The following is a 115,343-nucleotide window of genomic DNA, read 5'->3' on the forward strand; positions in this document are numbered from 1 at the left end:
CTTATCCCCGATGCCGAGGATGATTATGCACTGTACTGGAAGCGTTCGGAACGGAAGGGGCCGAGGCGCGCCTCGTGACGGACGTTCGTTTTGACGGAGGCTTTCACAGGTGCACCTCGATCCTTCGACGACGGACCCACGCCCAGCGACCTCAGCGACGACGCGCCCCTCCCGGTCGACGTAGCCTCGCTCGACGCCCCCCGGGAGGACGATGACATTGTCGTGACGTGGCGTACGGCTAGCGAGACGAACAATGCGGGGTTTCGTCTTGAGTGCAAGACAAAGACCGAGGACCGCTGGACGCAGGTCGAGACGCTGATCGATGGGAGTGCCCCCCTCTGCGCCGCAGCGCTACCGGCACCGGGTCGAGACCTTTCCCCGAACACGTACCCCTTCCGCCTGACGAGCGTAAGCACGAACGGCAGCGAAGCGGTGGGACCGAACACCACCGTCGAGGTGAGGATGGAAAGCGCGTACGCCGTCTCTTCAGTGCATCCGAACCCGGTGGCGGCCCGGGACGAGGTGCAGGTACGTGACAAGCAGACCGTCCGCGTCGTGCTCTCCAACGTTCTTGGACAAACTGTGCGGCCCCTTCACGATAGGGATTCTGGGCAAAATACGCCGCAGACCGTGGATGTCAATGGCTCTCTACTGCCTGCGTGCACAGGGAGACCACTTCCAGCCCTCCCAGAAAACGACGATTGCACGGTAGGAGAGACTGCCCTGATGTGACCACATTGCAGACAGGGGACAGCGTATAGAAGGGAAACAGCGTCTAAGCCCCCCTCGTCAGGAGTCGAGATCTTCAAAGACCCCCATGATCTGGTCGAGTTCTTCGGTGGAGACCTCTTCATCCTCGTCGGCAGCGTTTGCGTCGGTTTCCTTTTTGTCCGCCGACGAAGCACCTGACGGCCTCCGCTCTGTCTCCTGTTCTTCTCCTTGGATGTCCTGCTTAATCCGATCGAATTGCTGAGCAGCTGCTCCCTCGTCAGAAGTCTCGGATGTATCGTCTCCGACTGTCGACTGTGATTCCTCTCCGGAGTGGGTATTGCTCGGTCCCAGCCGCTTCGGAAACAGAGAGTTGATCAGTTCTTCCGTCGACTTCTCTTCCGTGTCGGCCTCCTCCTCAGAATCCGCGACCGCGGTTCCCTCAGGATCAAAAACCGACTGTCCTCCCGAACGAAGATCCGTCAGAATCTGGAGCTCATTTTCCAGTGCTCCTTGAAGCCGCGCAATCACACGCATCAGCTTTTCTTTCTCTTCGTCGACGGACGTCTGCTCTCGGGCAGTTGCTTTCCGCTTCTCTTCAATGCTCTGCTTTTCCTCTTTCAGCCTCTGTTCTCGTTCATCCAGATCGGCCGCTCGCTCCTGAATCTTCTCGTATACATGCCTTACATTTTGGAGCTTCTGTTCGGCCTGTTCAAGACGTGCCTCCAGCTGCTCACGTTCGTCGATGAGCTGCTCGACCTGCGACGCCACGGCTTCCAAGAACGCCTCCACCTCGCTGGCCTCCAGGCCACGTAGGCCACGCGAAAATGAGCGTGATCGTATTTCCGAGGGCGTTATAGTCATGGCGCTGAAATGTTTAGTGACGAGATCGCAGAGAAAGCAACTGAAGCCCGCGGCACTCTTCCGATCGTGTTGTCAAGCGATCGGGATGAGCCAACGAACGACCGTCCTGCTCAACCTTGGTTAAGCGCACAGGGCAAATGGAAATGATGGGACTGCCCTACCCTAAATCCTCCCAAAAGGGGTGCTGTTTCAAGATGTGATCATTGACAGACGTATTGTCCGCCCTTCCTCAGGGGCAATGCCCTCCCTCTTTCCTCCTTCTCTTACGCCCCCTGTCTCGTCCCAACCCGCAATCGGGCGCTCACCAACTTGGGGGAAAACCAGGGAGACTCCTCTCCGGACCTTCCTCATCTTCCATCCGGCAACGTGCGTTCGCTGAGGACGACGGATCCTGACGAGATGCGCCGCCGCTCGGGCGGTCGGATATTTCCGCTGACGATGTGCCGCTGCTGCTCAAAAACGAAAAAGGCTTTTTATCCTGTCTCTGCCAAGGGATACAGGAAACGACTCAACGCTGACGCGAAGCGGCCGCAACGGGCATTTCGTTGTTTATTGAGCAATTTCAGTTGCGTCGAATAGCAGCACTCGCTCTACCTGTTACGAGAGGACAGGCCTTCTCCTGCTCCCCCTGTAGGCGGCCCCCGAAGGACAGCAACACGTACCCGACGATTCTTCCGTCGCCCTTCGGCGGTCTCATTCGTAGCCACTGGATGCTGCGCCCCAAAACCCACGACTTCAAAGCGCTCCGGACTCATGTCGTGCGTCCACCGGAAATGGCGCGCAACCCGCGCCGCCCGGGCCGCGGAAAGCTCCCAGTTGCTCGGATACTTGTCTTCCAGTCGCTCTCCTATTGGGCGTGAATCGGTGTATCCTTCGATGCGGACGGTTCGTTCAGGAAACTCCTGCTGGATTCGCTGGGCAACGAGCTTGAGCTCCTCCACGCCCCTTTGCGTGAGGTCAGCGCTCCCACTCTTGAAGTACACATCGGCCGAGAGCACCGTGACCGTCTCCCCCCGTTGGGGAGAAGCGGCTTCTTCCCGGGCCTGCTCCAGTCGTTGCCGGAGCTGCTTGTTCTCTTTTCGGAGTTTCTCGACGGATGCACTCGATCCGCAGGCCGCGAGACCGAAGAGCACCGTTCCAAAACCGACAAGGTGAAGAAGCCAACGAAGTTCAACCGAAGGCATCCGTGCGGGGGAGTAAAGCAAAGGAAAGAGGACGCTTACTGAAAAAGGACAGCCATACCAATATGAGAAACGAGGCCTGCCGAGGTCAAGTTGAGACGAGCTCTACACCCTGGAATTGTACTGAATTCGCGGTTGTGACTTTCTCCGCTCTGCTGGTCAGATTTATGAGTCCAAACGTCGTCCTCGGTTCTCACTCTTCCCCTATTCATGACGTCCCGAAGCCTGCAGAACGCCTTTTTCCTCTCTCTTCTTCTACTCACCACCGTCGCGTTTTTTGGGCTCATCCAGGCCTTCCTTCAGCCAATCTTTTGGGCCGCGGTGCTTGCCACGATTTTCCACCCCTTGTACGAGTGGTGCAAGCACGCACTGGGCGGCCGCTCTACTCTTGCCTCTGTGACCACTCTTGTTATTATCCTCCTCGTCGTTATCGCCCCACTGGTGCTTACGGGAAGTGCCGTGGCAACGGAGGCCTCCATTCTATACGATCGGATCGCCACGGGCGAGCTTGACCCACAGGCCGTCGTTGCGTGGGTCGAACGACACGTGCCCGTAGCCACTGATCTTCTCGCTCAGGTCGGCCTCAGTCCCAGTGAGCTACGGGGAGAGCTTTCCACTGCAGCCATCAACACAAGCCGCTACCTCGCTACCGAAGCAGTAGACCTTGGCCAGAATGCGATCCGCATCGGCGGCCTAACATTTTTAATGTTGTACCTTCTCTTCTTCTTCCTTCGCGACGGAACGGCTCTCCTGGAGACCATTGTCGGGGCGGCCCCCATCGGGGATGCACGCGAGCGGCGCCTGCTCAATAAATTTGCCGAAGTGACGCGGGCAACCCTCAAAGGAACGCTGGTGATTGGGCTGGTACAGGGAGGACTCGGCGGCCTTCTGTTCTGGCTGCTGGGCATCAGTGGCGCCGTGCTCTGGGGAGTGGTGATGGGCCTCCTGTCCCTCCTGCCGGCAGTGGGGGCGGCGGCCGTCTGGGTGCCCGCCGCCGGAATTCTGCTGTTTACGGGCGAATTCCTGAAGGGCCTCATCCTCTTGGCCTGCGGTTCCGTCCTCATTGGACTGGCCGACAATGTCCTCCGCCCCCTCCTCGTGGGACGCGATACGCAAATGCCCGACTATCTCATTCTCGTGTCTACGCTCGGGGGCCTGACCCTCTTTGGGCTATCGGGAGTCGTCATCGGCCCCGTGATCGCCGCCCTCTTCCTGGCCGTCTGGGGGATGTTCGTGGAGGAGTACGCGGGAGCGGCGAGTGATGGGGACCTCCTTTCGGATGCCTCGTCCCCAACCGCCCAATCTGCGTCCGAGTAACGCCCCCTCACGCTACTGATGACATCCGAACCTCACGCGCCCCCTTCCGTAGGGGCACCGTAGGTGATACGCCACCCCTTCTGCTGTTGCCAGTGTCCAATGCGAGATCCCCTTAGCGCTCAGGACCTCTTTCACAAACACCTGATCCCGCTGGCGTGTGCGTGCTTTTTCATCTGGCTCTTTGTGGTAAGCGTGCCGGTGATCTACTTCATGCAGCTTTCCCCGGACACGGAGCTGCTTCTCTTTACCCTCCTCTTTGCAGGATGCCATCTCGCCAATTGGCCGATGCTTCGGCTCCGCTCGCAGCTCTGGTTTGAAGGCCGTCTTACGCCCAGCGCGGCAATGGTGACCACGGCCCTTTTGGCCGGCTCCTTCGGCATTCCGTTCATTCTGCTGGTAGATATGATCGGGTAACGCCCCTCCTCGCTGATCTTCTCTCGCTTCCCCACTCTTCGTCCCTGATGTCTGAGCCTACCCCGGGCGACCTCCTCAACAATTTGGTAGACACGCACTGGGAAACGGCAGCGCGGCACGCGTGGCGGCAGTACCAGGAGCGCGGACGTGGCGCCATCGTGTTTCCGACAGCCTCCAGCGAGAATGGCGACCGGCAACCGCTCCGATACCTGACCTTCAACGACGAGGAGGAGGCCGCCGACAGCTCGTTTTCGAAGCTCTATGAGCTGGTTGAGTCGTACGATCCGGAGCAGCAGGTCGTTATTGCCGTCGTGCTTCCCGACGAGCGCACTGTTTTTGACCTGTACGAGCAGACCCCGGCGCCGCCGGAGGCGTGACTCGACCTACGGGGACCACGTCATTTCGGCTTCGGGTCCTCGGCATCGTAGGCCAAAATAAAAAACCCCGCAGGCCGTCGGGCCTACGGGGAAAGAAACACACATGTGGAGATGCCGGGAGTCGAACCCGGGTCCGCATAGCCGCACAGTCCGAACCTCTACCTGCATAGTGGATGCATTCAGTATTCGCGCCAGCCCGTCTGCCCATCCACAAGGCCAGGGCGGCGCAGAGGCTGATTAAGATTCGCCGTTACGTCCTCAGCCGGAGGACGCAGCGACTACACCCTTTTTGTCGATGTCCTACGCTCCCCAAGGGTCAGGAGCGACGTAGGACAGATGGGGGCTGTTACGCCGCCATCGCGTACGAATAATCGTCCGCAGTTGCGAGTTCCTGACAAGATTTACGAGCATACCAGGAAGCTCGGCAGGACAGTCCGCTGTCCGTTTACTACACGTCGAAGCCGTGTCATCCCCATATGTGAAAGAGCAAGCGCAGACGACCTCTTTCCTGCGAGGATACCGCCTGTCGCATGTTCTTTGACCATTGCCCCGGCGAAATGTTTCGGAATCGCTCGGCGCGGGCGTCCCGGCTTTGAACATGATTCACACATGCAACCATCCTTCAGACGGCGTGTAGAGCCTTTGTGCCCTGTGCTCTTTGATCAGATCCCGCCCCTTATGTCCACCCTCCCCTCCGACCTGTCCGATAAGATCTACGAGGCCCAGTTTGCCGAGTCCGACGAGCGGCTGGAGGCGTACGCCGACTTCGTGGCCATCGTGAAGCAGCTCCGGCGCGACTGTCCCTGGGATCGGGAGCAGACGCACGAGTCGGTAAAACATCTGCTGATTGAGGAGGCCTACGAGGTCGTGGACGCTATCGAAGCGGAGGACTGGGACGAGCTCGCGGAGGAGCTGGGCGACGTGTTCCTCCACGTCCTCTTCCACTCCGTCATTGCCGCGGAAAACGGCCGGTTTACGCTGGCGGACGTGATCGAGGCAGAGACGGACAAGCTCGTCCGGCGCCACCCGCACGTGTTCGGCGACGATACCACGGACGACCCGGACGAGGTAGCGGCCTCCTGGGAAGAAATCAAGCAGCAAGAAAAGGACGACGAAGAGGACGAGCGCTCTTCTGTGCTCAACGGCGTTCCTGCCCAACTCCCGGCCCTTCTTCGCGCCTACCGCATGCAACAAAAAGCGGCGGGCGTGGGCTTCGACTTTCCCGACCACGACCAGGCCTGGGCGAAGGTCGAGGAGGAGCTGGAGGAGTTTCGAGCGGCCACCGCGAATGGGGATGCCGACAACCGTGAGGAGGAATTCGGCGACCTGCTTTTCGCCCTCACGAACTACGCCCGGCAGGCCGACATCAATCCCGAAAACGCCATGCGCGCGGCGAACGACAAGTTTACCCGCCGCTTTCAGCACATCGAGGCACGCCTGGACAACGCAGGCTCCTCCATTGAGGAGGCCGACCTGTCCACGGCCGATCGGCTGTGGAATGAGGCGAAGGAGAACGAGTAGGCCCCATTGGGCCGCGTCTCTCTAAAACGCAACGAGGTCGCGGGCGGCCTCGAAGATGCCCTCGTCGCTCGGCAGCACGGCCCGCTCCAGTGAGTGGGCAAACGGAATCGGCGTAAACTCGCCGGCCACACGACGAATGGGAGCATCGAGATACTGAAAGGCCTCGTCTCCAATCTGCGCGGCAATCTCCGCCCCAAATCCGATGAACTCCTGGTCTTCATAGACCACAAGGGCCCGGTTGGTCTTCTTCACGGAGTCCAGGATCGTCTCGGAGTCGAGCGGGACGATGGTGCGAAGGTCGATCACCTCCACGTCCACATCGTCCTTCTCAAGCTCCTTCGCCACATTGAGGGCCTTTTGTACCATCAGGCCGTAGGCAATGATGGTGAGATCGCTTCCCTCGCGGGCGACCCGGGCCTTCCCAAACGGAAGGGTGTAGTTTTCAGGCGGGGTCGGGGTGCGAGCGGAAGCGGCCCGGTAGAGGGCTTTGTGCTCTAGGAAAAGGACCGGATCTTCCATGCGGATGGCGGTGGCGAGTAGCCCTTTCGTGTCAGCAGCCGTGGACGGCATGGCGACCTTGAGTCCGGGCGTGTGCCCAAAAATGGACTCAATGTTCTGCGAGTGGCAGAGCCCCCCGTGGATATACCCACCGCAGGGGACCCGAACGACCATCGGACAGCTCCACCCGTCGTTGGACCGGTACCGGAAGGGGGCCACCTGATTGCGGAGCTGCTGCATGGCCGGCCAGATGTAGTCGGCAAACTGGATTTCCACGACCGGCTTGTACCCACTGGCGGCGTACCCAACGGCTGTGCCGACGATGGAGCCTTCCGCCAGCGGCGAGTTAAAGCAGCGATCCCCTCCAAATTCAGCGGTCAAGTCCTTTGTCGCGGTAAACACACCGCCCTTGTCTCCGGCCACATCTTCCCCGTACACGATAATGGACTCGTCGCGGGCCATCTCCTCCTTCAGCGTCCGATTGATGGCATCAACCATCACGATCGGCTCCGCGTCTTCGTCGACATCGTCCTCTGAGTTGTACGTAATGTCGAGCTCGCCCTCAAAGAAGACATGCTTCGTCGCGGTCTCCGGAGCCGGATCGGCTTGCTTTTTCGCCCACTCGGCCGCCGCATCCACGTCCTCGTGCACCTCCTCCCGCATTGCGTCCACCTCCTCCTCGGTAATCAGGTCTTCGGCAATGAGGGCCGCCTCCATCCGTGAAATGGGATCGATCTGGCGGTCCGCCTCCAATTCGTCCGGTGTGCGGTACTTGGTATGATCGTCCGAAGAGGAGTGCGGCAGGAGGCGCACCACATCGGCCACGAGGCAGACCGGCCCTTTGCCGGCCCGGATGTGCTCAATGGCGGCCTTGGCGGCAGAGGCACTGGCAAAGAAGTTCGTACCATCCACCCGCATCCGGCTTAGCCCCTCGTACCCCGCGGCGAGCTTGTAGGGCGTCCCCCCTGCGGTCTGCTCGTCGATCGGGACGCTGATCGCGTACTTGTTGTCCTGCACCAGAAAGAGCGCAGGGGCCTGCTCTCGGGCCGCCCAGTTGAGGGCCTCGTGGAAATCCCCCTGCGAGGTGGCTCCATCCCCACAGGACACATAGACGTAGTTGTCGTCGCCACGCTGCTGAATGGAGAGGGCAAACCCAAGCCCAGGATTAAACTGCGCCCCAACGGAGGAGGCCGTCGTCATGACGTTCAAGTGGGGCAGGCCGAAGTGCTCCGGCATCTGGCGCCCGCCGGAGTTAGGATCGTCCGCTTTTGCCATGTGCGCCAGGAAGGCCTCCCGCGTCGTCATGCCCAGCGAGAGCGCCATGCAAAGATCCCGATAGTAGAAACAAAACCAGTCGTGGCCGGGTCCCTGCCCAGGAATCGAATACCGGCTAATTGCGGACTGGACCGCTTCGTGGCCCGCACACCCGATGTGGAAATGCCCCTTCCCCTGCTTCAGCAGTGTCAGCATCTTCTCATCGAGCCGCCGCGAGAGCATCATCGTGCGGAGGCGTTGCCGCAGGTCCTCCGGGTCGAAGTCAACGGGCGTGAGTTGGTCAATCTCGATCGATCCGTCCGATTTGATCGAGGGAATTTCCGGGATGGCCGCGTGGCCGTCTCCGTACATCAACTCCTCCACCGGCAGAGAATCATCAGAAGCATCCACCACTGCCTCAGGGTCCGGAGGAGCGGCACTGGTGTCAGCCGGCTCCGCGTCGGAGGCAGCGCCGTCCGTCCCGTTGGACTCCGGAGAATTGGAAAGTTCGGAATCGGGGGAATCGATCGTATTCGCCATGACGAAGTCAGTCGTTACTCGAAACCATCCGAAAATCCTGGCAGGACAGGCCTGCGACAGGCTACTCAGCAGCGAGGGGAGCAGAATTTCTGGCCCCGACCAGAAATGAAGCGCTTCCAACGTCGGGAGCGTCGCTTGCCGTCCTGGGACCCAACTGGTTCTCCCTCGTTCCAACATAGCAAATCGACCGACCAAGCAAAAGATTCGGTCGATCAAGATTTTGCGGGACGACGTCCATCTTCTCTACGCTGCCATTCCTTTTATTTGCTCCCTTCACGAGAGGTTTAACGCATTCCGAAGGTCCGGGTTGCCTTCTCGCCAGATGGACGATAGTTTCGCAGAGCGTCTCGGGGAATCAGAGCGAGACGACCATTCCTCAGTGCCTCCTCGTGACTCAGACACTCACCAGATGCTGATTGCCCTGCTCTCGATCGTCGGCGGCCTTCTTCTTCTCACGGCCGGCGCTGAGGGGATGGTGCGCGGAACGTCCTCTCTGGCCCGTCGGCTCGGCATCTCGCCCCTCATCATCGGCCTGACGATCGTCGCGTACGGGACGAGTGCCCCGGAGCTGGTCGTCAGCGTGCAGGCGGCAATGAGCGGGGCTCCAGATATTGCCCTGGGCAACGTCGTCGGCTCCAACATCAGCAATATCGGCCTTATTCTCGGCGGCACGGCTCTACTGGCCCCAATCCGGGCGCAGGCCCAGATTCTGCGGCTCGACGTGCCCATCATGATCGGCGTGAGCGCACTGCTGGGCGGCCTCCTTTGGGATCAAGTTATCGGGCGCCTGAATGGGCTCGTGCTCTTGAGTGGGGCCGTGGGCTACACCCTCATCTGTATCTGGGGAAGCTGGGACGAGTCGCAGCCCGTCGTCCTGAACGAGTTTGAGGCCGGGGTGCCGAATCACAGCTCTCTGGGACGGGCCCTGCTGTTTAGTGCCGGGGGACTTGCCCTCCTCGTGCTCGGGGCTCGCCTCCTGGTGGACGGCGCAGTTACGGGGGCTGAAGCCTTGGGCCTTTCCACCACCCTCATTGGACTCACCGTCGTGGCCGTCGGCACGAGCCTTCCTGAACTGGCAACCTCCCTCATGGCAGCCCTCCGCGGACAGAGCGATCTTGCCCTCGGGAATGTGGTGGGGTCCAATATTTTCAACGTACTGGGCATTCTCGGCATTACCGCAAGCATCCAGCCGATGAGTGCCACCGGCCTCTCCTGGACGGACGCCGGCGTGATGCTCGCGTTCGCCCTCGCGACGCTTCCCCTCCTGTGGACGGACTACACCTTTTCCCGCTGGGAAGGAGGATTGCTGATCGGGGGATACGTTGCTTACCTCACCACCCGCGTGCTTCTCGTCGCCTGACTGGACTCGCCCAAAAGCAACGACATCGGAGCGAACGATTCTCGCATGGAGGACGTTGGGACCTGCAGTTTTTCGTCCCTCCGGACGGGACAATACAGCTCCTTTCCCTTCGAGGGGGGACTTCTTTTGCCCCCCATCACAGGGGCAGTCTCACACGTACATACGGTTTCTCTGGACCTTCTTTCGGTGTATGCTCAACTTGTCTTCTCTCTCCGCCCCAAAAGGGGGGCATATTCTTGCCCTCGTTCTGATCACTGTGCTCCTGGGAGCGTGTGGACAACGTGATGCGCCCGAATCCACAGCGCCCTCTCCTCCCGATACAACGGTCGCCGATACCATGACGGTGGACCGGGTTCTCCGAACCGACGACCGCTTTTCGACTCTTACAGCCAGCCTCGACTCGACGGGGCTCGATTCAATTCTCGCGGGCAACGGACCGTATACCCTCTTTGCCCCTCCTAATGCTGCGTTCGATGCCCTGCCCAACGGCACGCTTCCGGTGTTGCTTTCCGATCGCACTGACCGGCTACGCACCATTCTCGCCCACCACGTAGTGGAGCAGCGGGTCCCCTTATCCTCCCTCTCCGACACAACCACACTGGTCACGCTCGCCGACGACTCGCTGCGCATTCAGCCCTCCGACTCGACGTTTACGATCGAGAATGCTCGCGTACTCGACGCCGATATCACAGTGGCCAACGGCCTCATCCACGTGATCGATGCTGTCCTTCGCCCCCCGGAAGCAACGGAATAGTCGCCCACTCGCCGTTTGGACAAGGGTCCACTGGGCGTAACGATCCGCAAATATGTAACGATAGACTGGGACCACCGAGCGAGACTGGGATTTTCAGAAGACGATGTCTTTCAATCGTCCTCTCACGCAACCGTCTCCTGTCCATGTCTTCCTCCTCTCCCGTCTACGTCCTGCTTGGCGCCACGGGCGGCATTGGCTCTGAGGTCGCCCGCCAGTTGGCCGACGACGGGGCCCAGCTCGTCCTCGGCGCCCGCACCGCCTCCGATGTGAACGCCCTCGCCGAGGAAACGGGCGGAGACGCCGTTCCGCTCGACGCTACCTCCTTCGACGAGGTGCAGTCCATCGTCGACTACGCCCTCGATACGTACGGTCGTTTCGACGGCATCGCAAATTTCGTAGGCTCCATTCTGCTGAAACCCGCCCACCTCACCAGTCTGGACGAATACCGCGAGCAGATTCAACTCAACCTGGACACGGCCTTCCACACAGTAAAGGCCGCCGGACGTCCGCTCATGAAGAAGGGGGGCTCCATTGTGCTCATGACGTCCGCCGTGGCCCGTACCGGTCTCAAAAACCACGAAGCCATTGCGGCCGCAAAGGGCGGAGTGACCGGTCTCATGCGGGCGGCCGCCGCCACCTACGCCAATCGTGGAGTACGCGTCAATTGTGTAGCGCCGGGCCTCGTTGAAAGCCGGATGTCCGAACAGATTCTACGTTCGGAAGCCGGTCGGAAACAGTCCGAGCAGATGCACCCCTTGGGCCGTGTGGGCCAACCTGAGGATGTGGCCCCGGCGGTGACCTGGCTGCTCAATCCCGAAACCGACTGGGTGACAGGACAAGTCATCGGTGTGGACGGCGGGCTCGGAACCGTGCGGACGGGATGACCCCACTTGCCAATTGCTCTGAAGCGATCGGAACGAAGGTCGAAACGCACTTTCCGACGGTCGGTCCGTCCTGTCCCAAACCCGCTGTGGATCATGCGACGCCTTCTGCTCATCCTCCGCGACCAGCTCAATCGACACGCGTCCCTCCTGACGGACGCCGATCCCAGCCGGGATGCCGTGATCATGACGGAAGCGGACACCCACCGCGGACCATTTCCGGAGCACAAACAGCGCCTTGCCCTCAGCTGGGCCGCCATGCGTCACTTCCGCGATACTCTTCGGGAGGAGGGGTGGACCGTTCATTACGACCCCGCAGGCGCCCCCAGTCAAAACAAAAATGCCGCAGAGTTTCTGCGCCTGCACATCGCTGAGCACCAACCCGAGCGGGTCTGTGTGACCGAGCCCGGACGGCATGCCCTTCTCCGAGAGATCGAAGCGACCTGTGACGCGTCCAACGTGCCACTAGACGTATATGCCGACCGGCACTTCTTCGTCTCGCACGACGATTTTAAATCCTGGGCGGATGGCCGGAAAGAGCTGACGCTCGAATACTTCTACCGCGAGAAGCGCCGGACACACGACATTCTCGTGACGGATGACGGCGCTCCGGTTGGGGGGGAATGGAATTTTGACGACGAAAACCGCAACTCTTTTGGTCGCGACGGTCCCGGCCTGATTCCGGATGCCCCCTCGTTCGATAGGGACGAGACGACAGAGGCGGTCCTGGAGCTCGTCCGAACAGAATACGCCGATGCTCCTGGCTCTCTCGACCATTTCCGGTGGCCGGTCACACCCGCTCAGGCCGAGGCGGCCCTAGACGACTTTATCGAGCACCGCCTGCCTCACTTCGGCACCTACCAGGACGCGATGTGGACCGGGCGCCCCTTCCTCTATCATTCGCGCCTGTCGGCCGCCCTCAACCTAAAACTCCTCGATCCTCGCCTTGCCATCAAACGAGCCGAAACGGCCTTCCAAAGCGGGCACGCACCGATCAACGCCGTCGAGGGCTTCGTGCGACAAGTCTTGGGCTGGCGCGAGTTCGTTCGGGGAGTGTACTGGCGTTACGCCCCCGAGTACGTCGAGAAAAATGCCCTTGACGCCACGCACGATCTCCCGGATTTCTACTGGACGGGGGACACGGACATGCGATGCCTGCAGGACTGTGTAGAACAGGTCCGCGAGCATGGATACACGCATCACATCCCACGCCTCATGGTCCTCGGCCTCTTCGGACTCCTCTACGGCGTGGATCCACGTCAGATGAATGCCTGGCATGAGGCGATGTACGTGGACGCGTGGGAGTGGGTCTCGGTCCCCAACATGATCGGCATGGCGCTCTACGCCGACGGCGGAATCGTGGGGACGAAGCCTTATACGGCCTCCGGCAAGTACATCGACCGCATGAGTAATTACTGCTCGCACTGCCGCTATGAGCCGGGCACGGCCACTGGCGACACGGCCTGTCCCTTCACCTCTCTCTACTGGAATTTCCTACACCAGCACCAGGAGACGTTCTCCGGCAATCCGCGAATGAATTTTCAACTGGCGAACGTCCGACGAAAATCCGAAGACGAACTCGACGCCATCGCGGCCCGGGTAGAAGCGGTACGAACGCATGCCGAGCAGGGAACGCTGTAGTCTCGGCGCCCAACCGGGAACGTCCACGACAGTTTTGTGCCCGGACATTTTCCTACGACCTTCAACCTCTCCTCCTCCCTCCCTTCCTACATTGACGAAGAAACCGGGCACACGTCACTCCTGCTAGCAGAACGGTCTTCCGGCCGGCTCGCGCACAATGCCCACTCTCACCGCCGATCAACTGGGACACCGATACGGATCCCTTCTGCTTTTCCGGCGGCTGTCGTTCACGCTGGAGAACCAGGAGAGCCTCGCCGTCACGGGAGCCAACGGGGCCGGAAAGTCGACACTTCTCCGCATCCTGGCCGGCGTGCTCTCTCCGAAAGCCGGCCACGTAACCCTCACCGTCGACGGCGAAGCAACCTCGGACGCCACCCATCCGCTGCGGGTGGGACTGGTGGCCCCCTACCTTGGCCTCTACGACAGCCTCACGGCCCGGGAAAACCTCGCGTTTCTGGCGAAGGCCCGCCGTCTCTCCAATGCCGACGCCCGTATGGAGGCGGCGCTGGACGAGGTGGGCCTCTCAGATCGGGCCGATGACCCGGTTGCCGCATTCTCGTCGGGCATGCAACAACGTGTAAAGTACGCCGCGGCCCTGCTGGCCTCCCCTCCCCTCCTTCTACTGGACGAGCCGTCCGCCAATCTCGATGCTGCGGGGCGGGACATGGTCGAACGCGTGATTGCCCGGCAACGGGACCGGGACGGCATGGTGGTGGTGGCCACGAACCGTCCCGACGAAGCCAGTCGACACGACCGCGCGCTCCGCATCGAAGAGCATCGCTGAAAACACGCGCCTCAGTCCTCCTTCATCGCCCGTTTCACGGCTCGCTGAAGGCGTGGGTGGTGAAGATGCACCGGCTCTGTTTCCTCTTCCTCCTCGTCCCGTCCGACTCGAAGATTGAGCATCTCCACGATGAGCGAAAAGGCCATGGCTGAGTAGATGTATCCCTTCGGAATATGCTGATCAAGGCCCTCGGCCACCAGCGTGACGCCGATTAACAGCAGAAAGCTCAGCGCCAGCATTTTGAGCGTCGGGTGTGCCTCGATAAAGTCGGCAATGCCCCCCGCCGAGATCATCATAATACCGATGGCGATCGTGACGGCGATAATCATCACCTCCACGTCCTCAGCCATGCCAACGGCCGTGATGACGGAATCGAGCGAGAAGACCACATCCAGCAGAAAAATCTGTGTGATCACCCCAGCAAAGGTAACTGACGCCGCCGTCCCGGCGTCCCCATCTTCCCCTTCCAACTTGTCGTGGATTTCCGTCGTGGCCTTTCCGATGAGAAAAAGTCCTCCAACCAGCAGGATGAGATCGCGCCCACTCACCGCATGGGTAAGCACACTGAACAGCGGGGCCGTGAGCGTCATGATCCAATTGATGGACAGCAGCAGGAGAATCCGCCCACCGAGAGCCATCCCAAGCCCTACCCGCCGTGCCAGGGGCTGCTGGTCCGCCGGCAGCTTGTTCGACAGAATGGAGATGAAGACGATATTGTCGATGCCCAGCACGATCTCCAGCAGCGTAAGGGCACCAAGAGCAATCCAGGCTTCCGGGCTCGCAATCCAGTCCATAGCGAAGGAGGGGTCGATCTGAAGAGAAAACGCGCCGCCCTCGACGTTCCCTAGTGTCCCCTACCGGCAATGAACTGAGCATCCAAGGGCATGCCGCAGTCCCCAGGGGACAGAGATCGGGGAGGGCTCTCGCCGTTCGCCGAGCCGCATCGGCACAGGGGACGATTCGGAGTGTCGACGCTGAATCTACAAAACGACATCTACGAATGGAAGAGCCTGCAATCACGGCTTGGAAAGGAGCAAAACGACGCCCCCTCCTCCTTCCACTAACCACCGGATTAAGCTGGACGCACGAGTGAGCGAAGACGAGGCCTCCGCTCTCGACCGAAAAGACGTTGGCCGAAGAGACGACTCGTTCGTAGAGTTGCACTGTTTCCCTGCACTGACCCTCAGTCGCCTTGTTCTCCCCCCAACGCACGCTACTGGAGTGGCTCCGCGAGAAACGCCGTCAGGTTGTCAATGCGCTCCTGACTGAGGAGCGGCTCCAGGCTTTGGATGATGAGGCTCACGCACGTTGCCCGATAGATGAGATCCTCCTCAGCCGACCCATCACGCGCCGTCTGGTGCTGGATCTGGGTGTTCAGCATCGTCCAGTGGCACTTCATCTCAATGTACTGCGTCGCCAGTCCGCGCTGCAGTTCCTCCTCCGCATCAATGTCGAGCAGCGTCCGAAGAATTCGGTTCCGAAGGCCCGAAACGTATGCCTGAACCGCCTTGCGCTGTGACGGGGCCGCTTCCGCCCACTCGTCGAGCACCTGTTCCCACTGGGTGTCGAGCGACCCGCGAAGGGCGTCCTCAATGCGATCGTGAAGGGCCTGAACAGATTCGTCTGTATCCACCGTGCTAGTCTGCTCCTCCGTGCGAAGCGTGTCCGTATCCATTGAATGCGAACCGTATTCCAAAAAGGCGTCTGACCTAAAATTGGTCGTACATCACGCTATGGTATCGCCCCCCTTATCGATGGATTCACGGTTCATTCTGCTCAGGTCCATCATACCGATTTGGTTACATCTGCGAACCGGATGTTCGCTGCTCCCGTAGGATCGTTCCTCTCGGCACAACACGCAGGGGCAGCCCCCCAGAGCCGCTGTGAAAGGAGCTCCCCTCTACTGATCCGCCCTCACACGGGGCTCATTTCCATAGAAAACCGGGCCTACTTTGCCGCGTGCCTTCTGCAATCCGAAGGATCGACTTCCGCCGGTCCGCGGTATACGGAGTGGAACGCATATTGCGCAATGCAGTGAAGAGAAAGGGTTCCACTCTGCCCCGAGTATGCCGATCCGTAAAGACGAACCGGACGAGTATTCCGGAAACTTGGAGGATCGTGTCCCACTGCCAACAGGGCCCCACCGGATATTCTCTCGGACCGGGTGGAGGCCTCCCCCCTTCGACGTTTCCTCCTTCAATCGATTTGACGGACGCCTGATGGCTGACGCAAGCGATTCGGACTCTTCCTCCGCCCCGTCGTCCCCCAACCGTGATCGCGACTGGTACGTTCAGCAGTGGAAGGCCCTCTGCGACGAACTCGGCACCTCGGACCCGAACGAGGTCTTGGCACGCGTCCAGACGCTGAAGCGCCAGATGGAGCGCCTCGATGAGGGCAACCGCCAGGACGAGGGCCTCGTAACCATCAGCGAGGTCGAGAACGTCTTCCAGGAGATGAACGAAAAGATGGAGAACCTCCGGGAGCGAAACTCTGCCCTCGCCGAACGACTGGAGGGGGACGAGGACATTGACAGCGCGTTTCGCGACCTCCACCAAAAGGCAGAACAGCTCCTGAATGCGCTCGACGCCGCCACGATGGACGAGGCACGCGACCGCATCCAGCGGCTCAACCGCCGGCTGGAAACCCTTTACCAGGAGAAAGAACAGCTCGTACAGGCCGGGCACGAGACCGCAGAGGATGCGCTAGACGAGCTTGAACGGCTTCGAAACGAGCGAGATGCCCTCAAACGGGAACGCGACCAGCTGCAGGCTGAGCGCGATCAACTCCAGCAGGAGATAGAAGGCTCGACGTCGAGCCCCTCCCCCGATCCCGATACGTCTGTTCTTGAAGCCGCCGTTGTCATCCGCGACCGGATCGGCGTCTCGACCCCCGACCAGGCCGAATCGCTCCGGCGCATCGCCGAGCAGGTATACGATCGCGTCTGCACCTACGCAGCGGGCTATGATGCGGACACCGAGGACGCGCCGGAAGACGTTGTGGAAATGCTCCACGGCATGACGGCCCAGCTCGATGCCCTGCCGGCCCCTGACGCGTTCCCGCCCGACGCCGCCGACGCCCTGGGCATTACGACCAGCTCAGAGGCCCACACGCTGGCCGACACCGCTCGACGCATAGGACGTCGCCTCGTGGACCACTACGAGGGAGCCGTTGATTTTGAAAACGTCGAGCCAGAGGGCAAAGACGTTCTCACGCTCCTTCACAGCCTTGAAGACCAACTCCGTGCCCTTCCCGCCCCGGACACTTTGTCTGCGGAGAACGACGCTCTTCCTGCGGAAGCCGGCAACATCCTCGGCATCCGAACCGTCGAGGACGCCCGGGAGCTCGACGACCTCATCGCAGAGATGTCCGACCGCCTGGACCACCTTCAAACGGAGCACCAGAAACTCGACCGGGTGGGCCTCTCGGTCGATGGCGTCCTCACGATGGTTGACAGCATGAGCGCGCAGCTGGCCGACCTGTACGAGAACGATGCTTCTCACAATGACACGGCCTCGGACCGCGGACTGGACACGCTGGACGACGCCCTCGCGCACCGTGTCGCGACCCTCACGGATCCATCTCCGGAGGCGGCCGACGACCTTGAGACCGTCGTGCGCACCCTGGTCGATGAGCTCGAAACGCTTTCCAACGAATACGACGTACTGGCAGAGGCCGGATACGATGCGGAAGAAGCAGTTTCCCTCATCGACAACATGCAAACCCAGCTCGACGAATTGTACCAGGAAAAAGGGGCGGCCCAAAACGCCCAGGAGCGCCTCTCGGCCATCGAAGATGTGCTCGGCATTTCCTCCCGTGCCGAAGCCGAGGAACTTTCCCAATTGGCCCACCAAATGGAAGAACAGCTCACAACCCTCTACCGGGAGAAGGAAAAGCTGGAGGAATTGGGACTTTCCAGCGTCGACGACGCAGTCGACATGATCGAGAGCATGGAGCAACAACTCGATGAGCTCTACGACGACAAGGAGGCCCTCCGCGAGGTTCAACTCGGCAGCACCGATGAACAAAGCACCTTCCAGCAACTCGAAGCCCTTTACGCCGAGCGGCAAAAACTGCAGCAGGCCCTCGGCGTCTCCTCCGCCGAAGACGTAATTGAGATGGTCGAGAGCCTAAATACCCAACTCGACGACCTCTACACCGGTCGCGACGCAGACGTCTCCCCTGAGGAGCGTCACGAAGCCCGCCTCTGGGCCCCGGACACAGACTCTCTTTCTCCGGACGCATCCTCGTCCCCCGACGATGCGTCGTCCGACGCGTCGCTGGAGCGTGAGGCAGCGGACACCCTCACGATGAACAGCATGGAGCACCAACTCGAAGCCCTATACCGCGAGAAGGAAACCCTCCTTCACCACGGCTTCGACAATGCACAGGAAGCCGTCTCTCAACTGGAGACGCAGCAGAAACAAATCGATGCCCTTCAACGCGAAAACCGAACCTACGAGCGCCGCTTCGACCAGCTTCAGTCCGAACTCGGCACCGGAAGCGTACCGAAGGTCGTAGAGGGCATTCACGCCCTCGAATCGGAGGCCGATACCACCCTTGCCGAACTGCTCCCCTCTCTATCCGGTCCCTCTGAGCCAACCGAGTACGGCGTTGACATCGAAGCAGCATCTCCATTCGTAGACGAGACGACACTGGACCGGCTCGACGAGATGACCTCCGACGAGCTCGATGCGCTCGACGTTGGGATTATTCAACTCCGGGATGACGGAACGGTCGCTTCCCTCAACGAAGCTGCCTTCCGCCTTCCGGGTCTCCACGACGTGGAGGATCCTGCAGATGTAATTGGGGAGAACTTCTTCCTCGATCTTGCTCCCAGCACGAACAACAACTTGTTCTTCGGCCGTTTCCGCAAAGGACAGCGCCAGGGCGAAATGGACGCCCGCTTTCCCTACACCTTCGTAAGTCCCGATAACGGCCCGCAATCATTTTCCGTCCACCTGTACCGAGCGCCTGAGGGCGACACGACGTGGCTGTTGTTCCGTCCTGCTTAGTGTCCTCCCCTATCATTTTACGAGGACAAGCAGATCGACATTTAGAGCGCTCAACACGTCCGTTCGTGTCCCTCAAAGCGTCATGCGGACAAGCTCCCTCTTCAACTTCATTCGAAGCAACCTGCCCTAAGGATCATGAGTTGTTGTGCTCCCTGAAGAGTCACACTCGACAGAGCACTCGGTCTCCTCCATTTCGACTCTTCTGCTCCAGCCGCCCGACCTCCATGGCCTCCGACAACCTCTACTCCTTTCTCCAAGGCAGCGAGCTCACCCCTCGCCCAAAGTCCGACGTCCCAATTCCCGACACGGAGGAACCTACAACGTCCCTTCACTTCGACGCCGAAGGGGTTGGCGAACAACTCCGTCATGCCAGCGAAAAGGAGCTTAACGACGCACCGTTTGGAATCATTCGGCTGGACGACAACGGAATTGTCGAATTCTACAACCATTGCGAATCGGAGCTCAGTGGGGTCCCGCCCTCGGAAGCCGTTGGGCAAAACTTCTTCACCGAACTGGCCCCCTGTAGCAACAACCATCTCTTCCTCGGACGCTTCAAAGACGGCATACAGGCTGGGGAGCTCAACGAGCGATTCACGTACACCTTCACCTACAAGATGCGTCCGACGCTCGTTGACGTCCGCCTGTATCGAGACGAGGCAGGTCAGAACTGGGTGCTGATCCACAAGCGGTAGCCCATCCGTCTCGCCTGCGCGACGGTGAGCCGGCTCATCCGTCCCGGCACACGTCCGAAAAGAATACAAACCCCCCATGGACCCCGGCGGCTCGTCTTGGCCGCCGGGGCCTTTCACTATACTCCCCCCTACCACGTCTCCGGGCACTCAAGGACCGCTATGTTGACTCCTCATCCACTTTGAGACGGTATCCAACGCCTCGAACCGTTTCGAGGCGCATGTCATCAGTTTCATCCATCGCGCCCTCGATCTTCTTCCGCAGGCCGGACACCGTCACGTCGATCGAGTTATCCGAAACGTAGTCCGAACCCCAGACTCGTTCCGCAATCGTTGATCGGGAGACAACGTTCGGCTCTTGGTCGGCCAGGAGGCGCAAGAGATCAAACTCCTTCTTGCGAAGGTCGAGCTCATGCCCATTAACGTGCGCTTCTTGCCGTGCCGAGTTAACGGTTAAGGGCCCGGCAGTAATCTCATCGAGCGCCGTCCATTCCGCCGGACGCCGCAGAAGAGCGCGGACGCGAGCCTTTACCTCCTTCATGTCGAACGGTTTGGACAGGTAATCGTCCGCTCCGCTCTCCAATCCCTTGACCCGGTCATCCACACTGTCCCGAACGGTGAGCATCAAAATCGGGGTTGTGTATCCCTCCTCACGGAGCTCTTCGATGAGCTCCGGTCCGTTCATCTCCGGGAGCAGCCAGTCCACAATCATTGCATCGTAGCGATGAGACTCCGCCTTCAGCAATGCCTCCTCGGCACTGGGAACGTGGTGTACCCGGTAGGGCTCATTTTTCGTCAGCCCCTTTTCCAGGGTGGACGCTAGTTTTTCATCGTCCTCGACTAGTAAAATCAACTTCATCTCCTCAAAAACATTCTTTAGAAGGAACAGCGAAACGCCTTCGTGGGGATCCCGCCGTTCGGCGTCTCCTCACTCCATCGAGGAGACGCGAACCTCTGCGGGCGCAACAAGCACGGGGAGAACGTTGCGTCCATCCACGAATACATGGGTGGAGTCCCTTCATCACGAAGGCCATTTTGTAGTGGACTCGTGCTCGCCGGCTACAAGCCGTCGCACGAATCGATAACTCGTTAAGACTTCTGTGTTTGTTTGGACAAACAACACACCAGGCCCGTTTCCGACAAAAGTAATCTTATGTGAATTGGCCAAACCGTTTCATTTAATGCCCCGTGGGGTCCCGACGGGTCGTCTCGTACTCCCTGAATGACGTGTGAACGCTTCTTTCGTGAGAATCGCCATTCTTTCCGACATTCACTCCAACCTCGAAGCCTTACGGCGCGCCCTCGATGGCATCGAAACAGCTGGGGTCGATGCGATCTACTGTCTGGGAGACGTGGTCGGGTACAATGCCGATCCGGCTGCCTGTCTGGAATTGGTCCGGACCCGATGTGCAGGGGTCGTCTGTGGCAATCATGACGCAGCCGTGGCCCGCGAGGAGGCTGTAGAGGCCCTTCCGTCGGACGGACAAGAAGCTGCCCGCCACAATCGGCGATGCCTCTCAGAAGACCAACTCGCGTACCTCGCCGACCTTCCGGATACGATCTCGGAGGAAAACTGCACATTCGTCCATGCCACCCCGGACGTCCCCCGGGCCTGGAAGCGACTCACGACGTACCCAGCCGCCCAGAGTCAGTTCGAACACTTTGATACTGAGATCTGCTTTATCGGCCACACGCACGTGCCTGCGGTCATGGCTGATCGGCTCGGGGTACTTCAGGTACGACGAGGCCACCGGTACCTCGTAAACGTGGGAAGCGTAGGCCAACCCCGCGACCAAAACCCGAAGCTTAGCTTTGGGCTCTTCGACACGGAGTCCTTCGAATACCACAACGTCCGTATGACGTACGACGTCGACGGCGCGGCGCAAAAGATTCGGGATGCCGACGCGCTCCCCGATCGCCTAGCCGCGCGCCTGTACGATGGTCTCTAGCCCCCTCGGAGATGAGAATTTGCGCGTGAGAACTGATCGGAAAGCGACGGCCCCACTCCTGCTCTCGTGCTCCTCCCCTCGACACTCTCACGCTACCGTCGCTCTTTCCATTCCAGGTAGAGCGCCCGGGCGCACATGAAGGCCGACTTGGCCGTTTCGTTCGTAAACCAATAGTTGACGCCCGCACCCACCGCGGCTCCCGCAAGAGGAATGGTCTGCCCCAGCTTGCGCTCCACAAGGGCTTTCGCAATCTCGCGCGGAACGTGACGGTTCTGGTCGCGAAAGGTCCCGGACACGCGTCCTTTATAGTCGAGATCATTCGCAAATGCCGCGGCCGCCACACTCACCTCCCGCAGCGCTTCATTTCGGGCCTCTCGCCCCCCGGACGCGGCCGCATTGAAGATGGAGAGCACGAGCGGCTGAAACGTGGGCCCCCGCAGCGGAAAGCCGTAGCAGGCCCCAATTTGCTGAATGAGGCGAAGGTTGATGGTGAAAAGCAGGGGGATATCGGCCGCGATGAAAGCCGTCCCAATGAGGCCCGTGCCGCCCCCTTCCAGCGCCGCAAGAATCGTGTTTTGCCGAAAGCGACTGCGTGCCAACGGGTCGAGTTCCGCAATGGGCTGGCTGCGGAGATCGCTCACCGTCTGGGCCGGAAGGCCCCGCTCCTCGGCGGCTGCGAGAATGTCCTCGTCCTCGAACGTCCATTCCGATGCGTCCGACAGGGTCGACAAAAACTGGTGGATGCGATCCACGACGCGATCCATCGTGTCGGGATCCACCGTGCGGTCCACGGCCCAATCGACCGGCCGCATGGCCCAGTCCATGGCCTGGGCGGCGATGGATGCGTCGGCGTGTTGCCAGTCCTCGATTTCGCGGCGAACGGCCTTCTCCTCGTCGGTCAGTCGCATGAGCGGGGGAGATGCGTACGGAAGGGTATGTGGACGCGTAAAACGCAGGGACGACCGGAAAGATGCAGCATCCGGCCCGTGCTCCCTGCGAAAGACGGAGGAGACGGACGAAATGTTACGCGCCTTACGATGTCTCTCCGTTCACGCTTCACAGGCCGCTCCTCTCCCAGCACGGAGCCGTCTCCTTCCACATTTGGAGCTTACGCTGCCCTCCGCCAACAACGGCCCCCCGAGCCGATTGGCCGGTCAGGCCTCCACCAGCGCCCGGTGCCGCAGCGCCAACAGGCTGCCCACTACCAGGTTAATGACGGTGCCTATGGCGGTATACCACGGCCACCCAATCGTCCGCAGATCCAGCTCTTGAACGGAGGCCTCCGACGGACTCAGCACGAACATCCACCCCTCGGATGGGCTGTGCCACACCCCAAAGATAATGAGTACCATCGCCCCGATGGAGACGACGAACGCGACAAGCGCGTCAACCTGCTGGGTCTGCTCATGCCAAAGGCCCAACAGGAAGGCCCCGAGAAGCCCGCCATAGGTAAACGACGCAATCGAGAGGCCGAGCTCCACGACCGGATTGTTGCTGTCCTGGAAGAGACTCGCAAAGCCAATGAAGACAACTCCCCAAAAGAGCGTGAGGGCCCGGGAGACGAAGACTCCGCGTTCTTCCGCCAGCGGCCGTCCCATGATGCGCTCGTAGAGATCATTCACGGACGAGGACGCCAGTGCGTTGAGGGAAGAGGAAAGGGAGCTCATCGCCGCCGCTATGATACCGGCCAGAATGAGACCGGAGAGCCCGACGGGCAGCCCTTCAATGATGTACTTCGGGAACACCTCATCGCTTCGCTGGAGGCCAAGTGCTTCGATCGTGGCCCCATCGTAGTGCGCCCAGAGCAGCAGGCCCACCGCGAGAAACAACGCAAACTGAACCATCACGATCACAGCACTTCCGACGATTGCCTTCTGGCTGTCCCCCTCGTCGCGGCAGGCCAGCAGACGCTGTACGATAAGCTGATCGGTGCCGTGAGACGCCATGGAAAAGACGGCCCCGGCAATGACCGACGTGCCGAGCGTGTAAGGCATCGTGAACCAGCGCCCAACCGAGTGGTCGAAGCCAAGATCAATCAGGTTCGTCTTCCCGGCCTCCACAACCGTCGACCACCATCCCGGAGACACATCGCCCAGCAGAAAGCCAATAGCCGCCAGCGCACCGCCCACGTAGAGCAGCATTTGCACCACGTCCATCCACACAACCGCTTTGATGCCCCCCACGAGTGTGTAGAGCGCCGTCACAACGCCAATCACGAAAATGATCTCAAAGTAGCCGACCTCCATTCCCGCCGTATCGGCAATGACCTTGAGCGGGATGGCCGTAGCGAAGAGCCGAACCCCATCGGCCAGCAGGCGGGTCGCCAGAAATGTGATGGAGGCCGCTGCCTGCATTGTGTCGCCATACCGGTCGCCTAAAAACGCGTAGGCTGTTTCCAACTTGCCGGCATAGTAGCGCGGCAAAAAGTAGAGGGCAACAATCGTTCGTCCTACGAGGTAGCCCAGGGTAATCTGCAAGAACGTGAGCGTACCGCCGTAGGCCACGGCCGGTACCCCAACCACCGTGAGCGTGCTGGTCTCGGTAGCCACCACCGAAAAGCAGACCGCCCACCACGGCAGATCTCGCCCTCCAAGAAAGTAGTCCTCCGTCGACTCTGCGCCCCCCGACCAGATCCCGAACCCCGCCACCCCGATCAGATAGACAACGATGACGACAGTGTCGACCGTGGTGAGCATAGAGGCGAACCGTTCGGCTCTTGAATGGGAAAATTAAAGAAGGAACGTGGTGCTCTTGCCGTAGTCATGCCTACAGGTGCAGGGAAGTACGGAGACACGGCCCCCCTCAAGCAACAATCTCCCCCTCATCAATACACAGGGCGCACACCGATCGTCCTCTGCCTCCAGGGGCCGTACGTCCACACCTCCATTCTACTCAAGCTCGCGCACCCAGATGTTGCGGAAGCGCACCGCATTGTCGTGATCCTGAAGGCGAAGGGGCAGCGCCGGCGCGTGTGCCTCGTAGGGCGGCCGCTCCTTCCACGCCGTCGGGCCGGTCAACTCCACGTTGTCCTGCACGAGAATTCCATTGTGGTAGACCGTGAAGCGAGCGGGGGTGACGACGGTTCCTCCCTCGTCGAAATGCGGTCGATGAAATACAATGTCGTAGGTCTGCCATTCGCCCTGCGGTCGCATGGCATTTACCAGAGGAGGATACTGCCCGTAGATGGCAGCCGCCTGCCCGTCGGCGTACGTCTGGTTCTCATGAGAGTCGAGCACCTGCACCTCGTAGGTGCCCATCAAAAACACGCCGCTGTTGCCCCGGCTCTGGCCCTCCCCCTCCACTGTCGTCGGCACCATCCACTCCACGTGGAGTTGCACGTCGCCGAAGGCCTCCTTGGTACGGATCGGTCCGCTGCCGGGCTTCACCTCCATGTAGCCGTTCTCGACGGTCCAGGACGCTGCCGAGCCGTCCGGATGCTCCCACTTGCTGAGGTCGTCTCCATCAAAGAGCACCGTAGCGTCGGACGGAGCAGACAGCGGATCGGCAGGCGCCGGACCGGGCTCCACGACGGGAGGACGCGTGCGCGTGGAGTCGTGCACGTCCCAATAAACCGGATTCCGAGACTGGGCATTCGCGGGCATAGAAATCACGAGGCCGAGGCCCCCAAGTATGAAAAGGCGAAGTAAGGTTGAAAGCGACATCGCACTGGCGGCTCTGTATGAAGAGAATCATGGAAACACCGACGGCTCCCGGAACGGAACGATCCGTCCCGAAGCTGCCGCGCTCCGGAAGCCGTGCCGACCATCGTGTTCGAAAACTGTCGGGGCGATTGGCCCTCTGGGCGATGGGCGGCGAAGTGAGGCCTCTGCGTCCCAGCCTCAGCGCAAGGTAACGGGAAACCGGTTCGGAGTAAAGAGCCGGTTCGAGCCCCCCAGTACCCGCACAGGAGAGGTCCCCCAGCGAGAGCCCACATTCTCCTGGCTTATGCTGCAGAAGAAAGGCGATACGCCCGTCGAAGCGCCCCAACCACGGGTTCCTTTTCCAGAAATGCCACCGAACACGCCGGGAAATGCTCCCCAAGGATTCGCTGTAGAATGTCAGCGTAGTGGCTGTTCTGAACCATTCCCCCGAGCATCGTGATGCGCGGCTCCAATCCCTCCACTCCGTCCAACACCCAGCCCACCTGTTCGGCGAGATTGGATGCCTGGGTGACGAGAATGTCCGACGCAACCGCATCGTCGTTCGCCGCCGCTTCTACCACCAGTGGCGCAACCGACTGCACCTTGAAATCCTCCTGATACACCCGGTGAATGAGGCATTCTCGGTCGGTCACCCCGCAGTGTTCGCGTAGACGAGAACGAAGATCCGTGGTGTCCCCCCCATCATAATCTTCCGCGACCGCCCGCAAACCGGCCTGTCCGATGGCGTATCCACTTCCCGGATCGCCCAGAATGTGTCCCCATCCCCCCGCTCGCAAGAGGGTTTCCTCCTGGCCCCGCGCCAGTACCACCGACCCGGTTCCCGCAATCAAAATGAGGCCACTTCCAAGATCGTAGGCCGCATCAAGCGCGATAAGGGCGTCGTGAACCACCTCGACGTGAACCGTCGTCTCCGGTCCGGCGAACGCCTGACGCACAGCATCGGCGAGAACCTCCTGCTCGCCGGACCGCCCCGCCCCAGACACGCCTGCACACACCGACAAACGGTCGATCGGAGGAGCGTCTTGAATTGCATCGTGAATGAGTTCGACGAGAATCTCGGCGGCCCGGTCCATGCCAACCCGGTTGGGATTCGCCCCCTCTCCGCGGCACTCAATAGACGACGCGCGTCCGTCGATTTCGCCTCTAAGAAGCGTCTTCGACCCTCCGGAATCGAGCCCAACGACCAGATGTGTTGCAGCCACGTGACCTGTACCATCCACATTCAGAAAAACGACGCAAACGCTCCTTTGTGAGCCGCTCCTTGCTTTCCAATTGTGGGACCGGCCGTACAAGAACAATGAACAACAACGGAACTCCGCGGACCGTCCGCAAGATGAAACCGATTCCATAGCAAATTTGGAAGCGATTCCATCCTCACAACCGATTGATAGAACTTGCTCGGATGACTTCTTTTAAGACAGTTCTTCCCTGAAATGGCGGTGCAGCTTTCCTCTTCGCTCCTGCCCGCTTCCTACGAGACGGCTCGTGTTGAGCCTGTTTTTCCCTCATTGCTCTTGCAGTGCCATGCTGGTAGAAGTTGTCGACAATTACGAATCGCTCAGCGCCCGGGCCGCCGAGGTTGTCATTCAGCAGATCCGAAAAAAGCCAGACAGCACCATCGGGTTCGCAACTGGCGGCACGCCGAAAGGCCTGTACGACCGGCTCATCCAAGCACACCAGGAGCGGGGCCTGGACTTCTCAAAGCTGACGACCTTCAACCTGGACGAATACGTAGGGCTTCCGCCCGAGCACGAACAGAGCTACGCCCACTACATGTGGTCCAACCTCTTCGACCACGTGAACGTGACCGAGAGCCGGGTGCACATTCCTCACGGCATGGCCGACGACATTGACGAGCACTGCCAGTGGTACGAACGACGCATTCAGGAGGCCGGCGGCATTGACCTGCAAATCCTGGGCATCGGGGCCAACGGCCACATTGCGTTCAATGAGCCGGGATCATCGCTCGGCTCGCGCACCCGCATCAAAACGTTGACCTCGAAGACCGTTGAAGACAATGCGCGGTATTTCGAGGATCCCGACATGGTGCCAGAGTACGCCATCACGATGGGCGTCGGGACAATCATGGAGGCCGAGGAGGTTCTGCTGCTAGCAAGCGGAGAGCGGAAGTCTCGTGCCATCAAAAAGACACTGGAAGGCCCCCTTACGGCCATGGTCCCGGCCTCGATGGTGCAGATGCACCGCTTTGCCCATGTCGTGCTCGACGAGGAGGCCGCCTCGCGACTCGACTACCGGCATCACCACGGCATCGCCGAACCCAAAGACGACGCATAGCCGTCGGTCCAGCTCTACCCCCCCCGGCCGCTCCGGAATTGGAGCCGCCGGGCTTTTTATTTGTGCGGCGTCTGAGCGGACGTGCACAACCTTGTTGTGCACGCGGAGGCCTGCACGGTTCCGCCCCCCCCAGCAACGTCCATCGAGCCGCTCTATCCGCGACGACCATGACGAAAAGTGTCTTTAATTTTTTTGGCATTCCCCGTTAATGTTCGTTGACCCTCCAACCCGGAACCCCTTCCACCTTGAATTATGGACCAAACGGCGAATTTTCCACATTTGGGACCGGTCCCAAATTTACCAGTCCCGCACTGGAATCGCTTCCAATGTTTAATGATTCCTTGACCCACCCAGAAAAAACGCGCTATCATGAGGTAGTACTTTCACGGGCGCTCCGATTCGTACGGAATGTCACAGACGCCGTCTCTTCTCGCACTGAGCACGGTCCCCCATATTACCTCGGATCGCGCCCTATCAGATACGCCGGCAGTCAAGCGGGTTCTTAACGTTCGTCGCCCCACACCCGGCACTCGCTATTTTATCATGCATCGCAGAACCGCTATGATACGCCGATACGCGTTCTATTCTCAATCATTACTGGTCGGCCTCTTTGTCGCCGGCCTTCTCCTTTTGGGAGTTTCAACGGCGCACGCCCAGGAGTTCACGGTTGAAGGAACCGTACTGGACGCTGAGACCGGTACCACCCTGCCGGGCGTGAACGTCGTGCAAGTCGGAACTCAGCGGGGAACCTCCACCGGTCCCGACGGCACTTTCGAACTCGACGTTTTGAGCGAGGACGCTACCCTCCGCTTCTCCTTCGTCGGGTATCAAACCCAAACTGTCGACCTCAACGGTCGCTCGGAACTGACGGTGGAGCTGCAGACGCAGGCGCAGGAGCTGGACGGCGTTGTCGTTACCGCGCTGGGAATTGAGCGACAGCAGCGCTCTGTTGGGTATGCCACCAGCCAGATTGAAGCCCAGGACATCGTGGACGCCGCGGAGTCCAATCCGGCCAATCTTCTGCAGGGCAATGTCCCCGGACTCGTCGTAAGTCCAAACGCAGGAGGCCCGAACTCCTCGACAAACATTAAGATTCGCGGGACCTCTGCGATTGGAGCCGATAACGATCCACTCTTCATTGTGGACGGTGTGCCCATCGACAACTCCGTGTTCGGCTCCGCCGGACGATTTGGAGGGCGAGACGGCGGAAGTGCGCTCTCAGTCATCAATCCGGACAACATTCAAAATATTTCGGTTCTGAAAGGCGCCGGTGCCGCAGCACTGTACGGCAGTCGTGCTCGCGACGGCGTGGTGCTCGTAGAAACGAAGTCCGGACGGACGGCCTCTCCGAGCGGATACAACGTCAGCTACACGTCGACGCTTACGGCCCGCAATGTGATCGGTGGCTTTACCGACTACCAGCAGCAGTACGGCCAGGGCCAGCGCGGCAACGCGCCGACGACAGAGGCAGAAGCCGAAGAGGCCGGTCTGTCGAGCTGGGGCGCACGGTACAGCCAGGTCGACCAGGCCATTCAATTTGACGGAGAAACGCGTCCCTACACGAACACCCTGGACCGAACGGGCTTCTACGAGACGGGTCTTTCCCAGAAGCACTCCCTTGCGCTGAGTTCGGGATTCGACAACGCGTCCTTCCGCCTTTCTGGATCGTACCTGAACGATCAGAGCGTTGTCCCGAACACAGGCTACCAGCAGGGCAACATCTCGTTTAGCGGCCAGGCATCGTTCGGCAACCTGGAGGCCGACGCGAAAGCAACCTACGTGTCGGAGCTGTACGAGAATCGGGTCTACCTGAACGACGCGCCACGGAACCCCAACTACCTCACCTTCCTGCTTCCCAGCAACATTCCGCTGAGCGCGCTGAAGCCGGGATACGTCACGAACAGCGCCGGAAACACCGTAGAGAAGCAGGTGACCAGTTCGGTGTTCCAGACAAACCCGTACTGGGCGGCCAATCGGATGAGCGCGGACGACGATAAGGACCGCCTTCTGAGTACCGTGCAGCTCAACTATGAGTTTAGTGACTGGATCAGCCTGCAGGCGCAGACCGGCCTGGACTTCTACACCCTGCAGCGAGAGACTGTGGACGCCTACGGGACGGCGTTTGCCCCAGGCGGAAATCTCACGATCTCTGAGCAGCAGGTCTGGGAGAGCAACACGAAAGTTCTGCTGTCCGGTACGCCGCAGCTGACGGACGACGTGTCCCTACGCCTCGACCTTGGCGGAAACCTGCGCCACCGGGTCTCGGAGGGAATTACCGTGAACGGCGGCGGCATGATTACGCCCTACTTCCGTCACATCTCAAACCTCTCGAGCCGAACGTCGTCCAACGACATCAGCAAGCAGCAGATTCGCTCGTTCTTCGGCTCGGCAGCCTTCGACTACAACGAGTTTGCGTTCCTGACCGTCACGGGCCGCAGCGACTGGTCCTCGACGCTTCCGACGGAAAACATTCCGTTCTTCTATCCCTCCGTGAGCGGAAGCTTCGTCTTCACCGAGCCGTTTGAGCTGCCGGAGTGGTTCAACTACGGTAAGCTCCGGGCTGCCTGGGGCCAGATCGGAGGCGACACGAGCCCGTATCAGCTGAACCCGACGTACTCCTTCCTGGAGTCGCATCAAGGACAGCCGCTCGGGCTGATTTCTCAGAATAGCGTTCCGAACTCGGACCTGAAGCCAACGACGACCACGGAAACGGAGGTTGGTCTTGAGACGCAGTTCTTCGATGATCGCTTCGGCATCGACCTTACCTTCTACCGCCGAAACACGGTCGACCAGATCCTGACGGCGACGGTATCGGGGACTTCGGGATACCGCAGCCGCGTCATCAACAGCGGAGAGATTCAAAACTCCGGTGTTGAACTGCTACTGAGCGGCTATCCGATCGTCGGCGACAACTTCAGCTGGGAAGCCGGCCTGAACTTCGGTGCCAACCGGAACGAGGTGAAGTCGCTGTCGGAAGGCCTAGACATCCGTCTCGATGCCGCCAATCGCGTCGGAACGGCGAATATTGCTCAGATCGTCGGCGAGGCGGCCAACGTGATGTACGGACACACCTACGTCCGTGACGATCAGGGCCGCATCGTCCACGATGAAAACGGCGTGCCTCTTCAGGGCCCGACGGAAGTGCTGGGATCAGGCGCTCCGGACTGGACCGCCGGCTTCTCCAACACGGTCTCCTACGAAGACTTCACGCTCAACTTCCTGGTCGACGCGAAGTGGGGCGGACAGATCTTCTCGGGCACCAACGCCAACGCCTTCGCCAATGGCCTCCACAAGGAAACGCTCGAAGGTCGAGCGGCCTGCGAGGAGGCAGCTGGCTCGGGTCAGTATCCGGACGACTGCTTTAACGGCGGCGGTGTCATCGGAAGTGTGAATGCCGATGGCGAAGTGGTTGTCGACCGTGAGAATGACGTGGGTGCACGGCCGTCCGAGTACTACGGCGCCATTGCCGGCAACATCGCCGAGGAGTTCGTCTACGACGCGAACTTCGTGAAGCTGCGTCAGGTGCGGCTCAGCTACGGCCTCCCGTCGAGCCTCATCGACCAGACCCCCCTCAGCGGCGCCCAGCTCTCCCTGGTGGGTCGAAATCTCTTCTACATCTACGACTCGGTTCCGAACGTGAGTCCGGAATCGAGCTACAACAGCAGCAGTGCCCCGGGCTTCGAGCAGGCCGGCGTGCCGGAAACCCGAAGCATTGGCTTCACGGTGAACGTGCAGTTCTAACACTGCGCTGAGGCCCTCAACGACACTGCACGTACTTAGCACTCAACTACCTACTGTTATGAATTGGACTCGACTCACACGATTACTTCCCTCCCTGGTCGCGATCGGGGCCCTGGCACTCGTCCTGACCGCCTGCGACGGCCTCAGTGACTTTGGGGACATGAACCAGGACCCGACGTCTACAAACAATCTGTCGCCGGGCATTGAATTCTCGACCATACAGCTCGGCACGGCGGGCAGCCGCTACGAGGTCTGGCGTCACAACCTCATTTACACCGCCCAAATTGCCCAGCAGGTGGTGCATCCCGGCGGCGTTGGGGCCGGGAGCCAAAACGGATACGTTAGTTCGTGGTCCGGTGCGTTCTTCGGTGCCAATTACTACGGGGGCGCGAACGGGAATAACATCACGGCCAACGTGAAAAACATCGTGAACCTCGTGAATCGCCTCGAAGGACAGCCGGATCAGGTTAACCGGCTGGCCGCCGCCCGCATCTGGAAGGCGCTGATCTTCCAGCGCCTCACCGATACGTACGGGGACGTGCCGTACTTCGAAGCGGGCCAGGGCGCCATCGACGGCAACTTCTCACCGGCCTACACACCGCAGGAGGAAATTTACGAGGACCTGCATCGCGAGCTGCGAGCGGCCGTCAATCAGTTCGATTCCTCGCGCCCGATGTACGGGTCTTCTGACCTCGTCTTCGGTGGCGACATCGAAAAGTGGAAACAGTTCGCCAACTCGCTGCAGCTGCGACTGGCGATGCGCATCAAGGACGTGGAGCCGGACTCAGCCCGCATCTGGGCAGAAGAGGCTATCAACTCCGGCGTGATGCAGGGCATGGAGGATGAGGTCTACATCAATCACCAGAATGGACCCACCTCCAACTCCGCCGTGGCGTACAATACAAACGCCATCGGCGAGGTCTGCGAGGCCTTCCGGGGATCCTGCCCGTACCTGTCCGAGGAGATGGTCACCTGGATGAAGGACAACAACGACCCGCGCCTGCCGCACGTCGGGGCAGTCTTCGCCGTCGGTGAAGCCTCTGACGCCGAGACCGATCCGGCTGCCCAAAAGGGCATGCCTGCGGGCGTCACCACGACCGAGTTGCCCGATGACCCGGGCACTTACTCTCGGATCAACCCGAATCTCACCGATTTGGACGATCCGTTCTACCTCCTGAGTTATGCAGAGGTCGAGTTCATGCTGGCCGAAGCCCAGGTGGAATGGGGCATCGCGCCCAACTCCGCCGAGGCCCACTATGAGGCCGGCGTTGAGGCGGCCATGAAGAAGCTTGAGCGCTACGGAAGCGCGAGCTTCACCAGCTCGGAAATCAAGAACTACTACAACAACAGCAATCCTTTCCCTTCGGGAGAGGAGGCGCAGCTGGAGGCCATCAACACGCAGTACTGGGCCGCCACCTTCCCCCATGGCCTGGAAGCCTGGGCCAACTGGAAGGTAACGGGCTATCCTGAGCTGACCCCGCCCGACGAGCAGGGCTCTACGCAGGGACAGATCATCCGTCGCCTTGCCTATCCGCAGGAAGAGGGCGACCTCAACAGCGATAACTACAACGAGGCGCTCAATCGACAGGGCATTACCCAGAGCAATCGGCTCACCGCTCGCATGTGGTGGGACGCTCAGTAGAATCATTCTGAGCCCGTAGCCTTTTCCTGCATTCCCCGACCGAAAGAGGCGGGTCGCGCAAGCGGCTCGCCTCTTTTCTTTTCCACTACCGCCCCCTTGCCTCATGCTTTCCTCTTATGTCCGGGGAATTTCTTCCCTCGCGTCCCTCCTACTCATACTCGGAATCTGGCAACCGACCCACGGCCAATCTGCCCCCCCTCCGTCCGCCGATCGTCTCGCGATCGAGTGGGGCGTCGAAAGCAACCTCGTGGACGACGGCGCACGCTTTCGGTCGCGCCTCCGTCTGCGCAATGACGGAGAAACGGCACTGCCCGCCTCCGGCTGGACCCTCTACTTTAATTTCCTCCGCCAAATCGACTCGGAGAGTATTACAGGTAATGTAGAAATTACCCGTATAAATGGGGATTTCTACCGCCTCAGTCCGGGTAAAAACTTTACACCTCTGGGACCTAACGCCGAACGAACCATCACGTTTGAGGCAGGCGGCTCGGCCATCAAGCACATCGACGCTCCCGCCGGCTTCTACATCGTGTACGACGAGGGCCCGTCCACACCGACGCCTCTTGGGGAGGTCTCTGTTGCCCCCCCGTTCACTCGGCCCGAACAGACGACGCGTGGCCCGAACGATGAGGTGCCGGTCCCGACTCCGGCCCGGCGGTACGAGGCCAATCGCGCACTCTCGACGCTTCCCTCAGATTCAGTGGGCCGTATTGTGCCGACGCCGTCCTCGATCACCCGGCACTCCGGCTCGTTCTCCTTCGACGATCCCAGCATTCGATACGAAGAGGGACTTGCGTCCGAGGCGCAGCTCCTGGCGGATGGTCTGGCACGCGTATTCGACGAACGGCCCACGCTTTCGACCACCCTCGAGGATCCGTCAATCGTCCTTCGCCGAGCGGACGTTCGATCGCCCACGACAACCGAGGTTCACGACGAAGCTTATCGGCTCACGGTGGATGCCGAGGAAGGGATTGAGATCGTCGGCTCGCGCGACACTGGCGTCTTTTATGGCATCCAGAGCCTGCAGGCCTGGCTGCCCGTGACGGCCTACGAGCAGCCGTCGTCCGCCGTGTCGGTGCCCGCGGGGCAAATCACGGATGCGCCGCGCTTCGGCTACCGGGGCCTGCACCTCGACGTGTCGCGCAACTTCCAGTCGGCCGAGGCGGTGAAGCGCCTGCTGGACGTGATGGCCTCCTACAAGCTGAACACCTTTCACTTTCACCTGACCGACGATGAAGGCTGGCGCCTGGCCATCGACGGCCTGCCGGAGCTTACGGAGGTCGGCGGTCGGCGCGGCCATACGCTCACGGAGAAAAATCACCTCGTGCCGTCCTACGGCTCCGGCCCCAACCCGCGCCCGACAATGTCGCGCGGCAGTGGCTGGTACACTCAGGGCGAGTACCGCGAGATTCTCCGGTACGCCGATGCCCGTCACATCGAGGTGGTGCCCGAAATCGACATGCCTGGGCACGCCCGTGCAGCCATTCATGGCATGGAGGCACGTACCCGTCGACTGCTGGCTGCCGGCGACACGGCGGCCGCCCGGCGGTACCGCCTCCAGGACCCGGCGGATTCGTCCGAGTACGAATCGGTGCAGGGATGGGACGACAATGTGGTGAACGTGTGTCGCCCCTCCACCTACCGCTTTCTCGCTCATGTCGTGGATGAATTGCGGGCAATGCACGACGCGGCCGACGCGCCGCTCCGCACTGTGCACGTGGGGGGCGACGAAGTGCCCACGGGCGCCTGGACCGAATCGCCCATCTGTGATGAATACATTGCCGAAACGGCCGACGTCGACAGCCCGGAGGATCTCTTCGGGGACTTCTTTCGTCGGTTCCGCGACACGCTTGCTGCCCGCGAGCTCACCATGGGCGGATGGGAGGAAGTCGGCATGACAGAAGCCGGCGGCCACCAGGCTACCACCACGACCCCAAACATGGACCTCGTGGGTAAAGGCGTGCAGCCCTACGTCTGGAGCAACATCTGGGGCGGCGGCACGGAGGATCGGGCCTACCGGCTCGCAAATGCCGGATTCGACGTGGTGATGTCACAGGCCACCAACTTCTACTTCGACATGGCCTACAACAAACACCCCCGCGAGGACGGCTTCTACTGGTCCGGGTTCGTCGACATGGACGATCCGTTCGCCTTTGTGCCGTACGACCTCTACAAGAGTGCGGATCGCACCTCGATGGGACACCCAATCACTCCGGACTCCATGTTCACCGATCACGTGCGTCTCGCCGACTCGGCCCGGGCCAATATTGTGGGCTTGCAGGGCCAGCTCTGGGGAGAAACGCTGCGGAGCACCGACCGCATGGAGTACATGGCTGTGCCGCGCCTGCTGTCGCTCGCCGAGCGGGCCTGGGCTTCACAACCCGACTGGGCCACGCATGAGGACATTGAGCAGCTGCGGGCCCGCCGCGCTGAGGCCTGGAGCGCGTTTGCCAATCGCCTCGGCCAGCGTGAGTTGCCGCGCCTCAGCCTCCGGGATGCGGAGTGGACCTACCGCCTGCCGCCGCCCGGGGCTGTGATTGAGAACGGCATGCTGCACGCCAACGTGGCACTCCCGGGCCTTCCCATCCGATACACGACGGACGGCTCTCGTCCCACGCCCCGCTCGCCCCGCTATACGGAGCCGGTGTCGGTGCCGACCAACGCGACGGTTCGCCTCCGCACCTTCGACGGACAGGGACGTGGGAGCCGGACGATCTCGGTCTCTCCTTCTCCCTAACCCTCCGTGACACGGATAAAATACGGTAGAGAAGGCCCTGTCCGTCTATCGGGGCAGGGCCTTCTCATTTGGGGGTCCGTTTTTCTCACTGAGTGCCGATCCTGTTTCGTTCCCGCTCCTTCTCCCCATGCCCCGCACTCGTCCGTTTGTTTTGTCCCTCGTGCTTCTCCTGTGGGCAGTTGGCGCTGATGCCCAAACGCCCCCGAAGCACGAATTTCGGGGCGCCTGGGTTGCAACCGTTCTGAATTTGGACTGGCCGTCCTCGCAAACGGCGTCGACCGCCGCGAAGAAAGCGGAACTCACCCGTATGCTCGACAGCCTGAAGGCCCTCGGCATAAACGCCGTGCTTTTTCAGGTGCGGGCCGAGTCGGATGCCGTCTACGCCTCCCCGCTGGAGCCATGGTCATACTATCTCACGGGCACCCAGGGTCGTGCCCCCGAACCGTTCTTCGACCCGTTGCAGTTCGCGATCAACGAAGCTCACCGGCGGGGCATGGAGCTGCATGCCTGGTTCAACCCGTTCCGGGCGGCCCGCCCCGGCTCCGAATACGAACGCGCTCCTGGCCACGTGACGAACGAACACCCAGAGTGGCTCCTGCAATTCGACGATGGACTGCAAATTCTCAATCCGGGACGTCCGGAGGTGCGCGACTACGTGACGCGGGTCGTCATGGACGTGGTACGGCGCTATGACGTCGACGGCGTCCACTTCGACGACTACTTCTATCCGTACCCGCCCAACGAGATGGCCGCAGAGCTCCGTCGGTCGAAGGACCAGGAAACGTTCGCGCAATACCCGCGCGGGTTCACGGACATCGAAGACTGGCGACGCGACAACATCAACTCGTTCGTGACTCAGGTGCACGACAGCATTCAGGCAGTCAAACCGACCGCTGCGTTCGGCATCAGCCCCTTCGGCATCTGGAAGGACGGAGCTCCCGCTGGCATTTCCGGGCTCAGTGGGTACCATACCCTCTACGCCAACGCGCGGGCCTGGCTGAGGGATCGATCGGTCGACTATCTTGCGCCGCAGCTGTATTGGGGGTTCGGCGGCGAGCAGGACTACACGTCGCTCGCCCGGTGGTGGGGCTCTCAGGCGGCCGCGGAGAACCGGCACTTGTACCCTGGACTCGCCGCCTATCGGGCCGCGCCCTCGCAGAAGCACGTGCCGCGGCCCTTCAATGTCCGAGCGGCAGCCCGCCCCGGTGCGAAGGCGTACGGACCTACTGTCGTGCCCCAACAGGTTCGTCTCAATCAACGGCGGATCGACATTCAGGGCAGCATTTTATTCCGATCCGGCTTCCTCACCCGACGGTCCTTGCAGGGGCTTCCCGATTCTCTTCGCCGAACGCTGTATGCCCATCCGGCCCTGCCTCCGTCGTTCCCCTGGGAGGAAACGTCGCCTCCGCCGCCCCCAACCCAGGTCTCGTGGAGCTGGGATGGTCCTCGGAACCAGCGTCTCCGTCTACAGTGGACGTCGGCGTCCAGCGACTCGTCCCCGACGAATCGGTTCGCCGTCTACCGACTGCGCTCGAACAGCTCCCCAGCCCCGTCGACCCTCACCGACGACGCATCCCACCTGTTGGCGATTACCGGACGAACCACCGTTACGGATCGTCCGCGTCGGGCCGCCGCGCCGTACCACTATGCCGTGACCGCCGTGGGGCCGAATGCCGGAGAGAGTCCTCCGAGCGCGTCCGTGACCGCGTCCGGACGCGTCCCGCCAGCCGTTGATCGCTTTGCGATGACAGGCGCCGCGCCCAACCCATTCCGGAATCGCACCCGGATTCGAATGGCCCTCCCCACCGTCGCCGATGTCTCCGTCACTGTATACGACGTGCTGGGACGGCAGGTACTTCAGACCCGCGCCACACTCCCGCCCGGTCCCGAGCGCACCGTCGCCCTCGACGGGGCACGCCTCTCCGCCGGTGTGTACCTCTATCGTGTACGCGTGCAGCCCCGCAATGGAAAAAGACGTGTGCGAACCGGAAAGATGGTCCACCTGAAGTAGCCCTCCGCGCATTGCCGTACCCAGGCCTCGCCCCTTTTCATCCCGAACGCCCTTTCGACCTTCTGCTACTGTATCGCCCACCAAGCCAACCTCCATGCCCCACCCTACGCCGTCCGTCCGCTCCGGACTCGCATCCGCAGCCGTACTTCTGCTCTTGACCACCGGACTCCTCGCCGGTTGCGGAGGCACTGCCCCGACCACACACCCCGACGCTCCGGATGATTTTTCCCCTCCGCCCGTGCCCCGCGAGTTCCGGGCGGCCTGGATTGCAACGGTGGCCAACATCGACTGGCCCTCCGAACCGGGTCTTTCAACTCAAAAACAAAAAACGGAGTTGCGGCAGATGCTGGATGAGGCCGCGGCCCTCAACCTCAACGCCGTCATCTTCCAGGTGCGCCCCCATGCCGATGCCCTGTACAATTCCTCACACGAGCCGTGGTCCTTCTACCTGACGGGCCGGCAGGGCAAAGCACCGCAGCCGTACTACGATCCGCTCCAATTTGCGGTCCAAGAAGCGCACAAGCGCGGGCTGGAGCTGCATGCCTGGTTCAATCCCTACCGAGCGGGGCACCCGGCCGATACGTCCGATCTTGCGGCGGGCCACGTGTACAATCAACACCCCTCCTGGGTACGAGAATACGGCAACTATCTGTGGCTGGACCCCGGCGTGCCCGCCGCCCGCAATCACACGCACCGGGTCATCATGGACGTGGTACGACGCTATGACATCGACGGCGTCCATTTCGACGACTATTTCTACCCCTACCCGTCATACGCCGACGGTGCCCCCTTCCCCGACAGCGCAAGCTGGGCACGGGCACAGCGGAACGGATGGACGGGCAGCCGGGGCGACTGGCGCCGACACAACGTAAATCGGCTCGTCGAGCGCGTCTATCATTCCATCAAAGAAGAAAAACCCCACGTCAAGTTCGGCATCAGCCCGTTCGGCATCTGGCGCCCCGACCATCCGCCCGGCACGCAGGGGTTCGACGCTTACGACGTGCTCTACGCCGACGCCCGGAAGTGGCTCCGAAATGGCTGGGTGGACTACATGACCCCTCAACTCTACTACCGCCTCGACCAGTACGGCTACTCGTATCCGGAGATGCTGCGCTGGTGGATCGAACAGAATGAGAAGAACCGCCACCTCTGGCCCGGCCTCTACACGAGCCGAGTACGACAACACGGGGAGCGCAACTGGTCGGACCGGCAAATCCTGGGACAGATCTACACGGCGCGCTCTCATCCCGGCGCTACCGGACAGGTCCACTTCAGCATGAAGTCGCTCCTGCCCCTCCCCGACTCCGTTCAAGTCCCCAATACGCCCGACACCACCGCCCTTGCCCCCGTCCCCGACACGTTGAGAATCGACTCGGTGCGTGTAGCGGGGAAAACCGTCGATTCGGTCTCCGTCGATACGGAAGCAGCCGACAGCGTATCGGTGCCCCGCCTCGACCCACCGCCCGAAGCGTACCGGACGACTCACCGACTGCGCGAGCGCCTGCGTACGGAGGCATATCGCTCCCCCGCACTCGTTCCGGCCTCCCCGTGGCTCGACAATGCGCCGCCCGCCCGGCCCCAGGTATCCATAACAAAGAATTCCCCGCCCCTATCCCTCAGGTTGAATACCCAAGGAACCGAGCCGGTGTGGCAATGGGTGATTCAGTGGCGACGCGCAGACGGATGGAAAACTGCCATCGTCCCCGGGTCTCGAGACACGTTTGTGCTTCCTCCGTCGGATGGCTCTTCTCCTCCGCGTACAATTGTCGTCCGGGCCGTGGACCGCACGGGCAGTATCAGTTCCGCCGTCGCTCCCAATCCTCAAACCGAATAAAACCGAGGAAGCATTACAATAAATCGGTTTTATAATGCCCCTTCTTCGCCCTCTGGGAGAAACGCTGCGGCCTCTTTCACCGTCTATATTATATGTAGGGACGTTCGTTGAGAACCGGAGCGCTCCCAGTTTCTCGCTCCTGCTCGTAGAGACTGTTTTGATTTTTGACCGTTTTGCGCCTGGGAGATTTGTACCACAGCGCTGGCGTCCCACGCGGCACAGAAAGCGGCCCCATGGGGAAAATGAGCGATCCGCAGCCGACCCATTTTGCTAGACACGCCGTCGCCGGAAGTCAAAACAGTCGCTGAGAACCTACTCGTTCTTCTCACAACCCTTCCCCTCCACTATGGCCGACGACGAGAAGAACATGACGATCGACCAGGTTGCCGAACTGGCGTACGTCTCGCGTTCCGTCGTTTCTCGGGTACTGAACGACCACCCCAACGTAAGCGATGAGGCCCGTGAGCGGGTCCTGGAAGTCATTGAGGAACACAACTACCGGCCAAATTCAATGGCGCGGAGTCTGGCCACGGACCGTTCCTACGAACTCAGCATCCTGACGCCGCGCCGGGGGGAGGAGTCGCTCGCCAATGGCTATTGGCCGCTCCTGTATTCTGGAATTTTTGAGCAGTGCCTGGAGCGCGGGTACTTCGTTTCGCTGTCGATGGTCTCCCCACAGATGAAAGATAAAATCCGGGATCGTGCGGGCGACCAGCGGTTTGATGGCTTCATTTTCATCACCCGGGAGGTGACCGAAATTGTAGAGGATACTTTTCAGGACCGGAATCTTCCAATGGTGCTCATCGGTGACGATCCGGCCTGGGAAGACCTTCTCTCCATCGATATCGACAACGTGGAAGGAGGATACAAGGCTGGGGCCCACCTCTGCTCCCTCGGCTACGACGACATTGGGGTTCTCATGGGGAACCCGCACCTCAAAGAGACCGAAGACCGGCGAGAGGGCTTCGCGGCGGCCCTGGATGATTCAGGCCGCACGGTCGCTGAAGAACACATCGCGACGGGCGACTTTTCTCAGGAAAGCGGATACGACGCCATCACTCGCTGGGTCGAGCGCGACACCGTTCCCGACGCCCTGTTTTGCATGAGCGACACGATGGCAATGGGCGCCCTGCTCGCTCTCCACGAGGCGGGGCTCCGCGTGCCCGACGACGTGGCCCTGGTCGGCTTCGATGGCCTGCCCTCGTCCCGGTATACCGTCCCCCCTCTCACCACCGTGCGGCAACCGGTGTACGAAAAGGGACAGGTCGCAGTGGATATCCTCGTGGACAAGATTGAAGATACGGATACATCGACCGACTACGAGGAGCTGGCCCCGGAGTTGGTGGTCCGACAGAGTTGTGGTGCAAATGCAGCGTAATACAGACCCCAACGGCGCTACTGTACCTGAACCAAGTTCCCGGATCGAGTATACGCCGGACGCCCCTCGCTACACGGGGTAGAGGTACCCTCTGCAGTCCACCCCTACTTTGAGGATTGAAGGGGCGTTGCTTCGACCAGCTGGTTTCCGCCCTCGGGAGTGTATTTGGCCATTTCGAAGCCGGACTGAAGACCGTATGCCCCAATCTCACCCTGGGTATTGAGGGCAAGGACCCCCACCTGCACATTCTCCGGATTGCCGTGTAGGTCCCGGACGCGCTCGACGACGCTCCGACACGCCTCCATCGGCGAAGCGCCCTGCCGCATCTTTTCGACGGCGAGATGAGAACCAGCAGTCCGAATGACTGCTTCTCCCCAGCCCGTCGCACAAGCCGCGCCCACGTCGTTGTCCACAAACAACCCAGCCCCGATGAGGGGAGAATCCCCAACTCGACCGTGCATCTTCCACTTCGTACCACTGGTCGTGCAGGCGCCCGATAGGTCTCCGTTGGCATCGAGGGCCAGCATGCCGATGGTATCGTGATTGTCGGACCCGACCTCATTCTCGACGTTCGGCTCCGGCGTCGTCACGTCCGACTGGGACGCTTTCCACTCCTCCCAGTCCTGCTTCGACTGCTCGGTCAGCAGGTCGGTCTTCTCGAACCCCTGCTCCAGTGCAAAATCGCGCGCGCCTTCTCCCACGAGCATGACGTGCGGCGTTTCCTCCATCACCTTACGGGCCACGGAGGTGGGATGCAGAATGTCTTCCAGTGCCGCGACGGACCCACAGCGGCCCCGCTCATCCATCACGCAGGCATCAAGCGTCACAACGCCCGTTCGGTCCGGGTAGCCGCCCCGTCCCACCGTACGCGTTTCCGGATTGGCCTCCGTCACCCGCACGCCCGCTTCCACGGCGTCGAGGGCCGTCCCTTCGTCGGACAATACCTCCCAGGCCGCTGCATTCGCCGGCTGGCCGTGCCGCCAGGTCGACACGACGACGGGCTTCTGACGCTGAGAGGCCGAGGCCCCACCGCCATAGGCAGCAAGCATAGGACTGGCGCCGATGCTGGCAATAGCACTGGTCTTCAGGAAGTCGCGACGATTCGGCATGTAGATCGATACGATTGAATGGACGAATCCGGTCGAGTCGTCTCCCCCTCGGCCTTCGTGCGCACTGGCGACCGCTAACTGCCGCCCCATGTGCACGAAAGAGTGGCTGCCCGTCCTCAGCACTCCATGATTCTCTCCTGTGACTAAGCGCTAACCCCCACATGATCGAGCACCTCGTCGGGGCAGCCCGTCCACTCGGCCACGTACCGGTTGCCCCTGTATTTCAGATCCTCCATCCCCATCTTCGACGAAAAGAACCCTGAGGCCGTGAGGTCGCGGAGGCTGTTGAAGAACGTGACGCCCGGCTGCATGGACGGCTCGGCCACTTCCGGCCACGCGATCGCATCAAGCATCTCCTGCTGCTGTTGCTCCGAGCATTCTACGAACGGACGGTCGAATCGCTCGATACATTCATAGTCGACCCAGGCAAGACCGCCTCGAAAGGCCGTTTGTTGCTCTTTCCGGTCTGCCAGTTTCTCGTCCGTGAGAATAAAGTCGATAAAAGCAGGCACTCCCGCATCGGTCGCACTACCGGAGCGCTCGTCGGCCGGAATGATCCAGTCGACCAACACACGTACCGTGTCGTACTCGTGCTCAGTCAGGAACTGGCGCTCGTAGGCCTCTGGTTGCGGCCGGGTGGGAACCGAGTCGGTCTGCTCACGGGCCTGCTTCACGTCTTCGGAGGAACAGGCGACGCTGAATGTGGGCGCTGCCGCCATAAGGCCCAGCAGCTTAAGGGCGTCTCGACGATTAAGGGAACTCATGGGTTGCTTAGGGAAGGTGAATGCGATCGTGTTGCAAGGCCCCGAGAGCCCCTACCCTCCCGAGCGCCGCGTATTGCGTATTCCGTATGTCGGGACGGTCGTGACGAGACATACGAAATACGAGACACGCACCGGGAAACAGCCCTCAGGGATTCATCGTCTGCGTCTGCCGCCCCTACAAGTTGCCCTTCTCTCGCTGGTCGACGATGTACTCGGCGGTGCGCATCGAGAGGGCCATGATCGTCCAAGTGGGATTCTTGTGGGGCTGGGAGACAAACGGCCCGCCGTCAGCAACGAAGAGGTTGTCGACATCGTGGGCCTGGCAGTACTCATTCAGGACCGACTCGTCGGGATCGGTTCCCATGCGGGTGACTCCGGTCTCGTGGATGATTTCGCCGGGGGTGGTAATGCCGTAGCCGTCCTCCCGGTCGGGCATCGTGCCGAGGGGCTCGCCGCCAGCAGCATCGATGATCTCGCGCCCCTTCTCCTGCATGTGCTTCACCTGCAGGTATTCCTCTTCGCGCCACGAGTGATTGAAGCGAAGCACGGGGATGCCGTACTCGTCGGTCGTGTTGGGATCAATCTCGCAGTAATTATCGCGGTGAGCAATGGACTCCCCCCGTCCGGACATGCCCACCATCGCCCCGTAAAAGCGGCGATAATCTTTCTTGAGTTGCTGTCCGTAGCCGCCGCCTCCCTTTTTCTTCGTCTCCTCGTCTCCTGGAAAGAGCCCATTGAGATTCTGAATGCCGCTGCCGAACCCATACCCCGGCATGCCACGTCCGCCCCACAATTCGAAGTGGTAGCCGCGCGGGAAGTCGAGATTCTGGTCGTAGCCCCACCAGGGCACGTACATGTGCATGCCCCCAACCCCGTCGCAATTATGGGCAGGTTGATTTAGCAATTCAGGGATCACCCCGGCGACGGTCGTGCCGGTGGAGTCCATCAGATACCGGCCCACAGCGTCGCTTGAGTTGGCAAGGCCGTTGGGATGCCGCGGCGAGGTGGAATTGAGAAGGAGCCGGGCCGACTCGCAGGCACTGGCGGCCAGCACCACCACGTCGGACTCCACCTTCTGCTCGCGGCGGCTCTGCGTGTCAACGTAGGAAACGCCTGTAGCCTGCCCCTCCTTGTCCGTCGTGACCTCCCGGACCATTGCATTGGTAATGAGGGTGACATTCCCCGTCTCCAGGGCGGGATTGAGAAGCACCGGCGCGGAGAAGTTCGAATGGGTCGTACACCCCCGGTTGCACTGTGCACAATAGTGACAGGCCGCCCGCCCATTGTGCTGCTCCGTAAGAATGGAAAGCCGAGACGGGATCACCGGAATGTTGATGTCCTCTGCCCCTTGTTTGAGCACCCGTTCATAACAGCGGGGCTCCGGTGGGTCCATAAAGATGCCGTCAGGGGCATTGTAGAAGTTTTCCTCCGACCCGAAGAGACCGATCATACGATCGACGCGGTCGTAGTAGGGCTTCAGGTCCTCGTAGTCGATGGGCCAGTCGTCGCCGTGACCATCGACACTTTTTCCGTTAAAGTCGTCCGGCCCGAAGCGGAGCGAGATGCGCCCCCAGTGATGCGTGCGTCCCCCAAGCATCCGAGCCCGAAACCACTCCCACTCCGTATCCTCCGTCGTGGTATACGGCTCGCCGTCGATGTCCCACCCCCCAAGGCAGGCATCGAACTCCCCAAACGGACGATCCGTCGTCGAGGCTCCCCGACGAGGAGACGAATAGTTCCAGTCGAACATCGCACCATCGTCCTGCACACTCCACTCCGGCCCCGCTTCTAACACCACAACATTGGCCCCTGCCTCCGCCAATACCTTGGCAGCCATGCTTCCCCCGGCACCGGAACCAACAATACAAACATCATACGATTCGGGACTTTCTTGTATGAGGGGCATAGGCCTCTACATCGCGTTCAACAGTTGTGTATTACGTAACCACAGTCTAACGACGGGACCGGTGGGGACGCAACCAGAGCGATCGATTTCAAGGCCATAATAAGGATGGTTGCCCCCTGAAGTTTGGAAGCGGTTCCTAATCGTCACACCTATTGCCCTCCGGACCGCCGCCCTGTATCATCTCTTACAAGAGATCGTCCGACATTGGCACGCACTGCCCACCGACTCCCCGTTCTCCCCTATGGACTACTCGCCTCCAACCTCCGACTCTCGCGAGCAAGGCACCCGCGCCGGCACGCAACATGAGCGGGTAGAGACGCTCATTTTCGACGACCCGTCGGAGATGGCTCACCGTGTGGCCCGTCGCATCGCTACTCTGATCGAAGAGCGACAAGCGGTTGGGAAGAACGCCGTGCTGGGCCTGCCCACCGGCTCTACCCCCATTGGGGTATATCAGGAGCTGATCCGCATGCATGAGGAGGAGAACCTGGACTTCTCGAACGTGGTGACGTTCAACCTCGACGAGTATTACCCCATCGATCCGGAGAGCCTCCAGAGCTACCACCGGTTCATGGACGAGAACCTGTTCAACCACGTCAACATCCCCGAGGAAAACATCCATATTCCCCGGGGCGACATTCCTCCCGACGAAGTGGACCGCCACTGCGTCGAGTACGAGCATGCAATCGAGAAGGCCGGCGGCATTGACCTGATGCTCCTCGGCATCGGACGCTCCGGCCATGTGGGCTTCAATGAGCCCGGGTCGAGCAATGACACGCGAACGCGAAGCGTGATTCTCGACGAGATCACGCGCAAAGATGCTGCGAGTGACTTCTTTGGGGAGGAAAACGTGCCGCAGGAGGCCATCACGATGGGGGTCGGCACCATCCTGGACTGCGACGAGATTGTCCTCATGGCCACGGGCGAGCACAAAGCGCCGATCGTGAAGAAGGCCGTAGAGGAGCCCCCCACCCACGAGGTGACGGCCAGCTACCTCCAAGAGCATCCGAATGCAACCTTCTACATCGACCGGGCAGCGGCGGGCGAGCTCACCCGCGAGAAGACGCCCTGGCGCGTGCGCAACGTGGATTGGACCAAGAAGAAGGTGAAGCGAGCCGTGACCTGGCTCTCCAAAAAGGTCGATAAGCCGATCCCTCGCCTCGAAGCCTCCGACTACTACAAGCATCAGCTGCACAGCCTCGTCCACCGCTACGACCACGTGGACGACTTGGCACGCGAGATCTTTGAGGACCTGCGCCAGCGCATTACGTACCGGGAAAACCTGATCTCTGACGAGCGCGTCATTGTGTTCAGCCCTCACCCGGACGACGACGTAATCTCAATGGGGGGCATGCTGGACAAGCTCGTCAGCAACGGCAACGACATTAGTGTCGCCTACATGACGAACGGGTCGGTGGCCGTCTTCGACGCCGACGTGCGCCGCTACCTCCGGTTCCTCGACCTCAGCGGGGAGGCCCTGGGCCTAACCTCCGACCAGCTGGACGACTTCCACGCGCGGCGCAAGGAAATCGAGTCTTTCCTTGCGGAAAAGGAGCCCGGTGCAGTCGACCTGCCCGAGGTGCAAACGCTGAAGGCCCACATCCGCTACGGCGAGGCCATTGCGGGCATTGAGGTCATGGGGCTCGACGAAAGCGACGCCGAATTCTTAGACATGCCGTTTTATAAAACCGGGCGCGTGCGCAAGGATCCGATCTCGGACGCAGACGTCGATGTGGTGTACGACCTGCTTACGGACGTGGAGCCCACTCACATCTTTGTGGCCGGGGACCTCTCGGACCCGCACGGCACACACCGGATGTGCTACAAGGCCATTAAGGAGGCGCTGGAGAAGTACAATCAGGAAGCCGTGGGCCCGTCGGGAGACGGAGTGCCGGAAGAGGACGACCGTCCTGACTCCTCGCGGCCGGAACCGCTCGTGTGGCTCTACCGCGGTGCCTGGCAGGAGTGGCCGATCCACGAAGCCGATGTCTTTGTCCCGCTTTCTAAGGCCGACCTGGACCGGAAGGTCGAGGCCATCTTCAAGCACGAGAGCCAAAAGGACCGTGCCATGTTCCCCGGTGCCTATGACGAACGGGAATTCTGGGAACGGGCCCGCGATCGCAACCGCGGCACGGCCGACATGCTGAACGGCCTAGGCCTGCCCGAATTCTACGCTGCCGAGGCCTTCGTCCGAACGTACGACATGCCGTAACCCCCCTTGCTGTCTCTCCTCACCACGCCCCCGCTCGTTATGACCCTCCGTCGTTTACTGGTGCTATGGATGCTGGGCGTGCTTGCGGCGTTCGGCGTTGGTCCCGGATGGGGGACCGCTCAGGCACAGTCCCCTTCCAATGAACAGGACCGTCTTCCGTACAATCCGCGCACCTATACCATCTACCGGGCCGACTCGTCCATCTCGGTGGACGGGGCCTTCCACGAGGCAAGCTGGCAGGCGGCCCCCTGGACAACGGAATTCGTTGACATCCGCGGCGGGGACGCCCCAACGCCGCAGTTTCGAACCCGCGCAAAGATGGTGTGGGATGACGATGCCCTGTACGTGGCCGCCCAGCTGGAAGAGCCTGACGTCTGGGGAACCCTCACGCAGCGGGACACGGTGATCTATTACGACAATGACTTCGAGGTCTTTATCGACCCGACGGGCTCGACCCACAACTACTACGAGGTGGAAGTCAATGCCCTGGAAACGGTGTGGGACCTGATGCTCACGAAGCCGTACCGCGACGGCGGGTCCGCCCTTGATGCCTGGGACATTCGTGGAATCGACGTGGCCGTACAGGTGCAAGGAACGCTCAACGACCCGTCGGATACCGATGAGGGATGGACGGTCGAGATGGCCCTGCCGTGGCGTGTACTGGAAGAAGCCGCTCCGGAAGGACGCCCGCCGCAGCCCGGCGACCAGTGGCGCCTCAATTTTTCCCGCGTCCAGTGGCCCACGACTGTCGTCAACGGCCGATACCGAAAAGACATTGACTCCACCAAAGCTCACCCCGAGAACAACTGGGTCTGGTCGCCGCAGGGTGTCATCGACATGCACCGGCCAGAGCGCTGGGGCATCGTTCAGTTCACAGATGTGGTTGCCGGCGCCGATCCCGTCCCGGTGGCCGAGCAGCCGAACCGGGCGGTCAAGTGGGCACTTCGACAACTCTACTATCGCCAGCGTGATTATCGCGAGGCCCACGGCACCTATGCCTCTTCCCTGTCCGCTCTCGACGCGGACGAGATTTCACTTGAGGACCGTCCCTTTACCCCGACCCTTCAGGCCACGCAGAGCATGTATGAAATTACGGCGCCCGGGGCCAACGACACTACAGTCCACATTCGCCACGACGGCAAGGTGTGGACGACGGCAAACTAAACTCAGGACGTGAAGGGGCCCTCATACGGGTGCTCTGGTGTGAACGGGAGACGCTGTCGTGAATGCCGCTACGTAGCGTACAATCCGCCTCTCTGCGACGTCCCTCCAAGCGGGACGCGCACCTCACAACCCTGCTCACTGGTTTCTTTGGTCCCGTGAACCGAATTTTTTTGAAGCTGGTCGGAGCACAGCCGGACCCATCAAACGGGAAAACAGACAGCCCCTCCCCCCTCTCCCTCTTATTGGGACTGTCCCTCGGCCTCTTGTTCCTGCCCGGCTGCGGAAGCGAATCCCCCGACCGAGCGTCGGTTTCCGGCACCAATCGGCTTCCGTTCTCCCCACGCACATACGCCATTCAGCGCGCCCCTACGCCTCCGACCATCGACGGACGCCTCACGGAAACAGCTTGGGCGGAAGCCGACTGGACTGCCCCCTTCGTGAACAGCCAGGGTCGCAATTACCCGTCTCCTCCGTTCCAAACGCGCGCCAAGATGATGTGGGACGACACCTACCTGTATGTGGCTGCCCAGCTAGAGGAAACGGACGTTCGGGCCACCTTCACGACCCGCGACACGTCCATCTGGCGCGAGAATGCTTTTGAACTCTTTATCGACCCGGACGGCGATACGCACAACTACTACGAGTACCAGATCAATGCCCGAGAAACCCAATGGGACCTTCTTCTCACGAAGCCCTACCGGGACGCTGAGACGCCCCGCATTAGCGCATGGGACATTCGCGGTCTCAAAAAGGGGGTGACCGTACAGGGCACACTCAATGACCCATCGGACACCGACGAGGGCTGGACCGTTGAGCTCGCGCTGCCGTGGTCGGTGCTTGCCGAAACGGCCCCCAACGCCCAGCCCCCACAGGACGGCGACCAGTGGCGCCTCAATCTTACACGAATGCAATGGCCTGTAACGGTCACGGATGGCAACTACGTGCAGGACACCACCGATAGCGGAGCCTTCGCGTGGTCGCCCCAGGGAGGCACGGGCAACTATCATAAGCCCGAACGGTGGGGGATTGTCGAGTTTTCGACCGCTCCTACCAATGCCCCTGCGAACACCGTCCGGGTCCCCCCCAACGAACGTGTAAAGTGGGCATTGCGTCGGTTGTACTACCGCCAAAATGCCTACCGGGAGGCGAACGGGACATACGCATCCTCCCTCCGGGCCCTCAACGCCGCGGACATTTCTTTGGAGAACCGCACGTTCAATCCGCGCTTGCAAACGACGCAAAGCTCTTACGAAATTACGGCGTCCGGCGCGAATGGCGCCTCCGTCCATATCCGCCACGACGGCAAGGTATGGACCACGACGGAATGACGCGCCGCACTGCCGTCTGTTGCGCCCCCTTTGACGACGGTATTCCTCGCCCTCTCGCCCTCTCCTCCACGCGCTTCTTCTCCGGATCGTGACGCTACTCGACTGGCTCTTCGTTGTTGGCTACCTCGTGTTTTCTTTCGGTATTGCGCTTTACTTCTACCAGCGCGCCGGAGAGGACACGTCGGAATTCTTCCTCTCCGGCCGTGCAATGCCCTGGTGGCTGGCCGGAACGAGCATGGTCGCCACAACCTTTGCCGTCGACACGCCGCTGCTGGTCACCGAGATGGTCGCCCAAAACGGAATTGCCGGCAACTGGCTGTGGTGGAACGCCGGCTTTGGAAGCATGCTTACCGTCTTCTTCTTCGCTCGCCTGTGGCGACGAAGCGGCGTCATGACTGATGTCGAGTTCGTTGAGTTTCGCTATAGCGGCGAGGTGGCCGCCTGGCTGCGCGGCCTGAAGGCCATCTTCTTCGGCCTGCTGATGAACATCCTGATCATCGGATGGGTCTCCCTGGCCATGGAGACCGTCATTGGTCGGCTCTTTCCGGATCTCACCCTCTTTGGCCAGTCCGCGTTCATGATCCTCGGCCGGGAAATTAGTGCCGCCCTGGTGGTGGTCGCCGGCCTTATCCTCATGGTCTCGGCGTACGCGCTCCTGTCCGGCCTCTGGGGCGTTATGGTCACGGACGTCTTCCAGTTCGTCGTGGCGATGGGCGGTACGATTGCGCTTGCCTTCTTCGTACTCGACATGCCGGAAATCGGCGGCATTCAGGGGCTCCACGACCAGCTTCCCGATGAGACCTTCCACTTGCTTCCCACCATCGGAGGCGCGGCGGAGGGCGCCGCGACTTTCTCCCTCTCGGCCCTCGCCTTTGCCGCCTATGCGGGCGTGCAGTGGTGGTCGAGCTGGTACCCGGGCGCCGAGCCGGGCGGGGGCGGCTATATTGCCCAGCGCATGATGAGTGCGAAGGATGAGCCCAACGCGCTCTTTGCAACCCTCTGGTACACGATTGCGCATTTTTGCCTGCGGCCCTGGCCGTGGATCATTGTGGCCCTGGCGGCGCTGGTACTTTACCCCGACCTTAACGAACCGCGCGCTGGGTTCGTGCTCGTTATGAAGGACGTGCTGCCGGCCGGCATGCTGGGGCTCCTCTTCGCTGCTTTCCTCGCTGCGTTCATGAGCACCGTGTCGACCCAGCTCAACTGGGGCGTCTCATACCTCGTGAACGACTTTTGGCGCCGCTTCGTGCAGCCGGATGCCGACGAAAAACACTACGTTCTCGTGTCTCGGGTCCTCACCTTCGGCGTTGCGCTCCTCAGCCTCGTCGTCACCTTGTTCCTCGACACCATTGCTGAGGCATGGGGCCTCCTGCTCTCCTCCTCGGCCGGCCTCGGGCTCGTCCTCATCCTGCGGTGGTACTGGTGGCGGATAAACGCGTGGAGCGAAATGGTCGCCACCATCGCGCCCATTCTGCTCACCGTCTCGGCCCTCATCTTGAATGCCTTCGGGATCCAGGTGCCCGGCCTCCAGGCGGAGTTTCCCCTCAACCTGTACTCCGTCGTCGGCTTCACGACGGTTCTCTGGCTGGCCGCCACCTACCTCACCCGCCCGACCGACCCGGACACCCTCGACGCGTTCTACCGGAAGGTCCACCCCGGAGGGCCCGGCTGGACCCCAGTCGCCAAACGACACCCGGACGTGGAGGCCGATCGGGGCCTGGGTCGCCTCGCCCTCGATTGGCTCGTGGGCGTCGTGCTCGTCTACAGCACCCTCTTCGGCGCCGGCTACCTCATTCTGGGCTGGACCGTCTGGGGCCTGGCCTGCGTAACGGTGGCAGTCCTCGCCGCTGCCTTCCTTTGGCGCGACCTCCAACGGGACGAAATTTCCCTCTTCGGGGCAGTAGAAGAACGGGAAGAAACTGCCTAACCTACCTGCCCCCCTCCCCTGTTTCGCTTTACACGACCTGCTGCTCTCTATGTCCTTCCAACACGTTCGCTCGTCGCTTTCCTTCCTGAGAGCCTCCCTCGGGCGGAGCCGACAGCATGCTCTCTTTTCGGCCTCCCTTCTCGTTCAGTGTGCGGCTCTCCTCCTCACCGCTCTCACGTTCGGATGCAGCAGCAGTGAGTCAGCCACTGCTCCGTCGGTCCCCTCGGACACGGTCGCCACAACCGACACGACGGATACGTCTCTCGACTGGTCCGAACGACAATTTCGGGACATGACGCTGGACGAGAAGATTGCCCAGCTCTTTATCATTCGACTGGACGGCTACTTCCAGAACGCAGACGCCCCCTCCTACCGCCGGTCGGTGGCGCTGGTGGAGGAGTTTGGCGCCGGCGGCATGATGTTCGGGCCGGGCACGCCGATGACGCAGATCACCATGATCAACGACCTGCAGCGAAAGGCGGAGCGCCCCCTCCTCGTCTCCCAGGACACTGAGTGGGGCGTGGGCATGCGACTCGACGAAGCCACCGTCTTTCCGCCCGCAATGGCGCTCGGGGCCACGCGTGACGCCTCGCTTGCCTATCGCGTGGGGCATGTGACGGCCCGGGAGGCTCGTGCGCTTGGGGTCCACCAAATTTACGCGCCGGTGGCCGACATCAACAACAACCCTCGGAATCCGATCATCAACATCCGCTCCTTTGGGGAAAACCCGACCCTCGTTGGCACGATGGCCGGGGCCTTTGCGGAGGGGGCACAGGCGGGCGGGACGCTTGCCACGGTAAAGCACTTTCCGGGCCACGGCGACACGGACGTCGACTCGCATATGGCCCTCCCGGTTCTCCGATTCGACCGGGCCCGCCTCGACACTCTGGAGTTGGCACCTTTCCGTCAGGTCATGGACGCCGGTGTCGCAAGCGTGATGACCGGCCACCTCGCCTTGCCCAAGCTAACGAAGGAAGAAACCACCCCGGCGTCGCTGTCGCCCAATGTAACCACCGACCTGCTCCGCACGGAAATGGGCTTCGAGGACCTCGTGGTGACCGACGCCCTCAACATGGATGCCGTACGGCAAAAGTACGGTGTGGGTGAAACGGCCGTCCGCGTGCTGGAGTCGGGCGCCGACCTCATCCTGATGTCTACGAATCCATGGGTGGCCCACCACGCCATCCGCACCGCCGTAGACACCGGGCGCATCGATACGAGCGAGATCAACGACTCGGTCCGTCGCCTCCTGAACGCAAAGGAGAAGATGGGCCTACACGAACAGCGGATTGTCCCGCTCGACACCACACGCCAGCGGGTAGACAAGCGCACCCATCAGGTGCTGTCCGAGACCGTCGCCCGTCGCTCCCTCACTCTATTGTCAAACCAGAACGACTTGCTGCCGCTGACGCCCCCGGACACATACAAAACGCTGGTCGTCAAGCTCAGTGATAGCGAATATCCGGGGGTTGGAGATACCTTCGTCCAGTCCCTCGATGGTCATCCGGCCATCGATTCGCTCGGGGTGCGTCGACTCGACCCGCGCTCCGATTCGTCGGACGTGAACGAGTACCTCACGGATGCACAGGACTATGACGTCGTGATCGTGCCCTCTTTCCTTCGGGTGCGGGCGTGGAGCGGCTCGATTGGGTTCAACGACATGCACCAGACGTTCCTCGACAGCCTCGTCGCGAACGGACCCCCGACCGTCCTCACCGCCTTCGGTAACCCGTATGCCCCGAGCGGTCTCGACCCGCAACCAGACGCTGTCCTGGCGGCCTACGGTTCGAACGACGTTTCACAGCGCGCCGCCGCGCAGGCCCTTACCGGCGCCGCCGGCACCCCGGGCCGTCTCCCCGTCACGATCCCTGACCTCGCCGATGCGGGTCATGGCCTTACGCTCGAAACTGTTTCTCCTCGTGCCGGGCATCCGGAGTCGGTGGGCATGGACGGCCAGCAGCTGGCCGACGTGGACTCCCTTCTCCGGCAGGCAATGCTGGACGGCGCCTTTCCGGGGGCAGCGGTGGCCGTCGGTCGAGGGGAGGTCCTCCCCAAGCTCGACGGACACGGCTACTACACCTATGACCAGAAAAAACGGGTTCAGACCTCCTCGCAGTACGACCTTGCGTCCCTCACGAAGGTCGTGGCCACCACCACGGCGACGATGCTGTTGGTGGAGCGGGATAGCATCTCCCTCGACGCTCCCGTCGCACGGTATCTTCCTTCGTTTGCCCAAAACGGGAAGGACGCCGTCACGGTACGCCAGCTACTGTCCCACTCGTCTGGCCTCAAACCGTACCTCGGCCCCGACGAGCGCGGGCCGTCGCGCACCGCGGTGCTCGATACGGTGATGGCCCAGCCCTTGGCCTACACGCCGGGGACAGAATCGCGGTACAGCGGCCTGAATATGCTTACCCTCCTCCACATCGTAGAAACCGTTACCGGCCAGCGGTTCGACCGCTTCTGCAAAGAGAACATCTTCGATCCGCTCGGCATGGAGGACACCGGGTTCTACTCCCTGGAGCGAACGGCCTCGTGGGTCGTGCCCACCACCGACACGACGGGCACCGAGTACCGGGGCAGCGTGCACGACCCGATGGCCCGATCGATGGGCGGCGTCTCCGGAAACGCGGGCCTCTTCTCTACTGCCGAGGACCTGGCCCGCTTTGCCTACATGCTTACGCATGAGGGTCGAATCGACGGACGCCAGTTCCTGGAGGCTGAAACGATCGAGACCTTCACCTCGAAAGCCGATGTGCCCGGCAGCACTCGGGCGCTGGGCTGGGATACGAAAAGCTCGGAGGGCTACTCGTCTGCCGGCGATCGCTTCAGTGACTCCAGCTTCGGCCACACGGGCTACACCGGCACGTCCATGTGGATGGACCCGACCCAGGATCTCTTCGTGATCCTCCTAACCAATCGCGTCTATCCCGACGATACGGATGAACAGATTCAGCAGGTGCGCCCCAAGGTCGCGAACGAAGTCTACGAGTCGATCGTGGGTCCCCCGCAGCCGCTCCTGCCGGGCTCGCCTCCCAAACAGTAGAACTGACGCGACACATCAGATCACGTGAAAGGCGCTCTCCGAGAGGAGGGCGCCTTTTCGTTTTTCTATACGTCGGGACAATTAGGGGTAGGGCAGCGGTACGGCAACCTCTCCTCGCCCCAAACCGTACAGATGCCCCTCTACTTTCGCACGAGGACCTTCTCGTTCGTTATGGATACCGCCCCGCCTTCCCCCAACGCTCCCGGTTCTGATGCTCTCGTCCTATTCTCCGGGGGCCAAGACTCAACCACCTGTCTCTTCTGGGCCAAAGATCACTTCGAAACGGTCCGGGCCGTGGGGTTTGACTACGGACAAAAGCACAAGGTGGAGCTCGAGCAGGCCGAGCACATTGCCGATAGGGCCGGGATTCCCTTTACGGTGCTCGACTTGGACGGGACCCTGGAAGGATCCGCGCTCACTGAGCCCGATACGGAGATCAACACTGCCCACGAGAAGGACGAACGCCTCCCCGCGAGCTTCGTGCCCGGCCGCAACGCCCTCTTCCTTTCCCTCGCGGCCAGTCACGCCTACAACCACGACATCACCGATCTTGTGGGCGGAATGTGCCAGACCGACTACTCCGGCTATCCCGACTGCCGTCGCGTCTTCATTGACTCGATGGAAACGAGCCTCTCCCTCGCCCTGGACGTCGACGTGCGCATCCACACTCCCCTCATGTACCTGACGAAGGCCGAAACCTGGAAGTTGGCCAACGACCTCGGGGTGCTGGACATCGTGCGTCGCGAGAGTCACACGGACTACAATGGGGACCGGAGTCAGTTCAACGAATGGGGATACGGCAAGCTCGACAATCCGGCCTCCAAGCTTCGAGCGGCGGGCTACCGAGAAGCAAAGGAAAAAGGATGGCTGGAGTCGGACGAGTAAGCCCCCCACGTGTACCGGAGATGTCCACCGCTCCCCACAAAAATGAAGACGGGAACAATCTCTCGTACAGGGGACACGACGCGAATACGGACTAGTCATCCCTCGCTACTTGCGTGTAGTAACGAGTGAACGGCCCCTATTCACGTTGCTAGCGGGTTCTGAGCTGTTGATATGTCCGATTCGGACGACTTTTCACGCTGGTGCCGACGCCTGAAAGCCTCGGACCGGGCAGCGTACGCCAACGTGTTCGAGGCGCTGTATCACCCTCTGTTTCGGTACGTCTGCTCGCTCACACAAAAGCGGGCCGTCGCACGCGACATTGTTCAGGACGTATTTGTTCGGCTCTGGGACGCCCGGGAGTCGCTCGACCCGAGCCAGTCGCTGAAGGCGTATCTGTACCGCACGGCCCGCAATTTGGCGTACAATCATCGTCGCAACCAGGACACGCGCCGCGAGAAGACAGACGATGTGCGCGAACAATCGGATGCCCAGCCGGCCCCGCCTGCCCCCCCGGACCTGGCGGTCGAAGGCGAGTGGATGGAGGAACACCTGCGTGCGGGCATCGCCGCTCTGCCCGACCGGCAGCGTGAAGCCCTCGTCCTTAGCCGCTTCGAAGGACTTAGCCATGACCGAATTGCGGAGGTAATGGACATCTCGCCCCGAACTGTGAACAACCACATCGTGCGGGCCCTCAAACGCCTCCGGCGTCACGTACAAGATTACGAACCGGACCTTCTTGACCGCGATGAGCCGTGACCGCGATGACATCCTCCCCGATGCCCTGCACGACCGGCTCCAGACTGAAGCCCCCACCGACCGGGCAGACCTCGAAGCGCTCTGGCGCCGGCTTGGGAACGTAGACCCCGCGCCGGGCGATGCCCCGGACCTGTCGGACGCCTGGGACGACCTTCAGGATCGACGCCCTGAGATACGGCGGGAGAACGCGTCCGCCCCATCGTCCCTCCCCCAAAACGGACGAGCATCGGCCGCCTCTTTGCACCGCACACGGCCCCCGTCTCGCCCCCGCCGGTCTCAACGATGGGCGCGCGGAATCGGGGCGCTCGCCCTCGTTCTGATCATAGCTATAGGCGTGCTCTGGGCGTGGCATCGTCCCGTCACGGTAACGGCCCCTACTGGCCAGCAGCGCACCGCGACCTTACCGGACGGCTCTACGGTGGAACTCAATAGCGGGACAACCCTCTCCTACCAGCGGGGCTTCCAGGCGGGGCCTTTCGTGTCCTCCGACCAGCGCTCGGTACACCTCAGCGGAGAGGCCTTCTTTTCTGTAGAAGATGCCTCTCGTCCATTCGTGGTCGAGACGGCCACTGCTACGATCACTGTGGAGGGAACCCGCTTCAACGTCCAGGCCCGCCCGACAATCGACTCGACCACCGCCGTGACCCTTACAGAAGGACGCGTTCGGGTGGCCCCTCACGATCACACTGAGGGAGCTGTGCTTCTCGACCGGAAAGGAGAAACGAGCCAGGTACACGCCACTCGTGCCACGAGGCCCCGAACGTCGGACCTGAACGCCGTGCTCGCCTGGCGAAGCAATGGCTTTGCGGCCGCGGAGGAGTCACTTGCCCACGTGGTCCATCAACTCGAGCAGCGCTACGACTCCTCGATTCGACTGCACAAGTCCATAGATCGGCCGCAGTCTTCTCTCTCGCTGTACTACCCAGATCCGACGCCCCTCCCGACCATCCTCCGGGATCTTTGCACGGCCCTTGACCTTAACTTTCGTCCCACAAGCACTGGGTTCGAGATTTTTTCTGCGCGCAACGACGAATGAGCGCTCGATCGAAGTGGAGAACGTCCTACCGTAGCTTCTCTCCATGGCCCGTCCCTCCTGCCCAATGCCGACCGGATGGATTCGCGTTTTTCCGTCCCTCTCCCTATTTGCAGGATTCTTTCTCGTGTGGAGTTGCATTGGAGGTCCTGCGGTCGCACAATCGGTGGACACGGCCCCTGCTGATACAGCTGCCCCCCTCGAAGAAGCACTCGACCGGTTGGCTACCCACGCGGAGGTGAGCCTGGTCTATGACGCCAAACTCGTGCAAGGGTACTACACCGATTGCCCCATACGGGCCATCCCCTCCCCAGAAGCAACGCTCCGATGCGTACTCAGGGATACGGACCTCGACTTCGTGCAAACCTCCGGGGGGACCTACGTGGTGAAGACCGACGTGCGACGTCCCTCCCGCCATGGATCCGTAACGGGCCTCGTAAAACGCGCCGCCCGGGACGCCCCGCTGGCCAATGCACATGTAGAGGTGCGGTCCGGGCCAACCGGAACGGCGACTGATCAAAACGGACGGTTCCGCCTGTCGGAACTGGTCGCAGGGACCCATACACTGGTCGTGAGCCACATCGGGTATGAAACGAAAACTGTGGAGATCCAGGTGCCGCCGGGCGGGACGACCCGCCACACCTTTACGCTCACCTCCACCTCTATTGCCCTCGACTCGGTGCTGGTGAATGCCCCGAAGGTGTCCCCTCTCCCCCCCAGTCGTCGTCACGCCCGTCTCTCCCCCGAGCAGTTGCAACGCATAAGCACGACCGGAACGCCGAGCGTTGCCCATGCTGCCAGCCAGCTCCTCGGCGTCACGACGGATGCCCCGTACGCCGACCTCCACATGCAGGGCAGTGCCAGCAGTGCCCACGAGGTTCGCCTCGATGGCGTCCCGGTCCGCAACCCCGCCGCCACCGGCCGTCTGCTCGGGGCCTTCACCCCGATGGCCCTGGATGGCATTGTCGCCCACAAGGCCGGCTTCGGCCCCTTACGAGGGGATGCCCTCTCCGGCATCCTCCAGCTGGAGCACGACCTCCAGCAATCCGACACTCGCTACGCCACCGTGCAGGCCGATCCTGTAAGCCTAAGCGGACGGACGGAAGGAACGATTGCACTCGGCCGCTCCTCAACGCAGGCAATGGCGGCGGCCCGCATCGGGACGTGGGGCGTGCATCAGTCGTATGCCCTCTCACAGATCATTGACACCTGGTCGGTTCTCGACCCCGTACTGACCGCCGCCCAGCTCTCAGCTGACTCGCTCATAACGGGTGGGATCACGAATCAGCGTGCCCAACCCCAAAGTCAATTCTACGACCTCCACGGAGCAGCCCGGACGGAGTTCGGGGCGGGACGGAGTCTCTATGCCTCAGTCTATCATGGACGGAGCGTGCTCGGAGCGCACCTCACCTCGATCCCCCACACGTCGTCTTCAAATACTTCTCCCTCAACCGGCAGCGGGAGCGTCGAAATTCCCACGTCAGACCGATACGGCTGGAAAAATACGACGGCACAGGCCTCCTACGAGTCTCCCCTCACCGCTCGTACGACAGGGCGCCTTCAAACCTCCTTGAGTCACTATCGGGCAGAGTCGCACTTCGATTTGGGAGAGCTCCCTCTTCGCTCCAACTATAGGCTCCTGTATGCCCTGTCGTCGGTGCAAGGCTCGAGCACGTCCAATGCCGTAACGGAAATGGGGCTGGAAGGCACGCTTGACATTCGCCTGTCGGAGGATGAGATGCTTACGCTGCAGGGCGACTTCTCGTCCCTCCGTAGCCGCTTCCACTTAACAAACGCCTTCGTCGGCCGCGTCCGCTCCACTGCCCGATCGACTCGTCTGGCCGCAGCCGGCCAAGTCGAGCTTGGGCTCGGACGCTTCACAACGGTCCGCGGTGGCGTACGGCTCACCTCCCTTCCCGATCGGACGGCACTCTTCGTTGAGCCGCGGGCCGCTCTTCGCTACCATCGAACGGACACAGCCCTCGGAAACGTGGCGGCCCGTATCGGCGGGGGCCTCTACCGAAAATACACGTCCCAGTTCGAGGTGGCCCGAGATGGAACCACCGCCGTGGTGCCCACAACCAAGGTTTGGATGCCCGTTCCCTCCACACACCAACCCCCCCAGGCGTATCATTTATCGTCCAGCCTGACCTGGGCTCCACACCCCGCCTGGTCAACCACCCTAGAAGGATATGGAAAATGGAAACCCCACCTGCTTGCCGTTAACTATGCTTCCCTTCAATCTGAAACGGCCACAAACGCACGCTCCCCCTCTGATCTGTTATCGGCAAGCCGCGGGCATGCCTACGGCGGAGGCCTTCGCCTCTCGTACGAAGGAGCCTGGGGACGCGGCACGCTCCGCTATGCATACAGTCATTCTCGCCGGACTTTTCCGGGTCGCTTCGGCGGACGCCTGGTCCCGACGCCCTGGAACGAGCCGCACCGCCTGATGCTGAACACCCACCTTCCGCTTAACAATGTGCTGACGGTTGCCCTGAAGTACACGGGTACTTGGGGCCGACATTGGGGATATCAACGAGCCTACTACGCGTACCTGGACGATGGAAACGACATCGGCGGAGGAGCCCCTCCCGATTGGAATCACCCTGAACGGCATCGTCTCCCCCCTCTTCACCGCGTCGACGCGAACCTCACGGCTTCGCACTCCTGGGGCGACGTCGCCGTCTCAGGCCAAATCGGGCTCGTGAATGTGTTGGATCACGAAAATGTAGCAGACTGGGGCCTCCAGCCGACCGGCGAGCCCGCGGAGCTTACCCGACGCTCCCGTCTGCTCCCCGGCCGCCGGGCCGTACTGTCTCTGGAGGTGACGTACTGAGCCGTTTGCGGTCGCTGCGCCCCTACCGGACAACGGTCAGCTTTTGGGTCTGCACTTCTCCGTCCGACTGGAGCCGGAGGAAGTACACCCCGCTGGACAGCTCCCCCAGGTCGACGTGCAGACGTTTTCCCAGCACGCCGATAGCGGATCGGGCACGAGGCCCCCACACCTCGCGGGCATCCATTGTCGGATTGGCCAAATGGCCGAGACTAGACGACGTCTGGAGACGAGAGTCGGGATGACACGACCGCCTACCTACCGGACAGTTTGCTCAGAGCACCGAAAAATCTTCTCCAGCCGTCGCTCCAGACCCCGATCTAGGCCATCTAGATGGCCAGAGCCTATCTGACCTACGAATTTATAGGCTCCAAATCAAGTTTGGACATCTCGGATGTCCAGGAGCGACGTTAGGGAACCGGGAAATCGTTGGTGCACTTTTGAGCAGTTTCGCTCATAGGTAGCAATCTCGAAAGAAAGATCAGCGGAATCGCCAGAGATTTTCCGGTGCCCACAACCGCGAAATTGAAAAGTGTCCGGTAGCCAGCACGACCGCTCAAATCGACAATGTCATTCCCGAACACCGTACGGACACTCGACGGTGTCCCTGGCCCAATGGATCTACAGACTCAGAGAGATGTCATGACTCCCTTCGGTTTCAGCCTCCCGATTCGATCATCGCCTCTACGCTCTCGCTGTAGCCTCGGCTCGTCTTCAGGGGAGTGCCTGCCTCCATGATGAGCCGATACGTCCCGTGATCGAGGGGACGGAGCTCCTCAACGTAATCGGTATTCACGATATAGGAGCGATGGACGCGGCGGAACCTTGTAGAATCGAGCCGCTGCTCCAGCTCTTTCATCGTTTTGCGGATGAGGTGAGCATCTTCCCCGTCGTGCAGCGCGACATAGTCCCCTTCCGACTCGATCCACTGCACATCCTCTACGTCCACGAAGTAGATTCGATTTCGGCTTCGCACCGTAAAGCGGTCAATCGATTCCTCCCTGTCATCGTCCTCGTCCCGCTTAGCATATTGCTTCAGGAGTCCCTTGAGCTGCTGGCTAAGGGCGTCCGCCTCCGTGCGCTGAATTTGTTGACGTGCCCGATCAAGCGCTTCCGCAAACCGCTCCTCGTCGATGGGTTTGAGCAGATAGTCGAGGGCATGGGCGTCGAACGCATCGATGGCGTATTCGTCGTAGGCCGTCACGAAGATGGTCACGGGCATTTGCGCAACCCCCACCTCGCGCACCACCTCCAGGCCGGTCATCTCCGGCATTTGTACATCGAGGAAGACGAGATCGGGTTCATTTTCGTCAATCTGCCGTATGGCCTGCGGTCCATCAGCGGCCTCTCCCACAATCACGACGTCGTCGACTGGATCGAGCAGTTGCGCGACCCCTTTCCGGGCAAGCGGTTCATCGTCCACGATGAGGGCACGAATCGACATAGCAGTACGTAGAAGTGTATTCTCATTGATCGGACGTTGGAACGGCCGTCGAGGCCTCGTCAACCTCGAAGGTGCGCGCTTCGGGATCGACCGGGAGTCGAATGGTGATGCGCGCGCCTCCCTCCGCCGCCGTTCCCAGATCGAACGTGTGCTTCTCTCCGTACAACGTTTCTAGACGCCGTTTCGTATTGGAGAGTCCCACCCCATCGTCACTGGACAGCACATCTACGTCCGTATCCGGAAAGCCTGCCCCACTGTCGGCCACAGTCAACTCCACCTGGTCCGGCTGCCCGTCTCGACGAAGCGGATCAGCCGTGACGCGCACCACGCCAGCCTCTGCGTGCGGGGCCACTCCGTGACGCACAGCGTTCTCCACGAGCGGCTGCAGCAGCAGATACGGCACCGGAACCTCGCTCACGTCTGGATCCACGGCAATGTCCACACGCAGCCGGTCTCCAAACCGGATCTCTTCAATTTCGAGGTAGCGCTCCACCAGATCAATTTCCTCGCGTAGGGGGACCATCTGCACGTCGGCCCCCTCAAACGTGGAGCGCAGCAAATCGCTCAGCAGTCGTAGCGTGCGTCCTGCCTTTGTCGTCTCCCCTCCACGGACGAGGACGGCGATGGCGTTGAGGGTGTTGAACAAAAAGTGCGGATTCACCTGCATGCGAAGGGCCTGCAACTGGGCCTGAGCAAGTTCGGCCTGGAGGGCCTGGGCCTGGGCCTCTTGCTCGCGCGACCGGACGAAGTGCTCATACGCAAAGCCGAGCGCCGCCAGGATGAAGTACGTGAAGTAGTCGGTCATAAACCGACGGAAGAGGAGCACAGCGAGGGGCCAGTCCTCCACGTCGTAAGGCTCCGCCCGCACAAACGACGTCGTAAAATCGGGGTACACCCCCTCTCGCGTAAAGTCGGCCAGCGTGAAGACGCCCTGTTCGACGGCCACGTGCACGGCAGCGATGGGCACCCCAAGGGCAAGGCTCCACCAGAGCCCACGCCGAAAACTGGAGCGGACATCGACCCACCGGAATAGATATAGCACGACGGGCACCAGTAGCGCCCACAGGTGCAGTCGCGTCCACAGCCCCACAGTGAAAGCGTAGAGAGCAAACGGCACGCGCAGCCACAACAGCTCTTGGGGCGTGGTGCGAAACCATTCGACGATTCGGGGAGCCGCAACCTCCGTGAAGATCAACAGCACCAGCAGAGTGACGGTGCCGTAGATCAAATACCGCCGCGCAAACCGACGGAGAGACGACAATTCCGACGAGGCCGACGGGGCCATAGATATGAGAAAACCGTAGACAAAACGAAGCCGCTTGGGGCGGAGGGGCCGCCTCGTCGTCGGAGCTTATCGCGTTACGCAATCGCGCTGCAAACAGTCAGCATCAACGTGCTGAACAAGCCAATTCCGCCCCGTGGATTCACAATCGACGGGGTGAGTAACGCAATATCCCCGATTTATAGCTGACTTTCCACGACCTTTGCGGCAAAAAGTTCGACGCTCCCGAGAGCTCGACCTGGTTGTTTTCATCATTCCATCACAATACGTACTTGACGTCCCGGGCGTCGGTTTTTCTATGATAGCAATGATACTGACCGAAACTCCGGTCGTGCGTCCCTTAGAATGGCTTGTGTTGCAGTGCAAAGTAGTGTATCCCCCTGGAAGGAATCCTCTGCTAAGGAAAATCCAGGAGCGACGCGGGAACCGTTTCCAGCGATTGGGGCGGGGGACTCATGCCATCCGCATGGAGCACAATACATTCTCAGAGCAGTCTTTTCTGCTTTCGGCCTATCTCCACAAATCTTCCACAGAACCAACACGTCGATATGTCCACCTCCTCGAATTCTTCCTTCGACGGCCCCCGAATTGTCATGTGGATCACACTCTTGTTCGGTCTGGTTGCTGCCGGCTACGAACTCATGGAGGGATCCGTCGAGCTTGCCTTGCTCATCGGGGTCGGCGGGCTCGTAGCCTGGGCTGCCCTTCGCACCCTCTTACAGATACGAGCGGCTACGACGGAAAAGTAACCTACGCTCCCGTCTACAGGTGCAGGGAAACGAAGGCTTCGCGCCGTCGGACACCGGTCGCTTCTACATTCCTTCGGACGTCCTGGATTCGGCATCCTCTCCAGAACAACGGCGCTGCTCAGGGCAATACGACCCAGATTGGGACAGGGACGCAGTCCTATTTGCATGGACAAAAATGCCCCTCATCGGCTCCTGAGGAGCACTGTGAAGTGGCGGAGGGGGAGGGATTCGAACCCCCGAGGCCACAATGGGCCTGCCGGTTTTCAAGACCGGTGCATTCAACCAGGCTCTGCCACCCCTCCAAAGCACGCAGCTATGCTGCGCTGATAGGATTTCACACCGGCAGGCCGATACAGTTTCAAGAGGGCCTTGAATCTGCAATGGAAGCCCTGCACGGGACGGCGACTTCCCCCACGAGCGGAGACGAGGGTCAGGGTTCGGTCACCTGACCAGGCGTTTTCTCTGTCCCCCCCAGTGCGTCGCAGAGATCGCCCACAAGTGTCTCCGGATCTCGGGCCGGTGTCCACCGCACCACGAAAAGCTCGTCGCGGTGTGCGTACGTCCAGTGCGACAGGAGGCGAATTTCGTCGGTCGCTCGTTTCGTGAAGTTTGACGGCGGCTCGGCCGCCGGATCGAAGTGGGTGCGGCAGTGCGTTTGAAGTCGCGTCCGATCCTCGGACGTGGGCGGACATTCGCACGACACTGATTCGACAAACCGTCCAAAACGAACGAAGAGCACATCGGCGGTTGTTGCCTCCTTCGTTCGATGCACGAGCGCGGCGTTGTGGTGACGAATAGGCGCCGCCACCACGCGCTGCTTCTCGAGGATCGTCTCCAATGGCTCCAGGGTGTCTCGAATTTCGGCCGCCTTCTCAAAATCCCGCTCTTCGGACGCCTGTTGCATCCGCGCGCGGAGCTCTTCAAGCACGGCGCGATCCTGTCCCGTGAGAAAGGCCCGGACATTCTCCACCGCCCTGGCATACGCCGCCTTGTCCTCGTTCTCACAGGGAACCGTGCACCGATCCATGTCGGCATAGAGGCAGCGCTGCCCGAGATGCAACCGGTCGTCATCGCACTCGCGAAGCCGAAAAAACCGACTTGCAACGTCTACCACCATGTCCGCCCGGTCGGTGTTGCGAACCGGACCGTAGTACTCCGCGTCATCATCAGACAGGGTCCGCGTCCACGAAAGGGTAGGATACTCGTTTGTGGTGTCGAGCCGAATGAACGGGCGACTGTAGTAGCGGCGCTGGGCCCGATTGTAGCGCGGCTTCTCCGTCTTAATGAGACGAGACTCCCGCAGAATGGCCTCCAACTCCGTCCCCGTCTCCTCCCATTCCACCGTCCGCACCTTCTGGAGCATCTTGCGCTTGCGCGACCCTTTGGACTCGACCGCCGTAAAGTGAGAGCGAAGCCGATCCGAAAGCTTCTTCGCTTTCCCGATGTAGAGAGACGCCCCCCGACTGTTCTTCAGTAGATACACGCCCGGGGCGTCTGGTGCGTCCGGCAAGACCTCGTTGCGAATTTTCTTGAGGTGACTGGGCGTCTCGCGCACCTTCTGGTAGCGCCGGTGCTGAAATGATAGCAGATCGTCTACGTCCTCAATTTCATGCTCGAACGCAAGCTGGCTGAGAAGCCGGCGCAACACAATGCCGGTTGCTTCCGCGTCGCCAAGCGCCCGGTGCCGCCCATCTACGGTGATGTCGTAAAATTGCACGAGCCGACTCAGTCCCTTCGAGTCGAGGCCCGGCAACAGCCGCCGCGCCAGTCGCACTGTGCAGAGAGTTTCATTCGACAGTGGGTCACGCCCCATCCGGTCAAGCTCCGCGTCGAGAAAGCCCTTATCAAACGACAGATTGTGTGCTGTGAGGACACCATCGTCCAGAAAGTCGAGATACTCCGGCAACACCTCTTCCATAGGCGGGGCATCAAAGACCATCCCGGTGGTGATGCCGGTGAGCTTCGTAATGCGTCCCGGAATCGAGCGCTGCGGATTCACGAGTTGCTGATAGCGATCGACGATTTCTCCATCTACCACCTTCACGGCCCCGATTTCAATCACACGGTCCGTCTCCGCCTTCGTGCCCGTCGTCTCGGTATCGGTCACGACGAAGGTGGCGTCGGAAACGTGCATGAGCAAACATCGGCAACGTGAACACAAAACGCTACGGAGCCCCGAACCTGTGGCGCTCTTTTGAGCATGGAGGAGAGGGACAACATGTGTAAAGAAGAGCAGCGTCCCCCTTAAAATCCATGACGTCTCTTCTCTGTAACGACTTCCGGACACGGTCAGGCATGTGCGCTCCGAAATCGACCGACCCGGTTCCCGCCTATTGGTGCGCGCCAAACCCGTGCGAAAAGACAAGACCCGCCCCCTGCGCGAGCACCAGGGCTGACGGCCGAAACCACAACTCCTTCCAATTCGTGGATCGTTAAACCCATCGCCGGAGGCCGACTCGATTTCGAATGCCCACGTCAACCGGTTGAGAGCTCGCATCGGAGTGCAGGAAGGACGTCGTTCGCACAGAAGGCCAGTTCTGTACGCAACGGAGCTCGGAAATGTGCAATCAGGATAGAGTCCCTTCCGGTCCCCTCCCTGAGACTCTCTGCCCGGAGCAGCGATGTCCATCTATTCGTGATCCCCGCTGGGAGGCCAAAGCCCAAGCTGCCGACGCACGGTGACGATCTGCCCCACATGATAGGCATTGTGGTCGGCCACAAGAAGCATCTCTCGCAGGTAGGTATGCTCGTCGTGAGAGGGCACCGTGTCGTAGAGATCCAGGGACTCATTCTTCACAAGGTCGCAGAGTGCGGCCCGATCGTCTTTCACCTGTGCTAGAGCTCCGTTCCACACGTCGTCATCGGCAGGGGCCTGCTCGTCGGGCCAGAAGTCGGACGGCCAGTCGGGCATCGTATAGTCGGCCTCCTGACAGTAGACGAGGATGTCCTGCTGTGCGCGGCGGATGTGCTCCACGAGCTCCCACACCGAATACGGCAGGGCCTCGGGCCGGTCGCCCCGGCGCCCCGACGGCATCTGGGCCACCGCGTCCTCGAAAGTGCAATGGGCCTGACGGGCAGTCAGCAGATTCAGTACGTGCTCGCGAAGAGTGGAATCGGACGGCATAGGCAAAGAGACAATCGGTACGACAAACGGGCAGAATCTATGACCCCAGCATACGAATCGACTGTGGACGAAACCGTTCTCTCATCCCCCTGCTCATTTCGCCACACCTCGTACTGACGCGTCCCTGCGCCTTCCTAGCCCCGAATGGGGGAAAGACCCGCGGCCCTCTTCCTTTCCGTACCGCCCCCGGCTCGGATCCCGACCAAAGAACGATTGGTTGGACGACGCTACTCCCCTCCTTCTGATTTCTTCTTTCCAGCGCAATGTACTGGTGGCGTCAATGGCTTTTGCTCGCACTCCTGGGCTGGCTCCTCCTTCTGGCCACCCGGTGCCACCTGCCCCGGCAGACCGTGACCCCGACCCCGGACAGCACGAGCACCGTCTACCTCGTTCGGCATGGCTGGCACGCCGGGATTGCGGTCCGCCGCACCGACGTGCCGGCCGGGGTCTGGCCAGTGCTCGACGCGTTTCCGACGGCTCGCTACCTAGAGGTGGGGTGGCGGGAAGCCCGCTACTATCCGGGCGACACCCGGGGCGTGTGGGGGGCCTTCCGCGCTGGGGCTTGGCCCACCGGCAGCGTGCTCCACGTCGTGCCCATCTCCGGCAGCGTGCAGGGCACCTTTCCGCAAAATACCATCGTCCGCATTCCGGTGGCCCCGCAGGAGCTGCGTGCCCTCGTGCAGTACGTTGCTGAATCGTTTTCGGTGAACAACCAGGGCAATGCCATCCCCGCAGCTTCGGGCTACTATGCCGGGAGTCGGTTCTATCAGTCGGAGTTGACCTACCACGTCTTCAACAACTGCAACCACTGGACCGCCGGGGCGCTGGAGGCCGCCGGCTGCGACACGGCCCCACGCTGGACACTGACAGTGGGACGGGTGATAGCACAAGCCGAGGCGTGCGGTACCCGTCTGCCGTCGGCACCGGAGCCGTAGCTCGATTCTACTTGTCGTCGTCCGTCGTCGGATCTCGAACATGCAACTCGTCGTCGAGCAGCGTCCCCCACGAGGCGTCGTAGGGGTGCACAGCCCGCACCGGCGAGCCGTCCCGAACAACGCGACGTCCCTCGTTGGCCCACCGAAAGATGGAGCCTTGCAGGTTCGCGACCTTGGTGAAGCCCTGCTCTTGGAGACGGGCCGCGATGCGCGCCGAGCGGTATCCTACAGAGCAGTAGACGACGATGGGAGTGTTCTGCGTCAGGGTGTCGAGCTCCGGAAACGCAGTGGCCTCCGGGTCGATGCGCCGCGCATTGGGCAGATGACTCACGGCGTACTCTTCCCGTGTGCGAGCATCGATCAGCACCGGACGAGCGGCCGTACGATCCGCAAGCCGTTCCGCTAGCGAATCGGTCGTGATGGTCGGAACGTCCGGAAAGTTCGCCGCAATCATTCGATCAACGGCAGTCCAGGTAACATCCTGCGAGCAGCCAAACTGGACGGCGAGAAGACACAGTGCCGAGGCCGCAAGGTTTCGCATGAGATGTTCGCGTCGTCGGGTTACGGATTGTATTGCATCGGCGGCAGCACGCCCCCTCCGGCGCCCCCTTTCCCAAAGCATGAGTTAAAGAGAAATCACGCCGTCGATGCTGGACGCCTCCTCATAAATCGAGACCACTTCCTCACTCGACGACATCCGCAGGTGGGCCGTCACGCTTTTATAGTTTCCCTTGCTGGATTCGCGCACACGCACAGGATGATCCCCAAACACTGTTTTCAGCTCATCGACCTGTCCGGACGGAGCAATAAACTTGAACGTGTAGCGCGTGGGCCAGTCGTTCTGGTCGTCGAGAAGCTCCTTGAATCGGTCCCACCACTCCTCGTCGTTCTCGGCCTCGGGCTGATTAATGAACTGCATAGGGCATTGGTGGACTTCAAAAGACAACGGACCTTTCCTCTACGCACCGCCCCCACTCCTCGTTCGAGGCTTCCCCGCATGACAAAAACGTAAAATATAACCAATAACGGCCGTAGGCTCTTTTGAGGGGGAGCACGGTTCACTATTATGAAATGGTATTCTCACAAATCGTCGTTCGATCATCAACTCTTGCTGAGCGCATGTCTATGGATTCTTCTGGAGCACGCGCCTCATCCGTCGTCCGGTGGTTCGGGACACTGGCCTTACTCCTGCTGCTCGCCGTTCCGTCGGCACAGGGCCAAGACCTCCTCTCCCAATTTGAGGAGAAGGTCACAACCTTTACTCTCGACAACGGACTTACCTTCGTGGTTATTGAGCGCCACGACGCGCCCGTCGTCTCCTTTCATACGTATGCCGATGTGGGATCCGTGAACGAGCCCGCCGGTCGAACGGGCCTGGCCCACATGTTTGAGCACATGGCCTTTAAGGGCACCACCTCGATCGGCACCACGAACATCGAGAAAGAGATCGATGCCCTGCAGCGTCAAGAGGAAATCTATCTCCAGCTGCGTCGTGAAAAAGCAAAGGGAGCACAGGCCGACTCGGCGCGCATTGCAAAGCTCCAGCAAGAGTTCAAGGCTGCTCAAAAAGAGGCCGAGTCCTACATCCAGGAAGGCGAGTACGAGAACATTCTCGAACGTGAGGGGGTGACCGGCATGAACGCCTACACGACCCCCGACGCCACGGGATACATGTACAATCTGCCTGCCAACAAGCTGGAGCTCTTCTTCGCGATGGAATCCGACCGGTTTCATAACCCGGTGCTTCGCGAATTCTACACCGAGCGGGACGTGGTGATGGAAGAGCGACGGCAGCGCACGGAGTCAAGCCCCACGGGGCGTCTCATTGAGGAGTTTCTGACGACTGCTTTCAAGGCCCACCCCTACGGCCAGCCCACCATTGGGCACATGTCCGACCTCCAAAACCTCTCCCGAACCGACGCAAAGCAGTTTTTTGACAAGTACTATGGGGCAAACAACCTCACCATCGGCATTGCGGGGGACGTGAACCCAGACCGGGTGCAAACCCTGGCCAACGAGTACTTCAGCCGGCTGCCGGAAGGAGAGGACCCACTTCCCGTCACGACCCGCGAACCGGAGCAGATTGGAGAGCGGCGCGTCACCATCCGTGAACAAACGCAGCCGTTCGTCCTCATCGGCTACCACCGGGGGAGCATGCATAGTGCAAACGACCCGGTCTACGACATTCTCGTCGACGTGCTGTCGCGGGGCCGCACAAGCCGTCTTCACCAGGCCCTCGTGGAAACGGAAACGGCCCTCAACGTGCAGGTGGTGCCCAGTTTTCCCGGAAGCAAGCACGAAACGCTGTTCGGGATTTTTGGAGTGCCCAACCGGGGCGTGTCGCCCGACACCGTGGAGCACATGATCTACGATGAACTTGACCGGATTACGAATGAGGGCATTACGCAGGCGGAACTGGAACGAGCCAAAACCCGAGCCCGGGCGGACCTCATTGGCAGCCTCGATTCTAATTCCGGGCTGGCCCGCCAGTTTTCTCAGATGGAGGCCCTCACGGGCGACTGGCGCTCGATCTTCCGCCAGTTGGACGCGCTGGAAAAAGTGACGGTGGACGACGTGCAGCGCGTGGCGAAGAACACGTTTACGCGCAGCAACCGCACCGTGGCCCTCATCAAGACGACCGACTCGTCCGGCGACCCCACCACGGCTGAGAAGTAGACGCTTCGCGTTTCCCTTCGCCTCCTTTGATCGAACCGCATCACGTACGTCATGTTGATCCGATTCTTTCGCGCTTCCTTCCTTCCCGCTGGTCTTGCCCTGCTGCTGGCCGGCCTTTTCGCCGTCGCCCCGGCCCCGGCCCAGGAACGGCCTGACGAGATTCGAACAGCGGACTATGACATCCAAGATCTCACGTATCCTGATCTTCGCGACTTCGAGGCCCCGGAGCCGGAACGCCTCACGCTGGACAACGGCCTGACGATTCTCCTCCTGGAAGACCACGAATTGCCACAGGTAAACGCCGTCGCGCGTATCGGCACCGGCTCCGTCTACGAACCGGCCGAAAAGCGTGGCCTCGCGTCCATCATGGGCTCTGTCATGCGCAGCGGCGGCACTGAGTCGATGACGCCCGACAGCCTGAACCAGACGCTCGAAAACATCGGAGCAACCGTTGAGACCAGCATCGGTGCAACGTCCGGCTCGGCCTTCATGTCCACTCTCTCTGATCACGTGGACACCGTGCTCCCGATCTTTGCCGAGGTCCTTCGTCAGCCTGCATTTGCGGAAGCGAAAGTTCAGCAGGCGAAGAGCCAGCAGACGTCCTCGATCTCACGCCGCAATGATAACGCGCGGAGCATTGCCTTCCGCGAGTTCGACCAGTTGGTCTACGGTGAAGACAGCCCCTACGCTCGGATTCCGGAATACTATACGGTTGAGCGGATCACACGCCAGGATCTGGCCAACTTCCACGACCAGCATTTTCATCCCAGCAACGTCATTCTGAGCGTGTGGGGAGACTTCGACACCGACACGATGAAGCAGAAGCTCCGCCAGCAGTTTGGGGACTGGACGGCTCCGGACGGGTTTGAGCCGCCGACCCCGCCTCAACCCACCGCCTCGCGCGAGTACTCGGTGAACTTTGTCCAGAAGGATGACGTGAATCAGAGCACCATTCTGATGGGGCACCCGGGACGCCTCACCCGAGATGATCCCGATTATCCTGCCGTCACCATCATGAACGAGGTGCTCAGTGGGGGCTTCTCGGGTCGTCTCTTCCAGAATGTGCGACGGGAAAAGGGGCTTGCCTACTCGGTCTTCGGCAATTACACGGCGAACTACAATCGTCCCGGCCGCTTCTTCGCGGGCATCTTTTCAAAAAGTGCGACGACCGTAGAGGCCACCAACGCTGTGATGCACGAGGTGGAGCGCATGCGACAGGAAGCTCCGACGGACGAGGAGCTTGGCCTCGCCAAGGACAGCTACTTGAATTCCTTCGTGTTCAACTTCGACACGAAGCGAGAAATCCTGAGTCGACTCATGACGTACGAGTACTATGACTACCCGTCGGACTTCCTTCAGCAGACGAAAAGCGGCATCGAAAAGGTCACGGCCGGGGATGTACAGCGGGTCGCAAAGAAGTACCTCTACCCGGAGCAGGCCCACATCCTCATCGTGGGAAACCGCACGCAGTTTAGCGACTCGCTGTCGGCCCTCACGAAGGACGGGACAGTCAACGAGCTTGACATCTCCATCCCGAAATCTCCGCCCGGAGAGGAACAGGCTGTGAGTGCGGAAGCGAACCAGGCTGGCCTGTCGGCACTCAAACAAGCTCGAGCCGCTCTGGGGGGCGATGCCTTCGATTCTTTTCAGAACATGCGCGTCGTTACCAAGCAGCGCGGACGCACGGTCACTCTCGTCGTGGCGCTGCCCAACAAGCTCCGCGTGGAGCGCGGGCCCATGACCATCGTCAGCAACGGGGAAACGGCAAAGATGAAGCGAGGCGGGCAAACCCGAACCCTTCCGTCCTCCGTTCAGGGCCGCTTCGAAGGGCAGCTCTGGCGCGACCTGACGTATCTGATGACCCACCTCGACCACGACGGCCTCACGGTACAGGACCAGGGTTCTCAAACCGTTGAGGGGACGACGTATCGGGCCGTAAAGGTAATGCCGCCCGCCGGTCGTGCTTACACTCTCTATCTGGAACCGGAGTCGATGCGACCAGCCCGGATGTCGTACCAGGCCCAAACCCGGCAGGGCCCAAAGGCGACGAGCTCAGTATACAGTAACTTCAAAACCGTAAAGGGCATGGCGATCCCTCACAAGACGGTGACCTATCAGGGTGGAAACAAGGTGGCGACGAGTCGCATCCAGAAGATTTCCCTCAACGTAGACCTGGAGACGGACGTGTTCACGATGGGGGACTCATCCGAGTAACCCTCGCTCTTCATTCCCGCTCGCCCCAACGCCCGAGGCTCCCTGTGGAGCTTCGGGCGTTTTTATTCGGCAGACAGCTGAACGCTCTCTTGACTCACGCCGTTGGAGCGGCCCATCCCCTTCTGCACTTCTCGCCCAGTCCCATGTCTCTCCCTTCCCGAGTCGCCCTCTGTGACGTTGGTCCCCGCGACGGTTTTCAATTCGAGGACCAGTTCATTCCTACGGATCTGAAGGTCGCAACCATAACAGCCCTCGCCGACGCCGGCGTGCCCCGCATACAAGTCACCTCCTTCGTTCATCCGGAGTGGGTGCCCCAAATGCGCGATGCAGAATCCGTGTGCGAGCGATTGCCGCCGCGAGACGACGTGACGTACGCTGGTCTTGCCCTTAACCAGAAAGGCCTGGAGCGAGCCCATAACGCCGGACTCTCTCAAGTGGACCTTTCAATTGCCACCCACGACCAGCACAGCCTCGACAACGCCAACGTGACGGTGGACGAGGCCGTGGCGCAGGCTGAAGAGATGGTCCGCTACGCCCATGAGCACGGACTAGAAGCACAGATGGGATTTCAGACCGTCTTCGGGTACCAAGAGCCCGGCGATACCCCCCTCCCTCAGGTCGTCGACATGAGCCGTCACTTTGCCGAGATGGGCGTTGAGTCTATCTCGCTGGCAGATTCAACGGGACTCGCCCATCCGCACATGATTCAAGAGCGAGTGGAAGCCGTTCTGAAGGCCATCGGCGATGTGCCCCTCGTGCTTCACCTTCACGATACGCGGGGCCTCGGACTTGCCAACGTCTACGCTGCCCTCGAATGCGGAGTCGATCGCTTTGATACGTCTCTTGCCGGCATGGGCGGCTGCCCCTTCATCGAAGGCGCAACCGGAAACATTGCAACGGAAGACACGGCCTACTTGCTCGACGGACTCGGGATCGAGAGCGGCATTGATCGAGCAGCAGTCAGTCGAGCGTCTCGCCGAATCGAAGAGGAACTCGACAAGCAGTTTCCCGGCAAGCTGCATCGGCTTTGAACCGGAGCGCACGCGTCGGGGCCACCGGGCCTCCCTGCCTCGTCTCTCCCTACGACGACTGACCGTCGGAGTTTAGAGCATCGGCGGGCACCTGCTGGCCGTCGCGACTAAATGGCGCCTCGGTGGCAATGGCCTCCTGCGCTCCATGCCCGCTTGGAATCCAGCGCAGGAGCTCCAGTCGCCCGTCGAGGTGCTCGACCAGGGCCGTGCAGCTTTCCACCCAGTCGCCGGTATTCACGTACTGCGTGCCGTTGATCGAGCGGAGACGAGGGTGATGGATGTGCCCGCAGATCACGCCATCGTACTCCTTCTCGGCGACTTCCATCGCCGCCGTTTCCTCAAACTCCTCGATGTATTGCAGCGCCCGCTGCGTCGAGTGCTTGAGATAACTGGAAAGCGACCAGTAGGGGAGATTGAACAGGCGACGCACCCGATTAAACCAGCGATCCACCTTCATGACCCCTACGTACGCCCATCCTCCCAAGAATTCAAGCCACTTGGCGTGACGCACGACCCCCTCGAATTCATCCCCGTGTACGACCACGAACCGGCGTCCGTCGGCGGTGGTGTGGATGGCCTTCTTCTGAATCGTGATGCCCCCAAGTTGGAGCCCCGGAAAGTCTCGAGCCACCTCGTCGTGATTGCCGGGAATGTAGGTGACATTCGTACTGTTGGCCTTCTGTAGGAGGCCCTGAATCACGTCGTTGTGGGCGGAAGGCCAGTACCAGGAGCGTTGCAACGCCCAGCCGTCAAAAATATCGCCCACGAGGTAGTAGCGATCGGCCTCGTGGTGACGAAGAAAATCGAGGAGAAAGTCCGCCTTTGCCTGAGGAGTCCCTAGATGAACGTCTGAAATCCAGATCGTACGGTAATGGGTTGTCGGCTCCATGTGCCGGACTATCTGAGCAAGCAGCAATTCGAGGAAAAGCTGCCCCTCAACCCTCGGGGCGATACCCGGACGGGGCCATGCACGGTCCGAAAGATGTACCGTACGTTCTGCCCCTCCTTTCCGCTATTTTCGGGGATTGATGATAGCTTCATTCTGGAAAAATGCCCTTTTCAGCCAAGCGCGGTGCAGTTCCGCCCTGCGGAAACACAGGAGGGTCCTCTGAACAGACTGAACGAGGGCGCCTTCACGCTGACGCCCCGATCTGAGGCGACGGTGACCAGTCGTTCTTGGGTGCTCCATCTCCCGCCGTGCCTGCAGCATGTGGGGGCGACGATGCCCCCTCTGGGACGGGCGTCCATTGTTGAAGCGCAAGCCGTCCATCCATGTGCTCGACTAAAGCCGTACAATTTTCCACCCAGTCGCCTGTGTTGGCGTAGGTAACCCCATCGATGGGCCGGAGCTCCGGCACGTGGATGTGTCCGCAGATGACCCCGTCTACATCCTCTCGCTGGACACGCTGCACGACGGCCTGCTCAAAATCCGCAATGTACTGCACAGCGCGCTTCGTGGTGGTTTTTGCGGCGGCCGCCAGTGACCAGTAGGGCTTGTTCATCCATCGACGCACCCGGTTGACGTGGCGATTGAGCGTGAGAAGAGTCTGATACGCCCATCCTCCGAGTTTGGAGAGCCAGCGGGCGTGCCGCACTACTCCGTCGAACTCATCTCCGTGAAGCACCAGAAGACGCTGCCCGTCTGCGGTCGTGTGGATCACATTCGATCGAATCGTGATGCCTCCGAGCTGGAGCCCGGGAAACTGACGGGCCGCCTCATCGTGGTTGCCGGGAATATAAATCATCTCTGCTTCTCCCGCTCGTTCCAGCAAGATTTGCAGGAGCTCGTTGTGAGAGGATGGCCAGTACCAGGAGCGCTGCAAGGCCCATCCATCCACGATATCACCAACGAGGTAATACCGCTCCGCTTTGTGATGCTCCAGAAAGTCGATCACTCCGTTGGCCTTCGACGCTCGCGTGCCGAGGTGAACGTCTGAGATCCAGATCGTGCGGTATCGTCGAAGCACGGGCATAGAGCAATGATGCGGGAAAGGACGGATACTCAGCAGCCCCCTACGGCCACGGAGTTAATCGACAATTGTGTGAAGCCCCTCAAATCGTTTCGACTCAGAAGCAGATGAAACCGAAGGGACCTCCATTCCCAGTCCATCGAACGCCGAGGCGGACACAGCTCCCGATACACGAATCGTGGACCAGTAGGCGTACCGGTAAGCAACGGGGGCCACGGTACAGGTAACCCCATCGACCCCGTCGAGGCGACGGAGCGCGCGGATAAGATCGGGCCGGGGATACACATCGAAAAGCGCCAACCAACGCTGCAAAACCATAGCGGTCCACTCCGGAAGATCGGCCTGATCCCAAAAGTCGACGATGTGGATCCGTCCGCCCGGCGCCAGATGAGCAAGGGCAGAGCCGAGTGCCGCCGTCCAGTCGGGAATCATCGACAAAACGTACGAGAAAAAGATGACATCGAAGTCCCGCTCGACCCCAAACTGCTCTCGGGAATCAAGCGCCTGTGCCAGTCCGTGGCCAAGCGTAATATCGTCGAGACAGCCCTCCCGCTCCATCTTGGCCCGAGCTGTCGCGAGCATCGAAAGGGAGGCATCCAGTCCGTACAGTGTATGCTGCGGAGCGTGTTGATCGAGCATGCGTAAATTGCGAGCGGTGCCGCACCCAATTTCCAACACATTGCTACTCGGCTGTTCAGCAATGGCCCTCAACATTCGGTCTCGCCCAAGCAAGTAGTACCGGCGCGACCAGTCATACACGTGGCGCGTCCACCGGTACATTCGATTCATTTTCCGTACTGGGTCTTCAATGGAGGACGAGAGGGGCATTTTCGACATGGGTTGGGCCGTGGCGTGGCCTTTGATGACGAACGAGAGTGTGATGACGAACGAGAGTGGTTCCGAATAATCGGAAGCTTCCCGGGGCCGTGCGGTTGTCTTTCCACGCACTAGCCGGTCAGCACATAGAGGTGAAACATGCCGTAGACCGCCGATCGGTCCTTTGCATGAAGCGCCTCTGACCGGTCACGCTCGTACGTGAATCGACTGCGCAGATCGGACGGCAGTGCCGGCTCGACCACTGAGTCGAGCCCAGCGGTACGGAAAATAATGCGGGCTCCCGGTTCCCCCACGCGGGCCAGTTCAGCCCAGAGCGCAGCAATGGCCTCCGGCTCCATCCAGTCCATCGCGTCAAGTAGCACGAAGCTGTCGAAGCTGCTGTCGGGCTGATCCCGAAGGGCCTCCTGAACCGAAGCAATGCGCGTGTCCACCCGATCGAGGTCGTACCGGAGTTGCCCGTAGTGTTCAGCGCGAAGGTAGGCTGGAAGCGCCTCCCGCTGGTCGGTATCGTACTGGCGCCCAAAGGCCTGCCAGGCGAAGTAATTGTCCGAGAGCGGAAAGCCGCACACCAATCGCTCCAGTCGTTTGCGGTAGAGATCGACGATCGACGTGTCGGCCGCAGTGGAAAGACTCTGGTACTGGCTCAGCGGGATGCCGAAGCTGTAGAGAGTGGCGGGCTGTCGTGCAATCCGTCGGACAAGAGAATGATCAAAAAACGGCGCTACACATTCCTCAAAGAACTCCCGCTGCTCCTCCAGATTGTCGGCCCGCAACAACTCGCTCGGCTCACGATCCTGTACCATCTGTGAGACCCACTGGGCCACGCCCTGAAAGCGCGCCAGCACCCCGTGCTTGTAAACACCGTGTTTGAAGGCCCGGATGCGCGGGCGTCGAAAGCCGCTCCAGGGACGCTTCTCCCAAAACTCTTGCGTCGTCGAATCGAGGTGCGGACGGATGTGCTCGTGATACGCCTCGATGTTCTCTTCGCCCTCTCCCTCGCCAAAGAACTGGAAGAAATGCTCGTGATCTGGAAGCTGCCGAAGAGCAGCCATCTTGAGCCGAGTGAGGGCCATATGGGCCATGTTTAAATCCACTGCCAAAATCTGCTCAGGCTCGTGAACGAGATAGTTGAGCACATTGCATCCGGCCGATGAAATGGTAAAAATTCGACTTGACTCGTCGAGGTGAAGGGCCGCTGCGTCCACTCGCGGATCCTCCCAGATCTGGGTGTACACGAGCCCCCGAAACCACAGCGTGAAGAGCCGCTCCAGCAGTCCCTCTCGGGACACCCGGTGGTTTCGATGAACAGCGCGTTTTAGGCGATCGACCGTCGAGTCCGACATGGTGAGCATCCGAGGGTCCGCGAACGAGAGTGGCGAGTCCGATTAGAGCCTGTGGCCACTCTCAAATGTAGAGCCGCGGCGTTATCTCGTGATTACGCCCGGATTATCAGTGGATCACCTCTACTCGGACCGTCAGTTGGAGTCGAGGTAGGCCGCGCGTTGCCGGAGCACTCTGCTGTCCCAGGTGTCCCGCTGGAGCCGGGCAACGTAGTTGTAGCCTTCGGCAGTGGCACGGTACGCGTCGCCAGACGGGGCAGGACGAAGCTGGAGGGTCCGTTGTGTCCCATCAGAAAGGTGGAGACGAATCGTGTGCCGGGCCGGTCCCACCTCATTGGGGGCCACGCCGGACGCAAAGCTGTTGGCTTCGAGGGTGGACAGGGTACGAAGCGCGAAAGTCGCTTTGCGACTTGCCAGCGTATCGCCTCCTGCAACCCAGGTAGACGGTCCCACAGCGGAAGAAGTGTCGCTGTTCGATGGGCGCCGCATGGTGAATGAGCTGTCCCCCGGAAATGTGAAGTCGACTCGCTGGATGTCGGCCCGGTCAACATTCCAGATCACCTTGTCCCGCCAGTCCTCGACGCTGCGGGACGTGATCGACTGGAGCGACTGTTCGATCGAGTAGACGTCCGTCCGATTGGGCGAGCGGACGTAGGTGATGGGCGTGCCCCGTCGTCGACGCATCTGCCGCATTCGAGATCGCCCTTGATTTCGCGATTGAGGACGACGGATCCGCGTCCGTCCCACGATGAGCTGGCCCAGCGTCTCGTCCCCGCTTCCCAGCATCGTAATGGCCGTGCCGGTCGAGTCCACACCATAGCGCGGATGCTTGCTCGACTGCCGGGTCACAACGGCGTCGACCTGAAGACCCGGAAGCGAACTGAGGAGACGGCGTACGGCCTCCTCGTTGGCCGGGAACGCCACTGATGTGTCCGAAGGCACGACCGACCATCCGCCATCTCCCTGTTCTAACCGCACTGACGGCTCATTCGCACGCTCGATCCGGACCGCCTGTACCACACTCGTATCTACTGGTAACAGTTGCCCCTGAAACGCCTCGCTAGACGTGTCGCTCCCCCTCCACGACACTCCGAGGGCAAGGAGAAGCGTACCCACAAACACGATCGATAGGGTTTTCGTCGCGTTCGTCATGGTAATGTCGTAATTCAAATCCCGAGGGTACGTGCGTGAGGAGAACTCAACGGACGGCTAAGCGCTGATGCCGTCCTCCTTCCAGCGTCGGCGTCGGGCTTGATTGCGCCGATACCGTATCCCCCCATACCCAATCACCAGAAGGATGGGAAGCAATACATTCAGGTACTTCAGAACAGTCTGCGTCGTGGGGGCAAGTTGCATCAAGGGTCGGCTCGTTACCCGCTGCGTCCGGAGGGCAATCAGTCCCGTATCATCCGCAAGGTAGTCGATGCTATTGGCCATGAGGTTGATGTTGCCCTCGGGGAGGCGCCGTTTTCGTTGACCGGACCCATTAACAATGAAGTCTCCGTCCCCAAACACGGCAAGCTTCGTGTCGGGGCTTTGCGTTCGCTCCACTGACAGGGTGTCCGCATCTGCAAAGCCCGACGTAAAGGTCCCCTCCAACACCCCTGCGATCGGAATGTTGGCCCCTGAAAAGTCCGACACCGTCCATTCCTGTTGCGGTCGTATGCTTGTCGGCAGGCCAACCGTCGCGGACTGTTCAGACGAGCGTGCCAATACGGTCAGTTCGGCGGTCGTGTCGGTTCGGGTCGTATCCAGTGAGGACGCAAAGCGGAAAACCACCTGGTCCAATCCGTCGCTGATGGGGTGCGACGAGAAGTTGGCGATTTGCGGAATGTACGGATATCGGATCTGATTTACGACGTTGAAGCCGCCACGCTGCTGTTGAACCCGCACTGCGGACGCGTTTCGGTCCCGTACGAGATCCGCTCGGATCGGAAGGCCGTAGTCGTACAGAAGAGAGTCCAACCCCGTAGATTGAGGCCGCGCCCGCCCCAATCGCATGTTCGGCCGTGCCCGGTTCAGCGCGACGATCATTCGTCCCCCTCGCATCACGTATTGGTCGAGGGCACGAACGGCCTGAGTAGAAAGCCGCTCCTGTGGTCGAGCCACCAGAAGCACATCGACATTGGCCGGTACACCGGTGGAGTCAACGCCCGAAATCGTCTGTAGATTGTACCGGCCTTTTAAAGCGTCGCGGAGTTGTGTCATTTCACTGAGCGACGGCTCTCCATGTCCCTGGAGAATTCCGAGGACGTCGTTGTCCTTCGTTGTAAGCTTCCGTATCGTGCTCGCGATGGTATATTCCAGTGCCGACCCCGGTTCGATAAAAGACAGGACCTCGCGCCGCTCCTGATATTGAAAGACCGCTCCCAGATATGCCCGCTTCTGCGTCATCTTGTTTCGCTGGCGGACATCAATGGTGACCGGACGAATACCCGCCTGCCGGGCTGCACGTGCCTTTTCGTCGCTTTCGTTGGGGTTGACGAATCGAAACTCAACATTTCCGTCCGACGCCGCCCGAAACTCCTGTAGCAGTGCCCGAAATTCCTCTTTCGTGCGCCCAAATCGAGAGGGAAGGTTTGCCGTGAAATACGCTGTTACCGTCACTGGATCAACCAACTCCCCCGCAATGTCGTGACTCGCACTTGCAAGCGTATAGCGGTTGTTCTCGGTAAGGTCAGCCCGCCAAACAAACTGATGGGCCGTATAGGTGAGAGCAATGAGACTACCCGCAATGAGTAGTACCTGTAGCAGTGCTTCGCGCCGGTTCGCAAGAAAGCCTGCGAATGCGTTTGACATGGAGCGAACAGATCCGGTTTTCGTTTGGGTTTGAGCGTTGTGATCGTGAGAAGAGAATCGCTAGTGCCATCTCCGACTCTTGAGTGTGACGGTGGCCGCCAGCCCAGCACCGATGGTGATCGTTGCTATATAAAGCACGGAGGCCGCGTCAATCACACCTCGGGCCATCGTCTGAAAATGATGTTGCAAATCCAGAAACTCCGCGATGTTGGCGACCCTCCCCGGAAGAATGCTCGCCATCTGCCCAAAAAGGAGATGGAGAAAGACGGCAATGAAGAGACTGAGCAAAAACGCTACGATCTGATTGCTCGTGAGGCTCGACGCAAAAATGCCGATGCTCACATAGACGGCACTCACGAGCAGGAGGCCAATATATCCGCTGAGGGTGGCGCCATGATCAATGGGGCCGAGTTGCGCAACGGTCACGTAGTAGGGGAGCGTAAATGCCAGGGCAATGGCCACAAGCCCCCAGGCAGCCAACCATTTCCCTGCTACGATCTGGAGGTCGTCCAGCGGCTTCGTCGCCAAAAGCTCAAGGGTCCCGCTGCGTCGCTCCTCGGCCACCATCCCCATCGTAACGGCCGGGATGAAGAAAAAAAGAGTCCAGAACGACACCTGGAAGAATGTGCTGAGCGAAGCCTCCCCTACGAAGAAGATGTCTCCTTGCCCGAACAGCCACGTAAACGTGCCGCTAAGGCCAAGAAAAATAACGAGCAGTACGTATGCCGTGAGCGAGTCGAAGAACGCGTTGATTTCACGCTTGCAGATGGTCCATACGGCGTGCATAATCGAAGAGACAATCTCTGGTCAGACGAATCGTCATGAACAGGGCATTGGCCCTTCGTGAACACACACTCGAACAAGACTCAACCTGCCGGTGCTTTCTCCAATCCCCCAGGGGTCTCCGGCGTCTCTGTCAGTTCTCGGAAGACATCTTCCAAACTCGACTCAAGAGGAGTCAATTCGGTAAGGGTCCAGCCCCGATCGATACAAAGATGGAATACATCAGCAGCAAGATCGTCCTCCCTGTCGGCAACGAGCTCGTAGTAGCCGTCCGTGCGTTGAACAGAGCTAACCCCGTCCAGGCTCTCGAACGCTGCATACACATCATCAGTATCGGGAACGTCAATTCGAACCCGAAGTCGGGCCCCCCCCATAAACTGTTTTCGCAACTCTTCTGTGGGTCCATCGGCCACAATCTGCCCCTGATCAATAATGAGAATACGGTCACACGTCATCTCCACTTCTTTCAGGATATGGGAGCTCAGCATGACCGTCTTTTCCTTGCCAATCTCTTTAATCAACTCCCGAATTTCGGCGATCTGGTTCGGGTCAAGACCGGTCGTAGGCTCATCCAGAATGAGGACCGGGGGATCGTGTAGCAGGGCCTGTGCGAGTCCTACGCGCTGTTGAAATCCCTTCGACAGTTCCCCAATGCGCTTGTGACGCTCCGGCCCAAGACCACACACATCCATCATCTCCTGAATCCGCTGAGTAGCCTTGTCCTGCGGTACTGCTTGCAGGTCGGCCGAGAGACGGAGATAATCGACCACCGGCATGTCGGTGTATAACGGGGTGTTCTCCGGTAGATATCCAATCCGACGTCGCACTTCTTGGGGATGCTCGTGGATGTCGTATCCATCAAGCGACGCTGTACCCGCAGTGGGGCTGAGGTAGCACGTGAGGATGCGCATTGTCGTGCTTTTGCCGGCCCCATTCGGGCCCAAAAACCCCAGTACCTCTCCCGTATTCATCTCAAAGCTGATGTCGTCTACGGCCTTCTGTGTGCCGTAGACCTTCGTGAGGTTCGTCGCAGTGATGCCCATGAGGCAGAACGATCGCTCGTGGGAAATCGAATGCGTTGCGGTATGCTCGCCCTCGGAGTCGATTTTCCCTCAGCGGGAGGGCGAACTGAACGAGAGATCGTGCCCAATATTATAGGGGTTCATCGGAGATCACGTGAAAACTCGTCTTGATGATCCACTTCTTCTCCCCCTGTGCTCATTGCTTCCCCTGCTTGCTATTCCCCATGGGTTTTCAAAAAACGGAGACTTCATTCCCCTCTATCCCTCGCCCACTCCGGATCTGATCAACTCGAGTACTTCTTCCCAGTGGGAAGGAGGATCCACTTCGAAATTCAATTGCTTGCCCGTCCTGGGGTGCGTAAACCCCAATCGATAGGCATGGAGTGCGGGATGGGGAAGAATTTCGAAGATTTGATCGAAGCGAGCACGCCGCTCCGTCGACTGAGTCCCATAACGAATGGACTGCCCCCCATACTTCGGGTCTCCAAGAATCGGATGATTGCGATACTGAGAATGTACACGGATCTGATGTGTACGCCCAGTCTCCAACCAAAAGTCAACCACAGAGGTGTTTTCCAATCGCTCTATGGTCTGGTAGTGGGTGACAGCCCATTTCCCGTTCTCTTCTGACACCACGGCCATTCTCTGGCGATGGTGTGGATCCCGCCCAATTGCGCCTTCGATCCTCCCATTCGGTGGATCGAGGTGTCCCCACAGGATCGCGCGGTAGTGCCGATCTACGGTGTGTGCCTTGAACTGGTCAGCCAAGGCCGTGTGTGCCCGATCTCGTTTTGCAACCACCAGCAATCCGGACGTCCCTTTGTCGAGGCGGTGCACAATTCCAGGACGAACGACGGGGTGGTCTGGAGATTCCGGAAGAGCGTTCACCATCGATAGCCCTACGTCTTCATCCCTTCCCGCCTCCTTCGAATCATCGGCAGATACCGTTCCACCGTCTACATGATGGAGTACGGCGTGGACCAGTGTCCCCGAGCGATGGCCGGGGGCTGGGTGCACGACCATCCCGGGTTGCTTATTGACCACCAGTAGATCCTCATCCTCATACACAACATCGAGGGGGAGATCTTCAGGCTCCGCTTCCATTGGGGGCTTACGGATCAGGCGAAAAAGGATCCGGTCGCCCGGCTCAATGAGATAAGACTTTTGCACCTCTTCCCCATTTACAGCAATGTGTCCCTTCCGGATCGACCGTTGAATTTTCGTGCGGGAGGCATCCGGATAGAACCGGGTCAGATACTTATCAACTCGCTTCTGTCCGCTAAATGAGTTGGGAACGTTGACTTCGACAACATTCTCCTTTCGAGTCACCTCGGCTTTGTAGTCATCCGGATGGAAGTGATCAGAGGAGGTTGACATGCCAGACGCCAAACAGGGAGAATCGAACAACGATCAGAAATAGGAAATCCCCTTTCAGCTTGCACTGAAAGGGGAAGAGAATCCAAAGCGGTGGGGGAGGGATTCGAACCCCCGGGACCCATAGCGGGCCCTCCGGTTTTCGAGACCGGTGCATTCAACCAGGCTCTGCCACCCCACCTGAAGAAAGAGTATCAATCTCCTCGACGAAACGGAAAAACTCATCGAGGGAAGACGTTGGGAAGCCTACATCGATTCGTATGTCAGTCGCTGGATTTTTTGGACGAGTTGTCGCTTCTCCGTTTCGAATCCTTCTCGAACCGTCTCCCCGGCAATCTCAACAACCTGCCCACTTTTTGCCATCCGAGCAAATGAAAGCTGGTCACTAAACGTCTTCAGGGCTGCCTGGTTCGTCGTCAAAGTGGTTCCCTTGTTGCGGAGGATATTCTTCACCCAGGTCTCAGAGGCATCGACATAGAGCATTTCAATGTCTTCCCCGGTTCCACCAGTGGGGCGATAGATAAACCGGAAGCTCTCTATACTCTCCTCAAATCCCCTATTCCGGATTTCGAACCTGTAATCAATGAATATGCCGTTGGCGCTTGTTAGCCCAATGCCCGGTCCGTTAATGAGTTGATCTCTCAGTTCCGAGATCTCGTACTCCTCCCCATCCGGCTTGCGGCTTACCTTGAGGCTATCGCTTCGTTTCAGAACCTGGGTAAGAGTGTCCAGGAGAACACGAGGCGGACTGTTGGACTCAAGCTCATTAACAAACAGCTGGGAGGTCTGCAGCCAGCGCTGCGCACTGGCTTCCTGAAACGGGAGGGCCAACACCATCCCGAAAAACACTATCGATAGCAGAACTCCTTGATTAGTCCTAATCATATTTTCCACCTCTATTCTATTGCATAAAATATTGCTCCGGAATGCAGCCCTTCTAGTCTACGCCAATATGAAGCTATACGAGAGACTAGATTCATTCAGGTTCACCGGAATTGCTTGCCCGGCGTGATTAATCCGTACCACATCTTGCAACTGAATGATCACCCGGTCCTTCGATTGAGCTCCAACCTGACTAAGCCCCCTGATCAATTCTGCCTTGAGAGTTGAATTCTGTCCGAGATTAAATGTGCCAATCTCCTGACTCGCCTTCAGCCCCTTACGAATAGAGACCTTCGCTCGGCGAACCCGATAGTTCGCATCTTGCGGATAGCTCTTGGCAAACTCGGGATCGGCCTCAACCTGGAATTGCAATGTGGGACGTGCCCGAGAAATATTATCCCCATTTGCTAACTGTTCTCCCTGGGCATCAAGCACCCTCAACTGGGGACGGGGAGGGTCAATGACTGCAAACTCTTTCTCCCCCAGATACACATTTTCACCGTTCTCAGAGGGCAGGTACGCCCGAACCGTGACACTGTTCGAGGAAGGACTCAAGGTGAGCTGACGTCCATCTACACTGGACCCAGATGAGGATTCGAGTTGCAGCGGACGCCCTTCAAGTCCCGGAACGTCAATTCGGATCTGATTGCGTGTTCGCCGATAGAGCGACTTCGTGGCAACACTTGTCGCCACAAGTTCCGGCCGACGGACAGTAAAGGACCCGTTTAGAGTCTTGCTTACGTCCCCCTTGAGCTGACTATACTGCATGGTCACAGAATAGTCAATCTTTTTCTCGTCCTCCCCTTCAGCAAGCAGTTCGGCCGTAGCAACTTGGATATTTTCATTTCCCTCAACCGTCACCTTCTTATCGTCGGTGCGCAGGGTAATCTCTCCTCCCTTCGCAAGTTGAGAAGCCTTCAGATAGGCGTTGGCCGTGTACTCTTGCCCAAGGACGACTGTACTCTGTCCCCCCACAAGGATGGGTTCCACCTTTTCTGCAGCAACACTCTGCTCCTTAAGGTCGAACGTGCTGAAGGAGTACAGAAGAATCGGAAGGTATAGAGCCAGCATCACCCTATACCGAAGCTGTTTTATGTCTCCACCACCTTGTGCCATGACTAGCTAACGGTTTTGTTTGTGTCAGAGACTCCGTTCGGGGTAACCTGCGGATCGTTGAACTTCTGAAACCGACGAAGCATCTCGTCAAGATCATTTCGCATTTCCTCCACAGCACTACCCGCATTTTCCATTTCTGCTCCCAGGGAGTTCATCCCCTGTCCCAGACGCTCCGCATCCTCGGCCAGATCTCCGGTCGCGACCTCGTCCAGTTTCGTTCTCATGTCCTGGACTGCAACGCGGGCCTGCTTCATCTCTCCGACCATTTCATGGATTTCCCCGCCGAACTGTTTAATCTCCTTGCCCAACGCCCCCATCATTACATTGAGGTCGTCATTCACCTTCTTCTGGATCATCTCACGAGCGGACGCCCGCACAGGCTTACCGACGTCGGTAGCCCCTTCGGCAGTCGCCGCGGAGGAGGCTTCTCCAACCGCTCCTTCGCCCTCTTCAGGAACGTCAATCAGGAAGGCCTGCCCCAGTTCAAGAGCCCCCATAATCACAAAGGTGGCTGCCTCCCCGACAAACCCAAGCTGCATGAACAGCTCCCAGTTGGGGTACTTTAGGATTTTGAAGAAGACCCCCAGGATTGCAAGGGCACCGAAGATGCCGATAAAGAACCCCAGCACCTTCTTGATTCTCTCTAGCACAGCTTTCTGCTTCGGTGTGGCCATAGCGTCTTAGAGTAGACTATACGAATTCAATATTGAGCGTGCGGAAGAGCCGAAGTGGGCGCCGAACTGAGGTCTAAAGCCCCCCTCCACTGTTTCCTCCCTGATTTCCGTTTCCTCCCTGCCCGCCGGTCTGAGGTGTGTCTGGGGCCCCCTGCTGCCCGCCACCGCCCTGAGTCGGCGTAGGCGTCTGAGGAGGTCCCCCCTGGCCTTGTTGTCCAGGCTGCTGGGCATTTCCACCATTCTGGTTTGCTCCCGGCTGGGGCTGATTCTGTGGAGGCGGCGTAGGCTGAGGCCCTAGGCTCTCTTGCTGTCCCTCAATGGAGCTAATATCCGCAGCACAGCGGAACCCAATTCGTGAGGAGGCTTCATCCTTCTGCTGAAAATTTCGCACGCCAACCCCAATTTGGAAGGCATTCGACGCCCAGGATCCCCCACGCACCACACGCCGGTCCTCCTCCGGATCCGTATACACCGGATCGAGGCCCGAGAGGGCGGAGTAACTGGGCGTGTATGCATCTTCAACCCATTCTGCTACGTTTCCTGCCACGTCGTGGAGCCCCCACTTATTGGGCGGATACGTACCCACAGGAGCAGTGAATGCGTACCCGTCGGCTGCCTGCCCCTGCCGACCAGGATTAAAGTTCGCGAGGTACCGTCCTTGAGGATCACGTGGAGAGAATCCTGCCCATGGGTATACTCCGCCAACTCGTCCGGCTCGTGCCGCATACTCCCATTCTGCCTCCGTCGGAAGGCGCTTCCCTTCCCACTTACAGTACTCTTTTGCATCCTTCCACGTCACAGCAACAACGGGATAGTCACTACGCTCGGATCCGTAGAAGTAGGTCTTCCAGTTGGCTCGGCTCACTGACTCGTCCCAGGCGGTGGAGTCGGGCAATCGCTGCTCCCGCTCCTCCCCAGAGAGATCGCTCACAAAATCCCGGTACTCTTTGTTCGTAACCTCAAACCGGTCGATGTAGAACGAACTGACGGTAACCTTCTTCCGTCCGGCGTTTTGGATATCGAGCGGGTCTTCATCTGTCAGCCCCATAATGAAGGATCCGTCCGGCAGGCGCACCATCGTTCCATCGTTCGAAAGCGTTGGGGATCCTGTAATCGGGGTCTGTCCGGGATCATCGAACGGGGCAGGTTGACCGCGCTGCACGATCAAGGGATCAGCCCTCTTCAGCGAGTCAAGAGTATAAGGAATGTCAAACTTCTGAATGGCCATCTGAGACCCGGACACCGGGTCCTCAAAGGGACTGTCGATCTCATTCTCGGCCGAACGGCCACCGAACTGGCCTTCATTTCCAGCAATCTCTCCAGCCTCTCCCTCTACAGGAGTGGGGGCGGGCCGCCGGTCGATCTTCTCCGGCTTGTATGTAATCCCGATACTTGGCAAGAAGGCAGACATCACGTTCAGATTGAGCCGCTGTCCATTCACGACCTCATTCACCCCAAATCGGCCGCTCATTTCGACATTGAGCGCAAGGTTTTTCGCAAACCCGTACTCAAGACCTAACCCCACAGGAATCACGCCACGTTCTCCTGAGCCGTTGACAAAATACCCGTACCCGGCGGTGAGGTAGGGATTTACTGGTTCACTGTCCCCCAAGTAATGGATCTGCATCGCCCCCTCTACGGAGTAAATGTTCTGGTACGTCCCCCCTAGTCGAAAGCGGAGATGCTCAGACGACTCAAACTGGATACCTCCCTGAATCGCCGGATTCGTTCCAGCAATCGAGCTCTGAATCGACTGGGAAGCAAGCTGTGCTCCACCACTCACATACAGGCGCTGCGCGAAGGCCTCTACTCCTCCCCAGCCTCCCCAGGCGATGAGAAAGAGAACCGCCAATGCTTTTGTCCACCTTCCAGCTTTCATCTTAAAAAGAGGAATATTTCTTGGTACGCGACGAACCCCTCACCCTTCAACTTTAGTCAATATCAAATCTATAACTAAAGTTAACAAAGGATACGAAGTCCGGTACTCCGTTTGGATCGAACCCCTTGTACCCATCAATCAGATCAGAAGACGCAATCCGAGTTCCTACCCGAAACTTATCCAGAATCGTAACCCCAACCTTGAGCGATGCCGAGACTCTCGTGCCGAGCGGGTTGTAATTATTGTCCTCCGTCTCTTCAGGGAAGTTCTGATAGGAAGGGGAAATGATGAAGTTTGGACCGCCCCCTACGAACACCCTAAACAGCCCGGGTGCGATGTAAGGCAATTCATAGTCCCCATAGAAGTCGAGCGCGAGGGAATTCGCCTTGAATCCTGATCCTCCCGTTGTCTCTCCCGAAAGCCGATTGTACACCAAATCAGCCCCGACTCCATACTGGTCAAATCGCCCCAGCCTGTGATCGACTCCCGCCCGAAGGGAAAGCGCCCCACTTCCTGCGAGATACTTAACGAGGTTATGGTTTGGGTTTCGGCTAAAATCCCCCTGATAAACCGCAAGCCCAACCCCTATCGACACTCCGTGAATGAACGGCTCACTCTGCTGAGCTTGGGGTTGAGACTGCTGCCCTCCAGAACCTCTTTCTCCTCTGTTTTGGGGGTAACGTCCCTGGGGGGCTTGAGCCAGAACTTGCTGTCCTGCGAAAAGAGAGAGCAAGATTCCTACCAGGACCAGCGACTTCCCTCGAGGCGGCAGAGTGATGAGCATAGGTCCCACCTGAAAGTAACAAAGATAGATGAGTACGCTGCAGAGAACCGGGTTGCGGGGACAACACTACGTAATGTTATTGAATGGATTGGTCAGTGGCAAATGCATCCACCTATGCCAAGGATGAGTCGCCACCTCTCCACTGTAAGTTCAACGCTACCTGCTCCTGCACTTCTCCTTGATGTAAGGACAAATACCCAACAGGTTTCAGCCTGGTTTCCGGAGCCTCCCCCGAATGGGGTGATGCTACCCATTCCACCAACTGCGGTCGAGAGAGCGGTACTGAATGGCCTCCGATACATGATCGGGTTGAATTTGCGATGCCTGTTCCAAATCTGCAACCGTTCGTGCCACCTTTAATATGCGCGTGTATCCCCGTGCACTCAGCCCGAGCCGATCGGTCGCTGTACGGAGCAAATTCGTCCCAGCCTCGTCGAGTTCGCAATGGGATTGTACTGCCTGTGCCCCCATCTGGGCATTACAATGAACATTTCCATCGCAAAACCGCTCTTCTTGTTGCGAACGGGCCTCCACCACCCGTTTTCGAATCGATTCCGATGATGCCCCGGACCGATCAGCACTCATATCGTCGAAATCAACGGGCGTCACTTCAACATGAAGATCAATCCGGTCCATCAGAGGACCGCTGATTTTCCCCAAATATCGCTGAACTTGAGAGGGCGTACACACGCATTCTCGGTTCGGGTCGTTTAGGTGCCCGCAGGGGCACGGGTTCATGGAGGCTATCAGCATAAACTGTGCCGGATAGGTCACTGTCGACTGTGCTCGGCTAATCGTAATGTTTCCTTCTTCCATCGGCTGCCGGAGCACCTCCAAAACCCGTCGCTGAAACTCCGGCAACTCGTCCAAAAAGAGCACTCCGTTGTGTGCAAGGGATATTTCCCCCGGAGAGGGATGTGCCCCTCCGCCACACAACCCGGCATCGGAAATCGTGTGGTGGGGAGCCCGAAATGGACGAGTAGCCAAGAGCCCATGCTCGCTCTGAAGCTCTCCACTCACCGAGTGAATCTTCGTCGTCTCCAGGGCCTCATCCGACGAGAGGGGAGGCAGAATCGTTGGGACTCGTCGGGCAAGCATTGTTTTTCCCGACCCCGGGGGCCCTACCATCAGTGCATTGTGTCCACCGGCGGCTGCCACCTCCAGGGCTCGTTTCACATTTTCCTGTCCCCGAACATCCCTCATGTCTCGTGTGTACTGGCGTGCTCGTTCGTACAGAGCGGCCATGTCGTTGGTGTACGGCTCTGGCCCTGCCTCTCCCCTCGACTCCAGCACCTCAAACGCTTCGGGGACGCTTGCAATCGGGAATACGGTCAGCCCCTCCACAACTGCCGCCTCTGCTGCATTTTCCGCCGGAACCAATACGCCCTCGCATCCCTCCTCTCGTGCCTTCATTGCCATTGGCAGCACGCCGTTCACCGGACGCACAGTGCCGTCGAGTGCCAACTCACCGGTCAGCCAATACCGGTCCAGCATGGCCTCGTCCACGAGATCGGTGCTAGCTGCTACCCACCCCACGGCCATTGGAAGATCAAAAGCCGCACTTTCTTTCGGGACATCGGCCGGCGCGAGATTAATGGTGATCCGTCCCCACTCTACCGGAATGCCGTTATTTTCGAGAGCGGCCCGTACGCGATCGAAGCTCTCCCGAACAGCCGCCCTCGGCAGCCCAACGACCGACAAGCCCCGCATTCCAGATGCGACGTTGGTTTCAATTTCGACGGGAAGTGCCTCGACGCCGTGTGTGGCACTGCTCCAAACTTGACTGAGCATGAAGGGTGAGTTGACTTCAGGAACACCAATGACCAATCCGCCCCGACCCGGTAGACACACGGTCCTCCGGAATCATAACGTATTGGACTGGCCCGACTGCCCCTGCCCCGGCTCGTCAACGGCGAACGTCTATTTCTCCAAGGCGTACGGAAGGCTTGGATCCACAACCTTTCAGCCTTATGCAGCGACTTCTCTTCCTCTTTCTCGACGGCGTTGGTCTGGCCCCTCCCAGCACAGACAACCCGTTTTCCGATTCCGGACACAAAACACTTCACCACCTTGCCCACAACCAAGACTGGTGTCGGCCCTTTGTCCCTCACTCTTCCGCACTACACCTCGTTCGTTCCCTAGATGCCACCCTCGGGGTGGAGGGCCTCCCACAGAGCGGTACGGGTCAGGCAAGTCTCTTCACAGGAGTAAATTGTGCCGAACAAGTCGGTCGTCACTTCGGCCCCTTCCCCCACTCCGACACCCACTCTGCCCTCGACACCCGGAACGTATTTCGGCAGATTCAAGACCTCCAGTCGTCTTCCCCCCTTCCTGCAGCCTTTGCCAACGCGTTTCCTCCGCAGTACTTCGACGCTTCCCGGCGGCGCTCCACCGTTACGACGTACTGCTGCTCGGCTGCCTCCGTCCCCCTTCGCGACATTTCCGACCTCCGAGAGGGACGGGCCCTGCCCGCCGACCTAACCGGGACGATCTGGCGCGAGCACCTGAACCTTGATATCTCCGAGCAGTCTTTAGAAACTGCTGCTCACACCCTTGGATCGATCGGGCAAAAACACGTCTGTACGCTGTTTGAGTACTTCCTGACCGACAAGGTCGGCCACCGCCGGATCGACACTCCTCCTGCCAACCTCCTCACCGTTTTGGATACGTTTCTGTCTGCCCTGCTCGACGTGCTGACGCCCGCCCACGACACCCTCCTCATCACCAGCGATCACGGCAATCTCGAGGACACGTCGCACACGCAACATACCCGAAATCCGGTGCCGCTGATCGTGTACGGTTGGGCTGCCCCCTTCTTTGCCGATGCCACCGACCTCACCGACGTCACCCCTAGCATTGTTCGGGCGCTGCGGTCCGTCCTTTAGAACAGGGCCTATCCGCGCATCTGTCCCTCCGCCCCGTTGCCGTCACTCCGGCCTCGCCACCCCAGCGGACGCGTCCGCTTCGCTTGTCGTCGTAATCTCGTCCACGAGGCGCGTGGCCCCATACAGGTTGCGCAGGGCCTCCACAATTCCACGCACGTCGACCGAGATGGCTCGTGCCGACTGCGTCCGATACAGGTACTCGTTCGGCAGGGCCTCCATGTTGCTGTCAAAAATGACACCGACGACTTCAAGGTCAGCGTTTAGGAGGGGCGATCCCGAGTTTCCTCCCGAGATGTCATTGGTGGAAACCATGTTGAGTGGCGTTCCGAGATCGAATGAATCTGGAGGACTCACCCACCGCTCTGGCAGTTGCCAGTCCTCCTGAGCGTGGGAATAGTAGCGATCATACATCCCATAGAAATTGGTGAACGGCGGGGCCGTGGACCCATTGTATCGATATCCTTTTACGCGCCCATCCGAAATGCGGAGTGTGAAGGAAGCATCCGGAGGGACCGTGTCTCCATAGATGGCTCGACGAGCTTTGGACAGCCGTCCGTTCATGTTCTCTTCGGTACTACGAATATCCTCCATCTGCCGGTTCGTATTCAGAAAAAGAGGCGCGATTGCCTCAATAATGGACACCGACGGATCCTTACTCTTCAAGTAGCCCTCGTCGAGAAGCTTAACGAACGACGTGGAATCCATCAGGGCACTGTTCTCCACGAGCCGGGCGGCAAGGGAGTCCGGCGTGCCGTCTCGGAGGAGACGCTGAAGGGTCGGGTGATCCGGCCCGAACGCGGTCCGAAGCTCCTTGAGTTGGGCGGTGAGGATGGATTGCTCGAGCTCGGAAGGCCAGTTTTCAATCCGCAGCGCCTCGTTGCGAATGTCCTCCACGCGGTCCGGACGGGCCCCTCGGGTGCGCAAAAAATCGTAGTAGTACCCATGTACGGCACGCGTCAGAATTCGAGAGCCGAGCTGAATATTTGCAAACGTGAGGAAGGCCTTCTGCTTGTCGGCAAGGATCCGCTTCGACTGCTGGAGACGCTTCACTTCTCCCACTACCCGGCTGTACTGCTGGAGCGAATCAACCGTGGCCATCGAGTCGAGTAGGGCCTGAACGGCGGTCCCTCGCCGCGCCAGCAGGTAGGGATCCTGCAATCCGCGGAGCTGGCCTTCAATGCTCTTGATGGTATTGCCGACCGAGAAGAATGTATTTTGCAGTCCGTACTCGGCAGCTGTTTCCGGGTTGTTCGCGATGTAGGACTGAAGCAAATCCCGTCGCTTCTGGAAAACATCGAGACGGTTGGGCAGGCTATAGTCCCGTTCGTACTCCAGTTGCGATACCATCTTGAGGCGACTGGTAGAGCCCGGATTCCCCACGGCAAAGACCGTCTCCCCGGCCTCCGCCCCGCCAAGGTCCCACGAAAAGTGGTGCGGAGACTGAAGCGGGGTGCCATCGTCCGCGTAGGCCCGGAGAAAGGCAACGTCGAAGGAATGGCGGGGATACGTAAAGTTGTCGGCCTCGCCCCCAAAATACCCGGCCCGCAGTTCGGGCGCCATCACGAGCCGAATGTCGTTGTACCGTCGGTACGTGTACGCTGAATACTGCGCCCCATTGTACAGGGGCACCACCTCCACCCGAAGATGCTCATTTCTTTTCTGCACCTCCTCCGTCATGATATCCTCGAGAACCCCAATGCGCTGCTGTTCTGTGCTCCCGCGCGTATCGCCCCCCGCCATCGTTCCCTGCTTAATCCGAGCCGTCACATCTTGAATTTCCACCAACTGATCCACGTGCAAGTCCGGCACTCGTCGCTCCCCCGCAAGGGAATCCGCCAGGAAGCCTTTTTCCAACAGGCGCTCGTTCCTGCGGCTTACCTTTTCAATCGCGTCGCGCGCGCAATGGTGGTTCGTCATGATGAGTCCCTGCCCCGACACGAACGACGCCGAGCAGCCGTTGCCAAACCGGAGGGCCGCCTGCCGTGCCGTCGACAACCACTGCGAGTCCGGCCGCACCCCATAGGCCGATGCGAAATAGTCGACCGGCACCTGATCGAAGGTCCATAGCTTCCCCCGGTCGAACCGCCCCACCTGTACCGTATCATACCCCGAAGGAATGGAAACGACATTGGACGTCCGATCAACAGCAACCGAAACCGTATCGTTGGAGGCAGGCGGCCGCTCCGCAACCGTCACGGTTTGCCTCGGCGTGCCGCACCCAGCCACCAAAAGTAGCCCGGCCAGAACGACCCCGGACACCCAAACGAAAAATGATCGCATAGCAATGGGAAGCACAAATTCAAAAGGGTCGTGGTCGCGCAGGCGCTACCGCCGCGAGACGGAGTCCGTCGTCATCTCCTGCACCAGCGCCTCCGCCTCGTACACGTCGGAGAGCCCCTCCAGTACGCCTCGTATGTCGATGGACACGGATCGCATTCGGCGCGGCAAAAATAGGAACGTCCCGGCCGCACTCTGCACGTTTCCGTCCACAACAATTCCCACGAGTTGAAGAGAGGAGTTGAGGAGTGGCCCTCCGTACTCACCGGCCCCAAGATCGGTACTCGCCACGGTGGTGAGCGGCGTCGATCGATCAAAGGCGTTTGCTGGAGCCTGCCAGCGCTCTGGAAGTGCCTGCGCCTCTCCCGGAGTGGAATGATGCCCGTAGAGCCCGTAGAAGGTGGTAAAGGGCGGGGCAAGAGTTCCATTGTACGAATATCCTTGGATCCGGCCGTCCGCAAGGCGGAGTGCGCGCGACCGCGGAAGACGGACGGGACGCCGCAGGCTCCGGTGACGAATCGCCGAGAGACGGTCGGTCAGCCGCTGCTCTCGTGATTGCAACTCGGTCCAGTCGTCCCGAAATGCCGCATATTCCTCGTGGACGGCCGTCATCAGTGCAATCGCTGGATCGTCCCTGGGTATCTCTCGGTTTCGAAGCGCCGTTTGCGCTGCCTCCGGTTCGGACAAGACGGAGTTCTCTACAATCTCGCCAGCATTGAATTGCGCCAGCCGTTGCGCGAGCACACTGTCGACCGCAAGGTGTGTTTGCAGGCGGTGCAGATGATCCGCCAGCAGCGCCTTATCGAGCGCTGGGGGCTGAGCAGACACGGCCTGAAGAGGAGATCCCGACGCCTCTGAACGAGACCGTGCGTCGTTCATCGCCTGGTAGGCGTGCAATGCTCGCTGGAGGGTTGCGGAGCTGTACTCGGGATGGAGCAAGAATGAGAAGGCCTGGTACCGATCTACGTACTCCCGTTTCTCCGCCTGAAGGGTTTCCAGTTCTTCCATCACCTGTGACGCGCGTGCCCCCTCCTCCCGTCGCAACGCCTCGTCTCGACGCTGCAGCCGAGTCATCACGTATCGGTTTTGGAGACTTTCGAGCTGGGCTCTCGTGCGCTTGAGTTCCCCCTGTCCCTCCCGGAAACGCTGCCTCCACAACGACCGGGTCGCCGTAGTGTCCATCACGTGCTGGACATGCGTCGTCCAGTTGTCCAGCCGCGCCACGTGGTCTGGATGCGTCACGTCGCGCCGGAACGCAAGCTGTTGGTACGTTTCTGCACGATAGGTGTCTCCCGGAAAGCCAACAGCAAAGACAGCATCTCCCGGACGTGCGCCTTGGGGCCGGAGCTCAAAATGAGTGTCGGAGGAAAGAGGGGTGCCATCCTCATAGATGCGAAGTATGGCCACCCCCCAGGTGTGCTGAGGATAAGTGAGCATCTCCTGCACTCCGGCCTGCACCTGTGGTTCGGGCCGAAAAACAAGCCGGACATCATCGTATCGCCGGTAATAGTAGGCCACGTATCGCTCCCCTCCGGCTTCGGGTACCACGTCCACCGACTGCTGATCCGGGACCTCTGCCTGCAACCGACGTTGCAACTGGACAGCCGCCGACCCGACAGACGTATCTTGTTCTGCAGATCCCTCCTCTGCGACCAGAGAATCCACTTGTCCCGTGACGTCCCGAACCTCCACCACACGCTCCGCAAAGAGTGTTTCCAGGGGCTGTTCATCCTGCTGGTCCTCGGCGTAGAAGGCCGCCCCCTGCTGCTGCTCGTCTCGCCCGGCCCCTGCCGGCACACATCGAGCCGCCGTAAGAACCAGTCCTTGTGGCGACACGAGCGCCCCTGAGCAGTCCGGCAGTCGCACCGTCCCGAGACGAGCATGCTGGATCCCTCGCGCCCCCCCCGACACGCGGTACTGCTTCTCGACATAATCTACGGGAGGGTGTGCAAACGACCAGAGACGCCCGAAGTCAAACGGTCCGGTCTGAACCGTATCCGGCGACACAAGCGGCCCGAAGCGGGGCACACTCCGATCCTGTGCCTGCGCCGACAGGACGAGCGGGGGACCTGCAAGCAAAAGCAGGAGCAGAACCCAAAAGACGTGAGCAGATCGATTCATGCGAACATCCCGCTCTCTCCGGGCACGCAGACCGTGGTCCACGCAAGCAGAAACGACCGTCACAGACATGCCTGCAGATCGATCGGGAGGAGAAAATAGCATCTGTACGAGCGGTGGCACCGGATCGAAGAGACGGAAAGAAGACTCAAAGGTTGCTGTACTGTCGGCGCGGGATCGGGATCCCTTCTCCGCCTGCGCTCTCCTTGCGTTTTAATTCCGTGCAGGCCCTTTTGTAGAAAAGACCGTAAACCCTTTCTAGAGAAGACGAACGTTGCTTCTTTTGAGTTGAGTCCCTGCGCATTACGTTCATCCTTCTGGGGACCGGTCCGAAAGCGCCCGCTCTTTCCCCACCTCTTACGGGGCTGGTACCGGTTCTTCCTTCAAAACCGCCCGACACCACCCCCGAACGGCGTTGCAACAATACAGAGCATCAGCCCCCTTCACTTCGTCAAGCGTCAGCACCCGTTCCTTGGCCTGTTCTTCTGTCTGCAACACATACTCCCGGTATACCCCGGCCAGAAGACCGCACTCCACGGGGGGCGTCCAAAGGGTATCTCCCTTCCGAACAAACAGATTGCTGTGTGTCCCCTCCGTGACCTGCCCCTCTTCGTTAAGGAGCAGCGCCTCGTCGCAGTTCTGCTCCTGGGCCGCCTGGAGCACATGGTCGTACACCCGGCGATGGGTAGTCTTGTGGTAGAAGAGAGGATCCGAACGGTCGACCCGCTCCTCTGCAATCGTCAACGTCCAAGGCTCGTCGCGTCCCGCTCCAATCGGACTGGCCTCCACCGCTATCCGCCCCCATCGGTCGAGCGTCGCCCGAACCTTGAGCACCGCCTCCCCAACCCTGTCCGAGACGGCCCGGTCAACCCGCCGCCGAAAGCGCGCCTCGTCGAACGGATAGCCGAAGTACTGCGCCGATCGTGACAGACGATCCACGTGACGGTCAAGCATTGGCACCTGCAACTCGTCGAACCGCATCGTTTCGATCAGCCGCAGGTCGTCGTCTTCTGTGTTCATCTGCGTGCTTTGCTTGGACGGCGTCAAGAATCGAGTTTTCAGCGCACATTCCTGATACTCCGAAGCAGGGTCCGAGTCCCACACAATCCCACTTCCAACCCCCATCGTTCCCTGGTCCTCCTCTAGCACGACGGTCCGAATGGCAACATTGAAGACAGCGGTGTCGTCCGGCCCAACCATTCCAATGGCCCCACAGTACACTCCGCGCGGCTCCGTCTCCAGATTTCGGATGAGCTGCATCGCCCGTCGCTTTGGGGCTCCCGTGACCGACCCGCACGGAAAGAGGGCCCGCAGTATGTCGGCCGTGCCCTCCCCCGTACGAAGGCGTCCCTGCACCGTAGAGGTCATCTGGGTCACTGAGTCGTAGGGCTCGGTGGTGTAGAGGTCGGGCACCTCCACCGATCCGAGCTCGCAGCACACCGAGAGATCGTTGCGCAGGAGATCAACGATCATCAAGTTCTCCGCCCGGTTCTTCGGATCGGTCGCAAGTTCCTCCCGAAGGGACCGATCCTCCTCCAGTGTGCGCCCTCGTCGGATGGTCCCCTTCATTGGGCGCGTGCAAATTCGATCGCCGACCCGACGAAAGAACAGCTCCGGAGAACACGATAGAATCTGACGGCGTCCGAGGTTCAGATAGGCACCGTACGGAACGTGTTGCTGCCGCCGGAGCCGCCGATACAACATTCGCGGATCGCCTTTTATCCGAAAATGCACCGGTGCCGTGTAATTGACCTGGTACACGTCGCCCTGCCGGATGTGGTGGCGCACCCGATCAACGGCGTTGACATAGGCCGTACGGGAAATGGAAAGCTCCGGATCGCTAATGCTCACGTCGGCCTCCATGTTCGCAAGGCCGAGCGTCACCTCGGGGGGAGCAACGGGATGCGGGCGATCATAGACCCCAAACCATCCGACGGGGGCCGCATGGGTCTCGCCCCCCTCAAGATCGACAAACGAAGATCCGGCTTCGTACGAGAGATACCCCGCTACGTACTGTCCACGACTCGTGGCAGCCTCGATGTCAGCAAGCAAAGACGGAACGTCCTCGGGCTCAGAGGCCGTGAGGATGCGGGACGGATGTGCAAAGCACCAGCTCCACCGGTTTGACGAAGACGGTCGTGCCGTATCAAGGAGAATGGTCCCCGGCTGGGCCAGGACGGTAGGATCAAACACAGGGCAGGTGCGCAGAACAACAGAGCTGATTGACAACTCCCAACAATTCCTTTACGCGCACACAGGAAAAGAGTTGACAGAAGGATCGGATGCGCTCCTACCTGCGACACCCGGTCCAATGGGACACAACTAACACGCCCGACTGCTTCCTCAGTTCAGGCAGAGAGAGCACCGTCGCTGCTTCGGTTCTGATGCCTCGGCAGAGACGGACACAGAGGCCTCTGCGTACGGGGCGAGGAGCATGACCTCATGGGACGACTCCCGAACCTGCGCCTGAACGTATTCTTCGGGTCCTCCCCACCCTTCGTGCCGCCATCCCTGCGTTCGGGCGTCGTAGTCGAGCTGGGCAATATCAACCCGGAGTCCCTTCATCGAAGTGCTCATCGATGACGTGTCCCCGGCAGAACTCGAATCAGAACGAATGCCGTACACGACAGCGATGATGGAAGCCGGAACGACCCAACAGGCGGCTAGGAGCAGAGGAACGATCGGGGAAATGGACATGGGCATACAAAAGTAGTCGGGAGTCGCGTCAACTCGTTCCTATATAGCAACAAACCGCGTGCCTGTGTTGAACGGGGTCGTATTCTTCCCCAAAAGAAAGGAATTGTCGACCGACTCGTAAAGGACTGTTCCATTTCTACCCATTCCCTTGAAGCTGCAGGGATATTTTCATTCGCATCTCCAGGCACGGCTGAAATCTTCTCACGGTGCCCTCCGGAACGGAGACAAAAGAAAAGAGAACTGCCCATTCCTCTCCTCCATTCCCCCGAACGCGTCTCGTGAATCGGGGCGTCCCCCTTTAACTCGGGTCGTTCGTAACCGAGAAACTCGTCACAACGACTCCACGTCCTTCTGTCTGTTCTCCCGGTCCCACACGGTACCGCTCTGGATACGAGAATTCTTTATCGAACTCAACCTGGAATTTTCCCCGATCAGATCGCTCGAAGCTACTGACGATCTCGTCGTACAGACGATCAATCGTCAAAAACGAACCCGACTCTGCAGCACTTCCTCCCTCCCCGTCAACCGATACACTATCAATTTGACCTTCCCGAACAACCACAAACACGTTGTTTTTTTCGACCCCTCCTACAGATTTGTTGTACGTAAACCGATACGACTCAATTCCGGACTGCTCCCACTCCTCCATATTTTTTTCGATAAGGTCGCCCACCTGTTCAGAGTTCTCATCCAACGAAAGCAGACCACACCGGCCGAACAAAAGAATTACCCCAAAAGCAAGTACAGCACGCGCCACTAGCCTGTAACCCATATCTACCTCTACCTTAGTCCTTAGAAGAGAGCTCAAACTCCACCGTTCGCGACACCCGGTTCCCCGTTCGGTCATCCGTGACTTCTACAGCGATGCGCACCTCTTGAGTCTCGTCCGTCATCCAGTCGCTCGGACTCAAAACAACATACTCTTCGGTACGCTCATTCCGGCCCTGAAACTCGCTCTCCACAGCCGTCTGTTCCTGATCGTCTCCACGAAAGAGTTGCGCAAACCCCTTTCGATCCGTCGTTCGACGCACCTCGTACGTAACAGTGTAGCGCGTCCGACCGTCGGGGCCAGTCGCCAGGTGATACAATTCAAAACGGAGCGCAAGAGGCGACTGCCCAGACAACTCCCGAAACGGATATACGGGCGCTTCTTCAATGGAGGTTGTGTCCGTCTTCAAAAGAACCGGCTCCAGATCACTCATCTCTAGATCAGAGGGATCGTTGCGAAGCGCCGTAAGGGAGTCGGCCCGGCTGGTTCCGACTTTCAGCCTTGCCTGCGGTCGAAGTGATTTCGGCTCTCCGCGAATCGACGCCCAGGAGACATCGACTTGTAGGGCCGCATGCGACGTGTCCTCGATGAAAAACGTCTCCCGCCGCGGCTTGGGTACCCCCTGTGCCTCCTCGGCGTGAGACACGAAGAAATGCCGGCGCTCCATCTCCTCTCGTTCATAGGATTCCGCAAAGCGTATGAGCGACGAGGTCAAAAGATAGCCCCCCTCCGCGTCGATGCTCTCCTTCACTGCTTCCAGCTGTTCTTGAGACGGCCGGAGGGACGATCGCAAAACGCTCCAGTAGAGCGCCACTTCGGTCGTACCATCCGTGCCGAGCGACCGTACCCAACGAGCCGCGACGGGGACATTGCCAAACTCCCGTCCAACATTCGAACGCGTTTGAGGAACCACTGTCTCCCGTCGTCGCCGAGCCGCTACCTCCTCTTGCTTGATCTCCCCGATCTTTTGATGCAAAAACGAATGCGGACGAACGCTCATCGGCGCATTCATTCCGCTCAGGCGCTGGCGAACCAACTCGTTGTACATCGACAGGTCCGTGAACGTAATCCCATATCGGGCTCGCTGATACGAAAGCTGCTTGTAAATGGACTCAAGTGCCGACAAGCTTTTCAGGGCCTTCCGCATTCCACGCTCAGTGGGACCTCCCCCGTAGCGAAGTCGCGGGGGAATGAGCTCAATCGGCTGCCCGAGTTCACACCCATCCCCCCGCTCACACACAAAGAGGAACTCTGCTTCGGTCTGAAAGCCATAGGTCCAAAATTCTCCGCCCCCGACCTCGCGCGACCGATTGGGCGGCCCGTAGCGCACGTATACCCGTCCTCGACCATCCAGGCGATCGTCATCGTCCTTCCGATGATAGTACCGAAATGCATGAGCCACGCGCTTCAGATGCTCCTGAAGCCGCTCATTTGCCTCCGTAGCGGGATACGGATCCCGTCGCCCCCACCATCTTTTGAGCGTGCGTCCCGTTCCGGGCACAAGGGCCTCCGGTTGCCCCGTCTCTGCTGCCGTCTGAATCTTCAACTGCTTAACGGTCGCTTCCGACAAAACGGCCTGAAGGGCATCCAATTGACGCCGGACCACCGATTTCGAAAAGGTGCGATCGACCGATGTCGAATCATCTAGAAATCGCAGAAAGGCATAGTACGTGCCCGGAGTTCGAATTTTCTCTTTTGGATCGATCTCTGGCCCTCCAGTCCAAACCTCTCCTACCGGTCGCTCCTCTCCTCCCGTGGTTTCCACAAGAAGCGCTACTGTCCCTGATCGAACCGACGTCTCGTGAATCGCGGACTGTCCGTACCGGCCGCTCATCAGGAGGACGAGAACAACGGCGTACACAACTCTCATCATGGTCAGAGACTCGCTTGCGAGGAGTTCGCAGGGAGTATTCTAACGCGTGTCCCGGGCGGAATATCCAATATTCATAATAAAAACTAGGCTTAAACAAAAAAGGGAGCCCAGGCGACGCCCGGGCTCCCTTTCGACGATGTCTATTTTCGGAACGCTCTTCGCGAAGACAAGAGCCGTCTTACTGAAGGAACGGAGAAACCTGAGCCCGGTTGTTCGCCAGCACGCGGTTCATGTTCACGTCGATGGTCGCCTGATTCGCCGCCTCGTCGTACGTGAACGAGTCGAGGGTTTCGCCCGACCCGAGCGCGTTGGTGATGTACTCCGGAACGATGCCTTCCGTGGCAGGACTTCCCGGGGCAATATTCTCGTTAATCTGTGCCTCATTGAACGGCACCGGCGCCTTAAAGCCCATCGTCGCGAACCGACGACCTTCGGCTATGAAGATCTCTTGTCGGAGCAAATAATACAGTTCCCAGGCCTCCTGCGCGTTCGACACGTCGTCGACCATCGCATCAGTAACCGACGTGTTGGAGATCGCAGCAACTTCTGTGTTCGCCGTCCGGTCCAACACGAGTCCACTTCGATAGGGATCGTCGGCACTGGCCCGGACCTCAACATCCGACGAGTTGGGACGAGACCCCGGGTCGGACTGCGTCCGGTCCTCCGTCGTTTCATCAACGGTCCGCTCGGTACGCGTATCCTGCACGAGCGTGATCAACTCCTTCATCTCCGCCTGCGCTCCCGAGAGATCGTTCTCAGCAAGATCGGCCTCGATCAAAATGAGGTGGGCCTCTTCCGCCTTCAAGAACGGAAAGGGAGTTTCGCTAGATCCAGCAATTCCAAACTTCGGATCCAGGAAGTCGAGACGTGGCAGAGGTTGAAAGTCGTCAAAGCTCTGCCGGTCATAGAGCGCATCCTGCATGGTGTTCGTCGGGCCGTTCTGGTTATCAAACTCCCGGAGACGAACGTAGTCGGCGTCCTGATTGAGAACCTCCTGGGCCCGACTCCGAGCGTCACTGAGGTTCCCATTGTTGTAGTATGCTCGCGCCTGGGCAAGCTTGTATCCCACCTGATCTCCGTTCCCACTATCGATGGCATTCTGGAGGGTATCAATTGCCGCCTGAAAGTGCGCAGATGGGTCCGCAGGCGGCCCGCCCCCGGTCAGTGGCGCCGAGTGGAAGGTTTCCCCCAGCAGGATGTGACTCATGCCCTCGTAGAAATCAAGCTCCGCAATATTATCGGGACTGGGATTGTCGTCTCGCGGTACGACCGTATTTCGGCCGAAAATGGCTGATTCCCGAAGGTCGTTGATTGTAAAAAACGAGTCGTCGATGTCCTGCTGCTGATTATTCAAATCGAGACCATCGACCGACTGGTTAAAGAAGGTTTCCGTATTTACGTAATTGTCGGTCGTAATTGAGGTCCAAATCACCGTGTTGTTGAGTGCAATGGCCATCTGCCGGTCCAGCCCGGCCATCCATCGCTGCAACGGATTCGGATTGCTCAGACCCTGGTCTTCCGTAAGCTGCGGGTTCCTCACGTTTTGGGAGTTCAGCAGATCACACCCCGATAGCCCAACGGCCCCGAGAAGAAGAAAAGTAAAGACTGTGACAACCTTTCGCATAGGTCAAAAATGTGGGTTGCAAAATAGAACAGAGGGGGCTCAGAAATGACGAGAACGACTGAGGCCTGGCCGGCACGACACAGGCCCCAGTGTTCTCCTCATTCGTCGTTAGAACCCAACATTGAGAGTGAAGGTGTACTGCCGGGGCGGAGAGATCGTCCCAAAGCCAAAGGCCCCAGCTACCGTCCCCTGCGCGTTCTCCGATCCATTTACTTCTGGGTCAAAGTTCGACGTCGTGAAGTTGAACGGATTTCGTACGCTGGCTCCCAGTCGAACAGACCGGACCGTGGACGGAAGAATGCCGTCCGGAATCTGATAGTCGAGGGCAATATTCCGCACCTTCAGATAGTCAGTATCCTCCACAAATACCCCCGCAAGCGTGGTGAAGCTGATGCTTGGGTCACTCACAGCCTGCACGACAGCCGGCGGGAACTGCTCGTTATTCGGGTTCGGGAAGCGTCCTTCATCCAATGCATTGATTCCCTGGAAGGCCTTGAAGAAGCGAAGCACTTCATTGGTATTCACGCCCTGAGCACCCGTTTGGTAGTCGGCCGTCGCTCGAAGGGTCAGCCCTTGATATCGGGCCGTAAGCCCCAGACTTCCAAACTTATCAGGGTTCGGGTTCCCAAGCACTGCATCGGTCTGTACACTATCGAGCCGTCCGGTCTCCGGGTTAAAGAAGGGCTTGTCTCCTTCCAGGTATCCAATCGGCTGTCCCTCGTCGACGAAGGTGCCGAGAAAGAGAAACCCCCCGTTGTTAAACTTCGAGGCCTGTCCGTTGTCGACGACCTCGTTCGTGTTGGTATTCAGGGACGCATTCACCGAAAGACTGTAGTCCGGCGTCTGCAGGAGCGAGAACTGTCCCGCAAACTCCCAGCCCTTGTTTGACACCTCTCCGATGTTGCGAACCTGATCGGCCTGCGCGGTCGACGGAGCGAACGGCGCTTCAAACAGCGCATCTTCCGTGGTCTCGTCGTAGCGCGTGATCTGGAAGTTGGCCCGCCCATTGAACAGCGAGAGATCGGCCCCCGCTTCGTAGGTCTTCACCCGCTCCGGTCCCAACGTCGGCTCGCCGGGCGTGTCGAACGTGTAGCTCGTCTGACCGAGAAACGCATTCACGCTGAGCAGGCGGTCCCGGGAGAACGGTTCGGGAAAGTTTCCGGTCTCCCCGTAGCTTCCTCGCAGCTTCAGGCTGCTGATAATGTCGGACGGAAGCACGTCCTCAAGGAAGGGCTCGTCCGTGACTGTGTAGGCAAACCCGACCGCCGGATACCACTGGGGCTCGGTATCATCTCCAAATGCCGAGTTCTCGTCCACCCGAAGTCCGAGGTCAATGAAGAAGCGATCCCCGAAGCCGATGTTCTCCTTGAGGTATGCACCACGCTGAGCAACGGTCGACAAGTCATCCGACGCCGTCGACTGAGACCCGGACTCGACGGTCTGCGACCCGTCCGGCACGCCGTCAGCATCCAGACGTGCAATGCGGCTCTCATCCCGGAAGACATCGCCTCCGAGGTTCGACTGCAGACTCAGGAACCGCCACTCATACGTGTGACTAACGTTGGCGCTCAAAGTGAGGCCAAGGAATGTCCGGTTAAAGTCCGCAAGGGAACTCGAGCTGGAACCCGATCCGACAGACCGCAAGAATTGGTTGGTGACGATTTCCTTGTTCTGTGCCTGCCGGAAGTCGAGGCCAGCCGTAAATTTCATCGAGATCGACTCGATGGGATTGTACCGGAGCTGCGACGAGCCAACAAGACGATCAATGTTCGTTCTGTTGTTGTAAAGCCGCACCGAATTGCGAAGGGAGTCTTTTACTCCTGCGTACAGATCCCTTGACAGACTATCGATGACAACTGGATTTCCTTGCTCATTCTGAAAGAGTTGGGCTCCCTCCAGGTTGCCAAACTGGGAAAAGCTCGTGTTTGCATTGAGGGCTCGGCCGTAGTTGTTGTGCACATAGTTGGCCGACATGGTCACGTCAAGGTTTTGCAGCGGATTTGCCCCCAGCGTCGCATTGACGTCGTACCGAATGTTGTCGTCGGCCCCAAGTCGGGTGGTGTTATTCTCAAACATCTTGCCCGAGAAACTATAGTGGTACCCCCCCTCGGTGCTCCCATTTCCGGAGAGCTTATAACTGTGGACGAGAGCGGGATCCTGAAAGATGAGATCCCCCGTCCGATCATACTTCAGGAAGTCCTTCGTCCCGTATTCGGCCCCAATCCGAGTTTCGAAATTCAACTGGTCGGGCGTTCCTGCTCCGTCTTTGGTAAAGATCTGAAGCACGCCGTTCGCAGCGTCGGAACCATATATTGTGGTTGCAGCCCCTCCACTCAAAAACTCCACACGCTCGATATTTTCCAGGGGAATATCGGCGATCGAGCTGCTACGAGCTCCTCCTGTGCTGATAAACTCGTTGGAGCCCGTGCTCTGGTTGTCAACACGCACCCCGTCTACGTAGATAACGGGAGTCGTGACTCCCGTAGCAGACACTGGGCCCCGGTTTTTAATTAGAGAGGTCGTCCCCGGCTGTCCGGAGTTGAGACGAATCTGTGTGCTCTTGAGCTGGGACTGGAGGGCTTGGTCGATGCGACCGGTCGAAACTGACGCCACCTCTTCTGCAGAAACCGTCGTGGCCGAGGTTGGCAGACGCTTGGTTTGAATCGCTGATCCCTGCCCCGTAACGACAACCTCTCCAAGCTCCTGCGTTTGCGGTTGCAGTTGGAAGTTGACCGTAGCGGTCTCCCCTTCCGAAACTGTCACCGTTCGCTGCCGGGCATTGTACCCCACGAACGACGCCTCAACGGTGTACTCTCCCACCGGAACGCCGGTGATCCGAAAGGATCCCTCGGCGTTCGTAGCAGCCCCCATCCCTTCTTCTAGGATCTGAACGGTCGCTCCCGGAAGAGACGCTCCGGTTTCTTGGTCCGTGATGGTTCCCGTAATCGTACCTTGTTGTGCCCATGCAAGATTGGGCAATAAGAGGAGAGCCGACCCCGTTATAAGTGTGATTAGCAGTTTTCTCATGACGACAAGTCTACAGTGAATCTGGTAGCGACGAAAACAGAAAAGGGAGGGTGAATCCACTCGATCATCTCTCGAACCAGTTCGCCTACGGTCACCAATAGCTTTTCAGACAAAACCCGTCGACCCAGCAACGTCCGGCTCCACGATCAGCATGGGGGTGCTCAATCAAGACGATGCTCCCGAGTGATACACTCTCTCAATGACACCTCCCCTCTGATATCCGCTCTCACCTCTCGATAAATGACGTAAGTATCAGACGCCCGAAGCATACCCAACCATCGGGCTTGGACGAGGCTTTTTCCTTTTCCGCAGTTTTAAATATCCCGATAAATGAAGTGGAAGTCAAGACAACCACTATTGCTGAATCCCCCGCGATGGCCATCCTGCTATTTAGAAGGAGGGTCACGTGAAGATTTTCACGCCTCAGCCCCTCTCCCGGAAGCGGTTCCAAAAAAGTAACCGCTAACTTTACAGTATTTAAATTTTTTATTCACACTTGAAAGCGTGTACTTTTCGCTTTCGTTGCATTATTCAGCAGTCATCTCCTCTCTTTCTCCAGCCGCCCGCCGGTTCAATGATGCTGTGTGCCTGCAGAGTTTGCCATGTGCCTCTAATGCGTCTCGCCCCCTCCTCTCAGAGAATTACACATCATCGGTATTGCTCCCTCATGTGCCCTGTCCCCCAGACACTAAGGGCATTCCCAATCCCAGGACCGCGTACGGGATCACCTTCTGCCACAGAGGGAGGCTCCCCCTCTGTGGCCGGTGAGGGGAAATGATCTCGGCCATGCTGGCGTTTTCACGACTGTCCCTCCCCCGTGCACTTGTCTTTTGATTGCATGCAGTGATACGCCTTTCTGATCTCACCACAAGGCTACTCCCCCGCCTGGAAGCACGCAGACAAGAAAAGGGGAATGCTCCTTTTCACTGTTGGTTGTTTCCGTCCGACTCCAAAAGAGTAATGGTAATGATATCCTGGTCACGGCGCTCGTCCTCAAAGGTGGCGTCATAGCTTGTCGGAAAGCCTTGATCAGTGTCGAAGTTTGCTCCAAACTGGCTTTCCTCCTCTCCAATGCGAGACTCAATGAGGGCAAAGAACGACTCCACCGTGCCGACGAGAAGCTCGTCGTCCGGAATGTCGTCCGGCGAGGTCGAGATCGAATCCGCGGCTCCCGACCGCACAAAGACCCGAGCGGTGTCGACAATAGTCTCGCCCCGCTGCTGGGCGTACACGAGTTGATAGTCCTGGAGATTTTGCTCCTGCCACCGCTGCCGGGCATCTTCGAGCTGATCGCGGACCTGATCCTGAATACCTCCTCCAAAATCACATCCGCCGACGAGACCGACCGCAAGTATGAGGCTCAATAGGAAAAAACGCATAGAAAGTGACGGTTGCTTCAAAAGGGCGTTCTCAACGAGAGACGGGAATACAAAAAAGGGTTGCCCCCGATGAAAGGGGCAACCCTGAAGCCGAACTCGGCACGTACGTGCAGGAAACGGTAGTTAGAAGTTCGGGTTGGGCTCCGTCTCAGCACGCGTAAGCTGCAGCCACTGCGCCGTCGTCTGGCCGTTCACCTGATCCTTCAGGTGCCACTCGACCACATCCATGCGGCGCTGGTCCGGAAGGCGACTGCCCGTCGCGAACAGCGTTCGGTCGCGCTCGACGGCGAGACGGTCCAGGTCGATGCTGCTGAGGTCACTGAGACCGTAGCTCGAGCGAACGGTATTCACCAGTTCGAGAGCAGACTCGTTGCCGGCATCGTAGCCGCGCAGTTCAAGCTCCGCACGGATCAGGAAGAGCTCCTGCCAGCTGATGAAGGGCATGTTCGTGCGCTGCTCCCACTTGCCCTGGCCCCACTCAATGATCTCTCCGGCTCCTGCAGGGAGTTCATTTGCCTCTCCATCGGGCGACCAGGCGTTGTACGCGTCCGAGAAGGTGATGTCACTAAAGGCGATGCCCTGCAGGTTCGTCGGAAGGGCACCGAATCCGCCGACGGTCGACCCGCCGCCGTTAATAACGGTGAGCGGAATCCGGTTCAGCTCCTGCGGGTTGTTCGCCACCGTCTCGATGTGGCTACGCGCGACCAGCTCTCCGGTCTGCTCGTCCGCCACCTTGTAGCTCTGAGACGGATTGGGGGAGCGTGTGGCCAGCTGATTGGCATTTCCATCCTGAACGGCCAACTGCAGTCGCCCCACGCCTGCGCTGAAGTGATACCCGTTGGTGGTGTTCAGGTCGTACCGCACGTCCCAGGACTCGCCCTGCTGCAGTCCCTCCGATGCGTAGTCGGCGGCGGCCTGAAGGGCCTCCTGCCCCTGAAATCCTTCCGAGGTTTCGAAGTCATGTGTGCCGGCATAGAGAGCGGCACGAGCGCGCGCGGACTGGATTTGTCGCTGTCTCAGTCCATTTTCGAGCGCCTCGGCCTGCGCGAGCGCGGCGGCGTACTTGTCTTCCGCCTGCTGGTACAGGACGGGCGACGGGATGAACGCGGACGTGTCGATCGTCGCTCCCCCGCGACGCGGATCGTCCGGGTGCCCGAAGTACGTGGCGAGATAGTACCGGGCGTTCGCACCGTGGAGGTTGGCCGCAAGGCGCACCTCTTCCTCAGACGCCGACGCAGAAGGATCGGAGAGATCGAACCCATCTCCCTCCACGCGCCGGAAAAGATCGTCTGCCAGGTATCGGTACTCCTGGAGATCGGCCAGCGAGCCGGTGATGCTATTGTTATCGTCCGCTATGATTCCGGCGTCGAGCTGGGCAAACGTCGGGAACGTCGCGTCGCCGTTGATCCCGAAGCGGAACTCATCGGACAGGCCGTCGGCCAGGTCCGTCACGCCGGTGTGCGTTTCGGCCCACTGTGCCTGGATTCCCGTGATCAGGAATTCAGCCTCGGCCGGATTGTTAAACTGCTCACTTCCCGCGGCGTCCCGGGGCTGATCGACGTTCGAGACGAACGTATCACAGGCCGCAAACGTCACGGCAAGGGCCAACACGGCACTGAGTGCCGTAAATCTCTTCAGTGTAGTCTGGTAGCTACTCATAGTTCAACTATAGCTGTGCAGTAAGAATGTGGAAGCACGTTGTGGGTCAGAAGAATGGGGAGTGGTCTGTATCCCCACTCCCCATGGGGTTCAGTTAGAAGCCCACCTCGAGACTGAACGTATACTCCCTCGGGTTCTGCAGGGTGAGGAAGTCCTGCCCACGCGTCACACCTCGCGATCCACTGAAGTTGACCTCCGGATCGGGCCCGAGATCATAGGGCGTGAACGTCAGGAGGTTCGACGCCGAGAAGCCGAGCGTGAAGGTTCTCAGCACGTTCGTGCCGGAAACCGACCCAAGCAGGTCGGAGGCATCGTACTGGATACCCACCGAGCGAAGCTTCAGGAAGTCGGCATCCTGAAGGAAGTTGTCAATCTCGCCGGTTCCGGCTCCCGGGTTCGTCCGGGCCAGGTCGTTGGCCACCTGTCGGTACTGATCCGTTCCCGGCTCAAGCTCGGCAAGCTGATCCGACAGCTCGTTCCGGCGCTCGTTGGCCCCGATCAGGGTGAGGAAGCGCACCGTGTTCGAGTAGGCCTGGTGACCGAGCTGGTACTCTGCCTGGGCATTGACCCTCAGGTCGTTGAAGAAGGTGGCCGAGAAGCCAAATCCACCAAAGTGATCCGGCACCGGGTTTCCGAGGGCAACGGACTCCTCGCTCAGCTTAGGACCGAGGTACGTACCGTCGTCGGCAAATTGGGCGCCTTCCACTTTCGGCCCAACGAAGGTGTACGGTGCATATCCTTCCTGAATCACGTTTCGCTGGAAGTCTCCAAAGATGCTCTGTCCACCGAGCTCATCTACGTTCTGCTTCCGGTAGCTGTAATTGGCATTGACGCTTACCGAGTGCTGCTCGGTGCGGAGAGCCGTCACGCTTAGGGACGTCTCGATGCCCCAGGCGGAAATCTGTCCGACGTTCCGCGGAATCTCCGCGTTACCGAATCCGGTAGAGAGCGCCGGCTCGAAGTCCACGATCGAATCCTCCGTGTTCTGCCGGTAGTACGTCGCGGAGAAGGAATACCGGTTGGCAATCCCCAGGTCGAATCCACCTTCGATCTCACTCACTCGCTCCAGGTTGAGGTCCGGATTCCCCACGGCGCCAATGGTGGCTCCGGTGCCGAACCCACTGGACTGTCCCGAGAAGCGAACGGCCTCGCCGTCCACTAGGTCGGGAAGTGCGCCCGTTTGTCCCCAGGACACGCGCAAGTTGAGGCGGTCAACCAGTGACGGAAGGTAGTCGCCAACCTGGGCAGACGCCCGGGCAGACGGGTACCACTCCTTGAACGAACCGGTTTCTCCCGCCACGAGCCGGGTCGACCAGTCTCGCCGGATCGCAAACTCTGCGGAGTACCGATCGAAGAACTGGATCTGCTGCCGACCGATGATGCCTGCACTTCGCTCGTTGGTGACCGACTCATCGATGTCGTCCAACTGCGTGCCGGCCCCGATACTGGTAATCAGGTCCGTTCCGATCCGGGACGACGTCGCACTGACCCATCGGTCCGACTCCGTGAAGAGCTGCGCGCCAGCGGTCGTCGTTGCACTAATGTCCGACGTGACGTCGTAATCGTAGGTCGCCGTCAGGTCCGCATTGAACCGACGCCGGTCACTGTCGAGCGCGTTTCGCTCTCCACCGGTCGAGAGATAAATGTCCTGGTACTGGTTCGGCCAGGTCTGGTCGTTGCGCCGAGCACTGATGTCCGCCCCACCCTGAGCGCGCAGGCTCAGTCCCGGAAGGGCCTCAGGCTCATACGAAAGCTCAACGGACTGCTGGAACCGGCGGACGCGCTGCTGGTCGTCAATCGCGAAGAATGCAGAACTGTCCCGCTCCGTAAAGGCACCAAACGGTGCATCAAGCGCAAGAGCGCCCAGCACACCGAAGATGTTGTTATCTGCCTGCGGCCGGGAGTAGTAGTTAAACGCCAGCGTGGAGCGACTGCTAATCGTGAACGACTCCGTGGGACGCGTCTCCACATTCGCACTCAGGTTGTTTCGTTCTCCCTCACCCGTCGGGAAAATGCTTTCGGTACTGCGGTGCGAATACCCGAGTCGATAGTTGGCTTGCTCAAACGACCCCGACACGGACACCCGATGTCCCTGGATACTGCCCTGCCGGTGAATGGCGTTGAGCCGCTCGGCCGTCGGGTAGATGTCTTTGTTGTACCCGTTCTGCTTCTCGGTGGCGCCCAGGGTTCCCTGATAGGTCACCTCAAGATCCTGGCCTTGCTGCCCGCTTTTCGTCTCAATCAGCACAACGCCGTCGGTCCCATCGGTCCCGTACAGGGAGGTTGCCGACGGTCCCTTCAGAACGTTGATCGACTCGATATTGCTCGGGTCGAGATCGGCCAACGGAGAGCCTGTAGGCTGCCCTCCGACGTTGAACCCCGTCGCCGGCTCCTGATTGATGCGCGTGCCGTCGATGAAGATGAGCGGCTGGCCGTCACTGTTGAGGCTTACTCCACCCCGCACGTCGAATCGCAAGCCGGCTCCCACGTTACCGGAGGAGCGTCGGACCGTGACTCCCGGGGTCCGTCCCTGCAGGAGATCAGAGACGTTCTCGTATTCCGTCGTTTCAGTCAGTTCTCCCGCGTCAATATTCGAGACTGAAACGCTCGCTTCGCCTCGCGTCTGTTCCCGCCCGAAGCCCGTCACGACAACCTCCTCGAGCTCCTGTGTTCGCGGTTGCAGCTGGAAATTGACCGTGGCGGTCTCTCCCTCCGAAACGGTCACTGTTCGCTGCCGGGCGTTGTACCCCACGAACGATGCCTCAACGGTGTACTCTCCCGTCGGTACGCCGGTGATCCGAAAGGATCCCTCGGCATCCGTGGCTGCTCCCATTCCTTCTTCTAGCACACGAACCGTTGCTCCCGGAAGAGACTCTCCGGTTTCTTGGTCCGTGATGGTTCCCGCAATCGTGCCTTGTTGTGCCCATGCGAGATTAGGCAATAACAGGAGAGCCGACCCCGTTATGAGTGTGATTAGCAGTTTTCTCATGACGACAAGTCTCAGTGAATCTAGTTACTGCGAATAACGTCGGAAACAGACGGTGAGTGTACACCACAGGTAGATTTCGCTCACCCTCCCCGCCACCAACGCCAGTCAGGTAAACGGGAATCGCCCAACGCCAGTGTTCAAAATGAGAACCGCTCGCTCGGTACGTCCAACAGCGTGGGGGCACGCTGTATCGACACGGTTCCTGTCAATTGCCCCCCCTCAGAGAAGAGATTCCCACCAGCCATACATTCCGGATGGAGGGCTTTCAAACGCATATCAAACCAAAACCGAGGGGCTTCAGACGTTGCACTCGAGGATGAGCTGTCCTTGTTTCCGCGACATTAATTATCTCGGTGAGTGGGTTGGAAGTCAACACACAAACAGTGCTCTTGCGATCCCAGTCTGTCGCGTAGAGGCGTCAAATGCCTCTTTCGTTACGGGATGGTCTTCTTATATGCTGTTTTGTGGCTATATTTACTAACTCTAAACTTCTACTCAATTTTTTATTCAATTTAAGCCTATAGGAGATGCCTGCCTTCATTAGATCTTGCTCGTATCGTCCCTGTTTTTTGATTCCCCGTAGTCTTTTCAGCGTCGCTCACTTTGGGACATTCTATCAAGTGAGGCTCCTCGTTCTATGAGCACTCAGCGGGAGCCTCCATCCTGGATTGTTGTTCCCTACGGGACGCCCCTTCCGGATTCTAGGAGGGGAGCTCCTCGTTGACCAAACGATCCGAAGATCCCGAAAGCCTGTTGAAGTCAGCAGTTGACTCACTGCGACTCCGAAATGCTATTCTCCGAATGCGAGAACCTGCTCTGCCCCCAGGATGAACGTTTGGAGCACTGTGCTCGACTTAAAAAAGGTGCCCATCGCCGTGTCTCGGTTCAATTGTTTTCGGCACGGTAGCGTTGGACTGAGCCCCAATTTCAAGCGTATCCGAGGTATCCACGTGGACGGCAATCCGTCCACGCGCAAGGGCTCCCAAAAACCCCTGTCCCCCCTGAATTTGAGTGTTTTGGACGTACTCTTCGAAATTGCCGGGATCGGTGGTATTTACGTCAAACTCGTGCCAATTCGAACTGGCATATACGTACCGAACCCGAAGCGAGTCCTTATCCAAATCCAGGCAACGAGGCGGAAGTAGCGTGGGCCCAAACGGGACGAAGATCCGTTCATTTCCGGGAATTCGCGGCTGGAGGAGGTCGTACTCAGGCACAAACTCAAAGAATGGCGTTCCGCCTGATGGGGTGACGATCTCTGTGTTGATCTGTACCTGGTGCGTTCGTCCATCATACGCGAATTCGCCCTGTAAAAACACCGGTGCCCGTTCGGACTTCTCGAATCGCACACGAAACGACGTCAGACAATTCCCATCCCTTGGGGCAACTGTCGGTCGGGCCTCCGTAGGTGTCTTTGTTTCCGCCGACGTGATCAGCTCTCCATCCTCTTTTACCTCCAACCGATACGTCGTCTTCGGCTGAACATCAGCATCTGTCCAGAAATTATGCGTCACGAGACTGTCCCCATCGTCCAGAAAGGCAATGACCGAGTCCTGAAGGACATGGGTTGTGCCATTATCCATGTTTTTCAGAGTGACTGTGGCATCTATCCTGCGATTGGCGTCCGCCTGGAGGGGCGTGTCCAGCGGCTTTACCCGTATAAATTGGCTATCGGCCTGGGAGGACAAATACCCATATATGGAATAGGTCTCCTTTCGCACCGGGTCGATACTGGTATCACATCCAACGAGAAACAGCACTCCTAGAAGGACTACACGGATAAGGCGATACATTAGAAGAGGTACCTGATTCGAGATTCATGCTGAACACCGGTCGGTCGAGCACGCCGGAAGACTCGTCTGGGACTCCCTGCTACAGGGGTCCAAGCGCAGGGGACGGTGACCCGCTAATCTGTTCCAGCGTCGCTCCGAACGCCCCTGTCTGCTCCTCACGTCACCTCCCTATAGCTGATTGAAGACGACAGGGCTTCTTCCCTCCACCAAATAAACACGGATTCCCCCTCAATGCACAACTAGTTGATACGTACCGTTGCCGAGACATATGGGTAAACAGGTATTTTGCTTACAACATTATCTCTACTTATGTCATAGTAGAATATGTTTTTCCGATCATAGGCATTTATCGCTCCCGCCTCCGCTTCAAGAGTCACTCCAGGTGCAACGTCGAAGGGCCGGCTCACGGACACATCGAGACGGTGTGAGGGCGGAAGACGCCCTCCGTATGGTTCATTGAAGAGCACGAGGGCTCGCCCGGACTCTTCTTCAGGCGTTACAAATTGGTTTATAATATTCGGCGCCAGATCAAATCCATACGCTTGCGTATAGGGTCGGCCTGAGCCGTACATCCAGCTGAGGCGTGCGGAAACTTTCCCGATCTCCACTCCCCCAACGACATTGAATTGGTGACGCTGATCGTGTGAAGGGAAGTACTCGAAAACCGTCCCATCAAGCCAAGCCCCCAAATCTTCCTGCGCAGCTTCGTACTGCACCTTCGACCAGCCGTATCCCGCGTAGAGGTAAAACGGGTCGGTTTTCAACTCCAGTCGAGCATCGAGACCATAGGAGAATCCATCCGCCAGTGCAAAATTCGTCTCGAAGCGATCAACAGGACTCCACTGTTGCACCGATAGATTTGCCATGTCTTTCGCGTACCCTTCCACACTCAACTCAATCGCGTCGACAATCTCTTGCCGATACCCCAAAATGCTGTGTAGCGCACGGGGCGGGCGTTCGGTCAGGGGCTCGGGCGTCCAGACCGTAAATTCTGTCCCTGCATCCTGTGCATCCGTAATTCCCTGCGAGACCTGGTTATACTTTCCTAGAGATAGGCTGACTTCTTGCTGGTCGGTCCCATCCGGGCGATACGAAAGACGCAGTCGAGGCTCGTATGTGGGAGGAGAAATACGCGAGTGAATCTGAAAGCCAATGCTCGGATGCACGGTCAGATAATCCCCAACCCTTTTCTTAAGAGACCCAAACGTGTAGATGACGCCTCCAAAGGGACGTCCTGTGTTTGAAAGCGTAAACTTCTGGTCGAGGGAAAACTGATAAGAGGTGATCTTCGTGCGAACCCCGAGACGAAGGGTGCCCCAGGCAGTCTCTTG

83 protein-coding genes, 2 tRNA genes and 1 other RNA gene (1 of these 86 cut by a window edge) are annotated in these 115,343 nt (G+C 59.7%); 35 read left to right on the forward strand and 51 right to left on the reverse strand.

Features of this window, described 5'->3' with window-relative positions; all coding sequences use genetic code 11:
- Positions 1 to 90 precede the first annotated feature (90 nt).
- Positions 91 to 732, forward strand: coding sequence for a hypothetical protein (locus BSZ35_RS05940; protein ID WP_105011577.1), 642 nt, complete (start codon positions 91 to 93; stop codon positions 730 to 732).
- Between the two features lie 57 nt (positions 733 to 789).
- On the opposite strand, the gene BSZ35_RS05945 is transcribed toward BSZ35_RS05940, so the two are convergent.
- Both BSZ35_RS05945 and BSZ35_RS05950 read right to left on the reverse strand, forming a co-directional pair.
- On the reverse strand, positions 790 to 1,572 hold the full coding sequence (locus BSZ35_RS05945) for a DivIVA domain-containing protein (RefSeq protein ID WP_105011578.1): 783 nt from the start codon (positions 1,570 to 1,572) through the stop codon (positions 790 to 792).
- Positions 1,573 to 2,162: 590 nt separating this feature from the next.
- Positions 2,163 to 2,756, reverse strand: coding sequence for an OmpA family protein (locus BSZ35_RS05950; protein WP_105011579.1), 594 nt, complete (start codon positions 2,754 to 2,756; stop codon positions 2,163 to 2,165).
- Between the two features lie 207 nt (positions 2,757 to 2,963).
- Between BSZ35_RS05950 and BSZ35_RS05955 the strand changes: the two genes are divergently transcribed.
- The 3 genes from BSZ35_RS05955 to BSZ35_RS05965 all read left to right on the forward strand — a co-directional run bounded on the left by BSZ35_RS05955 (position 2,964) and on the right by BSZ35_RS05965 (position 4,861).
- Entirely contained in the window at positions 2,964 to 4,070 is a 1,107-nt protein-coding gene (locus BSZ35_RS05955; protein WP_105011580.1) for an AI-2E family transporter, read from the forward strand.
- 99 nt (positions 4,071 to 4,169) lie between these two features.
- Positions 4,170 to 4,484, forward strand: a complete 315-nt coding sequence (locus tag BSZ35_RS05960; protein WP_105011581.1) for a hypothetical protein — start codon at positions 4,170 to 4,172, stop codon at positions 4,482 to 4,484.
- A 47-nt stretch (positions 4,485 to 4,531) separates the two neighbouring features.
- Complete coding sequence (locus BSZ35_RS05965) at positions 4,532 to 4,861, forward strand: hypothetical protein (RefSeq protein ID WP_105011582.1); 330 nt, start codon at positions 4,532 to 4,534, stop codon at positions 4,859 to 4,861.
- Positions 4,862 to 4,964: 103 nt separating this feature from the next.
- Here the strand turns inward: BSZ35_RS05965 and ssrA are convergent.
- Positions 4,965 to 5,335, reverse strand: a transfer-messenger RNA (tmRNA) gene (ssrA, locus tag BSZ35_RS05970).
- Between the two features lie 204 nt (positions 5,336 to 5,539).
- Here ssrA and mazG point away from each other — a divergent pair.
- Positions 5,540 to 6,382 (forward strand): nucleoside triphosphate pyrophosphohydrolase, encoded by an 843-nt coding sequence (gene mazG, locus BSZ35_RS05975; RefSeq protein WP_105013752.1) that lies wholly within the window; start codon positions 5,540 to 5,542, stop codon positions 6,380 to 6,382.
- 21 nt (positions 6,383 to 6,403) lie between these two features.
- On the opposite strand, the gene BSZ35_RS05980 is transcribed toward mazG, so the two are convergent.
- A complete protein-coding gene (locus BSZ35_RS05980) occupies positions 6,404 to 8,674 on the reverse strand; it encodes a dehydrogenase E1 component subunit alpha/beta (protein ID WP_258096095.1) in 2,271 nt (756 codons plus the stop codon).
- Between the two features lie 409 nt (positions 8,675 to 9,083).
- Between BSZ35_RS05980 and BSZ35_RS05985 the strand changes: the two genes are divergently transcribed.
- From BSZ35_RS05985 to ccmA, 5 genes are all read left to right on the forward strand, one after another.
- On the forward strand, positions 9,084 to 10,034 hold the full coding sequence (locus BSZ35_RS05985; RefSeq protein ID WP_105013754.1) for a calcium/sodium antiporter: 951 nt from the start codon (positions 9,084 to 9,086) through the stop codon (positions 10,032 to 10,034).
- 190 nt (positions 10,035 to 10,224) lie between these two features.
- The gene (locus BSZ35_RS05990) at positions 10,225 to 10,788 is read left to right on the forward strand and encodes a fasciclin domain-containing protein (protein WP_105011583.1); all 564 of its coding nucleotides are present in this window, start codon (positions 10,225 to 10,227) and stop codon (positions 10,786 to 10,788) included.
- Between the two features lie 143 nt (positions 10,789 to 10,931).
- Entirely contained in the window at positions 10,932 to 11,672 is a 741-nt protein-coding gene (locus BSZ35_RS05995) for an SDR family oxidoreductase (protein WP_105011584.1), read from the forward strand.
- Between the two features lie 93 nt (positions 11,673 to 11,765).
- Complete coding sequence (locus tag BSZ35_RS06000; protein WP_105011585.1) at positions 11,766 to 13,310, forward strand: cryptochrome/photolyase family protein; 1,545 nt, start codon at positions 11,766 to 11,768, stop codon at positions 13,308 to 13,310.
- 157 nt (positions 13,311 to 13,467) lie between these two features.
- A complete protein-coding gene (ccmA, locus tag BSZ35_RS06005) occupies positions 13,468 to 14,094 on the forward strand; it encodes a heme ABC exporter ATP-binding protein CcmA (RefSeq protein WP_105011586.1) in 627 nt (208 codons plus the stop codon).
- A gap of 11 nt (positions 14,095 to 14,105) precedes the next feature.
- On the opposite strand, the gene BSZ35_RS06010 is transcribed toward ccmA, so the two are convergent.
- Both BSZ35_RS06010 and BSZ35_RS06015 read right to left on the reverse strand, forming a co-directional pair.
- Positions 14,106 to 14,888 (reverse strand): TerC family protein, encoded by a 783-nt coding sequence (locus BSZ35_RS06010; RefSeq protein ID WP_105011587.1) that lies wholly within the window; start codon positions 14,886 to 14,888, stop codon positions 14,106 to 14,108.
- Positions 14,889 to 15,307: 419 nt separating this feature from the next.
- On the reverse strand, positions 15,308 to 15,769 hold the full coding sequence (locus tag BSZ35_RS06015; protein ID WP_105011588.1) for a hypothetical protein: 462 nt from the start codon (positions 15,767 to 15,769) through the stop codon (positions 15,308 to 15,310).
- 544 nt (positions 15,770 to 16,313) lie between these two features.
- Between BSZ35_RS06015 and BSZ35_RS06020 the strand changes: the two genes are divergently transcribed.
- Together BSZ35_RS06020 and BSZ35_RS06025 are read left to right on the forward strand one after the other, a co-directional pair.
- Positions 16,314 to 19,106 (forward strand): hypothetical protein, encoded by a 2,793-nt coding sequence (locus tag BSZ35_RS06020; RefSeq protein WP_105011589.1) that lies wholly within the window; start codon positions 16,314 to 16,316, stop codon positions 19,104 to 19,106.
- 224 nt (positions 19,107 to 19,330) lie between these two features.
- Entirely contained in the window at positions 19,331 to 19,798 is a 468-nt protein-coding gene (locus tag BSZ35_RS06025; RefSeq protein ID WP_105011590.1) for a PAS domain-containing protein, read from the forward strand.
- Between the two features lie 157 nt (positions 19,799 to 19,955).
- Here BSZ35_RS06025 and BSZ35_RS06030 read toward each other — a convergent pair whose 3' ends face one another.
- Positions 19,956 to 20,654 (reverse strand): response regulator transcription factor, encoded by a 699-nt coding sequence (locus tag BSZ35_RS06030; protein ID WP_105011591.1) that lies wholly within the window; start codon positions 20,652 to 20,654, stop codon positions 19,956 to 19,958.
- Between the two features lie 370 nt (positions 20,655 to 21,024).
- Here BSZ35_RS06030 and BSZ35_RS06035 point away from each other — a divergent pair, with 370 nt between their 5' ends.
- Positions 21,025 to 21,744: a metallophosphoesterase family protein gene (locus BSZ35_RS06035; RefSeq protein WP_105011592.1), complete on the forward strand. Its 720-nt coding sequence runs from the start codon at positions 21,025 to 21,027 to the stop codon at positions 21,742 to 21,744.
- A gap of 92 nt (positions 21,745 to 21,836) precedes the next feature.
- On the opposite strand, the gene BSZ35_RS06040 is transcribed toward BSZ35_RS06035, so the two are convergent.
- The 4 genes from BSZ35_RS06040 to BSZ35_RS06055 form a co-directional block, all read right to left on the reverse strand.
- Positions 21,837 to 22,652 carry an EcsC family protein gene (locus BSZ35_RS06040; RefSeq protein WP_105011593.1) on the reverse strand — a complete coding sequence of 272 codons (816 nt, stop codon included), beginning with the start codon at positions 22,650 to 22,652 and terminating at the stop codon, positions 21,837 to 21,839.
- A 246-nt stretch (positions 22,653 to 22,898) separates the two neighbouring features.
- Entirely contained in the window at positions 22,899 to 24,440 is a 1,542-nt protein-coding gene (locus BSZ35_RS06045) for a sodium:solute symporter (protein ID WP_105011594.1), read from the reverse strand.
- A gap of 192 nt (positions 24,441 to 24,632) precedes the next feature.
- On the reverse strand, positions 24,633 to 25,304 hold the full coding sequence (locus BSZ35_RS06050; protein ID WP_258096096.1) for a DUF1080 domain-containing protein: 672 nt from the start codon (positions 25,302 to 25,304) through the stop codon (positions 24,633 to 24,635).
- A gap of 383 nt (positions 25,305 to 25,687) precedes the next feature.
- Positions 25,688 to 26,608 (reverse strand): BadF/BadG/BcrA/BcrD ATPase family protein, encoded by a 921-nt coding sequence (locus BSZ35_RS06055; protein ID WP_258096097.1) that lies wholly within the window; start codon positions 26,606 to 26,608, stop codon positions 25,688 to 25,690.
- Positions 26,609 to 26,930: 322 nt separating this feature from the next.
- Between BSZ35_RS06055 and nagB (BSZ35_RS06060) the strand changes: the two genes are divergently transcribed.
- From nagB (BSZ35_RS06060) to BSZ35_RS06090, 7 genes are all read left to right on the forward strand, one after another.
- Positions 26,931 to 27,701, forward strand: a complete 771-nt coding sequence (nagB, locus tag BSZ35_RS06060) for a glucosamine-6-phosphate deaminase (RefSeq protein ID WP_105011596.1) — start codon at positions 26,931 to 26,933, stop codon at positions 27,699 to 27,701.
- 561 nt (positions 27,702 to 28,262) lie between these two features.
- Positions 28,263 to 31,442 (forward strand): SusC/RagA family TonB-linked outer membrane protein, encoded by a 3,180-nt coding sequence (locus BSZ35_RS06065; RefSeq protein WP_105011597.1) that lies wholly within the window; start codon positions 28,263 to 28,265, stop codon positions 31,440 to 31,442.
- Between the two features lie 58 nt (positions 31,443 to 31,500).
- On the forward strand, positions 31,501 to 33,084 hold the full coding sequence (locus BSZ35_RS06070) for a SusD/RagB family nutrient-binding outer membrane lipoprotein (protein WP_105011598.1): 1,584 nt from the start codon (positions 31,501 to 31,503) through the stop codon (positions 33,082 to 33,084).
- Positions 33,085 to 33,187: 103 nt separating this feature from the next.
- Positions 33,188 to 35,821, forward strand: a complete 2,634-nt coding sequence (locus tag BSZ35_RS06075) for a family 20 glycosylhydrolase (protein ID WP_105011599.1) — start codon at positions 33,188 to 33,190, stop codon at positions 35,819 to 35,821.
- A 127-nt stretch (positions 35,822 to 35,948) separates the two neighbouring features.
- Positions 35,949 to 37,832 (forward strand): family 10 glycosylhydrolase, encoded by a 1,884-nt coding sequence (locus BSZ35_RS06080; RefSeq protein ID WP_105011600.1) that lies wholly within the window; start codon positions 35,949 to 35,951, stop codon positions 37,830 to 37,832.
- Between the two features lie 94 nt (positions 37,833 to 37,926).
- Complete coding sequence (locus BSZ35_RS06085; RefSeq protein WP_105011601.1) at positions 37,927 to 39,666, forward strand: family 10 glycosylhydrolase; 1,740 nt, start codon at positions 37,927 to 37,929, stop codon at positions 39,664 to 39,666.
- 346 nt (positions 39,667 to 40,012) lie between these two features.
- Positions 40,013 to 41,044 (forward strand): LacI family DNA-binding transcriptional regulator, encoded by a 1,032-nt coding sequence (locus BSZ35_RS06090; RefSeq protein WP_258096098.1) that lies wholly within the window; start codon positions 40,013 to 40,015, stop codon positions 41,042 to 41,044.
- A 104-nt stretch (positions 41,045 to 41,148) separates the two neighbouring features.
- On the opposite strand, the gene BSZ35_RS06095 is transcribed toward BSZ35_RS06090, so the two are convergent.
- The 3 genes from BSZ35_RS06095 to BSZ35_RS06105 all read right to left on the reverse strand — a co-directional run bounded on the left by BSZ35_RS06095 (position 41,149) and on the right by BSZ35_RS06105 (position 44,823).
- On the reverse strand, positions 41,149 to 42,153 hold the full coding sequence (locus tag BSZ35_RS06095; RefSeq protein ID WP_105011602.1) for a N(4)-(beta-N-acetylglucosaminyl)-L-asparaginase: 1,005 nt from the start codon (positions 42,151 to 42,153) through the stop codon (positions 41,149 to 41,151).
- Between the two features lie 143 nt (positions 42,154 to 42,296).
- Positions 42,297 to 42,917 (reverse strand): gluconate 2-dehydrogenase subunit 3 family protein, encoded by a 621-nt coding sequence (locus tag BSZ35_RS06100; RefSeq protein WP_105011603.1) that lies wholly within the window; start codon positions 42,915 to 42,917, stop codon positions 42,297 to 42,299.
- A gap of 175 nt (positions 42,918 to 43,092) precedes the next feature.
- Positions 43,093 to 44,823, reverse strand: coding sequence for a GMC family oxidoreductase (locus tag BSZ35_RS06105; RefSeq protein WP_105011604.1), 1,731 nt, complete (start codon positions 44,821 to 44,823; stop codon positions 43,093 to 43,095).
- A gap of 241 nt (positions 44,824 to 45,064) precedes the next feature.
- Between BSZ35_RS06105 and nagB (BSZ35_RS06110) the strand changes: the two genes are divergently transcribed.
- The 9 genes from nagB (BSZ35_RS06110) to BSZ35_RS06150 all read left to right on the forward strand — a co-directional run bounded on the left by nagB (BSZ35_RS06110) (position 45,065) and on the right by BSZ35_RS06150 (position 60,010).
- The gene (gene nagB, locus BSZ35_RS06110) at positions 45,065 to 47,035 is read left to right on the forward strand and encodes a glucosamine-6-phosphate deaminase (protein WP_105011605.1); all 1,971 of its coding nucleotides are present in this window, start codon (positions 45,065 to 45,067) and stop codon (positions 47,033 to 47,035) included.
- Positions 47,036 to 47,074: 39 nt separating this feature from the next.
- A complete protein-coding gene (locus tag BSZ35_RS06115; RefSeq protein WP_105011606.1) occupies positions 47,075 to 48,199 on the forward strand; it encodes a carbohydrate-binding family 9-like protein in 1,125 nt (374 codons plus the stop codon).
- Between the two features lie 62 nt (positions 48,200 to 48,261).
- Complete coding sequence (locus tag BSZ35_RS06120) at positions 48,262 to 49,527, forward strand: carbohydrate-binding family 9-like protein (protein WP_105011607.1); 1,266 nt, start codon at positions 48,262 to 48,264, stop codon at positions 49,525 to 49,527.
- 88 nt (positions 49,528 to 49,615) lie between these two features.
- Complete coding sequence (locus BSZ35_RS06125; protein ID WP_105011608.1) at positions 49,616 to 51,454, forward strand: sodium:solute symporter family protein; 1,839 nt, start codon at positions 49,616 to 49,618, stop codon at positions 51,452 to 51,454.
- A 49-nt stretch (positions 51,455 to 51,503) separates the two neighbouring features.
- Positions 51,504 to 54,500 carry a glycoside hydrolase family 3 N-terminal domain-containing protein gene (locus BSZ35_RS06130; protein WP_105011609.1) on the forward strand — a complete coding sequence of 999 codons (2,997 nt, stop codon included), beginning with the start codon at positions 51,504 to 51,506 and terminating at the stop codon, positions 54,498 to 54,500.
- A gap of 24 nt (positions 54,501 to 54,524) precedes the next feature.
- Positions 54,525 to 55,385: a 7-cyano-7-deazaguanine synthase QueC gene (gene queC, locus BSZ35_RS06135; RefSeq protein WP_258096099.1), complete on the forward strand. Its 861-nt coding sequence runs from the start codon at positions 54,525 to 54,527 to the stop codon at positions 55,383 to 55,385.
- A 171-nt stretch (positions 55,386 to 55,556) separates the two neighbouring features.
- Positions 55,557 to 56,141, forward strand: a complete 585-nt coding sequence (locus BSZ35_RS06140) for an RNA polymerase sigma-70 factor (protein WP_105011610.1) — start codon at positions 55,557 to 55,559, stop codon at positions 56,139 to 56,141.
- Positions 56,131 to 57,177 carry a FecR domain-containing protein gene (locus BSZ35_RS06145; RefSeq protein WP_105011611.1) on the forward strand — a complete coding sequence of 349 codons (1,047 nt, stop codon included), beginning with the start codon at positions 56,131 to 56,133 and terminating at the stop codon, positions 57,175 to 57,177. The genes BSZ35_RS06140 and BSZ35_RS06145 overlap by 11 nt, the downstream gene beginning before the upstream one ends.
- A gap of 43 nt (positions 57,178 to 57,220) precedes the next feature.
- Positions 57,221 to 60,010 carry a carboxypeptidase-like regulatory domain-containing protein gene (locus BSZ35_RS06150; protein ID WP_105011612.1) on the forward strand — a complete coding sequence of 930 codons (2,790 nt, stop codon included), beginning with the start codon at positions 57,221 to 57,223 and terminating at the stop codon, positions 60,008 to 60,010.
- Between the two features lie 22 nt (positions 60,011 to 60,032).
- On the opposite strand, the gene BSZ35_RS19210 is transcribed toward BSZ35_RS06150, so the two are convergent.
- From BSZ35_RS19210 to BSZ35_RS06160, 3 genes are all read right to left on the reverse strand, one after another.
- A complete protein-coding gene (locus BSZ35_RS19210; protein ID WP_146110010.1) occupies positions 60,033 to 60,194 on the reverse strand; it encodes a T9SS type A sorting domain-containing protein in 162 nt (53 codons plus the stop codon).
- A 471-nt stretch (positions 60,195 to 60,665) separates the two neighbouring features.
- On the reverse strand, positions 60,666 to 61,451 hold the full coding sequence (locus tag BSZ35_RS06155; RefSeq protein WP_105011613.1) for a LytTR family DNA-binding domain-containing protein: 786 nt from the start codon (positions 61,449 to 61,451) through the stop codon (positions 60,666 to 60,668).
- A 22-nt stretch (positions 61,452 to 61,473) separates the two neighbouring features.
- A complete protein-coding gene (locus tag BSZ35_RS06160) occupies positions 61,474 to 62,736 on the reverse strand; it encodes a histidine kinase (protein ID WP_105011614.1) in 1,263 nt (420 codons plus the stop codon).
- Positions 62,737 to 63,281: 545 nt separating this feature from the next.
- Here BSZ35_RS06160 and BSZ35_RS06165 point away from each other — a divergent pair.
- Positions 63,282 to 63,482: a hypothetical protein gene (locus tag BSZ35_RS06165; RefSeq protein WP_105011615.1), complete on the forward strand. Its 201-nt coding sequence runs from the start codon at positions 63,282 to 63,284 to the stop codon at positions 63,480 to 63,482.
- A gap of 210 nt (positions 63,483 to 63,692) precedes the next feature.
- Here the strand turns inward: BSZ35_RS06165 and BSZ35_RS06170 are convergent.
- The 3 genes from BSZ35_RS06170 to BSZ35_RS06180 form a co-directional block, all read right to left on the reverse strand.
- A tRNA-Ser gene (locus BSZ35_RS06170) sits at positions 63,693 to 63,784 on the reverse strand.
- Between the two features lie 128 nt (positions 63,785 to 63,912).
- Complete coding sequence (locus BSZ35_RS06175) at positions 63,913 to 65,616, reverse strand: DEDD exonuclease domain-containing protein (RefSeq protein WP_105011616.1); 1,704 nt, start codon at positions 65,614 to 65,616, stop codon at positions 63,913 to 63,915.
- Positions 65,617 to 66,111: 495 nt separating this feature from the next.
- On the reverse strand, positions 66,112 to 66,606 hold the full coding sequence (locus BSZ35_RS06180; protein WP_105011617.1) for a DinB family protein: 495 nt from the start codon (positions 66,604 to 66,606) through the stop codon (positions 66,112 to 66,114).
- Between the two features lie 263 nt (positions 66,607 to 66,869).
- On the opposite strand from BSZ35_RS06180, the gene BSZ35_RS06185 reads away from it, so the two are divergent.
- On the forward strand, positions 66,870 to 67,541 hold the full coding sequence (locus tag BSZ35_RS06185) for a DUF2459 domain-containing protein (RefSeq protein ID WP_105011618.1): 672 nt from the start codon (positions 66,870 to 66,872) through the stop codon (positions 67,539 to 67,541).
- A gap of 7 nt (positions 67,542 to 67,548) precedes the next feature.
- Here BSZ35_RS06185 and BSZ35_RS06190 read toward each other — a convergent pair whose 3' ends face one another.
- Both BSZ35_RS06190 and BSZ35_RS06195 read right to left on the reverse strand, forming a co-directional pair.
- Positions 67,549 to 68,082 (reverse strand): rhodanese-like domain-containing protein, encoded by a 534-nt coding sequence (locus BSZ35_RS06190; protein ID WP_105011619.1) that lies wholly within the window; start codon positions 68,080 to 68,082, stop codon positions 67,549 to 67,551.
- A gap of 84 nt (positions 68,083 to 68,166) precedes the next feature.
- Positions 68,167 to 68,460 (reverse strand): DUF493 domain-containing protein, encoded by a 294-nt coding sequence (locus tag BSZ35_RS06195; RefSeq protein WP_105011620.1) that lies wholly within the window; start codon positions 68,458 to 68,460, stop codon positions 68,167 to 68,169.
- A 206-nt stretch (positions 68,461 to 68,666) separates the two neighbouring features.
- Between BSZ35_RS06195 and BSZ35_RS06200 the strand changes: the two genes are divergently transcribed.
- The 3 genes from BSZ35_RS06200 to BSZ35_RS06210 all read left to right on the forward strand — a co-directional run bounded on the left by BSZ35_RS06200 (position 68,667) and on the right by BSZ35_RS06210 (position 73,462).
- Entirely contained in the window at positions 68,667 to 70,217 is a 1,551-nt protein-coding gene (locus BSZ35_RS06200; protein ID WP_258096100.1) for an insulinase family protein, read from the forward strand.
- A gap of 51 nt (positions 70,218 to 70,268) precedes the next feature.
- Positions 70,269 to 72,431, forward strand: coding sequence for a pitrilysin family protein (locus BSZ35_RS06205; RefSeq protein ID WP_258096101.1), 2,163 nt, complete (start codon positions 70,269 to 70,271; stop codon positions 72,429 to 72,431).
- 143 nt (positions 72,432 to 72,574) lie between these two features.
- A complete protein-coding gene (locus tag BSZ35_RS06210; protein WP_105013759.1) occupies positions 72,575 to 73,462 on the forward strand; it encodes a hydroxymethylglutaryl-CoA lyase in 888 nt (295 codons plus the stop codon).
- A 49-nt stretch (positions 73,463 to 73,511) separates the two neighbouring features.
- Here the strand turns inward: BSZ35_RS06210 and BSZ35_RS06215 are convergent, their stop codons facing one another.
- The 16 genes from BSZ35_RS06215 to BSZ35_RS06290 form a co-directional block, all read right to left on the reverse strand.
- Positions 73,512 to 74,351 (reverse strand): UDP-2,3-diacylglucosamine diphosphatase, encoded by an 840-nt coding sequence (locus tag BSZ35_RS06215; RefSeq protein ID WP_105011622.1) that lies wholly within the window; start codon positions 74,349 to 74,351, stop codon positions 73,512 to 73,514.
- Between the two features lie 244 nt (positions 74,352 to 74,595).
- Positions 74,596 to 75,435, reverse strand: a complete 840-nt coding sequence (locus BSZ35_RS06220; RefSeq protein ID WP_105011623.1) for a UDP-2,3-diacylglucosamine diphosphatase — start codon at positions 75,433 to 75,435, stop codon at positions 74,596 to 74,598.
- Between the two features lie 54 nt (positions 75,436 to 75,489).
- On the reverse strand, positions 75,490 to 76,260 hold the full coding sequence (locus BSZ35_RS06225; protein WP_181149202.1) for a class I SAM-dependent methyltransferase: 771 nt from the start codon (positions 76,258 to 76,260) through the stop codon (positions 75,490 to 75,492).
- A gap of 119 nt (positions 76,261 to 76,379) precedes the next feature.
- Positions 76,380 to 77,612: a DUF3419 family protein gene (locus tag BSZ35_RS06230; RefSeq protein WP_181149203.1), complete on the reverse strand. Its 1,233-nt coding sequence runs from the start codon at positions 77,610 to 77,612 to the stop codon at positions 76,380 to 76,382.
- 132 nt (positions 77,613 to 77,744) lie between these two features.
- Complete coding sequence (locus tag BSZ35_RS06235; protein WP_105011626.1) at positions 77,745 to 78,761, reverse strand: DUF4340 domain-containing protein; 1,017 nt, start codon at positions 78,759 to 78,761, stop codon at positions 77,745 to 77,747.
- Between the two features lie 57 nt (positions 78,762 to 78,818).
- The gene (locus tag BSZ35_RS06240; RefSeq protein WP_105011627.1) at positions 78,819 to 80,408 is read right to left on the reverse strand and encodes a Gldg family protein; all 1,590 of its coding nucleotides are present in this window, start codon (positions 80,406 to 80,408) and stop codon (positions 78,819 to 78,821) included.
- 60 nt (positions 80,409 to 80,468) lie between these two features.
- Complete coding sequence (locus BSZ35_RS06245) at positions 80,469 to 81,194, reverse strand: ABC transporter permease (RefSeq protein ID WP_105011628.1); 726 nt, start codon at positions 81,192 to 81,194, stop codon at positions 80,469 to 80,471.
- 80 nt (positions 81,195 to 81,274) lie between these two features.
- Positions 81,275 to 82,234: an ATP-binding cassette domain-containing protein gene (locus BSZ35_RS06250; RefSeq protein WP_105011629.1), complete on the reverse strand. Its 960-nt coding sequence runs from the start codon at positions 82,232 to 82,234 to the stop codon at positions 81,275 to 81,277.
- Between the two features lie 237 nt (positions 82,235 to 82,471).
- Positions 82,472 to 83,590, reverse strand: a complete 1,119-nt coding sequence (locus BSZ35_RS06255; protein ID WP_105011630.1) for an RluA family pseudouridine synthase — start codon at positions 83,588 to 83,590, stop codon at positions 82,472 to 82,474.
- A gap of 88 nt (positions 83,591 to 83,678) precedes the next feature.
- Positions 83,679 to 83,768 (reverse strand) — tRNA-Ser (locus BSZ35_RS06260).
- A 65-nt stretch (positions 83,769 to 83,833) separates the two neighbouring features.
- Positions 83,834 to 84,424 carry a hypothetical protein gene (locus BSZ35_RS06265; protein ID WP_105011631.1) on the reverse strand — a complete coding sequence of 197 codons (591 nt, stop codon included), beginning with the start codon at positions 84,422 to 84,424 and terminating at the stop codon, positions 83,834 to 83,836.
- A 105-nt stretch (positions 84,425 to 84,529) separates the two neighbouring features.
- Complete coding sequence (locus BSZ35_RS06270; RefSeq protein WP_105011632.1) at positions 84,530 to 85,585, reverse strand: GldM family protein; 1,056 nt, start codon at positions 85,583 to 85,585, stop codon at positions 84,530 to 84,532.
- A 2-nt stretch (positions 85,586 to 85,587) separates the two neighbouring features.
- The gene (locus tag BSZ35_RS06275; protein WP_105011633.1) at positions 85,588 to 86,259 is read right to left on the reverse strand and encodes a hypothetical protein; all 672 of its coding nucleotides are present in this window, start codon (positions 86,257 to 86,259) and stop codon (positions 85,588 to 85,590) included.
- A 73-nt stretch (positions 86,260 to 86,332) separates the two neighbouring features.
- A complete protein-coding gene (locus tag BSZ35_RS06280; protein ID WP_219846596.1) occupies positions 86,333 to 88,111 on the reverse strand; it encodes an SUMF1/EgtB/PvdO family nonheme iron enzyme in 1,779 nt (592 codons plus the stop codon).
- Positions 88,112 to 88,190: 79 nt separating this feature from the next.
- Positions 88,191 to 88,922 carry a hypothetical protein gene (locus BSZ35_RS06285; RefSeq protein WP_105011635.1) on the reverse strand — a complete coding sequence of 244 codons (732 nt, stop codon included), beginning with the start codon at positions 88,920 to 88,922 and terminating at the stop codon, positions 88,191 to 88,193.
- Between the two features lie 246 nt (positions 88,923 to 89,168).
- The gene (locus BSZ35_RS06290; protein WP_105011636.1) at positions 89,169 to 90,713 is read right to left on the reverse strand and encodes a YifB family Mg chelatase-like AAA ATPase; all 1,545 of its coding nucleotides are present in this window, start codon (positions 90,711 to 90,713) and stop codon (positions 89,169 to 89,171) included.
- 179 nt (positions 90,714 to 90,892) lie between these two features.
- Between BSZ35_RS06290 and BSZ35_RS06295 the strand changes: the two genes are divergently transcribed.
- Positions 90,893 to 91,807, forward strand: a complete 915-nt coding sequence (locus tag BSZ35_RS06295) for a peptidase (RefSeq protein WP_105011637.1) — start codon at positions 90,893 to 90,895, stop codon at positions 91,805 to 91,807.
- Between the two features lie 42 nt (positions 91,808 to 91,849).
- On the opposite strand, the gene BSZ35_RS06300 is transcribed toward BSZ35_RS06295, so the two are convergent.
- The 13 genes from BSZ35_RS06300 to BSZ35_RS06360 all read right to left on the reverse strand — a co-directional run.
- The gene (locus BSZ35_RS06300) at positions 91,850 to 94,087 is read right to left on the reverse strand and encodes a S46 family peptidase (protein WP_105011638.1); all 2,238 of its coding nucleotides are present in this window, start codon (positions 94,085 to 94,087) and stop codon (positions 91,850 to 91,852) included.
- Positions 94,088 to 94,132: 45 nt separating this feature from the next.
- Positions 94,133 to 96,205, reverse strand: a complete 2,073-nt coding sequence (locus BSZ35_RS06305) for a S46 family peptidase (protein WP_181149205.1) — start codon at positions 96,203 to 96,205, stop codon at positions 94,133 to 94,135.
- Positions 96,206 to 96,559: 354 nt separating this feature from the next.
- Positions 96,560 to 98,395, reverse strand: coding sequence for an aminodeoxychorismate synthase component I (gene pabB, locus BSZ35_RS06310; RefSeq protein ID WP_105011640.1), 1,836 nt, complete (start codon positions 98,393 to 98,395; stop codon positions 96,560 to 96,562).
- Positions 98,396 to 98,545: 150 nt separating this feature from the next.
- A complete protein-coding gene (locus tag BSZ35_RS06315) occupies positions 98,546 to 98,899 on the reverse strand; it encodes a hypothetical protein (protein ID WP_146110011.1) in 354 nt (117 codons plus the stop codon).
- Positions 98,900 to 99,197: 298 nt separating this feature from the next.
- Positions 99,198 to 99,671, reverse strand: coding sequence for a DUF6174 domain-containing protein (locus BSZ35_RS06320; RefSeq protein ID WP_146110012.1), 474 nt, complete (start codon positions 99,669 to 99,671; stop codon positions 99,198 to 99,200).
- 13 nt (positions 99,672 to 99,684) lie between these two features.
- Positions 99,685 to 101,541 (reverse strand): GWxTD domain-containing protein, encoded by a 1,857-nt coding sequence (locus BSZ35_RS06325; RefSeq protein ID WP_105011643.1) that lies wholly within the window; start codon positions 101,539 to 101,541, stop codon positions 99,685 to 99,687.
- Between the two features lie 178 nt (positions 101,542 to 101,719).
- Positions 101,720 to 103,165: a hypothetical protein gene (locus tag BSZ35_RS06330; RefSeq protein WP_105011644.1), complete on the reverse strand. Its 1,446-nt coding sequence runs from the start codon at positions 103,163 to 103,165 to the stop codon at positions 101,720 to 101,722.
- A 108-nt stretch (positions 103,166 to 103,273) separates the two neighbouring features.
- Positions 103,274 to 106,192 (reverse strand): TonB-dependent receptor, encoded by a 2,919-nt coding sequence (locus tag BSZ35_RS06335; RefSeq protein WP_105011645.1) that lies wholly within the window; start codon positions 106,190 to 106,192, stop codon positions 103,274 to 103,276.
- Between the two features lie 923 nt (positions 106,193 to 107,115).
- Entirely contained in the window at positions 107,116 to 107,571 is a 456-nt protein-coding gene (locus BSZ35_RS06340) for a DUF6174 domain-containing protein (protein WP_105011646.1), read from the reverse strand.
- A gap of 123 nt (positions 107,572 to 107,694) precedes the next feature.
- Positions 107,695 to 109,230 (reverse strand): hypothetical protein, encoded by a 1,536-nt coding sequence (locus BSZ35_RS06345; protein ID WP_105011647.1) that lies wholly within the window; start codon positions 109,228 to 109,230, stop codon positions 107,695 to 107,697.
- A gap of 94 nt (positions 109,231 to 109,324) precedes the next feature.
- The gene (locus tag BSZ35_RS06350; protein ID WP_105011648.1) at positions 109,325 to 112,219 is read right to left on the reverse strand and encodes a TonB-dependent receptor; all 2,895 of its coding nucleotides are present in this window, start codon (positions 112,217 to 112,219) and stop codon (positions 109,325 to 109,327) included.
- A gap of 854 nt (positions 112,220 to 113,073) precedes the next feature.
- Positions 113,074 to 114,012: a DUF4249 family protein gene (locus BSZ35_RS06355; protein WP_105011649.1), complete on the reverse strand. Its 939-nt coding sequence runs from the start codon at positions 114,010 to 114,012 to the stop codon at positions 113,074 to 113,076.
- Positions 114,013 to 114,251: 239 nt separating this feature from the next.
- A protein-coding gene (locus BSZ35_RS06360; protein WP_105011650.1) for a TonB-dependent receptor crosses the window boundary here: on the reverse strand, positions 114,252 to 115,343 show its final stretch. It continues 1,179 nt past the right edge of the window; only the last 1,092 of its 2,271 coding nucleotides appear in the window; its start codon lies beyond the right edge, outside the window — the gene reads right to left on this strand; the stop codon is at positions 114,252 to 114,254.

It is taken from the genome of Salinibacter sp. 10B (assembly GCF_002954405.1).
Classification (GTDB): Bacteria; Bacteroidota; Rhodothermia; order Rhodothermales; family Salinibacteraceae; genus Salinibacter.

Coding starts and splice junctions, on each gene's coding strand:
- BSZ35_RS05945 (WP_105011578.1), bottom strand. CDS start 1,572: ATGACTATAACGCCCTCGGAAATACGATCACGCTCATTTTCGCGTGGC.
- BSZ35_RS05950 (WP_105011579.1), bottom strand. CDS start 2,756: ATGCCTTCGGTTGAACTTCGTTGGCTTCTTCACCTTGTCGGTTTTGGA.
- BSZ35_RS05955 (WP_105011580.1), top strand. CDS start 2,964: ATGACGTCCCGAAGCCTGCAGAACGCCTTTTTCCTCTCTCTTCTTCTA.
- BSZ35_RS05960 (WP_105011581.1), top strand. CDS start 4,170: ATGCGAGATCCCCTTAGCGCTCAGGACCTCTTTCACAAACACCTGATC.
- BSZ35_RS05965 (WP_105011582.1), top strand. CDS start 4,532: ATGTCTGAGCCTACCCCGGGCGACCTCCTCAACAATTTGGTAGACACG.
- mazG (WP_105013752.1), top strand. CDS start 5,540: ATGTCCACCCTCCCCTCCGACCTGTCCGATAAGATCTACGAGGCCCAG.
- BSZ35_RS05980 (WP_258096095.1), bottom strand. CDS start 8,674: ATGGCGAATACGATCGATTCCCCCGATTCCGAACTTTCCAATTCTCCG.
- BSZ35_RS05985 (WP_105013754.1), top strand. CDS start 9,084: ATGCTGATTGCCCTGCTCTCGATCGTCGGCGGCCTTCTTCTTCTCACG.
- BSZ35_RS05990 (WP_105011583.1), top strand. CDS start 10,225: ATGCTCAACTTGTCTTCTCTCTCCGCCCCAAAAGGGGGGCATATTCTT.
- BSZ35_RS05995 (WP_105011584.1), top strand. CDS start 10,932: ATGTCTTCCTCCTCTCCCGTCTACGTCCTGCTTGGCGCCACGGGCGGC.
- BSZ35_RS06000 (WP_105011585.1), top strand. CDS start 11,766: ATGCGACGCCTTCTGCTCATCCTCCGCGACCAGCTCAATCGACACGCG.
- ccmA (WP_105011586.1), top strand. CDS start 13,468: ATGCCCACTCTCACCGCCGATCAACTGGGACACCGATACGGATCCCTT.
- BSZ35_RS06010 (WP_105011587.1), bottom strand. CDS start 14,888: ATGGACTGGATTGCGAGCCCGGAAGCCTGGATTGCTCTTGGTGCCCTT.
- BSZ35_RS06015 (WP_105011588.1), bottom strand. CDS start 15,769: ATGGATACGGACACGCTTCGCACGGAGGAGCAGACTAGCACGGTGGAT.
- BSZ35_RS06020 (WP_105011589.1), top strand. CDS start 16,314: ATGGCTGACGCAAGCGATTCGGACTCTTCCTCCGCCCCGTCGTCCCCC.
- BSZ35_RS06025 (WP_105011590.1), top strand. CDS start 19,331: ATGGCCTCCGACAACCTCTACTCCTTTCTCCAAGGCAGCGAGCTCACC.
- BSZ35_RS06030 (WP_105011591.1), bottom strand. CDS start 20,654: ATGAAGTTGATTTTACTAGTCGAGGACGATGAAAAACTAGCGTCCACC.
- BSZ35_RS06040 (WP_105011593.1), bottom strand. CDS start 22,652: ATGCGACTGACCGACGAGGAGAAGGCCGTTCGCCGCGAAATCGAGGAC.
- BSZ35_RS06045 (WP_105011594.1), bottom strand. CDS start 24,440: ATGCTCACCACGGTCGACACTGTCGTCATCGTTGTCTATCTGATCGGG.
- nagB (WP_105011596.1), top strand. CDS start 26,931: ATGCTGGTAGAAGTTGTCGACAATTACGAATCGCTCAGCGCCCGGGCC.
- BSZ35_RS06065 (WP_105011597.1), top strand. CDS start 28,263: ATGATACGCCGATACGCGTTCTATTCTCAATCATTACTGGTCGGCCTC.
- BSZ35_RS06070 (WP_105011598.1), top strand. CDS start 31,501: ATGAATTGGACTCGACTCACACGATTACTTCCCTCCCTGGTCGCGATC.
- BSZ35_RS06075 (WP_105011599.1), top strand. CDS start 33,188: ATGCTTTCCTCTTATGTCCGGGGAATTTCTTCCCTCGCGTCCCTCCTA.
- BSZ35_RS06080 (WP_105011600.1), top strand. CDS start 35,949: ATGCCCCGCACTCGTCCGTTTGTTTTGTCCCTCGTGCTTCTCCTGTGG.
- BSZ35_RS06085 (WP_105011601.1), top strand. CDS start 37,927: ATGCCCCACCCTACGCCGTCCGTCCGCTCCGGACTCGCATCCGCAGCC.
- BSZ35_RS06090 (WP_258096098.1), top strand. CDS start 40,013: ATGGCCGACGACGAGAAGAACATGACGATCGACCAGGTTGCCGAACTG.
- BSZ35_RS06095 (WP_105011602.1), bottom strand. CDS start 42,153: ATGCCGAATCGTCGCGACTTCCTGAAGACCAGTGCTATTGCCAGCATC.
- BSZ35_RS06100 (WP_105011603.1), bottom strand. CDS start 42,917: ATGAGTTCCCTTAATCGTCGAGACGCCCTTAAGCTGCTGGGCCTTATG.
- BSZ35_RS06105 (WP_105011604.1), bottom strand. CDS start 44,823: ATGCCCCTCATACAAGAAAGTCCCGAATCGTATGATGTTTGTATTGTT.
- nagB (WP_105011605.1), top strand. CDS start 45,065: ATGGACTACTCGCCTCCAACCTCCGACTCTCGCGAGCAAGGCACCCGC.
- BSZ35_RS06115 (WP_105011606.1), top strand. CDS start 47,075: ATGACCCTCCGTCGTTTACTGGTGCTATGGATGCTGGGCGTGCTTGCG.
- BSZ35_RS06120 (WP_105011607.1), top strand. CDS start 48,262: ATGCCGCTACGTAGCGTACAATCCGCCTCTCTGCGACGTCCCTCCAAG.
- BSZ35_RS06130 (WP_105011609.1), top strand. CDS start 51,504: ATGTCCTTCCAACACGTTCGCTCGTCGCTTTCCTTCCTGAGAGCCTCC.
- BSZ35_RS06140 (WP_105011610.1), top strand. CDS start 55,557: ATGTCCGATTCGGACGACTTTTCACGCTGGTGCCGACGCCTGAAAGCC.
- BSZ35_RS06145 (WP_105011611.1), top strand. CDS start 56,131: ATGAGCCGTGACCGCGATGACATCCTCCCCGATGCCCTGCACGACCGG.
- BSZ35_RS06150 (WP_105011612.1), top strand. CDS start 57,221: ATGGCCCGTCCCTCCTGCCCAATGCCGACCGGATGGATTCGCGTTTTT.
- BSZ35_RS19210 (WP_146110010.1), bottom strand. CDS start 60,194: ATGGATGCCCGCGAGGTGTGGGGGCCTCGTGCCCGATCCGCTATCGGC.
- BSZ35_RS06155 (WP_105011613.1), bottom strand. CDS start 61,451: ATGTCGATTCGTGCCCTCATCGTGGACGATGAACCGCTTGCCCGGAAA.
- BSZ35_RS06160 (WP_105011614.1), bottom strand. CDS start 62,736: ATGGCCCCGTCGGCCTCGTCGGAATTGTCGTCTCTCCGTCGGTTTGCG.
- BSZ35_RS06165 (WP_105011615.1), top strand. CDS start 63,282: ATGTCCACCTCCTCGAATTCTTCCTTCGACGGCCCCCGAATTGTCATG.
- BSZ35_RS06175 (WP_105011616.1), bottom strand. CDS start 65,616: ATGCACGTTTCCGACGCCACCTTCGTCGTGACCGATACCGAGACGACG.
- BSZ35_RS06180 (WP_105011617.1), bottom strand. CDS start 66,606: ATGCCGTCCGATTCCACTCTTCGCGAGCACGTACTGAATCTGCTGACT.
- BSZ35_RS06185 (WP_105011618.1), top strand. CDS start 66,870: ATGTACTGGTGGCGTCAATGGCTTTTGCTCGCACTCCTGGGCTGGCTC.
- BSZ35_RS06190 (WP_105011619.1), bottom strand. CDS start 68,082: ATGCGAAACCTTGCGGCCTCGGCACTGTGTCTTCTCGCCGTCCAGTTT.
- BSZ35_RS06195 (WP_105011620.1), bottom strand. CDS start 68,460: ATGCAGTTCATTAATCAGCCCGAGGCCGAGAACGACGAGGAGTGGTGG.
- BSZ35_RS06200 (WP_258096100.1), top strand. CDS start 68,667: ATGGATTCTTCTGGAGCACGCGCCTCATCCGTCGTCCGGTGGTTCGGG.
- BSZ35_RS06205 (WP_258096101.1), top strand. CDS start 70,269: ATGTTGATCCGATTCTTTCGCGCTTCCTTCCTTCCCGCTGGTCTTGCC.
- BSZ35_RS06210 (WP_105013759.1), top strand. CDS start 72,575: ATGTCTCTCCCTTCCCGAGTCGCCCTCTGTGACGTTGGTCCCCGCGAC.
- BSZ35_RS06215 (WP_105011622.1), bottom strand. CDS start 74,351: ATGGAGCCGACAACCCATTACCGTACGATCTGGATTTCAGACGTTCAT.
- BSZ35_RS06220 (WP_105011623.1), bottom strand. CDS start 75,435: ATGCCCGTGCTTCGACGATACCGCACGATCTGGATCTCAGACGTTCAC.
- BSZ35_RS06225 (WP_181149202.1), bottom strand. CDS start 76,260: ATGCCCCTCTCGTCCTCCATTGAAGACCCAGTACGGAAAATGAATCGA.
- BSZ35_RS06230 (WP_181149203.1), bottom strand. CDS start 77,612: ATGTCGGACTCGACGGTCGATCGCCTAAAACGCGCTGTTCATCGAAAC.
- BSZ35_RS06235 (WP_105011626.1), bottom strand. CDS start 78,761: ATGACGAACGCGACGAAAACCCTATCGATCGTGTTTGTGGGTACGCTT.
- BSZ35_RS06240 (WP_105011627.1), bottom strand. CDS start 80,408: ATGTCAAACGCATTCGCAGGCTTTCTTGCGAACCGGCGCGAAGCACTG.
- BSZ35_RS06245 (WP_105011628.1), bottom strand. CDS start 81,194: ATGCACGCCGTATGGACCATCTGCAAGCGTGAAATCAACGCGTTCTTC.
- BSZ35_RS06250 (WP_105011629.1), bottom strand. CDS start 82,234: ATGGGCATCACTGCGACGAACCTCACGAAGGTCTACGGCACACAGAAG.
- BSZ35_RS06255 (WP_105011630.1), bottom strand. CDS start 83,590: ATGTCAACCTCCTCTGATCACTTCCATCCGGATGACTACAAAGCCGAG.
- BSZ35_RS06265 (WP_105011631.1), bottom strand. CDS start 84,424: ATGGTGTTGGCCCTCCCGTTTCAGGAAGCCAGTGCGCAGCGCTGGCTG.
- BSZ35_RS06270 (WP_105011632.1), bottom strand. CDS start 85,585: ATGGCACAAGGTGGTGGAGACATAAAACAGCTTCGGTATAGGGTGATG.
- BSZ35_RS06275 (WP_105011633.1), bottom strand. CDS start 86,259: ATGGCCACACCGAAGCAGAAAGCTGTGCTAGAGAGAATCAAGAAGGTG.
- BSZ35_RS06285 (WP_105011635.1), bottom strand. CDS start 88,922: ATGCTCATCACTCTGCCGCCTCGAGGGAAGTCGCTGGTCCTGGTAGGA.
- BSZ35_RS06290 (WP_105011636.1), bottom strand. CDS start 90,713: ATGCTCAGTCAAGTTTGGAGCAGTGCCACACACGGCGTCGAGGCACTT.
- BSZ35_RS06295 (WP_105011637.1), top strand. CDS start 90,893: ATGCAGCGACTTCTCTTCCTCTTTCTCGACGGCGTTGGTCTGGCCCCT.
- BSZ35_RS06300 (WP_105011638.1), bottom strand. CDS start 94,087: ATGCGATCATTTTTCGTTTGGGTGTCCGGGGTCGTTCTGGCCGGGCTA.
- BSZ35_RS06305 (WP_181149205.1), bottom strand. CDS start 96,205: ATGAATCGATCTGCTCACGTCTTTTGGGTTCTGCTCCTGCTTTTGCTT.
- BSZ35_RS06315 (WP_146110011.1), bottom strand. CDS start 98,899: ATGTCCATTTCCCCGATCGTTCCTCTGCTCCTAGCCGCCTGTTGGGTC.
- BSZ35_RS06320 (WP_146110012.1), bottom strand. CDS start 99,671: ATGGGTTACAGGCTAGTGGCGCGTGCTGTACTTGCTTTTGGGGTAATT.
- BSZ35_RS06325 (WP_105011643.1), bottom strand. CDS start 101,541: ATGATGAGAGTTGTGTACGCCGTTGTTCTCGTCCTCCTGATGAGCGGC.
- BSZ35_RS06330 (WP_105011644.1), bottom strand. CDS start 103,165: ATGCGAAAGGTTGTCACAGTCTTTACTTTTCTTCTTCTCGGGGCCGTT.
- BSZ35_RS06335 (WP_105011645.1), bottom strand. CDS start 106,192: ATGAGAAAACTGCTAATCACACTTATAACGGGGTCGGCTCTCCTCTTA.
- BSZ35_RS06340 (WP_105011646.1), bottom strand. CDS start 107,571: ATGCGTTTTTTCCTATTGAGCCTCATACTTGCGGTCGGTCTCGTCGGC.
- BSZ35_RS06345 (WP_105011647.1), bottom strand. CDS start 109,230: ATGAGTAGCTACCAGACTACACTGAAGAGATTTACGGCACTCAGTGCC.
- BSZ35_RS06350 (WP_105011648.1), bottom strand. CDS start 112,219: ATGAGAAAACTGCTAATCACACTCATAACGGGGTCGGCTCTCCTGTTA.
- BSZ35_RS06355 (WP_105011649.1), bottom strand. CDS start 114,012: ATGTATCGCCTTATCCGTGTAGTCCTTCTAGGAGTGCTGTTTCTCGTT.